98 protein-coding genes and 1 pseudogene (1 of these 99 only partly in view) are annotated in these 115343 nt (G+C 71.0%); 46 read left to right on the top strand and 53 right to left on the bottom strand.

Going from position 1 to position 115343, the window contains the following annotated elements; all coding sequences use genetic code 11:
- Nucleotides 1–1006, bottom strand: partial view of an aminopeptidase P family protein gene (locus ACIHFB_RS16170; protein WP_365286718.1) — the 5' portion only. Its footprint begins 407 nt before the window's first position; 1006 of the gene's 1413 nt are visible here — the first part of the coding sequence; the start codon lies at nucleotides 1004–1006; its stop codon lies off the left edge, out of view.
- Nucleotides 1007–1098: 92 nt separating this feature from the next.
- Here ACIHFB_RS16170 and ACIHFB_RS16165 point away from each other — a divergent pair, with 92 nt between their 5' ends.
- The 12 genes from ACIHFB_RS16165 to ACIHFB_RS16110 all read left to right on the top strand — a co-directional run bounded on the left by ACIHFB_RS16165 (nucleotide 1099) and on the right by ACIHFB_RS16110 (nucleotide 15056).
- Nucleotides 1099–2250, top strand: a complete 1152-nt coding sequence (locus ACIHFB_RS16165; protein WP_365286720.1) for an FAD-binding oxidoreductase — start codon at nucleotides 1099–1101, stop codon at nucleotides 2248–2250.
- Between the two features lie 8 nt (nucleotides 2251–2258).
- Nucleotides 2259–2549, top strand: coding sequence for a (2Fe-2S)-binding protein (locus tag ACIHFB_RS16160; RefSeq protein WP_365286905.1), 291 nt, complete (start codon nucleotides 2259–2261; stop codon nucleotides 2547–2549).
- Nucleotides 2542–3939: an FAD-dependent oxidoreductase gene (locus ACIHFB_RS16155; RefSeq protein ID WP_365286722.1), complete on the top strand. Its 1398-nt coding sequence runs from the start codon at nucleotides 2542–2544 to the stop codon at nucleotides 3937–3939. Before ACIHFB_RS16160 ends, ACIHFB_RS16155 begins: the two co-directional genes overlap by 8 nt.
- A 115-nt stretch (nucleotides 3940–4054) precedes the next feature.
- Nucleotides 4055–4951 (top strand): dihydrodipicolinate synthase family protein, encoded by an 897-nt coding sequence (locus ACIHFB_RS16150; RefSeq protein ID WP_365286724.1) that lies wholly within the window; start codon nucleotides 4055–4057, stop codon nucleotides 4949–4951.
- Between the two features lie 33 nt (nucleotides 4952–4984).
- The gene (locus ACIHFB_RS16145) at nucleotides 4985–5986 is read left to right on the top strand and encodes a proline racemase family protein (RefSeq protein WP_365286726.1); all 1002 of its coding nucleotides are present in this window, start codon (nucleotides 4985–4987) and stop codon (nucleotides 5984–5986) included.
- A 165-nt stretch (nucleotides 5987–6151) separates the two neighbouring features.
- Nucleotides 6152–6847 (top strand): GntR family transcriptional regulator, encoded by a 696-nt coding sequence (locus tag ACIHFB_RS16140; protein WP_365286728.1) that lies wholly within the window; start codon nucleotides 6152–6154, stop codon nucleotides 6845–6847.
- 55 nt (nucleotides 6848–6902) lie between these two features.
- Entirely contained in the window at nucleotides 6903–7901 is a 999-nt protein-coding gene (locus tag ACIHFB_RS16135) for a LacI family DNA-binding transcriptional regulator (protein WP_365286730.1), read from the top strand.
- Between the two features lie 152 nt (nucleotides 7902–8053).
- Complete coding sequence (locus ACIHFB_RS16130; RefSeq protein WP_365286732.1) at nucleotides 8054–9406, top strand: extracellular solute-binding protein; 1353 nt, start codon at nucleotides 8054–8056, stop codon at nucleotides 9404–9406.
- A 3-nt stretch (nucleotides 9407–9409) separates the two neighbouring features.
- Entirely contained in the window at nucleotides 9410–10366 is a 957-nt protein-coding gene (locus ACIHFB_RS16125; protein WP_365286734.1) for a sugar ABC transporter permease, read from the top strand.
- The gene (locus ACIHFB_RS16120) at nucleotides 10363–11223 is read left to right on the top strand and encodes a carbohydrate ABC transporter permease (protein WP_365286736.1); all 861 of its coding nucleotides are present in this window, start codon (nucleotides 10363–10365) and stop codon (nucleotides 11221–11223) included. Before ACIHFB_RS16125 ends, ACIHFB_RS16120 begins: the two co-directional genes overlap by 4 nt.
- A 29-nt stretch (nucleotides 11224–11252) precedes the next feature.
- Entirely contained in the window at nucleotides 11253–12854 is a 1602-nt protein-coding gene (locus tag ACIHFB_RS16115; protein WP_365286738.1) for a glycoside hydrolase family 13 protein, read from the top strand.
- 66 nt (nucleotides 12855–12920) lie between these two features.
- Nucleotides 12921–15056 carry a discoidin domain-containing protein gene (locus tag ACIHFB_RS16110; protein WP_365286740.1) on the top strand — a complete coding sequence of 712 codons (2136 nt, stop codon included), beginning with the start codon at nucleotides 12921–12923 and terminating at the stop codon, nucleotides 15054–15056.
- Here the strand turns inward: ACIHFB_RS16110 and ACIHFB_RS16105 are convergent.
- From ACIHFB_RS16105 to ACIHFB_RS16090, 4 genes are read right to left on the bottom strand one after another with little or no spacing between them, the layout of a single operon-like run.
- Nucleotides 15025–15846 (bottom strand): ABC transporter ATP-binding protein, encoded by an 822-nt coding sequence (locus ACIHFB_RS16105; RefSeq protein WP_365286742.1) that lies wholly within the window; start codon nucleotides 15844–15846, stop codon nucleotides 15025–15027. The two genes, ACIHFB_RS16110 and ACIHFB_RS16105, sit on opposite strands and share 32 nt — an antisense overlap.
- 20 nt (nucleotides 15847–15866) lie before the next feature.
- On the bottom strand, nucleotides 15867–16646 hold the full coding sequence (locus ACIHFB_RS16100) for an ABC transporter permease (RefSeq protein WP_400127082.1): 780 nt from the start codon (nucleotides 16644–16646) through the stop codon (nucleotides 15867–15869).
- On the bottom strand, nucleotides 16643–17416 hold the full coding sequence (locus tag ACIHFB_RS16095) for an ABC transporter permease (RefSeq protein WP_365286746.1): 774 nt from the start codon (nucleotides 17414–17416) through the stop codon (nucleotides 16643–16645). The genes ACIHFB_RS16100 and ACIHFB_RS16095 overlap by 4 nt, the downstream gene beginning before the upstream one ends.
- Nucleotides 17413–18381 (bottom strand): ABC transporter substrate-binding protein, encoded by a 969-nt coding sequence (locus tag ACIHFB_RS16090; protein WP_400127081.1) that lies wholly within the window; start codon nucleotides 18379–18381, stop codon nucleotides 17413–17415. Before ACIHFB_RS16090 ends, ACIHFB_RS16095 begins: the two co-directional genes overlap by 4 nt.
- Before the next feature lie 157 nt (nucleotides 18382–18538).
- Between ACIHFB_RS16090 and ACIHFB_RS16085 the strand changes: the two genes are divergently transcribed.
- The gene (locus ACIHFB_RS16085) at nucleotides 18539–19354 is read left to right on the top strand and encodes an IclR family transcriptional regulator C-terminal domain-containing protein (RefSeq protein WP_365286750.1); all 816 of its coding nucleotides are present in this window, start codon (nucleotides 18539–18541) and stop codon (nucleotides 19352–19354) included.
- Here ACIHFB_RS16085 and ACIHFB_RS16080 read toward each other — a convergent pair.
- From ACIHFB_RS16080 to ACIHFB_RS16070, 3 genes are read right to left on the bottom strand one after another with little or no spacing between them, the layout of a single operon-like run.
- Nucleotides 19305–20243 (bottom strand): PDR/VanB family oxidoreductase, encoded by a 939-nt coding sequence (locus ACIHFB_RS16080; protein ID WP_365286752.1) that lies wholly within the window; start codon nucleotides 20241–20243, stop codon nucleotides 19305–19307. The two genes, ACIHFB_RS16085 and ACIHFB_RS16080, sit on opposite strands and share 50 nt — an antisense overlap.
- Complete coding sequence (locus ACIHFB_RS16075) at nucleotides 20240–20422, bottom strand: hypothetical protein (protein WP_365286754.1); 183 nt, start codon at nucleotides 20420–20422, stop codon at nucleotides 20240–20242. Before ACIHFB_RS16075 ends, ACIHFB_RS16080 begins: the two co-directional genes overlap by 4 nt.
- Nucleotides 20419–21483 (bottom strand): aromatic ring-hydroxylating dioxygenase subunit alpha, encoded by a 1065-nt coding sequence (locus ACIHFB_RS16070; protein WP_365286756.1) that lies wholly within the window; start codon nucleotides 21481–21483, stop codon nucleotides 20419–20421. Before ACIHFB_RS16070 ends, ACIHFB_RS16075 begins: the two co-directional genes overlap by 4 nt.
- A gap of 507 nt (nucleotides 21484–21990) precedes the next feature.
- Here ACIHFB_RS16070 and ACIHFB_RS16065 point away from each other — a divergent pair.
- The gene (locus tag ACIHFB_RS16065) at nucleotides 21991–24261 is read left to right on the top strand and encodes a M4 family metallopeptidase (protein WP_365286758.1); all 2271 of its coding nucleotides are present in this window, start codon (nucleotides 21991–21993) and stop codon (nucleotides 24259–24261) included.
- A 90-nt stretch (nucleotides 24262–24351) separates the two neighbouring features.
- Here ACIHFB_RS16065 and ACIHFB_RS16060 read toward each other — a convergent pair whose 3' ends face one another.
- From ACIHFB_RS16060 to ACIHFB_RS16040, 5 genes are all read right to left on the bottom strand, one after another.
- Nucleotides 24352–25371 (bottom strand): iron-siderophore ABC transporter substrate-binding protein, encoded by a 1020-nt coding sequence (locus ACIHFB_RS16060; RefSeq protein WP_365286760.1) that lies wholly within the window; start codon nucleotides 25369–25371, stop codon nucleotides 24352–24354.
- A gap of 26 nt (nucleotides 25372–25397) precedes the next feature.
- Nucleotides 25398–26243: an ABC transporter ATP-binding protein gene (locus ACIHFB_RS16055; RefSeq protein WP_400127080.1), complete on the bottom strand. Its 846-nt coding sequence runs from the start codon at nucleotides 26241–26243 to the stop codon at nucleotides 25398–25400.
- Nucleotides 26244–26247: 4 nt separating this feature from the next.
- Complete coding sequence (locus ACIHFB_RS16050) at nucleotides 26248–27363, bottom strand: FecCD family ABC transporter permease (protein WP_400127079.1); 1116 nt, start codon at nucleotides 27361–27363, stop codon at nucleotides 26248–26250.
- A complete protein-coding gene (locus ACIHFB_RS16045; protein ID WP_400127078.1) occupies nucleotides 27360–28418 on the bottom strand; it encodes a FecCD family ABC transporter permease in 1059 nt (352 codons plus the stop codon). The genes ACIHFB_RS16050 and ACIHFB_RS16045 overlap by 4 nt, the downstream gene beginning before the upstream one ends.
- A 272-nt stretch (nucleotides 28419–28690) precedes the next feature.
- Nucleotides 28691–32077, bottom strand: coding sequence for a CARDB domain-containing protein (locus ACIHFB_RS16040; protein WP_365286766.1), 3387 nt, complete (start codon nucleotides 32075–32077; stop codon nucleotides 28691–28693).
- A gap of 419 nt (nucleotides 32078–32496) precedes the next feature.
- On the opposite strand from ACIHFB_RS16040, the gene ACIHFB_RS16035 reads away from it, so the two are divergent.
- Nucleotides 32497–34005, top strand: coding sequence for a hypothetical protein (locus ACIHFB_RS16035; protein ID WP_365286768.1), 1509 nt, complete (start codon nucleotides 32497–32499; stop codon nucleotides 34003–34005).
- 44 nt (nucleotides 34006–34049) lie between these two features.
- Here the strand turns inward: ACIHFB_RS16035 and ACIHFB_RS16030 are convergent, their stop codons facing one another.
- The 9 genes from ACIHFB_RS16030 to ACIHFB_RS15990 form a co-directional block, all read right to left on the bottom strand.
- Nucleotides 34050–34880, bottom strand: a complete 831-nt coding sequence (locus ACIHFB_RS16030; protein ID WP_400127077.1) for an endo alpha-1,4 polygalactosaminidase — start codon at nucleotides 34878–34880, stop codon at nucleotides 34050–34052.
- Nucleotides 34877–35536, bottom strand: coding sequence for a spherulation-specific family 4 protein (locus ACIHFB_RS16025; protein WP_365286770.1), 660 nt, complete (start codon nucleotides 35534–35536; stop codon nucleotides 34877–34879). Before ACIHFB_RS16025 ends, ACIHFB_RS16030 begins: the two co-directional genes overlap by 4 nt.
- On the bottom strand, nucleotides 35533–36447 hold the full coding sequence (locus tag ACIHFB_RS16020; RefSeq protein ID WP_365286772.1) for an NAD(P)-dependent oxidoreductase: 915 nt from the start codon (nucleotides 36445–36447) through the stop codon (nucleotides 35533–35535). The genes ACIHFB_RS16025 and ACIHFB_RS16020 overlap by 4 nt, the downstream gene beginning before the upstream one ends.
- A 7-nt stretch (nucleotides 36448–36454) precedes the next feature.
- Entirely contained in the window at nucleotides 36455–37168 is a 714-nt protein-coding gene (locus ACIHFB_RS16015) for a sugar phosphate nucleotidyltransferase (RefSeq protein ID WP_365286774.1), read from the bottom strand.
- A 55-nt stretch (nucleotides 37169–37223) separates the two neighbouring features.
- On the bottom strand, nucleotides 37224–38225 hold the full coding sequence (locus ACIHFB_RS16010) for a GDP-mannose 4,6-dehydratase (protein WP_365286776.1): 1002 nt from the start codon (nucleotides 38223–38225) through the stop codon (nucleotides 37224–37226).
- Between the two features lie 76 nt (nucleotides 38226–38301).
- Nucleotides 38302–39708: a hypothetical protein gene (locus ACIHFB_RS16005; RefSeq protein ID WP_365286778.1), complete on the bottom strand. Its 1407-nt coding sequence runs from the start codon at nucleotides 39706–39708 to the stop codon at nucleotides 38302–38304.
- On the bottom strand, nucleotides 39705–41219 hold the full coding sequence (pelF, locus tag ACIHFB_RS16000) for a GT4 family glycosyltransferase PelF (protein WP_365286780.1): 1515 nt from the start codon (nucleotides 41217–41219) through the stop codon (nucleotides 39705–39707). The genes ACIHFB_RS16005 and pelF overlap by 4 nt, the downstream gene beginning before the upstream one ends.
- A gap of 85 nt (nucleotides 41220–41304) precedes the next feature.
- Complete coding sequence (locus ACIHFB_RS15995) at nucleotides 41305–43434, bottom strand: hypothetical protein (RefSeq protein ID WP_400127076.1); 2130 nt, start codon at nucleotides 43432–43434, stop codon at nucleotides 41305–41307.
- 351 nt (nucleotides 43435–43785) lie between these two features.
- Nucleotides 43786–44307 (bottom strand): hypothetical protein, encoded by a 522-nt coding sequence (locus tag ACIHFB_RS15990; protein WP_400127075.1) that lies wholly within the window; start codon nucleotides 44305–44307, stop codon nucleotides 43786–43788.
- A gap of 399 nt (nucleotides 44308–44706) precedes the next feature.
- Here ACIHFB_RS15990 and ACIHFB_RS15985 point away from each other — a divergent pair, with 399 nt between their 5' ends.
- The gene (locus ACIHFB_RS15985; RefSeq protein ID WP_365286786.1) at nucleotides 44707–46758 is read left to right on the top strand and encodes a phosphocholine-specific phospholipase C; all 2052 of its coding nucleotides are present in this window, start codon (nucleotides 44707–44709) and stop codon (nucleotides 46756–46758) included.
- 80 nt (nucleotides 46759–46838) lie between these two features.
- Here the strand turns inward: ACIHFB_RS15985 and ACIHFB_RS15980 are convergent, their stop codons facing one another.
- Together ACIHFB_RS15980 and ACIHFB_RS15975 are read right to left on the bottom strand one after the other, a co-directional pair.
- The gene (locus ACIHFB_RS15980) at nucleotides 46839–47795 is read right to left on the bottom strand and encodes a hypothetical protein (protein ID WP_400127074.1); all 957 of its coding nucleotides are present in this window, start codon (nucleotides 47793–47795) and stop codon (nucleotides 46839–46841) included.
- Complete coding sequence (locus ACIHFB_RS15975; protein WP_365286790.1) at nucleotides 47792–48628, bottom strand: phosphatase PAP2 family protein; 837 nt, start codon at nucleotides 48626–48628, stop codon at nucleotides 47792–47794. Before ACIHFB_RS15975 ends, ACIHFB_RS15980 begins: the two co-directional genes overlap by 4 nt.
- A gap of 257 nt (nucleotides 48629–48885) precedes the next feature.
- Between ACIHFB_RS15975 and ACIHFB_RS15970 the strand changes: the two genes are divergently transcribed.
- Nucleotides 48886–49500 (top strand): TetR/AcrR family transcriptional regulator C-terminal ligand-binding domain-containing protein, encoded by a 615-nt coding sequence (locus tag ACIHFB_RS15970; RefSeq protein WP_365286792.1) that lies wholly within the window; start codon nucleotides 48886–48888, stop codon nucleotides 49498–49500.
- A 143-nt stretch (nucleotides 49501–49643) separates the two neighbouring features.
- Here ACIHFB_RS15970 and ACIHFB_RS15965 read toward each other — a convergent pair whose 3' ends face one another.
- From ACIHFB_RS15965 to ACIHFB_RS15955, 3 genes are all read right to left on the bottom strand, one after another.
- Nucleotides 49644–50648, bottom strand: coding sequence for a DUF2510 domain-containing protein (locus ACIHFB_RS15965; protein ID WP_400127073.1), 1005 nt, complete (start codon nucleotides 50646–50648; stop codon nucleotides 49644–49646).
- Nucleotides 50649–50717: 69 nt separating this feature from the next.
- Nucleotides 50718–51872, bottom strand: a complete 1155-nt coding sequence (locus ACIHFB_RS15960) for an anhydro-N-acetylmuramic acid kinase (RefSeq protein WP_400127072.1) — start codon at nucleotides 51870–51872, stop codon at nucleotides 50718–50720.
- Between the two features lie 4 nt (nucleotides 51873–51876).
- Nucleotides 51877–53157: an MFS transporter gene (locus ACIHFB_RS15955; protein ID WP_400127071.1), complete on the bottom strand. Its 1281-nt coding sequence runs from the start codon at nucleotides 53155–53157 to the stop codon at nucleotides 51877–51879.
- Between the two features lie 181 nt (nucleotides 53158–53338).
- Between ACIHFB_RS15955 and ACIHFB_RS15950 the strand changes: the two genes are divergently transcribed.
- The gene (locus tag ACIHFB_RS15950) at nucleotides 53339–56023 is read left to right on the top strand and encodes an ATP-binding protein (protein ID WP_400127070.1); all 2685 of its coding nucleotides are present in this window, start codon (nucleotides 53339–53341) and stop codon (nucleotides 56021–56023) included.
- Here ACIHFB_RS15950 and ACIHFB_RS15945 read toward each other — a convergent pair whose 3' ends face one another.
- From ACIHFB_RS15945 to ACIHFB_RS15910, 8 genes are all read right to left on the bottom strand, one after another.
- Complete coding sequence (locus ACIHFB_RS15945; protein ID WP_400127069.1) at nucleotides 56024–56815, bottom strand: SDR family NAD(P)-dependent oxidoreductase; 792 nt, start codon at nucleotides 56813–56815, stop codon at nucleotides 56024–56026. It lies immediately after the preceding gene.
- A 64-nt stretch (nucleotides 56816–56879) separates the two neighbouring features.
- Nucleotides 56880–58001, bottom strand: a complete 1122-nt coding sequence (gene pcaD, locus ACIHFB_RS15940; RefSeq protein ID WP_400127068.1) for a 3-oxoadipate enol-lactonase — start codon at nucleotides 57999–58001, stop codon at nucleotides 56880–56882.
- The gene (gene pcaB / locus ACIHFB_RS15935; protein WP_365286806.1) at nucleotides 57998–59293 is read right to left on the bottom strand and encodes a 3-carboxy-cis,cis-muconate cycloisomerase; all 1296 of its coding nucleotides are present in this window, start codon (nucleotides 59291–59293) and stop codon (nucleotides 57998–58000) included. Before pcaB ends, pcaD begins: the two co-directional genes overlap by 4 nt.
- Nucleotides 59290–59895 carry a protocatechuate 3,4-dioxygenase subunit alpha gene (gene pcaG, locus ACIHFB_RS15930; protein ID WP_365286808.1) on the bottom strand — a complete coding sequence of 202 codons (606 nt, stop codon included), beginning with the start codon at nucleotides 59893–59895 and terminating at the stop codon, nucleotides 59290–59292. Before pcaG ends, pcaB begins: the two co-directional genes overlap by 4 nt.
- Before the next feature lie 6 nt (nucleotides 59896–59901).
- A complete protein-coding gene (gene pcaH, locus ACIHFB_RS15925; protein ID WP_365286810.1) occupies nucleotides 59902–60675 on the bottom strand; it encodes a protocatechuate 3,4-dioxygenase subunit beta in 774 nt (257 codons plus the stop codon).
- Between the two features lie 13 nt (nucleotides 60676–60688).
- Entirely contained in the window at nucleotides 60689–61903 is a 1215-nt protein-coding gene (locus tag ACIHFB_RS15920) for a thiolase family protein (protein ID WP_400127067.1), read from the bottom strand.
- A complete protein-coding gene (locus tag ACIHFB_RS15915) occupies nucleotides 61900–62544 on the bottom strand; it encodes a CoA transferase subunit B (RefSeq protein WP_400127066.1) in 645 nt (214 codons plus the stop codon). Before ACIHFB_RS15915 ends, ACIHFB_RS15920 begins: the two co-directional genes overlap by 4 nt.
- On the bottom strand, nucleotides 62544–63299 hold the full coding sequence (locus tag ACIHFB_RS15910) for a CoA transferase subunit A (RefSeq protein ID WP_365286816.1): 756 nt from the start codon (nucleotides 63297–63299) through the stop codon (nucleotides 62544–62546). The genes ACIHFB_RS15915 and ACIHFB_RS15910 overlap by 1 nt, the downstream gene beginning before the upstream one ends.
- 186 nt (nucleotides 63300–63485) lie before the next feature.
- Here ACIHFB_RS15910 and ACIHFB_RS15905 point away from each other — a divergent pair, with 186 nt between their 5' ends.
- Nucleotides 63486–63995 (top strand): MarR family transcriptional regulator, encoded by a 510-nt coding sequence (locus ACIHFB_RS15905; protein WP_365286818.1) that lies wholly within the window; start codon nucleotides 63486–63488, stop codon nucleotides 63993–63995.
- 47 nt (nucleotides 63996–64042) lie between these two features.
- Here ACIHFB_RS15905 and ACIHFB_RS15900 read toward each other — a convergent pair whose 3' ends face one another.
- From ACIHFB_RS15900 to ACIHFB_RS15890, 3 genes are all read right to left on the bottom strand, one after another.
- Nucleotides 64043–64399 carry a hypothetical protein gene (locus ACIHFB_RS15900; RefSeq protein WP_365286820.1) on the bottom strand — a complete coding sequence of 119 codons (357 nt, stop codon included), beginning with the start codon at nucleotides 64397–64399 and terminating at the stop codon, nucleotides 64043–64045.
- 87 nt (nucleotides 64400–64486) lie between these two features.
- Complete coding sequence (locus ACIHFB_RS15895) at nucleotides 64487–65458, bottom strand: DUF3048 domain-containing protein (RefSeq protein ID WP_400127174.1); 972 nt, start codon at nucleotides 65456–65458, stop codon at nucleotides 64487–64489.
- 130 nt (nucleotides 65459–65588) lie between these two features.
- Nucleotides 65589–66659: an ATP-dependent DNA ligase gene (locus tag ACIHFB_RS15890; RefSeq protein WP_365286822.1), complete on the bottom strand. Its 1071-nt coding sequence runs from the start codon at nucleotides 66657–66659 to the stop codon at nucleotides 65589–65591.
- Between the two features lie 74 nt (nucleotides 66660–66733).
- Between ACIHFB_RS15890 and ligD the strand changes: the two genes are divergently transcribed.
- Entirely contained in the window at nucleotides 66734–67759 is a 1026-nt protein-coding gene (gene ligD / locus ACIHFB_RS15885; RefSeq protein WP_365286824.1) for a non-homologous end-joining DNA ligase, read from the top strand.
- Here the strand turns inward: ligD and ACIHFB_RS15880 are convergent.
- Both ACIHFB_RS15880 and ACIHFB_RS15875 read right to left on the bottom strand, forming a co-directional pair.
- Nucleotides 67746–69893, bottom strand: coding sequence for an OmpL47-type beta-barrel domain-containing protein (locus ACIHFB_RS15880; RefSeq protein WP_400127173.1), 2148 nt, complete (start codon nucleotides 69891–69893; stop codon nucleotides 67746–67748). The genes ligD and ACIHFB_RS15880 overlap by 14 nt on opposite strands.
- 44 nt (nucleotides 69894–69937) lie before the next feature.
- Nucleotides 69938–72418 (bottom strand): ThuA domain-containing protein, encoded by a 2481-nt coding sequence (locus tag ACIHFB_RS15875; RefSeq protein ID WP_365286826.1) that lies wholly within the window; start codon nucleotides 72416–72418, stop codon nucleotides 69938–69940.
- 189 nt (nucleotides 72419–72607) lie between these two features.
- Here ACIHFB_RS15875 and ACIHFB_RS15870 point away from each other — a divergent pair, with 189 nt between their 5' ends.
- The 3 genes from ACIHFB_RS15870 to ACIHFB_RS15860 all read left to right on the top strand — a co-directional run bounded on the left by ACIHFB_RS15870 (nucleotide 72608) and on the right by ACIHFB_RS15860 (nucleotide 75596).
- Nucleotides 72608–73558 carry a multicopper oxidase domain-containing protein gene (locus ACIHFB_RS15870; RefSeq protein WP_365286828.1) on the top strand — a complete coding sequence of 317 codons (951 nt, stop codon included), beginning with the start codon at nucleotides 72608–72610 and terminating at the stop codon, nucleotides 73556–73558.
- 14 nt (nucleotides 73559–73572) lie between these two features.
- The gene (locus tag ACIHFB_RS15865) at nucleotides 73573–74499 is read left to right on the top strand and encodes an NAD(P)-binding domain-containing protein (RefSeq protein ID WP_365286830.1); all 927 of its coding nucleotides are present in this window, start codon (nucleotides 73573–73575) and stop codon (nucleotides 74497–74499) included.
- 95 nt (nucleotides 74500–74594) lie between these two features.
- Nucleotides 74595–75596 (top strand): LacI family DNA-binding transcriptional regulator, encoded by a 1002-nt coding sequence (locus tag ACIHFB_RS15860; RefSeq protein WP_365286832.1) that lies wholly within the window; start codon nucleotides 74595–74597, stop codon nucleotides 75594–75596.
- A gap of 122 nt (nucleotides 75597–75718) precedes the next feature.
- Here ACIHFB_RS15860 and ACIHFB_RS15855 read toward each other — a convergent pair whose 3' ends face one another.
- Entirely contained in the window at nucleotides 75719–76573 is an 855-nt protein-coding gene (locus tag ACIHFB_RS15855; RefSeq protein ID WP_365286834.1) for an LLM class flavin-dependent oxidoreductase, read from the bottom strand.
- 298 nt (nucleotides 76574–76871) lie between these two features.
- Here ACIHFB_RS15855 and ACIHFB_RS15850 point away from each other — a divergent pair, with 298 nt between their 5' ends.
- Nucleotides 76872–77663: a VOC family protein gene (locus tag ACIHFB_RS15850; RefSeq protein WP_400127065.1), complete on the top strand. Its 792-nt coding sequence runs from the start codon at nucleotides 76872–76874 to the stop codon at nucleotides 77661–77663.
- A 177-nt stretch (nucleotides 77664–77840) separates the two neighbouring features.
- Nucleotides 77841–78086: a WhiB family transcriptional regulator gene (locus ACIHFB_RS15845; RefSeq protein WP_365286838.1), complete on the top strand. Its 246-nt coding sequence runs from the start codon at nucleotides 77841–77843 to the stop codon at nucleotides 78084–78086.
- Nucleotides 78087–78148: 62 nt separating this feature from the next.
- On the opposite strand, the gene ACIHFB_RS15840 is transcribed toward ACIHFB_RS15845, so the two are convergent.
- The 3 genes from ACIHFB_RS15840 to ACIHFB_RS15830 all read right to left on the bottom strand — a co-directional run bounded on the left by ACIHFB_RS15840 (nucleotide 78149) and on the right by ACIHFB_RS15830 (nucleotide 81822).
- The gene (locus ACIHFB_RS15840) at nucleotides 78149–79123 is read right to left on the bottom strand and encodes an acyl-ACP desaturase (RefSeq protein WP_365286840.1); all 975 of its coding nucleotides are present in this window, start codon (nucleotides 79121–79123) and stop codon (nucleotides 78149–78151) included.
- Nucleotides 79124–79319: 196 nt separating this feature from the next.
- Complete coding sequence (gene ddaH, locus ACIHFB_RS15835; protein ID WP_365286842.1) at nucleotides 79320–80096, bottom strand: dimethylargininase; 777 nt, start codon at nucleotides 80094–80096, stop codon at nucleotides 79320–79322.
- 97 nt (nucleotides 80097–80193) lie between these two features.
- Nucleotides 80194–81822, bottom strand: coding sequence for an ABC-F family ATP-binding cassette domain-containing protein (locus tag ACIHFB_RS15830; RefSeq protein ID WP_400127064.1), 1629 nt, complete (start codon nucleotides 81820–81822; stop codon nucleotides 80194–80196).
- 304 nt (nucleotides 81823–82126) lie between these two features.
- Here ACIHFB_RS15830 and ACIHFB_RS15825 point away from each other — a divergent pair, with 304 nt between their 5' ends.
- The gene (locus ACIHFB_RS15825; RefSeq protein ID WP_400127063.1) at nucleotides 82127–82798 is read left to right on the top strand and encodes a GPP34 family phosphoprotein; all 672 of its coding nucleotides are present in this window, start codon (nucleotides 82127–82129) and stop codon (nucleotides 82796–82798) included.
- A 43-nt stretch (nucleotides 82799–82841) separates the two neighbouring features.
- Nucleotides 82842–83087 (top strand): isocitrate lyase/phosphoenolpyruvate mutase family protein, encoded by a 246-nt coding sequence (locus ACIHFB_RS15820; RefSeq protein ID WP_400127062.1) that lies wholly within the window; start codon nucleotides 82842–82844, stop codon nucleotides 83085–83087.
- A 10-nt stretch (nucleotides 83088–83097) separates the two neighbouring features.
- Here ACIHFB_RS15820 and ACIHFB_RS15815 read toward each other — a convergent pair whose 3' ends face one another.
- Complete coding sequence (locus tag ACIHFB_RS15815; protein ID WP_365286850.1) at nucleotides 83098–83511, bottom strand: SsgA family sporulation/cell division regulator; 414 nt, start codon at nucleotides 83509–83511, stop codon at nucleotides 83098–83100.
- A gap of 281 nt (nucleotides 83512–83792) precedes the next feature.
- On the opposite strand from ACIHFB_RS15815, the gene ACIHFB_RS15810 reads away from it, so the two are divergent.
- From ACIHFB_RS15810 to mmpA, 4 genes and pseudogenes are all read left to right on the top strand, one after another.
- Nucleotides 83793–84845 (top strand): oxidoreductase, encoded by a 1053-nt coding sequence (locus tag ACIHFB_RS15810; RefSeq protein ID WP_365286852.1) that lies wholly within the window; start codon nucleotides 83793–83795, stop codon nucleotides 84843–84845.
- A gap of 22 nt (nucleotides 84846–84867) precedes the next feature.
- Nucleotides 84868–85065: pseudogene (locus ACIHFB_RS15805) on the top strand (plasmid stabilization protein); the annotation flags it as partial.
- 36 nt (nucleotides 85066–85101) lie between these two features.
- Complete coding sequence (locus ACIHFB_RS15800; RefSeq protein ID WP_365286853.1) at nucleotides 85102–85800, top strand: endonuclease V; 699 nt, start codon at nucleotides 85102–85104, stop codon at nucleotides 85798–85800.
- Nucleotides 85801–85862: 62 nt separating this feature from the next.
- Nucleotides 85863–86018: a morphogenic membrane protein MmpA gene (gene mmpA, locus ACIHFB_RS15795; RefSeq protein WP_365286855.1), complete on the top strand. Its 156-nt coding sequence runs from the start codon at nucleotides 85863–85865 to the stop codon at nucleotides 86016–86018.
- Nucleotides 86019–86025: 7 nt separating this feature from the next.
- Here mmpA and ACIHFB_RS15790 read toward each other — a convergent pair whose 3' ends face one another.
- Nucleotides 86026–87198: a saccharopine dehydrogenase family protein gene (locus ACIHFB_RS15790; RefSeq protein ID WP_400127061.1), complete on the bottom strand. Its 1173-nt coding sequence runs from the start codon at nucleotides 87196–87198 to the stop codon at nucleotides 86026–86028.
- A 92-nt stretch (nucleotides 87199–87290) separates the two neighbouring features.
- Between ACIHFB_RS15790 and ACIHFB_RS15785 the strand changes: the two genes are divergently transcribed.
- The 7 genes from ACIHFB_RS15785 to ACIHFB_RS15755 all read left to right on the top strand — a co-directional run bounded on the left by ACIHFB_RS15785 (nucleotide 87291) and on the right by ACIHFB_RS15755 (nucleotide 96056).
- Nucleotides 87291–87671 (top strand): MmcQ/YjbR family DNA-binding protein, encoded by a 381-nt coding sequence (locus ACIHFB_RS15785; protein ID WP_400127060.1) that lies wholly within the window; start codon nucleotides 87291–87293, stop codon nucleotides 87669–87671.
- A gap of 103 nt (nucleotides 87672–87774) precedes the next feature.
- Nucleotides 87775–88914 carry a CaiB/BaiF CoA transferase family protein gene (locus tag ACIHFB_RS15780; protein ID WP_400127059.1) on the top strand — a complete coding sequence of 380 codons (1140 nt, stop codon included), beginning with the start codon at nucleotides 87775–87777 and terminating at the stop codon, nucleotides 88912–88914.
- A complete protein-coding gene (locus ACIHFB_RS15775; protein WP_400127058.1) occupies nucleotides 88911–90053 on the top strand; it encodes an acyl-CoA dehydrogenase family protein in 1143 nt (380 codons plus the stop codon). The genes ACIHFB_RS15780 and ACIHFB_RS15775 overlap by 4 nt, the downstream gene beginning before the upstream one ends.
- A 24-nt stretch (nucleotides 90054–90077) precedes the next feature.
- A complete protein-coding gene (locus ACIHFB_RS15770; RefSeq protein ID WP_365286865.1) occupies nucleotides 90078–91292 on the top strand; it encodes an acetyl-CoA C-acetyltransferase in 1215 nt (404 codons plus the stop codon).
- Nucleotides 91293–91333: 41 nt separating this feature from the next.
- Nucleotides 91334–93508, top strand: coding sequence for a 3-hydroxyacyl-CoA dehydrogenase NAD-binding domain-containing protein (locus ACIHFB_RS15765; RefSeq protein ID WP_365286867.1), 2175 nt, complete (start codon nucleotides 91334–91336; stop codon nucleotides 93506–93508).
- Between the two features lie 98 nt (nucleotides 93509–93606).
- A complete protein-coding gene (locus ACIHFB_RS15760; protein ID WP_400127057.1) occupies nucleotides 93607–95253 on the top strand; it encodes a thiamine pyrophosphate-binding protein in 1647 nt (548 codons plus the stop codon).
- A gap of 62 nt (nucleotides 95254–95315) precedes the next feature.
- A complete protein-coding gene (locus ACIHFB_RS15755) occupies nucleotides 95316–96056 on the top strand; it encodes an IclR family transcriptional regulator (protein WP_365286871.1) in 741 nt (246 codons plus the stop codon).
- 17 nt (nucleotides 96057–96073) lie between these two features.
- Here ACIHFB_RS15755 and ACIHFB_RS15750 read toward each other — a convergent pair whose 3' ends face one another.
- Genes ACIHFB_RS15750 through ACIHFB_RS15740 form a run of 3 tightly spaced genes read right to left on the bottom strand, consistent with a single transcriptional unit; the run spans nucleotide 96074 to nucleotide 99688 of the window.
- Nucleotides 96074–97558, bottom strand: a complete 1485-nt coding sequence (locus ACIHFB_RS15750) for a sugar ABC transporter ATP-binding protein (RefSeq protein WP_400127056.1) — start codon at nucleotides 97556–97558, stop codon at nucleotides 96074–96076.
- Nucleotide 97559: 1 nt separating this feature from the next.
- Complete coding sequence (locus tag ACIHFB_RS15745; RefSeq protein ID WP_400127055.1) at nucleotides 97560–98627, bottom strand: sugar ABC transporter substrate-binding protein; 1068 nt, start codon at nucleotides 98625–98627, stop codon at nucleotides 97560–97562.
- Between the two features lie 32 nt (nucleotides 98628–98659).
- Nucleotides 98660–99688: an ABC transporter permease gene (locus ACIHFB_RS15740; protein ID WP_400127054.1), complete on the bottom strand. Its 1029-nt coding sequence runs from the start codon at nucleotides 99686–99688 to the stop codon at nucleotides 98660–98662.
- 347 nt (nucleotides 99689–100035) lie between these two features.
- On the opposite strand from ACIHFB_RS15740, the gene ACIHFB_RS15735 reads away from it, so the two are divergent.
- The gene (locus ACIHFB_RS15735) at nucleotides 100036–100761 is read left to right on the top strand and encodes an SDR family oxidoreductase (protein WP_365286879.1); all 726 of its coding nucleotides are present in this window, start codon (nucleotides 100036–100038) and stop codon (nucleotides 100759–100761) included.
- Here the strand turns inward: ACIHFB_RS15735 and ACIHFB_RS15730 are convergent.
- A complete protein-coding gene (locus ACIHFB_RS15730) occupies nucleotides 100738–101463 on the bottom strand; it encodes a MerR family transcriptional regulator (protein ID WP_365286881.1) in 726 nt (241 codons plus the stop codon). The two genes, ACIHFB_RS15735 and ACIHFB_RS15730, sit on opposite strands and share 24 nt — an antisense overlap.
- Before the next feature lie 223 nt (nucleotides 101464–101686).
- On the opposite strand from ACIHFB_RS15730, the gene ACIHFB_RS15725 reads away from it, so the two are divergent.
- Both ACIHFB_RS15725 and ACIHFB_RS15720 read left to right on the top strand, forming a co-directional pair.
- The gene (locus ACIHFB_RS15725; protein ID WP_365286883.1) at nucleotides 101687–103153 is read left to right on the top strand and encodes an amino acid permease; all 1467 of its coding nucleotides are present in this window, start codon (nucleotides 101687–101689) and stop codon (nucleotides 103151–103153) included.
- 83 nt (nucleotides 103154–103236) lie between these two features.
- A complete protein-coding gene (locus ACIHFB_RS15720; protein WP_365286885.1) occupies nucleotides 103237–103725 on the top strand; it encodes a hypothetical protein in 489 nt (162 codons plus the stop codon).
- On the opposite strand, the gene ACIHFB_RS15715 is transcribed toward ACIHFB_RS15720, so the two are convergent.
- Together ACIHFB_RS15715 and ACIHFB_RS15710 are read right to left on the bottom strand one after the other, a co-directional pair.
- Complete coding sequence (locus ACIHFB_RS15715) at nucleotides 103685–104566, bottom strand: arginase family protein (RefSeq protein WP_400127053.1); 882 nt, start codon at nucleotides 104564–104566, stop codon at nucleotides 103685–103687. The two genes, ACIHFB_RS15720 and ACIHFB_RS15715, sit on opposite strands and share 41 nt — an antisense overlap.
- An 86-nt stretch (nucleotides 104567–104652) precedes the next feature.
- Nucleotides 104653–106182 (bottom strand): M1 family metallopeptidase, encoded by a 1530-nt coding sequence (locus tag ACIHFB_RS15710; protein WP_400127052.1) that lies wholly within the window; start codon nucleotides 106180–106182, stop codon nucleotides 104653–104655.
- 188 nt (nucleotides 106183–106370) lie between these two features.
- Here ACIHFB_RS15710 and ACIHFB_RS15705 point away from each other — a divergent pair, with 188 nt between their 5' ends.
- From ACIHFB_RS15705 to ACIHFB_RS15695, 3 genes are all read left to right on the top strand, one after another.
- Nucleotides 106371–108326, top strand: coding sequence for a Xaa-Pro dipeptidyl-peptidase (locus tag ACIHFB_RS15705; RefSeq protein WP_365286891.1), 1956 nt, complete (start codon nucleotides 106371–106373; stop codon nucleotides 108324–108326).
- Complete coding sequence (locus ACIHFB_RS15700; protein WP_400127051.1) at nucleotides 108323–109588, top strand: M14 family metallocarboxypeptidase; 1266 nt, start codon at nucleotides 108323–108325, stop codon at nucleotides 109586–109588. The genes ACIHFB_RS15705 and ACIHFB_RS15700 overlap by 4 nt, the downstream gene beginning before the upstream one ends.
- An 83-nt stretch (nucleotides 109589–109671) precedes the next feature.
- Nucleotides 109672–111390 (top strand): BCCT family transporter, encoded by a 1719-nt coding sequence (locus tag ACIHFB_RS15695; RefSeq protein ID WP_400127050.1) that lies wholly within the window; start codon nucleotides 109672–109674, stop codon nucleotides 111388–111390.
- A gap of 74 nt (nucleotides 111391–111464) precedes the next feature.
- On the opposite strand, the gene ACIHFB_RS15690 is transcribed toward ACIHFB_RS15695, so the two are convergent.
- The gene (locus ACIHFB_RS15690) at nucleotides 111465–112409 is read right to left on the bottom strand and encodes an FAD-dependent oxidoreductase (protein WP_400127049.1); all 945 of its coding nucleotides are present in this window, start codon (nucleotides 112407–112409) and stop codon (nucleotides 111465–111467) included.
- 66 nt (nucleotides 112410–112475) lie between these two features.
- Here ACIHFB_RS15690 and ACIHFB_RS15685 point away from each other — a divergent pair, with 66 nt between their 5' ends.
- Nucleotides 112476–113501: an oxidoreductase gene (locus ACIHFB_RS15685; RefSeq protein ID WP_365286899.1), complete on the top strand. Its 1026-nt coding sequence runs from the start codon at nucleotides 112476–112478 to the stop codon at nucleotides 113499–113501.
- 48 nt (nucleotides 113502–113549) lie between these two features.
- Nucleotides 113550–115190, top strand: a complete 1641-nt coding sequence (locus ACIHFB_RS15680) for an ABC-F family ATP-binding cassette domain-containing protein (protein ID WP_365286901.1) — start codon at nucleotides 113550–113552, stop codon at nucleotides 115188–115190.
- Nucleotides 115191–115343: the final 153 nt, after the last annotated feature.

The following is a 115343-nucleotide window of genomic DNA, read 5'->3' as shown; positions in this document are numbered from 1 at the left end:
CACCGGGCTTGACCGCGGCCATGCCCGCCTCCTGGGCCTCGTACACCGCGTCGTAGATCTCGCGCTGGAGCGGGGTGAAGGTGCCGCTGATCGGGAGCGTGCGTGTGACGTCGGCGGTGTAGAGCGTGCGGGTCTCCACGCCCGCGTCCAGCAGGAGGAGCTCGCCGGGACGGACCGGGCCGTCGTTGTCCTGCCAGTGCATGATCGTGGCGTGCTCGCCGGCCGCGCAGATGGAGCCGTAGCCGACGGTGTTGCCCTCGACCCGGGCCCGGCGGAAGAAGGTGCCCTCGATCCACCGCTCCGAGGTGGCGACCGCCTGTGACAACTCCCGTACGACGTCCGTGAATCCGCGGACCGTCGCGTCGACGGCCCGGCGCAGCTCGGCCGTCTCCCACTCGTCCTTGACCAGACGCAGTCCGGACACGGCCTCCTCGAACTCGTCGTCCCGCTCCGCGTCGGTGGCGAGCACGGCCTCAAGTGCCGGGTCGACACCGCGGACGACACGGGTGGGGGTGTCCGCGGACTTCGCCAGGTCCTCCGCGATCGTACGGATGTCCCGGCACTCCACCCCGAGCACCAGCTCCGACTCGGCGAGCGTACGGCGGCGGCCCATCCACAGCTCGGCGGTGTAGCCGGTCCAGAACTCGTCGCTGTCCCGGCCGTCACGGGGGAGCTGGTAGCAGTGCGCGTCGTGCCCGCCGTCCGGGCGGGGTTCGAGGACCAGGGCGCCGTCTCGGGCCTGATCGCCGGTCAGGTGCACATAGCCGGTGTACGGGCGGAAGGGGTAGTGGGTGTCGTTCGCGCGGGTCTTGAGGCCCCCGGACGGGACGACCAGCCGCTCGCCGGGGAAGCGGGCGGACAGCGCGGCGCGGCGGCGGGCGGCGTAGGGGGCCTGCTCGGTGGGCTTCAGGTCCGTGCGCTCGGTGTCGGCCCAGCCCGTCCGCATCAGGGCGGACAACTCGTCGGAGATTCCTCGGTACAGACCGTTCTTGCGGCCCTTGGCCATGTCGGGCACCTTCTTCCGTGTGTGACGGCGTTTGTGTGACGGCGCATGTGTGACGCGTTTCCAGCGAGAGCGACATGTGACATAGTACTGCTGTGAGCAAGCGACTGACCTGCGATGTCGTGGTCGTCGGGGCCGGCATGGTGGGCGCCGCGTGCGCCCTGTACGCCGCCCGGGCGGGCCTCGACGTCACAGTCGTGGACCGCGGCCCGGTGGCCGGCGGCACGACCGGAGCCGGCGAGGGCAACATCCTCGTCTCCGACAAGGAGCCCGGCCCCGAACTGGACCTCGCGCTGCTGTCCGGCCGACTGTGGGCCGAACTCGCGGCGGAGCTGGGGGAGGCCGTGGAGTACGAGGCCAAGGGCGGCGTCGTGGTCGCCACGTCCCCCGGCGGACTCACCGCCCTGGAAGGCTTCGCCGACGGTCAGCGCGCCGCCGGAGTCACCGCCGAACCCGTCGCACCCGACGCCCTCCACGACCTCGAACCCCATCTCGCCCCCGGCCTGCCCGGTGCCGTCCACTACCCCCAGGACTGCCAGGTGATGCCCGCCCTGGCCGCCGCCCACCTCCTCAAGGCCTCCGGCGCCCGCCTGCTCACCGGCCACACCGTGACGGACGTCCTGCGCACACCGGACGGGGCCGTCCGCGGCGTCCGCACCGACCGGGGCGACCTCCACGCCCCGGCGGTCGTCAACGCGGCCGGCACCTGGGGCGCCGACCTCGCCGCCCTCGCGGGCGTGGAGCTCCCCGTCCTCCCGCGCCGCGGCTTCGTCCTCGTCACCGAACCGCTCCCGCGCATGGTCCATCACAAGGTGTACGCCGCCGACTACGTGGCCGACGTCGCCAGCGACTCGGCGGCGCTTCAGACCTCGCCGGTCGTGGAGGGCACGGCCGCCGGACCGGTCCTGATCGGTGCGAGCCGTGAACGCGTCGGCTTCGACCGGACCTTCTCCCTGCCGGTCGTACGAGCGCTGGCGGCCGGCGCGACCCGGCTGTTCCCGTTCCTGGAAGGGATCCGCGCCATGCGCGCCTACGTCGGCTTCCGGCCCTACCTGCCCGACCACCTCCCCGCCATCGGCCCCGATCCGCGGGTGCCCGGGCTCCAGCACGCCTGCGGTCACGAAGGCGCGGGCATCGGACTCGCCACCGGCACGGGGCAGCTGATCGCGCAGGCGCTGACCGGGCAGACCCCGGACCTGGATCTGGCGCCGTTCCGGCCCGACCGCTTCGGTGGGGAGGCCGCGTGAAGACCCCCATGGACCTGGCCGGGGCCCGACCCGGTCCCGCTTTCACGGTCACCCTGGACGGCCGCGAGATCGAGGCACTCCCCGGCCAGACCGTCGCCGCCGCCCTCTGGTCGGCAGGCATCACCTCCTGGCGCACCACCCGGGGCGAGGGCCGACCGCGCGGGATCTTCTGCGGGATCGGCGTCTGCTTCGACTGCCTGGTGACGCTCAACGACCGGCCGAATCAACGGGCTTGTCTGGTTCCCCTGCGACCGGGCGACGCGATCCGCACGCAGGAGGGGACAGGGCACGATGGCTGAACGACCGCACCTCGTGGTGATCGGGGCGGGCCCGGCGGGCCTCGCCGCCACCGTGGCCGCCGCGGTCCGCGGCCTCCGGGTCACCCTGATCGACTCGGCGTCGGAGGCGGGCGGACAGTTCTACCGGCAGCCCGCCGCCGCACTCCGCGCCCGCCGCCCGCAGGCCCTGCACCACCAGTGGCGAACCTGGGAGCGGCTGCGAAACGCCCTCGCCGAACAGGTCGAGGCGGGCCGTGTGACCCATATGACGGACCATCATGTCTGGCTGGTGGAACGGCAGTCGGGCCACTTCACCGTGCACGCGCTGCTCGGCCCCGAACAGGAGCACCCCGCCGTCGTGCACGCCGACGCCGTGGTCCTCGCCACCGGCGGCTACGAGAAGGTGCTGCCCTTCCCCGGCTGGACCCTCCCCGGTGTCCTCACCGCGGGTGGCGCCCAGGCCATGCTCAAGGGCGCGCTCGTGGTCTCAGGGCGCACCGCCGTGGTCGCCGGCACCGGACCGCTGCTGCTTCCGGTGGCGACAGGACTCGCCGCGGCCGGAGTGCGGGTGGCGGCGCTCGTCGAGTCCGCCGATCCCGCGGATCTCCTACGACGGACCCGTGCGCTCGTGGCTCAGCCGGGGAAGGTCGGTGAAGGCGCCCGGTACGCCGCCCAGTTGCTCCGGCACCGGGTGCGCACCCTCGTTCACCACACCGTCGTCGAGGCGCATGGCACCGAACGCCTCCAGGCGGTGACCGTCGCCGCGCTCGACGGCGCCGGACGCGTCAGGACCGGCACCGAACGGCGCATCCCCTGCGACACCCTCGCCGTCGGGCACGGCATGGTGCCGCACACCGACCTCGCCGACACCCTCGGCTGCCGCCTCGACGGGCCGAACGTCCACGTCGACGACGAACAGCGCACCGACATCCCCGGCGTCTGGGCCGCGGGCGAGAGCACCGGCATCGGCGGCTCGGCCCTCGCCCTCGCCGAGGGGCACATCGCGGGATGCTCGGCGGCCGCGCGGCTGAACGGTGCCGAACCCGACCCGGGGGCATGGGCCGCGGCCGCGAAGTCCCGTACCGGGCTGCGGGAGTTCTTCGCCGCGCTGGACACGGTGTACACGCCGCCCGTGCACTGGGCCGAGCAGGTCACCGACGACACCGTCGTCTGCCGCTGCGAGGAGGTCACCGGCGGCGCGATCCGTGCGGCCGTCGGCGATCTCGGCGCCGGTGACCTGCGGACCGTGAAGCTGCTGACGCGGGCCGGGATGGGCTGGTGCCAGGGGCGGGTCTGCGGGCCCGCGGTCGCGGGGCTCGTCGGGTGTGCGGACACGCCGGGACGCAGGCCGTTCGCCCGGCCGGTGCCGCTCGGGGTACTGGCCCGGGCGAGAGACCCCGAGGCCGAGTGATCCCGATGAGCTGACCGAGCCCTTGGCTCCTGCCGCTGCTCCTGCTCCTGCTCCTGGCCCTGCTCCAGGCTCCCGAACAGTAAAATGTCACACGTCATTGAGAGGGAAGTCCACTATGACCACCATCGAGAACCGGCCGTGGCGCGGCGTCCTCGTGGCCACCGCGCTCCCGCTCCGCGAGAACCTCTCCGTCGACCACGAGAAGTACGCCGAACACTGTGCCTGGCTCGTCGAGAACGGCTGCGACGGTGTCGTACCGAACGGCTCGCTCGGCGAATACCAGGTGCTCACCCCCGAGGAGCGGGCCGCAGTCGTCGAGACCGCGGTGGCGGCAGTAGGGGGCGAGCGTGTCATGCCCGGCGTCGCCGCCTACGGCTCGGCGGAGGCGCGCCGCTGGGCCGAGCAGGCGCGCGACGCCGGCTGCGCCTCCGTGATGCTGCTGCCTCCCAACGCCTACCGCGCCGACGAGCGGTCCGTCCTCGCCCACTATGCGGCGGTCGCCGAGGCGGGCCTCCCGGTCGTCGCCTACAACAACCCGATCGACACCAAGGTCGACCTCGTGCCCGAACTCCTCGCCAAGCTGCACGGCGAGGGACACATCCACGCCGTCAAGGAGTTCTCGGGCGACGTGCGCCGGGCCTATCGGCTCGCGGAACTCGCCCCGGAACTTGACCTGTTGATCGGCGCCGACGACGTCCTGCTGGAGCTCGCCATCGCGGGCGCCAAGGGCTGGGTGGCCGGTTACCCGAACGCGCTGCCCGCCGCGTCCGTCGAGCTGTACCGCGCGGCCGTGGGCGGCGACCTCGACACTGCGAAGAAGCTCTACGAGCAGCTGCACCCGCTGCTGCGGTGGGACTCCAAGGTCGAGTTCGTCCAGGCCATCAAGCTGTCCATGGACATCGTCGGCCGGCACGGCGGCCCCGTGCGCCCGCCGCGCGTCCCGCTGCTGCCCGAGCAGGAGGCCGTCGTACGCGCCGCCACCGAGCGGGCGGTCGCGGCGGGGGCGGCGTAGGACTGTCGTACACACTCAAGGAGGAGGCCGGTCATGCGCAGCAGACTCGTCCTGCACGCCGTCGACTCGCACACCGAGGGCATGCCCACCCGTGTGATCACCGGCGGGATCGGCACGATCCCCGGTGACACGATGAACGAGCGGCGGCTGTACTTCCGTGAACACCGGGACGACATCAAGCAGTTGCTGATGAACGAGCCCCGCGGCCACTCCGCGATGAGCGGCGCGATCCTCCAGCCGCCCACCCGCCCCGACTGCGACTGGGGTGTTGTCTACATCGAGGTCTCCGGATACCTCCCGATGTGCGGGCACGGCACGATCGGTGTGGCGACCGTGCTCGTCGAGACCGGCATGGTCGAGGTCGTCGAACCCGTCACCACGATCCGGCTCGACACCCCGGCGGGCCCGGTCGTCGCCGAGGTGGCCGTGGAGGACGGCGCCGCCAAGGCGGTCACGCTCAGGAACGTGCCGTCCTTCGTCGTCGGCCTGGACCGCAAGGTCGCACTCGCCGACGGGCGCACGGTGACATATGACCTTGCATATGGCGGCAACTTCTACGCCATCCTGCCGCTGGACCAGTTCGGACTGCCCTTCGACCGCTCCCGCAAGGACGACATCCTCAAGGCCGCCCTGTCGCTGATGGAGGCGATCAACGCCGAGGAGGAGCCGGTCCACCCCGAGGATCCGTCCATCCGAGGCTGCCACCACGTCCACCTGTACGCCCCCGGCTCCTCCGCCCGCCACTCCCGGCACGCGATGGCCATCCACCCCGGCTGGTTCGACCGCTCACCCTGCGGTACGGGCACCAGCGCGCGCATGGCTCAGCTGCATGCGCGCGGCGAACTCCCCCTGGACACGGAGTTCGTGAACGAGTCCTTCATCGGAACCCGGTTCACCGGACGGCTGCTCGGCACCACCGAGGTCGCGGGTCGCCCCGCCGTCCTGCCCAGCTTCACCGGCCGCGCCTGGATCACCGGTACCGCGCAGTATCTGCTCGACCCCACCGACCCGTTCCCGGCCGGATTCGTCCTGTGAGCGGTCGTCGAGGAGAATGACGCGTGGCGGATGGTGGGTGGCACGTGACATAGCACAGCGCGCGGGCACGCATGACATTGCACAGCCGCCACATCCGAACACCCGCCACATCCGAACACCCGCACCACCTGAACTCCCGCACCACCGCACAACTAGGAGACACCCATGGCCGCCCAGCGCACCGGCGCCCCGACCGCCGCCGGTCCCGCCCTGCCCACCCTGGGCGGCAAGAAGAGCAGCTACCGCGAGCGGGTCGCCGACGCGTTGCGGGCCGCGCTGATCGCCGGTGAACTGCGCCCCGGCGAGGTGTACTCCGCGCCCATGCTCGCCGCCCGCTTCGGTGTTTCGGCGACGCCTGTGCGGGAGGCGATGCTGGATCTCGCGAAGGAGGGCCTGGTCGACACCGTCCCCAACAAGGGATTCCGGGTGACCGCGGTCTCCGAGAAACAGCTCGACGAATACACCCACATCCGTGCGCTCATCGAGATCCCCACCGTCGTGGATCTGGCGAGGACCGCCGACCCGGTCTCGCTGGAGGCACTTCGCCCGGCCGCCCGGGAGATCGTCAGTGCCGCGGCGGCCGGGGACCTCATCGCCTATGTCGAGGCGGACACCCGCTTCCACCTGGGTCTGCTGGCCCTCGCGGGCAACGCCCATCTCGTCGATGTCGTCGGCGACCTGCGCAAGCGCTCCCGCCTCTACGGGCTCACCGCCCTGTTCGAAGCGGGGCGTCTGCTGTCGTCCGCGCAGGAGCACCTGGAACTCCTCGACGCGCTGCTGGCCCGGGACGAGGCCGCCGTGCGCGAAGTCATGACCCGCCACCTGGGTCATGTCCGCGGCCTCTGGGCGGCCCACGAGTAACCGTCGAAACCTTTCGACGCAAGCCGTTTGCATTTCTTGCGCTATTCTTGCGCGCATGACGCGACGACTTGCCGAGGTGGCGAAGAAGGTCGGGGTCAGCGAGGCCACGGTCAGCCGGGTGCTCAACGGCAAGCCCGGAGTCTCCGAGGGCACCCGGCAGGCGGTGCTCTCCGCCCTGGACGTACTCGGCTACGAGCGGCCCACCCAGCTGCGCGGTGAACGCGCGCGGCTCGTGGGCCTGGTGCTGCCCGAGCTACAGAACCCGATCTTCCCGGCGTTCGCCGAGGTGATCGGGGGAGCGCTCGCCCAGCTCGGTCTGACCCCGGTGCTGTGCACGCAGACCAAGGGCGGTGTCTCCGAGGCCGACTATGTGGCGCTGCTGCTGCAACAGCAGGTCTCCGGGGTCGTCTTCGCCGGCGGGCTGTACGCCCAGGCCGACGCGCCGCACGAGCACTACCGGCTGCTCGCCGAGCGCAACATCCCGGTCGTCCTGCTCAACGCGGCGATCGAGCACCTCGGTTTCCCGGGCGTCTCCTGTGACGACGCCGTCGCCGTGGAACAGGCCTGGCGGCATCTCGCCTCGCTCGGCCACGAACGCATCGGGCTGGTGCTCGGCCCCGCCGACCACATGCCGTCGGCCCGCAAGCTGGCCGCGGCGCGGGCGGTCGCCGGTGAGGTGCCGGACGAGTTCGTCGCCCGCGCCATCTTCTCGATCGAGGGCGGCCACGCGGCCGCCTCTCGACTGATCGACCGGGGCGTCACCGGCATCATCTGCGCCAGCGATCCGCTCGCGCTGGGTGCCGTGAGGGCCGCCCGCCGCAAGGGACTCGGCGTCCCTTCGCAGATCTCCGTCGTCGGTTACGACGACTCCGCGTTCATGAACTGCACCGAGCCGCCGCTGACCACCGTCCGCCAGCCCATCGAGGCGATGGGCAGAGCGGCGGTGGAGCTGCTGAACGCGCAGGTCGGCGGGGCGGCCGTACCGCCGGAAGAGCTGCTGTTCGAGCCCGAGTTGGTGGTACGGGGGTCGACGGCTCAGGCTCCCCGCAGCTGATCTTCAATCTGCTGTCGAATAATTACAGATTCTGCGCGGCATCTTGCGGACCGATGTCGCCGGTGCTTGAGTGTGCGGCGCCAGGCACGGTGGCGTGCGCTCGTGAGCCGCTGCCGTGGGCCTTCCTTGCTCCTGCCCAGAGGGGTCCACCGATGAGAAGCACCGGGTTCCGCCGTACGTTCGTCGCGCTCAGCGTATGTTCCCTCGCCCTCACCGCCTGTGGGTCGAACGACGACTCCGCCGACGATTCAGGGGGCGGCAAGACAAGCATCACGGTCAACTGCATGCCGCCCAAGAGCGCCAAGGTCGACCGGCAGTTCTTCGAGCAGGACATCGCCGCCTTCGAGAAGGCCAACCCGGACATCGACGTCACCGCACACGACGCGTTCCCCTGCCAGGACCCCAAGACGTTCGACGCCAAGCTCGCCGGCGGGCAGATGGAGGACGTCTTCTACACGTACTTCACCGATGCCAAGCACGTCGTCGACATCAACCAGGCGGCCGATCTCACGCCGTACGTCAAGGAGTTGAAGAGCTACGAGACCATCCAGCAGCAGCTGCGTGACATCTACACCGTCGACGGCAAGATCTACGGCATCCCGCGCACCGGCTACTCGATGGGCCTGATCTACAACAAGAAGCTCTTCGAGGAGGCGGGGCTCGACCCGAACCAGCCGCCCGCCACCTGGGACGAACTCCGCGCCGCCGCCAAGAAGATCGCCGGTCTCGGCAACGGCACCGTCGGCTACGCCGACTACAGCGCCCAGAACCAGGGCGGCTGGCACTTCACCGCAGAGCTGTACTCCCAGGGCGGCGACGTCGTCAGCGCCGACGGCAAGAAGGCGACGATCAACACACCCCAGGGCCAGGCCGTCCTCCAGAACCTGCACGACATGCGCTGGACCGACGACTCGATGGGCAGCAAGCAGCTGCTGGTCCTCAACGACGTCCAGCAGATGATGGGTTCGGGCAAGCTCGGCATGTACCTCTCCGCCCCGGACAACATCCCGATCCTGGTCAAGGAGAAGGGCGGCAACTACAAGGACCTCGCCCTCGCGCCGATGCCCGGCGGCCAGGGCACGCTCATCGGCGGCGACGGCTACATGTTCAACAAGAAGGCGAGCCCCGAGCAGATCAGGGCGGGTCTGAAGTGGCTCGACAGCATGTTCCTCACCCCCGGAGACGGCTTCCTCGGCGACTACGTCCGCGCGAAGAAGGCCGACGCTCCGGTCGGCCTGCCCGAGCCGCGGCTGTTCTCCGGCGCCGCCGACGCCAAGGACCAGCAGGTCAAGAAGGCCAACGCCAACGTGCCCGTCGAGAACTACCAGGCCTTCCTCGACGGCAACCAGACCCTCGACATGAAGATCGAGCCGCCGAACGCCCAGCAGATCTACTCCGTCCTCGACGGTGCCGTCTCCGCCGTCCTCACCAAGAAGGACGCCGACATCGACCAGCTCCTCAGCGATGCCTCCAACAAGATCGACAGCATCCTGGCCCGGGGCTGACCGATGACGAAGACCACCGCGCGGCCCGTCGAGGCGATCACGGTGCGCTCGGTGCAGGCGTCGCCTCCGGCAGGGGACCGGAGGCGACGCCGCCTCACCGACCAGGCCCGCGCCTACGCCTTCCTCCTCGGCGGCCTCGTCTGCTTCGCCCTGTTCTCCTGGTATCCGGCGATCCGCGCGGTCGTGATCGCCTTCCAGAAGTACACGCCGGGCTCGGATCCCGAGTGGGTCGGCACCGACAACTTCACCCGCGTCTTCGACGACCCCGAGTTCACGGCGGCCTGGCGCAACACCCTCACCTTCACCGTGCTCGCCCTGCTCATCGGCTTCGCGATCCCCTTCGTGCTGGCGCTCGTCCTCAACGAACTCCGGCACGCGAAGGCGTTCTTCAGAGTCGTGGTCTATCTGCCGGTGATGATCCCGCCGGTGGTCACCGCCCTGCTGTGGAAGTGGTTCTACGATCCCGGCGCCGGCCTCGCCAACGAGGCGCTGCGCTTTCTGCACCTGCCCACCTCGAACTGGTCCAACGGCGCCGACACCGCACTGATCTCCCTGGTGATCGTGGCCACTTGGGCCAACATGGGCGGCACCGTCCTGATCTACCTGGCCGCCCTCCAGTCCATCCCCGGCGAGCTGTACGAGGCGGCCGAACTGGACGGCGCGAACCTGTTCCAGCGCATCCGCCATGTGACGATCCCGCAGACCAGGTTCGTCATCCTCATGCTGATGCTCCTTCAGATCATCGCCACGATGCAGGTGTTCACCGAACCGTTCGTCATCACGGGGGGCGGCCCGGAGAACGCCACGGTCACCGTGCTCTACCTGATCTACAAGTACGCCTTCCTCTACAACGACTTCGGCGGCGCCTGTGCGCTCAGCGTGCTGCTGCTGGTGTTCCTCGGCATCTTCTCCGCCGTCTATCTGCGGCTCACCCGCAGCGAAGGGGAGGACACCGCATGAGCACCCGGACCCTCGTCTCCCCGGCCGCCCTGGCCCGACCGCGCGGCAGGGCGACGTACTGGAGCGTCTTCACCGCGATCGTGCTGCTCTTCGCGCTGGCCTTCCTCTTCCCGGTCTACTGGATGGTGACCGGCGCGATGAAGTCGCCGGACGAGGTGACCCGGACCCCGCCCACCGTCGTCCCGAAGGAGTGGCACCTCAGCGGCTACACCGACGCCTGGGATCTGATGCAGCTGCCGACGCACCTGTGGAACACGGTGGTCCAGGCGGCCGGCGCCTGGCTGTTCCAGTTGGTCCTGTGCACGGCCGCCGCCTACGCGCTGTCCAGGCTGAGGCCGGTCTTCGGCAAGGTCATCCTCGGCGGCATCCTCGCCACGCTCATGGTCCCTGCACAGGCGCTGGTCGTGCCGAAGTACCTGACCGTGGCCGACCTGGGCCTGCTCAACGACCCCCTGGCCATCTGGCTCCCGGCGGCCGCCAACGCCTTCAACCTCTATCTCCTCAAGCGGTTCTTCGACCAGATCCCGCGCGACGTGCTGGAGGCCGCCGAGATCGACGGCGCCGGAAAGCTGCGCACCCTCTGGTCGATCGTGCTGCCCATGTCCCGGCCGGTGCTCGGAGTCGTGTCGATCTTCGCGCTGGTCGCGGTCTGGCAGGACTTCCTGTGGCCCCTGATGGTCTTCTCCGACACGGACAAGCAGCCGATCAGCGTGGCACTCGTCCAGCTGTCGCAGAACATCCAGCTGACCGTGCTCATCGCCGCGATGGTGATCGCCAGCATCCCCATGGTCGCGATGTTCCTGATCTTCCAGCGGCACATCATCGCCGGGATCAGCGCGGGCAGCACGAAGGGCTGACGCCGCCCTCCTATCGAAAGGCATGCACAGTGGGACAGCCCACCCCTGCCCGCAGCGACCACGACTGGTGGCGCTCCGCCGTCATCTACCAGGTGTACGTCCGCAGCTTCGCGGACGGCGACGGCGACGGCACCGGCGATCTCGCCGGCGTCCGTACCCGGCTGCCGTACCTCGCCGAACTCGGCGTGGACGCCCTCTGGTTCAACCCCTGGTATCTGTCACCGATGAAGGACGGCGGCTACGACGTCGCCGACTACCGCGCGATCGACCCGGCGTTCGGCACGCTCGCCGAGGCGGAGAAGCTGGTCGCCGAGGCGCGGGAGCTGGGCATCCGCACCATCGTCGACATCGTGCCGAACCATGTCTCGGACCAGCACCCGTGGTTCCGGGCGGCACTGGCGGCCGGCCCCGGCAGTCCGGAGCGCGAGCTGTTCCACTTCCGTCCGGGGCGCGGCCCGCACGGTGAACTCCCGCCCAACGACTGGCCGTCGCAGTTCGTCGGCTCCGCCGAGCCCGTCTGGACCCGGCTGCCCGACGGTGACTGGTACCTCCATCTGTTCACCCCCGAGCAGCCCGACCTCAACTGGGCCCACCCCGCTGTCCGCCGGGAGCACGAGGACGTCCTGCGCTTCTGGTTCGAGCGCGGTGTCGCGGGCGTCCGCATCGACTCGGCCGCCCTGCTCGCCAAGGACCCTCAGCTGCCCGACTTCGTCGCGGGCCGGGACCCGAACCCCTTCGTCGACCGCGACGAACTCCACGACATCTACCGCTCCTGGCGGGCCGTGGCCGACGAATACGGCGGCATCTTCGTCGGCGAGGTCTGGCTCCCCGACAGCGAACGCTTCGCCCGCTACCTGCGCCCGGACGAGCTGCACACCGCCTTCAACTTCTCTTTCCTGTCCTGCCCTTGGGACGCACGCAGGCTGCGTACGTCGATCGACGACACGCTCGCCGAGCACGCTCCGATCGGAGCCCCCGCCACCTGGGTGCTCTGCAACCACGACGTCACCCGCACCGTCACGCGCTACGGCCGCGACGACACCGGTTTCGACTTCGCCGCCAAGGCCTTCGGCACCCCGACCGACCCGGCCCTGGGCACCCGCCGGGCCCGGGCCGCCGCCCTGCTCTCGCTCGCCCTGCCCGGCGCCGTCTACGTCTACCAGGGCGAGGAACTCGGCCTGCCCGAGGTCGACGTCCCCCTGGATCGCATCGAGGACCCGATGCACTTCCGCTCCGGCGGCACCGACCCCGGTCGTGACGGCTGCCGGGTGCCGTTGCCGTGGGCCGTGGATGCGCCGTACGCCGGATTCGGCGGCGAGCCGTGGCTGCCGCAGCCCGCCGGCTGGCCGTCGTACGCGGCGGACCGCCAAGCCGCGGACCCCGACTCGATGCTCCACCTCTATCGCCGGGCGATCCGCATCAGGCCCGTCTTCGGCGACGGCCCCCTCACCTGGCTGCCCGCCTCCGAGGGGGTTCTCGCCTTCACCCGGGCCGAGGGCGTGCTGTGTGTGGTGAACCTGGCCGACTCGCCGTTCTACCTGCCCGGGCACACCGAACTCCTGCTCAGCAGTGGTCCGTTGGACACCGAAGGGAGGCTGCCGCAGGACACCGCGGTCTGGCTGCGCGCCTGAGACCGCGCCCCCCCACCCCGAAGGGATCAGCACATGCGCACCAACAGATCCATGACTGTCAGGTCCATGCCAGCCATTATGGTCGCTGCCCTCGCCTCGGGCCTGCTCACCGCCACGGCCCCCACGGCCCACGCGGCGGCCGGCGCGACCCTCCCCTTCACCTCCGTCGAGGCGGAGTCCGCCACTACCACCGGTACGAAGATCGGCCCGGACTACACCCAGGGCACGCTCGCCTCCGAGGCTTCCGGACGCCAGGCGGTACGCCTCGCCGCCGGGCAGCGCGTCGAGTTCACCGTGCCGCGTGCGGCCAACGCCGTGAACGTCGCCTACAGCGTCCCCGACGGCTCGACCGGCTCGCTGAGCGTGTACGTCAACGGCACCAAACTGGCGAAGACCATTGCCGTCACCTCCAAGTACTCGTACGTGGACACCAGTTGGATCCCGGGCGCCAAGACCCACCACTTCTACGACAACGCCCGGCTGTTGCTCGGGCAGAACGTCCAGCCCGGAGACAAGGTCGCGTTGGAGGCGACGGGCGTCCAGGCGACCGTCGACGTCGCCGACTTCGAGCAGGTCGCCGCGGCCTCGACCCAGCCCGCCGGGTCGGTGTCGGTGACGTCGAAGGGCGCCGACCCCAGCGGTCAGGGCGACTCCACCCAGGCCTTCCGGGACGCGATCGCCTCGGCGCAGGGCGGCGTCGTGTGGATCCCGCCGGGCGAGTACAAGCTGACGTCCTCCCTCAGCGGTGTTCAGAACGTCACCCTTCAGGGTGCGGGCAGCTGGCACTCCGTCGTGCGCTCCTCCCGCTTCGTCGACCAGACCAATTCCTCCGGCAACGTCCGCATCAAGGACTTCGCGGTCATCGGCGAGGTCACCGAGCGCGTCGACTCCAACCCGGACAACTTCGTCAACGGGTCCCTCGGCCCCTCGAGTTCCGTCTCCGGCATGTGGCTCCAGCACCTCAAGGTCGGCCTCTGGCTGACGGGCAACAACGACAACCTGGTCGTCGAGAACAGCCGCTTCCTCGACATGACCGCCGACGGCCTCAACCTCAACGGCAACGCGCGCGGGGTCCAGGTCCGGGGCAACTTCCTGCGCAACCAGGGCGACGACTCGCTCGCCATGTGGTCGCTGTACGCGCCCGACACCAACAGCAGCTTCGAGAACAACACCATCACCCAGCCGAACCTCGCCAACGGCATCGCGATCTACGGCGGCACCGACATCAGCGTGAAGAACAACCTGATCTCGGACACCAACGCCCTCGGCAGCGGCATCGCGATCTCCAACCAGAAGTTCCTCGACCCGTTCCACCCGCTGGCCGGCACGATCACCGTCGACGGCAACACGCTCGTGCGCACCGGCGCGATGAACCCCAACTGGAACCACCCGATGGGTGCGCTGCGCGTCGACTCCTACGACAGCGCCATCGAGGCACAGGTCCGGATCACCAACACGACGATCACGGACAGCCCGTACAGCGCCTTCGAGTTCGTCTCCGGCGGCGGGCGGGGCTACGACGCCAAGAACATCACCGTGGACGGCGCGACCGTGAACAAGGTCGGCACGGTCGTCGTCCAGGCCGAAGCCCCCGGCGCCGCGACCCTGCGCAATGTGACCGCCACCGGAGTGGGCGCTGCGGGCATCTACAACTGCCCCTATCCGTCAGGCACGTTCACGCTCACCGACGGCGGCGGCAACTCCGGCTGGAGCAGTACCTGGTCGGACTGCTCGACCTGGCCCCAGCCCGGCCAGGGCAACCCGGACCCCGATCCGAACCGCAACCTCGCCAAGGGCCGCACGGCGACGGCGACCGGCTCACAGGGCGTCTACACGCCCGGCAAAGCAGTCGACGGCGACGCCAACAGCTACTGGGAGTCCGCCAACAACGCCTTCCCGCAGAGCCTCAACGTCGACCTCGGCTCCACCGAGTCCGTGCGCCGTCTGGTGCTGAAGCTGCCGCCGTCCTCGGCGTGGGGTGCGCGCACCGAGACCGTCACCGTCCTCGGCAGCACCGACGGCTCGACCTACTCGACACTCGTCGGCTCCACCGGCTACCGCTTCGACCCGGCCACCGGCAACACGGTCACCGTGGCGCTGCCCGGCGGCACCGGCCTGCGCCATCTGCGGCTGACGGTCAGCGCCAACACCGGCTGGCCCGCCGCCCAGTTCAGTGAGGTGGAGGCGTATCTGACTTCGTGACCGCGTCCCTCGGGACCCCGCGTTTCGCCGCCTGGATCTGCTCGTACACATGGGTCCGCAGCTCGGCGAAGCGCGGGGCCACCCGGGTGTGCAACTGGTCCCGCTCGTCGGGCAGATCGACCTTCAGCTGCTCCTGGACGACGGTGGGGGAGGCCGACAGGACGATGACCCGCTCGCCCAGGTAGACGGCCTCGTCGATGTCATGGGTGACGAACAGGATCGTGATCCCGCGCTCCCGCCACAACCCTCGTACGAGATCCTCCAGATCGGCGCGGGTCTGGGCGTCCACCGCCGCGAACGGCTCGTCCATCAGCAGCACCCGCGGCTCGTAGGCGAGCGCGCGGGCGATGGCGACCCGCTGCTGCATACCGCCCGACAGCTGCCAGGGATAGGCGCCCGCCGCGTCCGCGAGCCCGACCGACCGCAACGCGTCCGCGACCAGTTCACGGCGTCGTGCCTTGCTCAAGTCCTTCTGTTTCAGGGGGAGTTCGACGTTCTCCCCGACCCGCATCCACGGAAACAGACTTCGCCCGTACTCCTGGAACACGAACGCCATCCCGGGCGGCGGCCCGGTCACCTTCCGCTGTTCCAGCAGCACTTCACCGGACGTCGGCGCGAGCAGTCCGCCCATGCACTTCAGCAGGGTCGTCTTGCCGCAGCCCGACGGGCCGACGAGACAGACGAGTTCGCCCGCGTCGACGGTGAAGGTGAGGTCGCGGACCGCCTCCACCCGCCGCCCCGACCCCTCGTAGACCTTTCTGAGGCCTGATACGGCAAGAAGCGCGTGCATGGACCGCCCTTTCGCGAGGTTCACGGCGACCGCCTGGTCGAGGCGCGCAGACCGTGGTACCAGCCGAGCACCCGGCGCTCGACCAGCTGGAAGACGACGGAGAGCAGGAAGCCGAGCAGACCGAGCAGCAGGATGCCGGTCCACATGTCGGGGATCGCGAAGCCGCGCTGGAACTGGACGATGGTGAAGCCGAGGCCGTTGCTGGCCGCGAACATCTCGCTGATGACCATGAGGATGATGCCGATGGACAGCGCCTGACGCAGCCCGGCGAAGATCTGCGGACTCGCCGAGCGCAGCACCACGTTCCGCAGCCACGCGGTGCCAGTGATGCCGTAGCTGCGGGCCGTCTCCGCCATCACCGGATCGACGGCGCGCACGCCCTCGACGGTGTTGAGCAGGATCGGCCACACACAGCCGCTCGCGATCACGGTGACCTTCATGGTGTCGCCGATGCCCGCGAACAGCATGATGACCGGCACGAGAACCGGCGGTGGCACCGCCCGCAGGAATTCCAGGACCGGCTCGCACACCGCGCGCACCCGCCGGTAGGAGCCGATGACCGTGCCGAGCGCCACGCCCACGACCGCCGCCAGCGCATAGCCGCCGGTCAGCCGCAGCACGCTGGGCAGGACGTCGTCCTTCAGCCGGTCGGCGGTCCATACGTCCGGGAAGGTCTCCAGGATGGTCCGCAACGGCGGCCAGTACACGTCCGTGCTGCTGTCGGAGGCCACCCACCACCCCGCCACCAGCACCGCGGGCAGCGCGAACACGAAGAACACCCGCAGCAGCAGCCGGCTCACACCGCCACCTCCCCGCGCACCGACTGATGCCAGGCCAGCGCCCGCCGCTCCACCGACCGCGCACCCACGTTGATCAGCAGCCCCAGCAGCCCGGTGACCACGACCAGCGCATACATGTCGGGCACCGCCTGCGAGGTCTGCGCCACGGCGATCCGCGCGCCCAACCCCGGTGCGCCGATGATGAGTTCGGCGGTCACCGCGAGGATCAGTGCGACGGCGGCGGCAAGCCGTACCCCCGTCATGACGTACGGCAGGGCGGTCGGCCACAGCACATGCCGGATCCGCGCCCAGGTGCCGAGGCCGTACGACCGTGCCGTCTCGTCGGCGACCGGGTCCACGTCCTGGACGCCGTACAGGGTCTGGATCAGCACCTGCCAGAAGGAGGCGTACACGACCAGGAGCAGCACCGAGCGCAGTTCGGTGCCGTAGAGGAGGACCGCCAGGGGGATCAGGGCGACCGACGGGATGGGGCGCAGGAACTCGATCGTGGAGGCCGTCGCCTCCCGCAGATAGGGGACCACGGAGAGGATCACGCCGACCGCGATCCCCGCGCAGGCCGCGATCATCAGGCCCAGCGCCCACCCGGTGAGGGTGTCGCCGAGCGCCGACCAGAAGGCGCCGTCGGTGAGTTCGCCGCCGAGGGCGTCGGCGATACGGCTGGTGGGCGGGAAGTAGTCGTCCTCGACCAGGCCGAGCCGCGGCACCGCCTCACCCAGGGCGAGGAAGGCCGCGAGCCCGGCCGCACCGAGTGCGGCGTCGGCACCCCTCACGGCAGCAGCGCGTCCAGGTCGGGCGTCTTCTTGAAGAGGCCGTCCTCCTCGCCGAGCTTCATGAGCGCCTCGATGGAGGAGCGGTTCGCCTCGGCGGGCCACTTCGGCAGGGTCACCTGCTCCAGCACCGAGGCCGGGATCTTGGTGTACGTCGTGACGATCTGGCGGGCCTCGTCCGGGTGGGCCTCGGCGTAGGCGAGGGACTCGGCGGTGGCCTCCTGGAACTTCTTGACCTCGTCCGGGTGTTGCTGCGCGTACTGCGTCGAGGTGAAGTACATCGCGACGGTGAGCTTCGGCGCGATGTCGATCAGGGGCGAGGCGATCTCCCGGCCGCCCTGGCTCCTGATGGTGGCGGTCGCCGGTTCGACCACACAGGCGGCGTCGATCTGCCCCTTGTCGAGGGCCGCGGGCATCTGGTCGAAGGCGAGCTCGACGAGCCGCACCTTGTCGGGGTCGCCGCCCGCCTGGCGCACCGCCTGGCGCACGGCGGTCTCGTTGATGTTCTTCAGGGTGTTGATGGCGACCTTCCTGCCCTCCAGCTGCTTCGGCGAGGTGATGGGGCTGTCCTTCTTGACCATGAGGCCGTTGAAGTCCTTGCCCCGCACGCCCGTCGAGGCGATGCCGTTGGCGACGGCCTTGATGGGAACGCCCTCTGACTGGGCGACCATCAGGGACGTCACATTGCTGAACCCGAACTGGAACTGGCCGCTGACCACACCGGGCACGATCGCCGCACCGCCCTGCGCGGTCGTGAACTCCAGCTTCAGACCGTGCTTTTCGAACAGGCCCTTCTTCTGGCCCAGATACAGGGGCGCGACATCGACGATCGGGATGAGCCCGAGCTTGACGGTGGTGATCCCGCCGGACGACGCGCCCGCGTCCGACGAACCGTCGTCGGACGAGCCGCAGGCCGTCGCGACGAGCAGTAAGGCGCCGGCGGTGAGACCGGCGAACAGACGACGCATGGCTCCTCCTGTACAGACAACGGTGCAACGGTGTTCCGACAGGTTGTGCGCAAGGCGCACAGTAGTGCGCGGGCTTGCCCTGCGGGAAGGTAGAAGCCGCAACGGAGCCAGGTCAATGGGTTCGCCGACAACATTGTTGACACTATTGGAGGTTGCGATGCTCCCGGGAGACCGCGCACCACACTTCGTGAGGTCGTTCGAGCGCGGCCTGGCGGTCATCCGCTCCTTCGACGCCGAGCACCCGGCCCGTACGCTCAGCGAGGTCGCCCACACCTGCGACCTGACCCGCGCCGCCGCCCGCCGACTGCTGCTGACCCTCGTCGACCTCGGATACGTCCACCGGGAAGGACGCCTCTTCCGCCTCACCCCGCGTGTCCTGGAGCTCGGCTACTCCTACCTCTCCAGCTTCACGCTGCCGCAGATCGCCGAACCCCATCTGGAGCAACTCGTCGCGCAGGTACGGGAGTCGTCCTCGCTGTGCGTCCTCGACGGCGACGACATCGTCTACGTCGCCCGCGTGCCGACCAGCCGCATCATGACCGCGTCCATCACGGTGGGCACCCGCTTCCCCGCGCATGTCACGTCGGTGGGCCGGGTCATCCTCGCCCATCTGCCGGACGAGGAGATCGAGGTGCGCATCGCCCGCGCCGACCTGCGCCCCCTCACCGCCCGCACCCTCGTCACGGCGGACGCCCTGCGCGCGGAACTGCGCCGGGTGCGGCGACAGGGACACGCCCTGGTCGACCAGGAGTTGGAGGAGGGGCTGAGATCCGTCGCCGCCCCGGTGCGGGACCGGGACGGCGAGGTGGTGGCCGGCGTGAACATCGCCGTGCACGCCGGTCGCAACTCCGTCGAGTCCGTACGCCGCGATCTGCTGCCCCATCTGCTCGCGGCGGTCGCCCGGATCGAGGCGGACGTGCGGATCACAGGTCCAGCACGAGCCGCTTCCCCCGGCACCGGGACACACAGATGAGCATGGTCTCCCCGGCCTCGCGCTCCTCGTCCGTGAGCACCGAGTCCCGGTGGTCCGGGGTGCCCTCGATCACGTCGGTCTCGCAGGTGCCGCAGGTGCCCTCGCCGCAGGAGTAGAGCACCTCGACGCCGGCAGCGCGCACGGTGTCGAGCACGGAGGCGTCCGGCGGGACGGTGAGGGTGCGCCCGCTCTGCCGCAGGACGACCTCGAACTCCCCGTCCTCTCCGGTCCGTTGCCGCTCTTTCGGGCTGAACCGCTCGACGTGCAGCACTCCGGCCGGGCAGCGTTCCTCCACCGCGTCCAGCAGCGGCCCGGGACCGCAGCAGTAGACGAGGGTGCCCTCGGGCAGGTCGTCGCAGACCGGGGCGAGATCCAGCAGACCGGCCTCGTCCTGGGGTGCGACGATGACGCGGTCGCCGTACCGCCGCAACTCCTCGACGAACGCCATGGACCGCCGGCTCCGCCCGCCGTACAGCAGCGTCCACTCGGCGCCCGCCGCCTGGGCAGCCGCCAGCATCGGCAGGACGGGTGTGATCCCGATACCGCCCGCGATGAAACGGTAGCGAGGTGCGGGGGCGAGGGCGAAGTGATTGCGCGGCCCGCGCACCCGCACCTTGTCACCCGGCCCCAACTGCCCGTGCACATACGCCGATCCGCCCCGCCCGTCCGGCTCCCGCAGCACAGCGATCCGCCATGCCGAGCGATCCGCCGGATCTCCGCACAGCGAGTACTGCCGCTCCAGCTCCGGACCGAGCGCGACGTCGATGTGCGCGCCCGGCGCCCAGGCCGGGAGCTCCTCGCCAAAGGGGTGGCGCAGCGTGAGGGCGAGCACGCCGTCGGCCGCGGACTCCGTGCGGTCGACGACGAGTTCGGCTTCGTACACGGTCATGAGTCGCTTCCTCGCGGCCGGTGTCCTTCGGGGTGGCCCAGCATCCACTCCCACATCTCGATCGGGTCCTGGGCGGTGTGCTCGGCGCCGCAGTGGCACGTGCCGTGCAGGATGTCGGTGCCGGGCAGCCAGTCGATGCGGTAGATCTCGCGCGGCGTTTCGGGGGAGAGCCTGCTCACAGGACCTTCTCCATCGGCTTGTCGCCCTCTTCCACCAGCCGGGCGAGGATACGGCGGGCGGCGAGGCCTCCGGTGTCGATGTTGATGCTGAGCTCCTGGTACCCGGTCCGCTCGGTCCCGAGCGTCCGCTGGAGCAGGTTGAGCGCGTCGACGTCCTGCATGACGACGGTGTGGTTGTTGGCCCGCAGGAACTCGGTGACCTCGTCGTCGTCCGTCGCCCAGTCCCGGGAGACCATCCAGAAGTCGTACACCTTGCCGTCCGAGGACGGTGTGATGGCGTACGTGATCTCGGTGTGGAAACCGTTAGGGTCGCTGCCGTCGGCCTCCGGCGCCACGCCGACCGGGGCGATCCGGCTGTGCAGCAGATAGAGACAGGGGGCGTGGTACTCGATGTCCTGCCAGCGGGTGATCCGGCCCTCGATGCCGGTCGAGCGGGCGTAGAAGGGCGGACACTCGGCGTCGTCCATGTGCCGGCTCACCCGCACGATCCCCGCGCCCTCGTCGACCTCCGTCGTGATCGGCGTCTCGGCGACCTCGGGGGTGCCGATGTAGCCGCCGTGCAGATACGTCTCGTGGGAGAGGTCGAGGAGGTTGTCGACGAGCAGTCCGTAGTCGGCGTCGATCGGCTCCATGCCCCGGACAGTGGTCCAGCCGGGGGAGTCGAGGTGGCGGGCGCGCGGCACGGTCCCCGGGTCCGCGAGCGCCGGGTCGCCGATCCACACCCAGATCAGGGAGTCCTGCTCGACCACCGGGTACGAGGCGACGCGGGCCGTGCGGGGGACGCGTTTCTGCCCCGGCACGTACACGCACGTGCCGGTCGTGTCGTACGTGAAGCCGTGGTACCCGCACACGATCCGGTTGCCGTCGAGGCCGCTCTCCGACAGCGGGTAACGGCGGTGCACACACCGGTCGTGCAGCACCACCGGCGTCTCCTCGCCCTCGGTGCGATAGAGGACGAGCGGCTCGTCGAGGACGGTCCGGCCGAGCAGGTCACGCCCGACCTCGTGGCTGTAGGCGGCTACGTACCACTGGTTCCTGGCGAAGGCGGTGGTGTGCGGCATCTTTGCGGCTCCCGTCTCTCTGCGGTGGTGGCATCGTCCGGAAAGGCGCCACCGCACCGCAACACCTCTTCCGTCTCACGGAAGGAGATCAGTGAAATACCTGGTCAGAGCAGGCAGTTGTGCGCAGAGGACGGGTTCACCGCGGCCGCCCGGGCGGCCGCACGGCACCAGGTCCTCCGGTGGCGGCTCGCTGACTGCGGGCGACGGCCGAAAAGCGCTGCTCAGATACGCGAAACCCCTGCTCGCAACCGTCAGTTCAAGCCGTTGTCCTGAGGCGCTCATGACACCTTCGGCCGTCGGGTGTCAATCTGCTCTCCGAAAGTTCACTGCCTGCTCACAGGCGTCTCACGCAACCCCCGTATCCGATCCCCTCATGACCCGGCACGGCAGCGACGGTCTCACCCCTTCGAACCGTGCCGTGCACCCGCGCGCCGCCGGACGGCTTCACCGAGCCGACCCGCTCTCCCGGGCTCCACCGAGCCCGACCACCCCACATAAGGAGAACGCATGTTCCGGCAGGACCGTCACCACCGCCGCATCAGATACGGCGTCGCCCTGGCCTTGACGGCCGTGAGCTCCCTGCTCGCGGTCGGAGTCCACAACGACACCGCCGTGGCCGCACCCGCCGACCAGGTCCCCGCGAAGATCCTGGCCACCCCGAGAGCCGACGCGGCGCCCGTCGCCCTCTCACCGGCGAAGCGCACGGCACTGCTCAAGAGCGCCACGACCGCCGCCCCCGGCACCGCGAACACCCTCGGTCTGGGCGCCGGCGAGAAGCTCCACGTGAAGGACGTCACCCAGGACGCCGACGGCACGACGCACACTCGCTACGAACGCACCTACGCCGGCCTGCCCGTCCTCGGCGGCGACCTCGTCGTCCACGCCAAGGACGGCCGCCTCACGGTGTCGAAGGCCACGAAGGCGGACCTCGCGCCCTCCACGACCAAGGCGAAGGTGTCCTCGGCGACGGCGAAATCCCAGGCGCTCGCGACCGCCGTGAAGGCGGGTGCCGAGCGCCCCGCGCTCGACGACGCCCCCCGTCTCGTCGTCTGGGCCGCCTCGGGCCGACCCGCTCTGGCCTGGGAGTCGGTCGTCGGCGGATTCCAGGAGGACGGCACACCGAACGAGCTCCACGTCATCACCGACGCGGCCTCGGGCAAGCGGGTGTTCCAGTACCAGGGTGTCGAAACCGGCACCGGGACCGGCCAGTTCAACGGGACCGTGCCGCTGGGCACCACGCTCTCCGGCTCCACCTACCAACTCCTCGACGGCGACCGTGCCGGACACCGCACCTACGACCTGAACCAGGGCACCTCCGGCACCGGCACCCTCTTCACCGACGACAACGATGTCTGGGGCGACGGCACCCCGGCCGACCGGCAGACCGCGGGCGTGGACGTGGCCTTCGGAGCCGCGGCCACCTGGGACTTCTACAAGAACGTCTTCGGCCGCAACGGCATCCGCAACGACGGCGTCGCCGCCTACAGCCGTGCCCACTACGGCAACAACTACGTCAACGCGTTCTGGCAGGACAGCTGCTTCTGCATGACGTACGGCGACGGTTCGGGCAACACCCACCCGCTCACCTCGCTGGACGTGGCCGCCCACGAGATGAGCCACGGCGTCACGGCGGCGACCGCGGGCCTCACCTACTCCGGCGAGTCGGGCGGCCTGAACGAGGCGACCTCCGACATCTTCGCCGCCGCGGTGGAGTTCCACGAGAACCTGCCCGCCGACGTCCCGGACTACATGGTCGGCGAGAAGATCGACATCAACGGCGACGGCACCCCGCTGCGCTACATGGACCAGCCCTCCCGCGACGGCGCGTCCCGCGACTACTGGAGCGCGTCACTGGGCGGCCTCGACGTCCACTACTCCTCGGGCCCGGCCAACCACTTCTTCTACCTGCTCTCCGAGGGCAGCGGCGCGAAGACCGTCAACGGCGTCGCCTACGACAGCCCCACCTCCGACGGCCGACCGGTCACCGGCATCGGCATCGACAACGCCCAGCGCGTCTGGTACCGGGCACTGACGACGTACATGACGTCGAGCACGAACTACGCGGGCGCCCGCACGGCGACACTTCAGGCCGCGACCGACCTCTTCGGCGCCTACAGTCCCTCCTACCTCGCCGTGGCCGACGCGTGGGCGGCGATCAACGTGGGCCAGCGGATCGCGCTGGGCGTCAACGTGGCACCGATCGCGGATCAGATCAGCGGCATCGGGCAGGCGGTGTCCCTCCAGACGGACGCGTTCACCACCAATTCCGGTGCGAGCCTGACGTACACGGCGACCGGTCTGCCGGACGGGCTCACGATCAGCGACACGGGCCTGATATCGGGCACCCCGACCGCGCTCGGAACCAGCGACGTCGGCATCACGGTCACCGACGACACGGGCGCGAGCACGAGCGTGTCCTTCTCCTGGGAGGTGGCCTACGTCTACGCCAATGGCACCCGCGTCGACATCCCCGACAACGGCGCCGCGGTGGAGTCCCCGGTCACCGTCGCCGACCGCACCGGAAACGCCTCCGCCACCACGCAGGTCTACGTGAAGATCGTCCACACCTACCGGGGTGACCTGACCGTCGACCTCGTCGGCCCCACCGGAACGGTCTACTCGCTCCTGAACCGCAACGGCGGCTCCGCCGACAACGTCGACCAGACGTTCACCGTCGACGCCTCCGCGCAGCCCCTGAACGGCACCTGGACACTGCGCGTCCAGGACCGTGCCGGGATCGACGTCGGCTACATCGAGCAGTGGCGGCTCACTCCCTGACCGCCCAGGGTCCCGCATCGCTCCTCGGCGATGGGTGGTGCGCTCCTTCGCGGAGCGCACCACCAGCCGTCGAAACGGGAACGCCGCAGGCTACTTGAGAGCCTCCGCGAACAGCGGCACGACGTGTTCCACCGCATACCCCACGGACAGCACCGAGTTGGTGGCGAAGGCCTGGCTCAGGTCCGGGTCGTCGAAGACGACCGAGTGACCGGCCTTCACCGCCGGCAGGGACTCGAACAGCGGATCCGACGTGATCTTCGAGGCCTTGACGCCGATCGGAGCCATCACGATCAGGTCGGCGTCCAGCATCTCCAGGTTCTCCTCGGAGACCGGCACGGAGAACGAGGCGCCGGCCTCGGCGTCAACCTCCGGGTTGTTGACGAAGCCCAGCGCCTGCACGAAGTCGACCCGGGACGTGCCCCTGACGTAGGCGCCCCAGCCGCTGGACGTGCGGGAGCCGAGTGTGACGGTCCTGCCCTTGAACTCGGGGTGCGCCTTCGCGGCGGCCGCCGACTTCGCCTCGGTCGTCCGGATGAGCTTGCCGCCCTCGTCGGCGCGGCCCAGCGCCTGAGCGATCATCGTGGTCTGCTGCTGCCAGGAGATCTTGTACTGGTCACCGCCCTTCGGCACTCCGATGGTCGGCGCGATCTTGCTCAGGGTGTCGTAACGGGTCTGATCGCCGCTGGACTTGACGTCCAGGATCAGATCGGGCCGGAGGGCCGCGATCTTCTCGTACTCGGGCTCCAGCGTGCCGATCTTCTCGGGGCTCCTCTCGTACAGCCCCTTCGCCCAGGGGCCCACACCGTCGCCGCCGAAGGCCAGCCAGTCGCTCGCCCCGACCGGCTGCACACCGAGCGCGAGGGCCGTCTCGGCGTCACCCCAGCCGAGCGCGACCACCCGCTGGGGCGGCGAACCCACCGCCACCGTGCCGAACTTGGTGGCGACCTTCACCGGGAAGGCGCCCGAGGAGGAGCTCGACGACGACGCGGATGCGGAGTCACCGGAGGACGAGCCGCAGGCGCCCAGCGCACCGAGCAGCGCGAGCAGCAGGACGACGGCCGGCGCACGCCGGATGCGGCGCACGAGGAGGGTGGGGGAGTGCGGGAACATGCGTGCTCTTTCCGTGAGGTGCGCGGTCAGGCGGACGGTGTGACGTGGTGACGGCCGAGCGGTACGACCATCGGCGTCCCGGACGCAGGATCCGCGATGACCGAGGAGCGCAGTCCGAAGACCTCGTGCACGAGGGACTCGGTGACGATGTCGCCGGGAGGGCCCTCGGCGACGACACGCCCCGCCTTCATGGCGACCAGGTGATCGGCGTACCGGCAGGCGAGGTTCAGGTCGTGCAGGACCAGGGCGAGCGTGACGCCCCGGGCCCGGTTCAGGTCGGTGAGGAGGTCCAGGACCTCCAGTTGGTGGGTGATGTCGAGGTAGGTCGTCGGCTCGTCCAGCAGCAGTACGTCGGTCTCCTGGGCGAGTGCCATCGCGATCCACACCCGCTGGCGCTGCCCGCCGGAGAGTTCGTCGACCGACCGGTCGGCCAGGTCGAGGACGCCGGTGGCGAGCATCGCGGCGGCGACGGCCTCGTCGTCGGCCCGGGTCCAGCGGCGGAACCAGCCCTGGTGCGGATAGCGGCCCCGCCCGACCAGGTCGGCGACCACGATGGCGTCGGGCGCCACCGGCGACTGCGGGAGCACGCCCAGCGTGGCGGCCACCTCGCGGCTCGGGGTCCGGTGGATGTCCCGTCCGTCCAGCAGCACCGCGCCGGACAACGGTGGCAGCAGCCGGGCGAGCGCTCGCAACAGGGTGGACTTCCCGCATGCGTTCGGGCCGACGACCACCGTGATCCGGCCCGGCGGCAGGGCGAGATCGAGCCGGGAGACGATCTCGCTCTCGCCGTAGCCGAGGCTCAGCTCGCTCGCCTCGAGGGTGTGGGTGGCCGTCACGGTCGACTCCTCGGCAGAACCGGTTTCCTGGGACATGGGGTCAGCCGCCCTGTCCGACCCGGTTGGCGCGGGCGAGCAGCCACAGCAGATACGGCGCCCCGACGACGCTGGTGACGATGCCGACCGGCAACTGCGTGTGCGGCAGCATGTGTTGGGCGGCGATGTCGGCCCACTGCACCAGGGCGGCGCCGGCGAGCGCGGAGGGCAGCAGCGCCGCCCCGTGGCCGGGCAGCAGCCGGCGGGCGATCGGCGGGCAGACGAACGCTACGAACCCGACCGGGCCGGCGGCGGCCGTGGCCACGCCCGCGAGCGCGGTGGCGCAGCCGAGCAGGCCCAGCCGGTCGCGTTCGACACGCGCGCCGAGACCGGCGGCCGTGCCGTCGCCCAGTTGCAGAGCGGGCAGGGAACGCGCGGCGGCGACGGCGAGCGGCACCAGCACGGCCGCGGCACCGAGCAGCGGCCAGAACTGGGGCCAGGAACGGCCGTTGAGACTGCCCGCCAGCCACACGAACGCGTTCTGCGCCTCCGTGACCTCCGACCGGGTCATCAGATACGACACGACACTCGACAGCCCCGCGCCCACCCCGATCCCGATCAGCACGAGCCGTTGCCCGCCCACGCCCCGCCGCCAGGCCAGCAGATAGATCCCGGCGGCGGTGGCGAGCGCGCCCGCCAGCGCCGTACCGGAAAGGGCGAGGCCGCTCACGCCGTAGACCACCGAGGCGAGCACGGCGGCCGCGGCGGCGCCCGAACCGACGCCGATGACATCCGGGCTGGCCAGCGGATTGCGCAGCAGCGCCTGGAACACCGCCCCCGACAGTCCGAAGCAGAGGCCGACCAGCAGACCCAACAGGGCGTGTGGCAAGCGCAGTTCGATGACGACGAAGTGGGTGCCGGCATCGCCGCCGCCCAGCAGTGTGGCGGCCACGTCCCCCGGCGGCAGCGCGATGTCACCGGTGCACAAGGCGGTCACCAAGGCGGCCAGGACCACGAGAAGCAGGGCGAGGCAGACAGCACCGAACCGTGCGCGTCGCAGTCGGCGCAGCCGCCTGAGGTGGTAGGCCGCCGGCGAGGGCGGGCTGCCGGCGGAAGGGGTCGAATCGGGCGACGCACCCGTGGAGTCGACGGGCGCGGCCACGGCGGAGGGCTCGCTCACCGGGCGGCTCGCGCGGAGCGGCGGACGAGGAGGACGAACGGCACACAGCCGACGGCCGCGGTCACCACCCCGACCTGGACCTCGCCGGGCCGGGCCACGACGCGGCCGACGACGTCCGCGAGCAGCAGCAACGCCGGTGCGAGCAGGGCGCTGTAGGGCAGGATCCACCGGTGGTCCGGGCCGGTGAGCAGCCGGGCGGCATGCGGCACGGCGAGGCCGACGAAGCCGAGCGGTCCGGCGACTGCGGTCGCCGCCCCGCAGAGCAGCACGACACAGCCGGTGCCCAGGGCCCGGGTGACGCCGAGCCGCTGCCCCAGCCCGCGGGCCACGTCGTCGCCGAGGGCGAGGCCGTTCAGACGTGGCCCCAGGGCGTGCGCGAGGACGGCGCCGGCCAGGACGAACGGAAGGGCCTGCCGCAGGACATCGATGTCACGCCCGTCGAGCGAGCCCACCTGCCAGAACCGGAACTGGTCGAAGGTCCGGCCGTCGGTGAGCAGCAGGGCGCTGGTGACGGAGCCCAGCGCGGCGGTGACGGCGGCGCCGGCGAGGGCCAGCTTCACCGGCGTGGCACCCTCACGGCCGGTGCCGGCGACGCCGTACACGAGGACGGCGGCGAGCGCGGCGCCGAGAAAGCCGAACCAGATGTACTGGGAGGCCTCGGTCAGCGACAGCACGCTGATGGCGAGGACGACGAAGACGGCGGCGCCCGCGTTGACGCCGAGCAGGCCCGGATCGGCCAGCGGGTTGCGGGTCAGGCCCTGGACGACGGCGCCGGCCAGGCCCAGGGCCGCACCCGCCAGCAGACCCGCAAGGGTCCGCGGCAGGCGCACCTCCCGGACGACGAGTTGTCCGCGCACGGACCGGTCCGGGCTGAACACGCCGTCGACGACGTCGTGCAGCGCCACATGCCCCGATCCGACCGCAAGGCTGAGGGCTGTGGCGGCGGCCAACAGCAGGGCCAGGACGACGAGTCCGGTACTCAGGGCGACCGGCCCGCGGGCCCGCCGTGGGCCCGCGCCGAGTCTTCCGGGCGCGGGTCCGGCCGCCACGCTCACCGGAACTCCGGCCCATGGCCAGGCGCGGCAGAGGCGGGCGACAGACGCATGGGCGGGTCCTCGGGGGAAGAGCGCAGGGCAGAGCACGGACGGACGAGGACCGCGCACTTAGGTAAGCCTAAGCTAACATCGGTGAGGGTGTACGGGGCAACCGTCCCGGACGTGAGACCGATCCGATGCGGTGCCGATCGCCGGATGACCGGGTTCTCGACGCCGGGGCACCTCGGGGGCCCCGGCGTCGAGACGATCGACGGTGGTGTCGATCGGCGGTGCTACCGAGCCCTCGTCGCCGCGCCGTTGATCACGAACTGTGAGCCGGGTTGGATCACGATGTTCCCGTCGGCCGAGTCACTGATCGTCACATTGGTCAGCGTCGCGCTGCCCCGTGCGCCTCCCATCGCGAGGATGCCCGCGCCGTTGTTGGACTTGGTGATGTTCACGTTGTCGATCTTGGCGTTCGGTACGGCGCCGCCGCCCGTCTTGAACTGGATGCCGTCGTAGGTCGAGTCGTGGATGTCCGTGTCGCGGATCGTGACACCCGGGATGTCGGGACCCGCCGCGAAGAGCGTGATGGCACCGAACTCCTGGGCCTCGCCCCAGAACGCGCCGCCCGTGCGGTACAGCCCGTTGTTGGCGACCAGCGTCTGCCCCGAGAACGGGATCGGATCGTGGTCCGTGGCGAGCATGATGCCCGGGTAGTTCATGGTGTCGTGGACGAGGTTGTTCTCGATGGTGTTGCCGTAACCGCCGTACACGGCGATGCCGTTGGCGCGCCACGGCAGCTGGACGGTGTTGTTGCGGAAGTGGTTGTCGTGGCCGACGTCCACCGACTGGTCCTTGACGTACTTGCTGGCCCACACCGCGAGCGCGTCGTCACCGGTGTTGCGGAACGAGGAGTTGAACACGGTCGAGTTCCGGGTGCCGTTGGTGAAGTTCACACCGTCGGCGTACGTGTTCCGGATGCGCATGCCGCTGAACTCCAGGCGGTCGCCGGGGCCCCACAGATCGGGGATGTTGGAGTAGTCGCGGCCCACCCAGGCACCGACGTTGGCGTGCTCGATCCACACGTTCGTGATCTTGGTGTCCTCGCCGAACCGGCCGTTGAGACCGACCCCGCCCTCCGCGCCGCCGTCGCCGCCGCGAATGGTGCCGGAGCCGAAGATGGCGATGTCGGAGATCTTGGTGTTGTCGTCGATGTCGAAGCCGAAGTTGCCCTCGTGCGGATGGTTGATGCCACCGGCCTGGTGCGGCGGGGTCAGTGTGTAGAGCTGTGAGTGCCACATGCCGGCGCCGCGGATCGTGACGTCCCGGATGCCCACCTGGTTGTAGTCGCCCCGGTTCAGCGGGTCGTCGGTGAGGATCTTCTGCTCCTGGCGCCACTGCCCGGCCGGAATCCACACACAGGCGATGGTGCCGTTCTGGTCGGCCGTCACCGCCCGCTGGATGGCGTCCGTGTCGTCGATGCCATCGTTCGGGACGGCGCCGTACTCGGTGATCGAGGTGCACTCGGCGGGCTTGCTCGCGGCCGGCGCCACCTGCTCCAGGTCGATCAGATCGACGATGTAGTACGCGGCGTTGTCACCGGCGTCGCGCTGGAGCTTGAACTTGGTGCCCGCCGGATACGTCTGGGTCAGCAGCGCGTGCGACTCGTCGAACAGCCGTCGCGCATCGGTCTGCGGGTTGTTGGTCAGGCCCTCGGGGTCGTCGGTGCTGCCGTACAGCCAGCTGAACTTGGAGGTGAGGGTCAGCTTCTGCACGAACGTGCCGTTCGCGTAGAGGCTGAGCGTGGCCTCCTGGCCGCCGCCGCCCGGCGCGTCCGGGATGGAGTTGCGCACGACGATGGAGTTCGACGCGCTGGTCGACGTGAACTCCACGTACTGGCCACTGGAGTTGAGGCGTACGGACTCGCGGCCCGACGACTCCGTGGCGAAGTTGGTGTGCCCGAAGGTGCGTTCGCTGTCGGTCTGGAGGAGGGTGCCCGTGTACTGGGCGTCCTCGGCCTCGTACTCCACGTACGGCACCGCCGCGCCACGGCCGACCACGATCGAGCGCGCGAACACGTTGTTGTTCTCGTTGGTCTCGGTGACCACGCCGGTGGCGTCCGCGGTGGCGGTGAGGGTGGCGCCGCCGTTGGTCGCGGTCCAGCTGCCGCTGACGGCCACGGTGGCGGTGTCACCGGCGGGGATCGCGGGAGCGGTGCCGCTCAGCGTGGTCGTGCCGACGGTCAGCCGGGTGACCGAGCCGGCCGCGACGGCGCTGGTGCCGCGGTTGTGCACCTTCACGGTGAAGGTGACGTTCGAGCCCACGGCCGGGTTGGCCGGGGTCGAGGCGATGTCCGTGACCTCCAGGTCGGGACCGGGGGCCTGGCCGACGACCAGATTCGTGGCGGCCGTCCGGCTGTTGTTGCTGTTGTCCTGCTCGGCCACGGTGTCGTTGGGGTCGACCACCGCGGAGACGGTGTAACTGCCCATCGCCCGCTTGCCGATCGACACCGGGACGGTCGCCGTCTCTCCCACACCGAGGGCGCGCACCGAGCCGCTGCCGGCGACCGTGCCGCCCAGGCTGACGTTCACCGTCGTCGCCGCCCCGGCCGCCGAACCGGCGTTGCGCACGGTGGCGTTCACGGTGACCTCGTCGCTCTCGCTCGGAGCGGAGGGAGTCCAGGTGAGGTCGGTGACGGTGAGGTCCGGATTGGGGGCCGCGACTCCGATGACCTGGAACTCGGCGACCTGGCCGCCGAAGCCGGAGTTGTTGCTGTAGATCTTCAGTTGGACGTCGGCGTAGCGACCGGTGACCGGGATCGTCACCGCGTTCTGGTTCGACGACGGACTGAAGGTGTAATCGGCGCGCGCCTTCAGCGTGGTGTATCCGGAGGCGTTCTGCGCCCGACCGAGCACCTCGATGTTCTGGGTACGGGTCGACCATGCGGGATCGGGGTTGAGCTTGACCACGACGCCTTCGAGGTCCGCGTCGGCGCCCAGCTTCACCGTGAGCGTCGACGGACTGCTCGCGGACTCCCAGTAGGTGGCCAGGTTGTTGTCGTTGGCATTGGTGGCAACGTAGTTCTGCGTCGTGGAGGACGCCTCGATCGGCTTGTTGACCGCCAGGTTCGCCCCGATCACCGGAGGCTGCGGCTCGCCCTCCTCGCCGTAGATCTCCAGCTCGGACAACTGCGCCGCGGGCCAGCCGGTGTTCGCGGTCACCTGCACCCGCACATACCGGACGTCCGTGGAGTCGAGGTCGACCGTGACGCTGCTCGACTGCGCCGGGTCGAACCGCCGACCGGCGGCGCCGGAAAGGGTGCTGAAGCTGCTGCCGTCGGTGCTGCCCTGAACGCTCAGGGTCTGCGTCCGCGCCTCCCATGTGGTGGGGAGCTTCAGCACGACATGGTCGACCGCGACGCTGCCGCCGAGGTCGACCTGAATCCACTGCGGGAAGTTGTCGGACGGGCTTTCCCAGTACGTCTGCTGGCTTCCGTCAGTGACGTTCCCTGCGGGATAGCCGCTGTGGGATCCGCTCGCCGTGGCGGTCTTGCCCAGGGCGAGGTTGGGGGCTGCGGCCTCGGCCGCGGAGGCGCTGACGGGCAGAAGCCCGACGGTGATGAGACTCGCTGTCAGCGAGCCGACGACCAACCGCCGGACGGCGTGCGTCCATCTCATGGTGTCCTCTGTTCCACGGGGATGCGGGGGGTCCGTGCAGAGCGGGACACATCCGGCAGATTTGTCCACACTCGGTGAACTTGCGCGTGTGCCTACGAGATTTAAGTGATTCAGTCGTAGTTTTGCGTGCCGTACGTCACAGATTTCATGCAGGCCTGGGGATTGTCAACGGCTCTCACAGGACTGTCCGGTTGCATCCCTGGGCCGCGGGGCACCAGGCGAGACACGGGCTCCGGGCGTGGAACCGGTTGCCGCGAGGACTGTTGCGACACCGTGGCAGACGCTTCGGCGGACCCTCTGTCGCTGCGGGGCGGCTGACCGTACCCTGACAAGTCATAGAACTTCAGGCGTGATTGACTGGGGGAGCCGTCATGTCCTGGGAGCACCAAGGTGCGCGTGACGATTTCGTCGTTCCACCGATGCCGACCGCACCGCCGCCCGCTCCGGCCGACCCGTGGCGAGCCGTCGCGGTGGCCCTGCTCAACCTCTGCGGACTCGGGCTGGGTTACGCCCTGCTGCGCCGCTGGGGGCTGACGGCCGCATGCTGCGTCGCGACGGCGATCCTGCTCGTGGTGGCCCTGCCCGCCGACCCGAACGGGGTCCCCGGCGCGGTGGTCGTCCTCTACCTGATCTTCCTGGTGCTCGCGGCCGCGCACGGAGCGTACGTCGGCCTGCGGACCCGGCTGGCGTGGCCACCGAGCGCCACGGTCGCCGCAGCACTCGGCGTCGTGCTCCTGGCCGTCCCCGCCGGAGGCGTCGTCCTCTACGACGGGGCACGCGACGAGGCCACCGAGCAGATGCTGCTGGACCGGCTGGAGCGGGCCGACAAGCTGGTCAAGGCGGCCGGGCCACTGCCGTTCGAGTCGGCGGAGGCCGACTACCGCCGCGCGCTGGCCGCCTACCGCGGGCTCAGCGACGACCACCCGGGTTCGCGGGCGGCCGACCGTGTTCCCGACCGGCTCAGGACGTACTACACCACCGTCGCCTCGCCGTACGCGCAGGAGGACTACTGCGCCGCCGTGGCGCCCTTGAAGTACCTCCGTACGGTCCCGCGCACGATGGGCGAGAAGACACTGGGGTCCCTGTCCACCTGGCCCGACGACCGGCTGGCCACCTCGCTCTACGAGTGCGCGGCCACGTCACTCGGCGCCGGAACCGAGGGCTGGACCTCGCACTTCGACGAGTTGCTGGCGACATTCCCGAAGTCCGCGCAGGCGGCGAAGGTGGGACCCGCCGTCCAGGCCGCGGTCGACAAGCAGGTGAAGTCCCTCGGCGGCGACGAGCCCTGTGCGGCCGTCGGGCGACTCGAGACCCTCGGCACCCAGGTGCGCGGGCTGTCGGGGGAGCAGGCCGGTCTGACCGACGCCCTCGACAGGGACGCCGACCGGGCGGAGGACAGGGCGAGTTCGGGCATGTACGCCTGCGGCGTGGACCAGTACCGGGACGGGAGCTTCAGCGCGGCCGTCACCACGATGAACGACTTCGCCGAGAACAACCCGAACGACAGGAACCGGGCACGCGCCCAGAAGATAGCCATCGCCGCGGAGGTCGCCCAGACGGTGCCCGCGGCCGGCAAACGCCTGCCCACCACGGCATCGGGCGGCAGCATCTCCGTCACCGTCAAGAACGACAGCCCCGACGACATCACGGTCCTGTACACCGGACCGGTGACCGGCAGCTTCACCCTCGGGGCCTGCGGCAGCTGTACCTCGTACCCCCTCCTCAGCAGCACCCTGATCGGCTTCGAACCGTGCAGCGACAGCGGCAAGAACTACCCGCAGCGGACCATCCAACTACCCGCCGGCACCACCTACTTCGTGCACAAGTCCCAGGACTCGGACGGAAAGTCACCGGCCTCGGACACCGCCAAGCTGTCGCCGGGCTACATCTACACCGAGTGCGCCTACACGACGAGCTTCGGCTACTGACGGAGCATCCGGAGAGCTCCGCCGCGCGGACGGCTGCGCGGTGATCAGCAGGGCCGGCGCCACACCCCCAGCTCCAGCTTCTTGCGCATGGAGGACAGCTTCAGCCTGCGCGAGTCGGCGCAGAACTCGCCGTTCGGTACCGCGTACTCGACATGGAAGACCGCCTTGCCCGCCGCGATGAACGGACGCAGCGCCTTGCACTCGTCGAACTGCGCGCACTCCTCGTTGACCGCGAAGTCGAAGCGACGGACGAGCCGGGGGATCTGCGGGAGGTCGTTCTTGAGGCCCACGGCCAATCCACGGGCGTGCGCGAGGTCCGCGATCATGCGGTTGTACGCCAGTTGGTCGCTCGCGGTCAGCGGGAATCCCGTCTTACCGGCGTACCCCTCCATCAGGTCGGGCTCCACGGCGTCGAATCCCTTGGCGCGGCACATGTCCATCCGGCGTTCCATGATCGGCCGCAGGACGCTTCTGCGGCGGATGTCCAGCCAGCGCTCGCCGTCCCAGCCGTTGGGGGCGCCGAGGACGGACTTCGGGAAGGCGTTCTTGTCGGGGCGGAAGTTCTCCCAGGCGCCGACGTTGAGGTAGCAGATGACTCTGCGGCCGGCGCGGTGGAGGCGGGTCACGTCCGCCTCGGAGGTCTCGAAGCCGTCGACGTCGTAGACCGGGACGTCGACGGAGAGGTCGAGCTTTCCGTCGAGCTGCCACTGCCAGTCGAGGCCGGGGCGCGGCTGCCAACGCTTCTGCGGTGCAGGGGGCTTGGTGGTCGCGGCCGAAGGGGCGTTCCCGTTCGAGTCGGAGCCCGAGCCCGAACACGCGCTCAGTGTCAGCGCCATCAGTGCCGCACACGTCAGCGCGGTACGTCGTCCCCTCACTCCGCCTCCATCAGCGCGGGCGTCAACTGCGCCCAGGGGTTGGGGAGTTCACCCGTCACCGGCCCCGCGACCGCCGCACCCCGCTCACGGGCCGTACGGACGGCCAGCGGGACCAGCGCCGCGGGCACGCCGTAGACCAGGTGGCAGAAGCGTTCGGCCGGGTGCTTCGACGTCCAGGCCGGTCTGCTGAACGCCGAGACGTACGTCGACCAGTGGCCCTCGAAGGTGACGACCAGGTCGGCGACGCGGGCGTACCCCGGCGCCGGGTGGACGCCCGGATTCAGGACGACCGGCGCCGCGCCGAGCCGGCGTACCGCCCGCACCAGGCGTCTGCAGGCGGGCAGTTCGTCGGGTGAGGCGGTCACCTGGTCGAGGAAGCAGCCGTCCGTCGCGTACCAGTCGCGGTACCGGGCGACGTCCTCGGTCACCTCGGCCGGGCTGCGGGCGCCGTAGTCGGTGTCCACGTACCCGAGGAGGCGGGCACCGGCCGAGCGCAGCGCCCCCGCCGCCGCGGCGAACGCCGGATCGGGGCCCGGACCGGGGCCGTTCGCCGGGTTGAGCACCACCGCGTACGTGCCGGCCGCCGCCCCGATCAGACGGTGCCAGGCGCCAGGGTCCTCGGCCGGATGGACGTACAGCGGGATCAGCAGGCTCACGGCGCCCTGACGCCCTCCCGTCGCGCCGTCGCCTCCCACAGCGCCGTCAGCGAGTCGTCGAGGGTGTACGACGGCCGCCAGCCGAGGGCGTCTTCGGCGGCCGTGATGTCGGAACACTGCCACGAGACCTCCCCGGAGCGGACGGACCGGCCGTCGCCGTTCTCGTCGATCCGCCCCCGGTAGCGGGCGATGCGGGCCAGCGCCTGCACCAACTCCCGTACGGGGACGGCCTGTCCGGCGCCGATGTTGAGGACGCCCGGCAGCGGCCGCGGGGCCGACACCGCCAGCGCCGCCGCCCGTGCCACGTCGCGCGCGTCGACGAAGTCGCGGTACGCCGACAGATCGCCCAGCCGGATCACCGCGGCCGGGTCCGGACCCGCCTCGCGCAGCAGGCCGGCGATGCGGCCGGGCAGCCCGGTCGCCGGGGCACCGGCCCCCACCGGGTTCCCGACCCGCAGCACCACCGCGTCGAGCCCCGAGGTGGTGACCGTGACCGTGCCGGCGAGCTTGGTCGCGCCGTACACGGAGAGCGGGTGAGTGGCCGCCGACTCCGTGACCTTGGTGTGCGGGGTTCCGAGGCCGTATTCGGCGACCGAGCCGAGGTGGACCAGCCGGGCCGACGGTGCCGCCTTCCGCAGCGCCGCACAGAGTGCCGCCGGGCCGCGGGAGTTGACCTCGGCGAGCGTCACGGAGTCGCCGCCGGTGGCGCCCGCGCAGTTGATCACGGCGTCGGGCTCCGCCTCCGCGAGGGCCCGGGCCAGTTCGTCCGTGCGGGCGGTGGCGAGGTCGATACCGAACTCCGCGGCGGGCGAGCGGCCGCCGCCGAGAACCCGTACGCCCGGCAGGGCACGCAGATGCTCGGCGACATGGCCGCCCAGATAGCCGGTGAAGCCCAGGACGAGAATGCGCATGGGGTGGTCAGGCTCCCTTGAGCAGCATCGGCTTGCGGCTGGTGAACTCGGCGTTGGCCCGGTCGTAGTCGTCCGGGCGGCCGATGTCCAGCCAGTACCCGTCGAAGTCGTAGGCATGCGGCGGATTCTGCGTCTTCAGCAGATCGAGGACCAGCTCGTCGAAGCCCAGCGGCAGCCCGGGGGTGTAGCCGTCGAGCGTGGAGCGGGACAGCCCGTACACGCCCATGGAGACGCGGTAGTCCATGCTCGGCTTCTCGGTGAAGGCGACGACCCGGCTGTCGGCGGTGGTCAGTACTCCGAAGTCGATGTGCACCTTGCGGGCGTACGTCGCGATGGTCAGCGGCGCGTCGGAGCCGCTGTGCCGGTGCAGCACGTCCGCGTAGTCGAGGTCGGTGAGGACGTCGCCGTTCATGACCAGGAACGTCTCGGGCAGCCTCTCGCGCATGGTGAGCAGCGGGCCCATGGTGCCCAGGGGGCTCTCCTCGGTGGCGTAGTCGACGTCCAGGCCCCACTGGCTGCCGTCGCCGACATAAGCACGGATGATCTCGCCGAGGTGGCCTATGGCGATGGTGCAGTGCGTGAAGCCCGCCGTGGCGAGCTGGCGCAGCACGATCTCCAGGATGGCGTGCTGGTCGCCGATGGGCACGAGCGGCTTGGGCAGCGCGGTGGTGTAGGGCCGCAGCCGGACGCCCTTGCCTCCCGCCAGGATCACTGCGTGCATGGGGACTCCTCCTTCGTGAACGCTTCGTGGACGCTTGTCGACGTGCCTGACGGGCTCAGATGTTGTAGATGCCGGTCTTGTAGCGGGCGAGGTTGGCCGGGTCGCGGAAGAACTCCACGGTGTGCGCGAGGCCCTCCTCCAGGGAGTGCGCGGGCTGCCAGCCGGTGGCGGCGGTGAGCCGGCTCGCGTCGGCGACGAGCCGCATCACCTCCGAGTTCGCCGGCCGGATGCGGTCGGTGTCCTCGCGGACGTCGAGGGCCGTGTCCATCACCTTGCCGATCAGCGCGACGAGGTCGCCGACCGAGATCTCTCCACCGGTCCCGGCGTTGAAGGTGCGGCCCACGACCTGCTCGGCGGGCGCGGTGCCCACCGTGAGGAACGCCTGCGCGGTGTCCTTGACGTAGGTGAAGTCACGGGTGGGGCGCAGAGCGCCGAGGGTGATGGTCCGTTCCCCGGCGGCCACCTGTCCGATGACGGTGGGGATGACCGCCCGCATCGACTGGCGCGGCCCGAAGGTGTTGAACGGCCGCAGCGTCACCACCGGTGTGTCGAAGCTCGCGTGGTAGCTGTCGGCCAGCCGGTCGCCGCCCGCCTTCGAAGCGGCGTACGGGGACTGGGTGTTGATGGGGTGGTCCTCGGTGATCGGGACGGTCTGCGCGGTGCCGTACGTCTCGCTGGTGGAGGTGTGCACCAGCCGGGGCGTGCCCAGGGCGCGGACCGCCTCCAGCACGTTGAGGGTGCCGGTGACGTTGGTGTCCACATAGCTGTGCGGTGCCTGGTAGGAGTACGGGATCGCGATGAGGGCGGCCAAGTGGTAGGCGCAGTCGGCGCCTTCGAGCAGCCCGCGGACCGAACCCGGGTCGCGTACGTCGCCGAGGACGATCTCGACCTGGTCGAGGACGTCCGGCGACAGGGTCTCCAGCCAGCCGTAGGAGGAGAAGGAGTTGTACTGCGCCATGGCCCTCACCCGGTGCCCGGAGGCGACCAGCGCCTCGGTGAGGTGCGAGCCGATGAATCCCTCGGCTCCGGTGACTGCGGCAAGTGGTGCGGTGGTCAACTCGGGGGTCCTTCCGGTCGGTTGCGCATCTGGTGGCGGGGGTCGATTGCTTGCTCGTGGTCCGTCGCCGGGACGGTCACGCGTGCGGCGCGGGCCGTCCCAGCAGCCGCAGCACGCACGCGCTGAGACACAGCGCGGCGAGGCCGCAGGCCGGCGACAGCACGTCGACGCCCGGCAGAGAGGGGAGAACGGTGAGGGCGCCGGCCCCGGCGGCGGCCGCCAGACAGATCCCGGCCGGCAGCCAGGCCACCCCGAAGGCCTGAAGCAGCAGCGCCGTCCACAGGGCCGCGGCGAGCAGCAGGAGCGGGGCGGGTTCGGTGTCGGTGAGCAGGGCCGCGGGCAGCAGGGGCAGCAGATAGACGCCCAGACAGAGGGCGAGAACGGCCGCCGACCGCAGCTGGAAGGCCGTCGGTGTGGCCGTCGCCCGCAGTGCCTTCACCGACAGCCCGCGGTACCGGTACAGCAGCCATTCCGCAGGCCCCATGCTCACGGTCAGCACGATCACGGCATACGGCTGCTCCCGCCCCGCGAGCAGCACCAGCGCCCCCGCCGCCAGACCGAACAGGCCGTACGGCAGCGACCGCAGCAGCGGGGGCCGGCCGGCGTCCGGCGTGGCGGGACCGGACAGGGCGGAGCGCAGGGTCCAGCCCGCCGCGGCGACCGCGCCGAGCAGGGACAGCAGCGGCAGCCCCGCCCGCAGTACCGTGCCGGGCTCCCACCACGGCAGCACCGCGGCACCGACGATCATCGGCGCGAGCGCGGCCAGCAACAGCCGCTCCCCGCCCAGCACCAACAGCACACCGGCCGCCGCGAGATACACGGACTGCGCCCCCGCGGCCAGGACGGCCGGGCCGGACCCGGAGACCACCGCTCCGGCAACCGTCGCCGTCGCGGCACCGAGCGGGGCGCCCTTCAGGAGCGTACGACCGGCCTCGCGCCGTCCCGACGTCATGCGCAGGAAGGCCCGGTGGCCGAGCGCCTGTCCCCACGCCCAGGAGACGAGCCCGGCCACGACCAGGACGGAGACGGCGCGGTCGGCGTGCCACAGCGGTGCGGTGAGCAGATAGGCGAGTCCCGGCAGCGCGAACAGGGCGCCGCGCAGGGCGCACCGGAGGTGGTCCGGGCGCCAGGGATCGGCCGGCGGCGCGGGCTCCGGGAAGGTGCGGGGCACCCGCCGGTACAGGGCACCGGCGAGGGAGAAGAGGTTCGGGTGGCCGTACCGCTCCTGGATGACCTCGGCGGTCAGTCCCTCCGACTCCAGCAGCGCGGCGACCTCGTAGGGGTGCACGGCGGGCCCGATACGGTCGGCCAGTTCGGCGGCGAGCGAGTCGACCGCGGCATGGTCCGCGCCCCAGCGGGGCTGACGCGGCGCCGGGGTGCGGCTCTCGGCGACTCGCGCGCGGGCCAAGGGCTCCGCGGCCAGCCGGAGGGACAGCGCGTCCCGTTCCGCGCCGCCCGGTTCGAGCGCCATCGGCCCGCTCATCCGGCCATGCTCCCTGCGCTCGCGACGGCCAGATCGGGTGGCCCGGCGGTCTCCGGTGTCCACATCCGGCCCAGGGCCGACAGCTCCAGATAGATGGCGCGGAAGGTGTCGACGGTCTGCCGCAGGGTGAACTGCTCGATCACCCGCAGCCGGGCCGCCTCGCCCATCGACCGGCGGCGTCCGGGATCGTCGAGCAGTTCCAGCGCGGCGTCGGCCATCCTCGCCGGGTCGCGCGGCGGAACCACCAGACCGGTGTCGCCGACGGCCTCCCGCACGCCGCCGACGTCCGTGGACACGGTCGCCCGTCCGCACGACATGGCCTCGATCAGAGTGAACGGGAAGCCCTCGCTGATGCTGGACAGCATCACGACGTTCCCGGCGGCGTAGGCGTCCTTGATGTCCTCGACCCGCCCCTCGAAGGTCACCGCGTCCGCGTGACCGAGCTCGGCGGCCAGGGCCTCGCACCGTTCCCGGTAGGCCTCGCCTCCCCGTGGGGTGCCGCCGAACAACCGCAGCCGTGCGTCGGGGAGTCGACCCCGGACCAGGGCGAAGGCCCGGATGAGGGTCTCCAGGTCCTTGATCGGGTCCACGCGCCCCGCCCAGCTGAGGGTCGGCCGGTCCGGTTCGGGACCGGCGGGCGGGAAGGCGCCGGGGTCCACCCCGTTGTAGACGGTGCGGATCGACCCGGGGTCGGCACCGCCCTGTTCCTCCCACAGCCGGTTGTAGCGGTTGCCGGGCGTGATCAGGGCCGCCCTGCGGTACGTCTCCTCCGCCAGCAGCCGGAAGAAACCGAGGACGACGGCTTTCACGGGCCAGCGGTAGGGGGCGGTGCGATAGCCGAGGTAGCGCTCGCGCAGATATACGCCGTGCTCGGTCAACAGCAGCGGGACGCCGTGCCGTTCGAGTGCGGCAAGACCCGGCAGTACGGCGACCCCGCCGCTGACCGCGTGCGCCACCCCGTCCTCCGGCGGCGGCGTGGCCAGCGGCCGCAGGGCGTGCTCCAGCAGCGCGGTCGCGGTGATCGCGTCGTGCAGGGTCGGCCGGGCCTCCCGCACGGCCAGGCCCGGCCGGTTCCACACGGCGGTGAGAACACCGATCGCCTTGTCGCCGCGCAGGAAGGGGCTCAGCTTGCCGTCCGCCGCGGCCCGCGCCATCGCGTAGAGGGCCTCGGCGAAGCCGTCCTCGGCGGCGGGGTCGAGCAGCGCCGTCAGGAACTGCTCGTAGACGGAGGCGAGTCGGTTCCGGTTTCTCCTGCGGGGCGCACGGCCGTCGGGCGCGGGACCCCACATGGGGACGGAGACGACGCGTGCGACGTGCTCGGGGATGTCCCAGACGAGGGGTTCACGTCCGGTGCCTGTCACCGCGATGACCTCGAAGTCGAGGTCCGGCATGCCGGTGACGAGCTGGTCGCACCAGACGCTCACCCCGCCGTGACTGTGCGGGTAGGTGCCTTCGGTGAGGAGGGTGACGCGCGTTGAGCCGGAGCGGCGCGCGCCGTGGTGAACGTGCATGGTGGGGCTCCACGGCCGAGGTCGGTGGCGGGCGTACCGGCCCCGGCCGCACAGGATGCGACCGGGACCGTCGTGCGGTCCGCGCTCAGTTCTCCGGGACGTACGGCACCTGCCCGGTCACGCCGGCGGGCACCCTCGTCGGGGGAGTGGTGGAGGTCGTCGTGTCCGAGCTGCCGGTGGTCGCGGCCTGGGGCGCCGCGGATGCCGGCAGGGTGAGCGTGAGCGGCTGCCCGGCCGAGGCGGTCCAGCCGGACACCGCTCCCGCGTAGGCGTCACCGAAGGCGGCGCCGCCCTGTGTGGTGCCGGTGGGCAGCGTCGCGGTCACGGCCACCCCGTCCGGCGCCTCGACGGTCACGGCGCTGCCGACGCGGTAGGCGGTGACCTGACCGGCGTCGAGGGCCGCGTCCCAGGCCGCGCGCCGCTGCATCTCGATGCCGAGGTCCTTCATCCGCAGGTTCACCACGGGGGCGTTGTCCGCGAACAGCGTGTCGTAGGTGGAGAGGACGCCGTCGAGCACCGGGTAGGCGATGCGGTCCTCGGTCAGGTTCGACTGGTGGATGAAGTGCGGCTTGGGGTCGTTGGACAGCACGTGCCCGAGCGCGGTTCGGGTTTCCAGCGGCACGATGTGGTCGGCGTAGCCGGTGGCGGTGTCCAGCGGCGCCGTCAGACAGGTGGAGGTGGCGGGGTTGTCCTCGCAGATGCCGCTGCCGCCCTGGGCCCGGCCGGTGTAGATCCAGTTGTACTCGTCGACCTGCTCGGCGGCCCGTCCCGCGTTGTAGAAGATGTTCATCGGGTAGCGCGAGACCGTCGTCGCGGAACCGACCTGACGCTGCACCGGATCACGGGAGTTGTCCGAGGCGGTCCACTTCACGCCGTTGTCGGTCAGCGCGGGCCCCAGGTTGGGGTTGTCCAACGGCTGCTGCGGCAGGATCCGCAGGCCCGAGTGCTCGCCGGTCACCAACTCCTCGGTGTCCAGCGGGAGTCCGTTGGCCTGACCCCAGACCCGGTTGGTGGCGATCTCGTCGGAGATCTCGGTCCGGCTGACCCACTGGGTGCTGCCGTCGGCGTCGGTGGAGCACGTCCACGGCACCACGCTGACGTCCTGCACACAGCCGAGGAACGGGTGCGAGTAGGTGTGGTTGACCCAGCGGAAGCCGTCCCGGTCGGCGATCAGCTGATCGGCGAGCTCGTCGACGCCGTCGTTGTCCTCGCGCTCGTTCACGCTGCCGGCGCCGTTGTACACCATGTCGAGGGTGATGCCCTGCCGGCCCTGCCACTCGATGGCGTGGTCGACGTCGGCCGGGGTCATCCGGATCGGGTTCTCCACGCCCTGCCCCGGCGGGCAGTCGATGTCGCCCGGCGTGCAGTTGAGTTCGGTGTCCCAGCGGTCGTCGGCCGCGAAGACGTCGTCCACGTGCACCGCGAAGTAGTTGCGGGAGGCGCCGAGATGCACCCCGCCGGTCATCCACTCCACGATGCCGCGCGCCAGCAGCCGGAACTGCTGCTGGTACTGGTTGTAGACGAACGTGACGACGAGCTCACGCCGCCCGTCGTGCCGGTACTCGCCGACCAGTGAACCCCGGGTGGTCTGCCCCGGGATCGCCGCGTCGACGTACGGAGTGAAGTCGGCGCCCGCGGCGGGCGTCGACAGATAGGCGTAACTCTCGCCCACGTCGGGGGAGTTGTCCTCGAACGGCACGGTCCCGTCCAGATAGGCGAACGGCCCCGCCGCGCCGGCCTCGGTGACCTCGGCCGTCACACCGTCGACGCTGCCCGACCAGCCGCCGTTGACGGGGTACTCGAGCCCGGCCTCGGGACGCGCGTAGGTGTAGGCGTCGACCTGCGGGATCGCGTACGTCTGCTCATAGGCCGCCAGCGCCGCCATCTCGGTGGAACCGGTCGGGAACGGGTTGTCGTTGGGCAGCACGACGGCCTGGAACCTGGCGCGCTCCACGCCGTCCACGGTGTCCGCCAGGAAGCCCGCGTCGATCACGGGTCTCGCCGTGTCCTGGAGGTCGATCTCGGTGTACGGCGTGCCTGCCGTGTCCAGTTCCGCCGCGATGGCGTCGGTGGACGGGCCTCCGTCGCTCACGACCAGGACCCGCAGGTCGACGCGGGGCGTGACCGTCTCGGCATGGGCCGCCGTGGCCGGCAGGACGAGCGAGGCGATGAGTGCGCCCACAGCGAGCGCGGTCGTACGAGTGGTCCGCTTCATGCGGTGATGTCCCTCCCCGGGCAGGGGTGAGCACTGCTCCCGTCGGAGCGGGCGCGCACCCCCATGCGTGACGCCATGCCCCCCTCAGAGCCCAGTCGTCGACGCATTCGCCGCGTCACATGGTGGTTCGTGTGTGTAGCTTTTGTGGTCATGCTGCGAAACGTGACGGAAAAGCGCAGGCGTCCAATTGGGCGTTGCGGTGGCCGTAACGCCCGCTGGCAGTGGCGGAGTTGGCAGATCCGGGGTTCGGAGGGCCGCACCGTGATCGTCCGGAATTGAACCGTCCGGATCTCGCGATGTGGACGGCGGCCGACCCGCACGGGCCGGCCGCCGTCGCCGGATCACCGGTACTCAGGCGCAGAGCACGCGGGTCTCGGGCGTGTACACCGGGCCGCCGCTGGTGCTCGTGCCGTCGCTGAACTCGGCGTAGTAGTACGAGTAGAAGCCGATGTTCCCGTTGCAGCCGGAGTCGGCGGCGACCTGGAGGGTCAGTGTGACGGTCCGGCTCTGACCGGGCGGGACGGTGGTGCCGTAGTTGGTGCCGAGGTCGGCGGGGCCGGTGCCGGAGCACGGGGTGGCGCCCTCGGCCGTGGCCAGAGTGCAGCCGGTGAAGCCGTACTTGAGGTCGGGCCGCTGGGTGGTCAGCCAGGTCGGCTCGATCGTCTGGTGGATGAACCAGATGTCGTAGGTCTGGTTGTTGGTGATCGTCATCGACAGGTTCACCGTGCCACCGGGGGTGGTGGTCGCGCTGTCGGTCGTGAAGGTGAGGTCGGCCGGCCCGGCCGCCTGGGCGCCGGGGGCCAGGCCGAACAAGGCGAGGGTGAGGGCGAGCACGGCGGTGAGGCCGAGGCGTCTCATCGGTGTGGATCTCATGGCCCGGGAGGCTAGGCAGCGGGCGAGTGAACCGTCTGCCCCACCAGGAACACGGGAAACAGGGGTCGGCCGAAAGTGCGCACCGCGTGAAGGAGTTGTGACGACGTCGTCACGCGCTGCGGCTGAGTGGATCCGCGCACGACACCGCGCACGTGGGGGTGTGGCGGGGTTGCGTGTGCGGCGTCGGTCGACTCCCCGGAGTGGCCGACGGGAATTGGCGAAGACCGTGCCCCGGTCCGTCGGCCTGGCACCTCACGTACCGACGACTTTCACATGGGCGCCACCAGGCCCTTCCCTGACGTTTGGTGCTCCTGGAACACTCCTTTCGCGCGCATTCCGTCACGAACCGGCCGACGGAACACGCGGTTCGACTCCGTCAGGACGAGAGGTCCCTCACCCATGCCCGAAGTAAATCGGCGCCGATTCCTCCAAGTGGCGGGCGCCACCACGGCTTTCGCCGCACTGTCGAGCAGCATCGAGCGTGCCGCCGCGCTCCCCGCCAACCACCGCACGGGGTCGATCGAGGACGTCGAGCACATCGTCGTCCTGATGCAGGAGAACCGTTCCTTCGACCACTACTTCGGCGCGCTCAGAGGAGTCCGGGGCTTCGGCGACCCGCGGCCCGTGACCCAGCAGAGCGGCAAGTCGATCTGGTACCAGTCGGACGGCACGAAGGACCTGCTGCCCTTCCACCCGGACGCCGACGACCTCGGCATGCAGTTCCTGGAGGGCCTGCCGCACTCCTGGCCCGACGGTCACGCCGCGTACAACGCGGGCGAGTACGACAAGTGGGTCCCGGCGAAGGGCTCCACCACCATGGCGTACCTGACCCGCGAGGACATCCCGTTCCACTACGCGCTCGCCGACAAGTTCACCATCTGCGACGCCTACCACTGCTCGTTCATCGGCTCGACCGACCCGAACCGCTACTACATGTGGACGGGTTACACCGGCAACGACGGCACGGGCGGCGGTCCGGTCCTCGGCAACGACGAACTGGGCTACGGCTGGACCACGTACCCCGAGCGCCTCGAAGAGGCCGGGATCTCCTGGAAGATCTACCAGGACATCGGCGACGGCCTGGACGCGGCCGGCTCCTGGGGCTGGATCGAGGACGCCTACCGCGGCAACTACGGCGACAACTCGCTGCTCTACTTCAACAAGTACCGGGGCGCCAAGGCCGGCGACCCCTGGTACGACAAGGCCCGCACCGGCACCGACGTGAAGAACGGCGACGGCTACTTCGACCGGCTGAAGGCCGACGTCAAGGCGGGCAAGCTCCCGCAGATCTCCTGGATCGCCGCCCCCGAGGCGTTCTCCGAGCACTCCAACTGGCCCACGAACTACGGCGCCTGGTACATATCCCAGGTCCTGGACGCGCTCACCTCCAACCCCGCGGTCTGGGCGAAGACGGCGCTGTTCATCACGTACGACGAGAACGACGGCTTCTTCGACCACGTCGTGCCGCCGCTGCCGCCCGGCTCGGCCGCGCAGGGCAAGTCCACCGTGGACGTCGAACTCGACCTCTACAAGGGCGACGCCAACCGGGTGGCCGGTCCCTACGGACTCGGCCCGCGCGTCCCGATGCTCGTCGTCTCGCCCTGGAGCAAGGGCGGCTACGTCTGCTCGGAGACCCTCGACCACACCTCGATCCTCCAGTTCATGGAGCGCCGCTTCGGGGTGCGCGAGACGAACATCTCGCCCTGGCGCCGGGCCGTCTGCGGTGACCTCACCTCCGCCTTCGACTTCTCCCGCAAGGACCCGCGCCCCGTCGAGCTGCCGGACACCGACGGCTACGAGCCGCCGGACCGCGTGCGGCACCCCGACTACAAGCCCACCCCGCCCGCCGACCCGCGCCTGCCCAAGCAGGAGCGCGGTCTGCGCCGGTCCCGGCCGCTCAAGTACTCCCCGTACGTCGACGGTTCGGCCGACACCGCGGCCGGTAGGTTCACGCTCACCTTCGCCACGGGCGCCAAGGCGGGCGGCGCCTTCCACGTCACCTCCGGCAACCGCACCGACGGCCCGTGGATGTACACCACCGAGGCGGGCAAGAGCATCGCCGACACCTGGAACTCGGCGTACTCCAGCGGCTCGTACGACCTGACGGTGCACGGCCCGAACGGCTTCGTGCGCGCGTTCAAGGGCGCCGGCAGGACCGCCGGACCCGAGGTCACCGCCCGGCACCGGGGCGACGACGTCGAGCTGACCTTCACCAACAAGGGCTCCGCAACCGTGGAGCTGAAGGTCGCCGACGGCTACGGCGGCCGGACCCGGCGCTTCGTGGTGCGACGCGGCGCCACCGTGCGGCACACCTTCGACCTCGGGGTGAGCAAGCAGTGGTACGACCTGACGGTCACGTCCGAGGCCGACTCCGCGTTCCTGCGCCGCTTCGCCGGACGGGTCGAGAACGGGCGTCCCGGGGTGAGCGACCCGGCCGTCATCACCGAGTGACCGGGACTGCGACGAGGTAGCAGGGCCTGGTGCAGTGAGCCGGAGCCGCCGAGGACGGCTCCGGCTCACTCCACCCTGTTTCAGAGCGGTGTGAGGTGCCCCGGGTCCGGTTGCCGGATCACCAGGGCCGGGTCCGGCGACGCGGGCACGGGCGCCAACGCCGGTTCCGGTGACGCCGATTCGGGTTCCAGGGCGAGTACGGCGGCCACCGGGTGGTTCTCGGGGGTCACCCGGGTCAGCAGCACCACACCCCATGACGCCAGCGCCGCTCCCGCGAGCGCGAGGAGCACGCCGAGCGCCCCGCCGTGCAGCCCCTCGCCCAGCAGCGACAGCCCGATCACCGCGGCGGCCAACGGGTTGGCCAGCGTCACCACCGCGAGCGGGGCACCGAGGCCGCCCCGGTAGGCGAACTGCGACAGCAGCAGCCCGCCGACGGCGAAGACCGCGACGAGCAGCGCCACTGCGATCACCTGCCAGCTCAGCAGCGGGCCCGAACCGTCCGTCGCGGACACCGTCACGGTCTGCGTGAGCGCGGACCCGACCCCCGAGGCGAAGCCGGACGCGGTGGCGTGCCGCAGCCCCGACCGGTCGCCCGGCCGCCCCAGCACGCCGATCAGCGCGGCGCTCACCCCCGCGACCGCCAGCGCCTCCGACACGCTCAGCACCTGGCCCGGCTCGGACCCGGACGCCACGACGAGGATCGCGGCCAGCCCGACGAGGGTGAACGCCGTGCCCCGCCACTCCACCGCGCTGACCCGCCGGCCGGCCATCCGGGCGCCCATCGGTACCGCGGCGACCAGTGTGAGCGCACCCAGCGGCTGTACGACGGTCAGCGGACCGTACCGGAGGGCCACGATGTGCATGACCGCGCCGGAGGCGTTCAGCGCGACCGAGGACCACCAGGCGCCGGTGCCGAGCAGCCGCAGCAGACTCGTCCCCTGCGTACGGGAGGCCAGCCGTTCCTGGGCGACGGCCGCGGCGGCGTAGGCGACGGCGGAGAACAGGGACAGGACGACGGCGACCAGCGTGCCGCTCATCGTCCGGCCCCCACCGGCACGGGCTCGTCGGCCGGCGCGAGCGCCCGCTGTCCGCGTCCGGCGGTCGTCGCCGTCCGGTGCGGCGAGCGAAGCGAGATGGGGGTCCCCCCGGACGAAGTCTGGGGGAGGATCAGCGCGAGGGCGAGGCCGAGCATGGCCGCGGCCACGATCGAGTCGAGCCAGTAGTGGTTCGCCGTCCCCACGATCACGAGCAGGGTCAGCAGCGGATGCAGCAGCCACAGCCAGCGCCAGCGCGACCGCGTCGCCACGATCAGGCCGATCGCCACCATCAGCGCCCAGCCGAAGTGCAGCGACGGCATCGCCGCGAACTGGTTCGACAGGGTGTCCGTCTGCGGGGAGCCGTACACGGACGGGCCGTAGACGTGCGCGGTGTCCACCAGGCCGGTCGCCGCCAGCATGCGGGGCGGCGCCAGCGGGAACACCAGGTGCACCACCAGGGCGGCCCCGGTGACCGCGGCGAGGATGCGGCGGGTCCAGACGTAGTGCGCCGGGCGGCGCAGATAGAGCCAGATCAGGAAGGCCGCGGTGGCCGGGAAGTGGACGGTGGCGTAGTAGGTGTTCGCGAGGTGCACCAGCGCGTCGTCGTGCAGGAGCAGTGACTGCACCGCACCTTCGCCGGGGAGATGTACCGCTCGTTCCAGGTCCCACACGTGGTGCGCGTTGCGGAAGGCTTCGCCGGTGTGGCCCGTCGCCAGCATGCGGCCGAACTTGTAGACGAGGAAGAGCCCTGCGACGAGCAGGAGCTCACGGACGAGCGGTGGCCGCGCTATCGCGTCGGTCTCCGCTTCGACAGGCTCGGTGCGGGCATTCATCCCCCGGCCCTTTCTCGCTGACGGTGGTGCGTGTGGTGGTGCGGGTCGAGCTTGTGGCTCGTCGATACGGCCCGGTATCGGTACGGGTTGGTACCGATACAGGTCAGTGCCGATACGGTGCTGTGCCGATACTAGACCGTTTCGATACGCCACTGTACCGATACGGGGGAGTACCGGTACAGTGGCGTATCGATAGACGTACGACACACTGGAGTGCAGGCCCTTCGGGCGCCGCCCACGAGCGAGGAGAAGAGACCATGACGTCGCAGGCCGCGGACGGACCGGAATCGGTCGTCGCCTCGCGCCGCTCCAAGCTCACGCCCGAGCGTGAGCAGGAGTTCTTCGACGCCGTGCTCGCACAGATCCGCTCTTGCGGATACGACGCCGTGACCATGGACGGCGTCGCCGCCAGCACCCGGTGCAGCAAGTCCACGCTCTACCGGCAGTGGAAGACCAAGCCCCAGTTCGTGGCGGCGGCGCTGCGCTCGAACCGCGAGGTCCGCTTCGCGGGCATCGACAGCGGATCACTCGCCGAGGACCTCCGTGAGGTCGCGCGGGCCGCGGCTGTGTGGGGGACGAAGGACACCACGCTCCTCCAGGCGCTCGGCCACGCCGTCATGCAGGACAAGGAGCTCCAGCAGGCGCTGCGCGAAGCGCTCGTCGAGCCGGAGATCGCCGCGCTCGAGGAGATCCTCCGGCGCGGGGTCGAGCGGGGCGAGATCGCGGCCGACCATCCGGCGCTGCCGTACGTCCCGGCGCAGATGTTCGGTGTCCAGCGGGTGCGGCCCGTCCTGGAGGGGGAATACGCCGACCCGGACTACCTCTTGAGGTTTGTGGAGGCCGCCGTGCTGCCGGCACTCGGCCTGACCTGAGACCCAGGCCGCCGTCCACGGGATGACTGGACGGTGACCTGATCGCGCCGCACCGTGGGGACGGGGGCGGCGCGCACCCCCCGGCCGGGTGGGGTTCCTCTTGAGCGGAGGGGCGCCCCACCCGGCCGACCGGTGTCCGGGGGTCAGACGTCCTGGCCGCTGCCGCCGCCGGAGGACACCTTGATGCCCTTGGTGATCTCGTCGATCACCGTCTGCTTCTCACCGACGTCGACGCCGAACCGTACGACGACGATCTGCTCGGGGTTGGCGGGCGAGGGGAAGGCGAGCGACTCGACGTACCCGTCGGAGCCCTTGCTGGTGACGGCCTTCCAGCGGACCTGGTAGCCCTTCTGGCCGGCCACGGTGACCGCCTTGGAGTCCAGCACCTCGTGCGAGGTGATCGCGCCGTAGGTCTTGCCGCCGTACGACTGCTCGGCGTTGGCCGTGATGTCCGCCTTGGCGACCTCCTCGGCCGTGCTGCCGTCGGTGCCGAGCGCGAGGGCGGGGGCCGAGTACGCGCCGCCCTTGGTGCAGGACGCGGAGGTGTCGCCGGGGCACTTGTAGGAGTCGTTCGAGGTGACCGACGCGCCGACCGTCAGCTCCTGGCCGTACCAGTCGTCGGGGATGGGGATGCTGATCCCGCTGATGGCGTCGGTGACCGACCCGCTCTCGATCTTCGGTGCCTCGGACTCCTCGGGCGAGGGCGAGGCACCGCCGGAACCGCCGGAACCTCCCGATCCGCCGTCGCCGAACGGACCGCCCTGTCCGCCGGAACCGCCCTGGCCGCCCGGCCCGCCCGGCGCCTGCTGCGAGTCCGCGGCGTTGCCGCTCCCGCCGTCGTCCTTGGACAGCGCGAACACGCCCACGCCGATGCTCGCGAGGACCGCGGCCGCCACCGCGACGGCTATACCCGTGCGCAGCCCGCGCCGCGTACCGGCGGGCGGCTGAGCGGGATAGGCGGGAAAGGCGGGATAGGTGGGAAACGCACCGCCCGCCTGCGGCTGGGCCGGGGCGCTCCATGCGTCGGCCGACCCCGCGGGGCGAGTCTGGTCCGTCCATGCCTGGCCGTCCCACCAACGCTCGGTGGGGGGACCGTCACTTGTCTGCCCGGGGTCGGGGTGCCACCCCGGAGGAGTCGCCTGCGTCATGGGCCCACCGTATGAGGTGTCGGTGAAAGGCGGATGAGAGGGCCGGGATCACAATCGGTGCGGTTGTGCTCATTCCAGGACGAGTCGTACGGGGGATTCGGGCGCCGGCGCTGGAAGGCGCAGTCCGTCCCGGCCGGGGGTCACCGAACCGAGCACGCGCGCGTGCCGTGCGCCCGTGCCCGCGGGATCCGTACCGGGCAGCCCGTGCACGGTGAGGAACCCCAGGACCGCGAACGCGTACGCCTCCTTCGCGTCCGACGGCAGCCCCAGCTCGTCGGAGGTGCCCAGGGCCACCCCCGGCAGCAGCGCGGCGAGGTTCGCCATCAGCACCGGATTACGGGTACCGCCGCCCGAGGCGATCACCTCCGTCGCGCCCACTGCGCGTACGGCGTCGGCGACCGTCCGGGCCGTCAGCATGGTCAGCGTGGCGAGCACGTCCTCGGCGGGCAGCGTCCCCAACCCGGCGAGCGCCGCCTGCAGATGGCCGAGGTGAAAGAGTTCCTTGCCGGTCGTCTTCGGCGCGGGCAGCGCGTAGTAGGGCTCGGCCAGCAGCCGCTGAAGCAGCAGGGCGTGCACCCGGCCGCGCGCCGCCAGTGCCCCGTCCGCGTCGCACTCCAGGCGACCGCCGCTGAAACCCCGGGCCGCCGCGTCGACCAGCGCGCACCCCGGACCGGTGTCGAAGGCGGTCCCGTCGGGCGCGGTGAGGTTGGCGATGCCGCCGATGTTCAGCGCGACCGGCGTCCCCGGCCGGCCGCGCAGCCAGAGCCGGTCGACCAGTCCGACCAGCGGTGCGCCCTGGCCCCCGGCGGCGATGTCGCGCGGCCGGAAGTCGGCGACCACCGGCAGCCCGGTCGCCTCGGCGATCCAGGCGGGCTGCCCGAGCTGAAGGCTGCCGTGCACCCGCCCGTCCGTCACCCAGTGGAAGACGGTCTGCCCGTGCGAGGCGATCAACTCGGCCCGCCCCTCGCACAGTTCGCGGTCGGCCCGCCCGGCCGCCGCCGCGAACGCCTGTCCGATCCGGGTGTCCAGCCGGCACACCTCGGCCATCTGGACGGCCTCGGGCGGCAGCGCCGCGGCGAGCGCGTCCCGCAGTTCGTCGTCGTACGGCTCGCTCACCATCCCGAGCCGTTTCAGCACGAGCGTGTCCCCGACCAGGTCCAGGTCGGCCGCCGCCGCGTCGATGGCGTCGTACGACGTGCCCGACATCAGGCCGATCACCCGCATCGTCTCAACTCGCCTTCCTGGCGGGCAGCGTGAGCAGGGCGAGGACGCTGACCGCGCACGTCGTCGCCGCGTAGTACGCCGGGACGTCCACGTTCCCGGTCCGTTCGACGGTCTCGGTGATGATGAGCCCCGCACAGCCCGAGAACACGGCATTCGACAGGGCGTAGGCGAGTCCCAGCCCCGTGTAGCGCACGGTGGTGGGGAACATCTCCGCCAGCATCGCAGGCCCCGGCCCCGCCATCAGTCCGACCACGGCGCCGGCACCGAACACCGCCGCCGCCTTGACCGCGTTCGAAGTCCCCGCGTCCTGGAGCAGGTTGAGCAGCGGCACCGCCAGGACCACCACCAGCACCGCCCCCGTCAGCATCACCGCACGCCGTCCGAGCCGGTCGCTGACCAGCCCCGCCGGGACGATCGTGACCGCGAAGCCCAGATTGGCCAGCACCGTGGCGATCAGCGCCTGCTGGAAGCTCGCGTCCAGCGTGCTCTGGAGATACGAGGGCAGCACGACCAGGAAGGTGTAACCGGCCGCCGCCCAGCCCATGATCCGTGCGGCGCCCAGCGCGATCGACCTCGCCACCTCGCGCGGAGGCGGACTCGTGCGCTCCACCGCCTCCCGGAACACCGGCGTCTCGTCCAGCCGCAGCCTCAGCCACAGGGCACCGAGACCCATCGGCAGCGCCAGCAGGAACGGCAGCCGCCACCCCCAGTCGCCCAGCTGGTCCTCCGTCAGCACGGTCGCCGGCAGCGCTGCCGCCCCCGCCCCGCCCAGCAGCCCCAGCGCCACCGTGAACGACTGCCACGACCCGTACAGCCCGCGCTTCCCCGGCGGCGCGAACTCCGTCATCACCGACACAGCGCCCCCGAACTCCCCGCCCGCCGACAGTCCCTGAAGCACCCTCAGAAAGGTCAGCAGCCACGGCGCCAGAGCCCCGGCCGTGGCATACGTCGGCAGCACGCCGATCAGCGTGGTGGCGCACGTCATCAGGACGATCACCACGATCAGCACCGGACGCCGCCCGATCCGGTCGCCGAGCCGGCCGAACAGGACCGCGCCGACCGGCCGGAAGAAGAACGCCAGCGCGAAGGAGGCGTACGTCCTCACCAGCGCCTCGGCCTCGCTGCCGCCCTCCGGGGTGAAGAAGCGCGCCGCGATGATCGTCGCGAAGTAGCCGTAGACGCCGAACTCGTACCACTCGATGAAGTTGCCCACCGAGCCCGCGACCAGGGCCCGGCGGGACCGGACGGCACTTCCCCGCCCACGGTCCTCGAAAGTCACCTTCATTCGCACGAGTATTGACTGTCCGTCACTTTCACAACAGCAGGTCGCACGCCGTTCGCGTCGCCCGCGGGCCCTCACCGTCACCCGTCACGGCAACAGCTCCCCGGACCGGCCCGCACCGCGACGACCGGACGGCTACCCTCGGGTTCGGTACGTCGTTCGGGCGACTCGGGGAGGTAGCGGGATGACGGAGGTACGGCCCACGGCGGCCGCCTCGCCCTCCCTGTGGGAGCGCGACCAGGAGGTCGCCGCCGTCGAGCAGGCGATCAGCGCCCTGTACGCGGACCGCTCGTCCTCGGGCAGCCTGTTGGTCTTCCGGGGCGAGGCCGGGCTCGGCAAGACCGCGCTGCTGGCGGAGACCCGCCGCATCGCCGAACGGCGCGGCTGCACGGTGTGGTCCGCCCGAGGCGGCGAGACGCTGAAATCCGTCCCCTTCAATGTCGTACGACAACTGCTCCAGCCCGCACTGGTGTCGTTGATGCCGGAGGAGGCGCGCGAGTACCTCGGCGACTGGTACGACATCGCCGGCCCCGCCCTGGGCATCACGGACCCCGGCGACCGGCAGGCCGACCCGCAGGGCGTGTGCGACGGACTGGTCGCCGCGGTACGCCGGCTGGCCCGGCGCGACTGGCCGCTCGTGCTGCTGATCGACGACGCCCACTGGGCCGATCAGGAGACCCTGAGCTGGCTCGCCGCCTTCGCCGAACGCCTCGACGACCTCTCCGTGCTGGTCGTGGTGGCCCGCCGCCCCGGCGAGGCCGGCGGCGACAGCGCCCGGTATCTCGACGCGGTCGCCGCCGCGGCGGGCGGACCGGTCGCCAACCTCAGCGCCCTGACACCGGACGCGACCGCGGGCCTCACCCGCGCCACTCTCGGCCCGCACGCCGACGCCCCGTTCTGCCGCGAGGTCTGGGCCGTCACCGGCGGCAACCCGTACGAGAGCGTGGAACTCCTCGCCAAGGTCCAGGACAGCGAGCTGGAACCCGTCGAGGCGCAGGCCGCGGAGCTGCGGGCCCTGAACCGCTCGGCCCGCGGCGGCGGTCTGGTCGCCCGTCTGGAGGGACTCGGCGTCGACGCCACCCGGTTCGCCTGGGCCGCCGCGATCCTCGGCGCGGAGATCTCCGTGGACCTGGTCGCCCAGCTCGCCACCCTGGGGCACGAGCAGGCCGTGCGCTGCGCCGAACTGCTGTGCAACGCCCGCATCCTCACCGAACCCGACCCCGCGGACACCCGCGTCGGCGACGGCGGTCTGGAGTTCGTCCATCCGCTGATCGCGACCGCCGTCTACAACTCCATCCCGCCCGCCCTGTGCACCGCGATGCACGGCATCGCCGCCCAGGTCGTCACGGACACCGGGCTCGGCGCCGCGGCCGCCTCCCGGCATCTCCTCCTGGTCCACCCGGACGACGACGAGGAAGTCGTCGAGCAGCTGCGCGAGGCCGCCCGTGAACACCTCGCCGTCGGCGCCCCCGACGCGACCCGCCGCTGTCTGGAACGCGCGCTGCTGGAACCGCCGCTGCCCGAGGTCCACGCGCGCGTGCTCTACGAACTGGGCTGCGCCACCCTGCTGACCGCGCCCGCCACCACCATCGACCACCTCCAGTCCGCGCTCGGCATGCCCGGCCTCGACGGCGGCGAACGCGTCGACGCCGTCTTCCGCCTGTCCCAGGCGCTCCTCCACAACGACCAGCTGGAGGAGGCCGTCCGCACGGTCGAGGCGGAGGCCGCCCGGCACCAAGAGGGCCCGGCCAAGCTGCGGCTCCAAGCCGTGCAGTACATGTGGGAGGGCATCCACGCGGGCGAGTCGACCTCGCCGGGCCGCTCCGAACGGCTCGCCGCACTCGCCGCGACCTGCACCGGCAAGGACAACTCGGAACGCGCGCTGCTGATGCTGCGCGGCTTCGACGCCATGACCCACGGCGAGAACGCCGAGGAGGTCGTCGAACTGTGCGACCGCTCCCTCGTCAACGGCCGCCTCGCCCCCGGACTCGGCTGGACCGACACCGAGTGGGGCATCGAACTTCTGCTGATGCTCTCCAACGCGTATGCCTTCACGGACCGGCTCGACCGCGCCGACGCCCTCTACACCGAGGCGCTGCGCTCGTACGAGTCGGCCGGCTGGAGCGGCGGCCACCTCGCCCTCGCCCATGCGTACGTCGGCCTCGGCCACCGCAGAAGGGGCCGCCTCAGGGAGGCCGAGACATCCCTGCGTGAGTCACTGCGCATCGCCGAGCGCGTCGGCCGCGGTCTGCCCCTGTACTGGACCACGACCTGCAACCTCGTCGACACGCTGCTCGCGCGCGGCCATGTCGAGGAGGCCTGGGAGATCGCTGAGCAGTACGGTTTCGCACCGCCGTACCCGTCCACCATCGTGATCCCCGACCCGCGCTCCGTACGCGGCCGACTGCTGCTGGCGACCGGACGCACGAAGGACGGCATCAACGAGCTGGAGGCCGCCGAGAAGGCCGCGGCAGCGCGCGGCCACCACAACCCGATCATGGTGCCCTGGGCCGTCGACCTGGCCCGGGCCCTCGCCGGCGAGGACCCGGCCCGCGCCGCCCGGCTCGCCACCGACGCCCGCCGCCAGGCCGAGCGGTTCGGCACGGACACCGCCATCGGCGAGGCCCTGCGCTGCGCCGCCGCCCTGGAGACCGGGCAGCGCGCGGTCCGGCTCGCCGCCCAGGCGGTCGCCTATCTGGAGGCCTCGCCCTGCCAGTACGAACACGCGGCCGCCCGCGTCGAGTACGGCATCGCCGCCCGCTCCGTGGGTGAGCTCAACCGGGGGCTCGCGCTGGCGCGTTCCTGCGGCGCCGACGGACTGGTGACCCAGGCGCGGGAGGTCCTGGACACGGGACGCGGACTGCGGTGATCAGGTGCGCAGCAGCTGGTCGGTGACCGCCGACAGCCGCCCCCGCACCTCGTCCTCGTACGCCGCCGCGTTGGCCCGCGCCGGACGCGTCCCGTCGAAGTAGCCGCCTGTGCCCAGGTCCTTCGTGGCCAGCGCCAGCACCCCCGGAGCCCCGTCGGCGACCGAGTTCAGCGGTGCGACGCCGCCCTCGCGGACCATCGCCGTGTCCATGAAGGTCGCGGGGTGCAGCACGTTCACGGAGACACCCGTGCCGGCCAACTCCTCGGCCAGCGAGAACGTATGGGCCGCGAGCGCGAACTTGGCGCGGCAGTACGCCGCGAAACCGTCGTAGCCGCGCAGGAACTCGGGGTCGTCGAAGTCGACGGGCTCCTGACCGGCCGAGCCGACGTTGACGATCCGCGCGGGAGGATTCGCGCGCAGGACCGGCAGCAGGGCGCGCGTGAGCTCGACCGGCGCCAAGTAGTCCACCGCCAGCCGCAGTTCGTGTCCGTCGGCGCTCAGCTCACGTCCCGAGCCGCGCCGACCGGCGCCGACCCCTGCGTTGTTGACCAGTACGTCCAGCTCGGGGTGGGCGGCGGCCACCCGGGCGCCCAGGTCGCGCACCTGCGCCAGCGAGGCCAGATCGGCGACGAACCCCTCGGCCGCGCCCTCCGTGCGCAACTCGGCGACCAGCTGTTCCGTACGGCCCGGATCCCGGCCGTGGGCGAGGACCAGGTGTCCGGAGCGGACCAGTTCGAAGGCGACGTAGCGGCCGAGACCCGAGGTGGCGCCGGTGATCAGGATGGTGGACATACCTCCACCGTAGGCACACGGCGGAGCTGTCTGCTTGATGCTGCTGAGGGTACGACCGGCAGGATCACCCTGCGGCGGAGTCCTCCTCGGCCAGCACCCGCTGGGCCGCCGCGAACGCCGAGTTCGCCGCCGGCACCCCGCAGTACACGGCCGTCTGAAGCAGCACCGCGCCGATCTCCTCCGGGGTCAGTCCGTTGCGCCGCGCCGCCCGCACATGCATGGCCAGCTCGTCGTAGTGGCCGTGGGCGACCAGCGCCGTCAGCGTGATCATGCTGCGCTCGCGGCGCGAGAGCGTCGGGTCGGTCCAGATCTCACCCCAGGCATAGCGCGAGATGAAGTCCTGGAACCGGGCGGTGAAAAGGGTCTGGCGGGCCTGCGCCAGGTCGACGTGCGCATCGCCGAGCACCTCGCGCCGCACCTCCATGCCGCGCCCGGCCCCGCCGGTGAGATGGGCCCGCAGTGCTGTGAGCACCGCCGACGGGCACTGCGCGGGCGCAAGGTGCGAGGCGCCCGGGAGCTCGACCAGGGTGGCGCCCGGCACCGCGTCGGCGATCTCCCGCAGATGCGCGGGCGGCGTCGCCGGGTCCTCGCGGCCGGCGATCAGCAGGGTGCGCGCGGAGATCTCCGGGAGCCGGTCCCGGATGTCGAAGGCGGCGAGCGCGTCACAGCAGGCGGCGTACGCGGCCGGATCGGCGTCCCGGTGGTCCTGGACCAGCTCCGGCACGGTGAACCCGGGCGTGAACCACCGCGCGTTCGCACTCTCCGCCAGTTCGGCGAGCCCTTCGCCGCGCACCAGAGCGGCCCGCTCCTCCCACGGTTTCGAGCCGTTGAAGTGCGCCGACGAACAGATCACGGCGAGCGAGGAGACCCGCTCGGGGTGGTGGACGGCGAGTTGCAGCCCCACCGCACCGCCCAGCGACACCCCCGCGTACGCGAACCGCTCGATGCCGAGCGAGTCGGCGAGCGCGAGCACCAGGCCGGCGAGGTCACCGACCGTCGCCCCCGCCCCGATCAGACCGGCCTCCGAACCGCCGTGTCCCGGCAGGTCCCAGCGGATGACCCGATGCGTGATCGACAGCTCCGGCGCCACCTTGTCCCACAGGGCGTACGAGGTGCCGAGAGAGGGGCCGAGGAGCAGCGGGGGCGCGGTGGTGGGCCCTTCGGCACGGTGGTTGAGGTGTTTCAAGGTCGCTCCAGCGCGCGATCGGTGAGGGCTCCGGCGGAGCCGGTGTAGTGGGTGGGGTCGAGGTCCACGTCCGTCAGCTCCGGTGCCTGGGCGAGCGGGCGTCCCTCGGACGCCAGCCGGGTGAGCAGTTCCTTGGCCTGGGCCCGGCCCAGCACCGGGGCCAGCTCGGCGGAGAGCCGCTCGGAGACGATCAACCCGTGGGTGAGATCGAGGTGTTCACGCATCACATCGGGTCTGACCCGCAGTCCCTCGGCCAGCTCTACGGCATCCCGGGCGGCCCCGCCCACCAGCCGCAGCAGCTCCCGGAGGGGCTCCCACTCCGCGTGCCAGGCCCCGGCCGGCCGCTCGTCCTCCGCCGCCAGCGACCCGTACAGCGTGGCGGCGAGCTGAGGTGCCCGCCGCGCGGCCGAGGCGATGAGGGTGGACCGTACCGGATTGGACTTGTGCGGCATGGCGGACGAACCCCCGCCGCTGCCCTCCGCGACCTCGCCGATCTCGGTGCGGGAGAGGGTGAGGACGTCCACGGCGATCTTGCCGAGCGCGCCCGCCGTGAAGGCGAGACACCCGGCGAGATCGGCGATGGGGGTGCGCAGCGTGTGCCAGGGCAACTCGGGTGCCTTCAGGCCCAGTTCACGGGCGTACGCCGCCGGCAGTGCGGTCGGGTCGCTCGCGCCGTACGCCCCGAAGGCCGCCAAAGTCCCGGCGGCGCCCCCGAGTTGCGCGGGCAGCCCGTCCCGTACGGCCGTCACCCGGTCCCGTGCGTCGAGCACCAGCGACCGCCATCCCGCCGCCTTCAGCCCGAACGTCGTCGGTACGGCGTGCTGGGTGAGCGTGCGTCCCGGCATCGCGGTGTCGCGGTGCTCGACGGCCAGCCGGGCCAGCGCCCGCTCCGTGCGGCCGAGGTCGGCGAGGACGAGGTCCAGGGCGCGGGCGGCCACCAGCATCGTCGCCGTGTCCATGATGTCCTGGCTGGTCGCACCCCGGTGGACATGGGGGCCGTGCTCCTCGCCGACCGCCTTCGTCAGATCCGCGACCAGGGGGATGACCGGGTTCCCGCCGCCCCGCGCGCGCTCGGCGATCGACGCCACGTCGAAGTGACGGGCGTCGGCCGCCTCGGTGACCGCGGCCGCGGCCTCGGCCGGTGCGAGGCCCAGTGCGGCCTGGGCGCGGGTCAGCGCGGCCTCCGCGTCGAGCAGCGCCGACAGATAGGCGCCGTCGGCGGTGGCCGCGGCTGCGGGGGAGGCCGCCCACCCGGGGGCGAGCAGGCCGGTGTCGGGATCGGCAGGTGTCACTGGAACTCCAGGAAGACCGTCTCGCCTTCGCCCTGAAGGCGGATGTCGAAACGGTATGTGCCGTGGCCCCCGTCCGTGGCGATCAGCGTGGCGCGTCGCTCCTGGTCCAGTCGCGCCAGCAGCGGGTCGGCGGCCAGTGCGGCGTCGTCACCCGGCAGGTAGATCCGGGTGAACAGGTGCACCAGCAGTCCGCGCGCGAAGACGCACACGCTGATGTAGGGGGCGCTCTTCCCACGTGCCCCGGGCCGCAGCGTCCGCGCGGACCAGTGACCGCCCGCGTCCGTCTGGATCCGCCCCCAGCCGGTGAACTCCACTCCCGTGCGGCCCAGGAACCCGCCGCTCGCCGAGTCGCGCCGCATCGAACCGTCGACCTGCGACACCCGGCCGTCCGGGTCGGCGCCCCACAGCTCCACGAGCGCGTCCGGCAGCGGATTGCCCTCGCCGTCGTACACCTGGCCGTGCAGGGCGATCGTGTCCGGGTGGCCGACGGGGGCGATGTCGCCGCCGCCGGGGAAGGGCAGGGCGTGGCCGTAGAAGGGACCGACGGTGTGGGAGGGCGTCGGGAGCACCGCCTCGGGATTGCTCGTGTCGATCTTCGTCATCGTGGGTCAGCGTCCTTCTTCGATCCAGGTGGCGTTCGGCCCGTCGAGCACGATGTCCCAGTGGTAGCCCATCGAGAACTCCGGCACCGACAGGCTGTGGTCGTACGTCGCGACGAGCCGCTGCCGGGCCGCGTCGTCGGTCACCGACTGGATGATCGGGTCGTACGGGAACAGCGGGTCGCTCGGGAAGTACATCTGCGTCACCAGCCGCTGTGTGAACGCCGTGCCGAAGAGCGAGAAGTGGATGTGGGCCGGCCGCCAGGCGTTGACGTGCTGGCGCCACGGGTATGGGCCGGGCTGGACGGTGGTGAAGCTGTAGAAACCGCTGTCGTCGGTCAGTGTGCGGCCGACGCCCGTGAAGTTGGGGTCCAGCGGCGCGTCGTGCTGCTCATTCTGGTGCGCGTACCGGCCCGCCGAGTTGGCCTGCCAGATCTCGACCAGCTGACCACGGATCGGCCGGCCGCCGCTGTCGAGGAGCCGTCCCGACACGGTGATCCGCTCGCCGATCGGCTCGCCGTCGTGCTGCCGGGTGAGGTCGTTGTCGATCTCGGTGATGTCCCGCTCCCCGAACGCGGGGGCGGCCAGCTCCACCAGCTCCGGGTCCTTGGACACATCGATGGCGACCGGCGGCTGTTTCGGGTGCCGGAGGATCGAGGAACGGTACGGGGCGTAGTCGCGGCGCGGCTGATGCTCGACGGGGGCGCCGTCGGCGACGCGCTTCTCGTACGCGGAGTGCTGGGCGGCGATCTCCTGGTCGATGTCGTGCTGAGTGAGAGCCATGACGGTTCGATTCCTACCGTTCGAGTACGAGGGCGAGGCCCTGGCCCACGCCGATGCAGAGGGTGGCGACGCCGATTCCGCTGCCCTTGCGGGCGAGTTGATGGGCGACGGTGCCGGCGAGGCGGGCACCGGAGGCGCCCAGGGGGTGGCCGAGGGCGATGGCGCCGCCCTGCGGGTTGAGGATCGCCGGGTCGAACTCGGGCCACTCGGCGACACAGCCGAGCACCTGCGCGGCGAACGCCTCGTTCAGCTCCAGCACTGACAGATCGTCAAATCCCTTGCCCGCTTTGGCGAGTGCACGGTTGACGGCCTCGACGGGGGCGAGCCCGAAGTAGTGCGGGTCGAGGGCGTTGACGCCGGTCGCGGAGACCCGGGCGAGCGGCTCACGGCCGGTCGCCTTCAGACCCTCCTCGTCGACGAGGAGCAGCGCGGCGGCGCCGTCGTTGAGAGGCGAGGCGTTGCCTGCGGTGACGGTGCCGTTGTCCTTCCTGAACGACGGCTTGAGCTTGGCCATCGCTGCCTGTGACGCGTCCGCACGCACGCATTCGTCGGCGCCGAAGACCACCGGCTCGCCCCTGCGCTGCGGGATCGACACCGGCGCCAGCTCGGAGTCGAACAGCCCCTCGCCCTGTGCCTTGGCCGCCTTCTGGTGGCTGTGCAGGGCGAATTCGTCCTGCTGCTCACGGCTGATCTTGTGCTTCTCGGCGATCAGCTCCGCGCTCTCGCCCAGCGGGATCGTCCACTGCGGCTCCATCTTCGGGTTGACCATGCGCCAGCCCAGGGTGGTGGAGTACAGCTCGGCGTGTCCGGCGGGGAAGGGCTTGTCGGACTTGGGCAGCACATACGGCGCCCGGGTCATCGACTCGACTCCGCCGGCCACGGCGATGGAGGCGTCCCCGACCGCGATGGCGCGGGCCGCCTGGATCACGGCCTCCAGACCGGACGCGCACAGCCGGTTCACGGTGACACCCGGCACGGACGTCGGCAGTCCGGCGAGGAGTGCGGCCATGCGGCCGACGTTGCGGTTCTCCTCGCCGGCGCCGTTGGCGTTGCCGAAGTAGACGTCCTCGATCCGGGACGGGTCCAACTGCGGTGTGCGGGCGAGGAGTTCACGGATGGCGTGGGCACCCAGGTCGTCCGGGCGCACGCTCGCCAGACCGCCGTTGTAACGGCCGATCGGTGTGCGCACCGCGTCGACGATGTAGACGTTCTTCCCTGCGGACTTCACTTCAGGCCCTCCGCTACGGTCAGCTTGGCGTCGGTCTTGGCCGTGATCTCCTCGACGCGCACACCGGGCGCCGTCTCGACGAGCAACAGCCCGTCGTCCGTCACGTCCAGCACACCGAGGTCGGTGATGATCCGGTTCACACAGGCCGCCCCGGTGAGCGGCAGTGCGCACTCGTCGAGGATCTTCGGGGAGCCGTCCTTCGCGGTGTGCGTCATCACCACGATCACCGTGCGGGCGCCGTGGACGAGGTCCATCGCGCCGCCGATCCCGGTGATCATCTTGCCGGGGATGGCCCAGTTCGCCAGGTCCCCGCCCGCGGAGACCTGCATGGCGCCCAGCACGGCGACGTCGATGTGCCCGCCGCGGATCATCGAGAACGACAGCGCCGAATCGAAGTAGGAGGCGCCGGGCAGGACCGTGACGGTCTCCTTGCCCGCGTTGATGAGGTCGGGGTCGACCTGGTCCTCGGTCGGGTAGGGGCCGGTGCCCAGGATGCCGTTCTCCGACTCCAGGACCACCTCCACGCCCGGCGGGAGGTAGTTGGGGATCAGCGTCGGCAGCCCGATGCCGAGATTGACGTACTGGCCGTCCCGCAGCTCGCGTGCGGCGCGGGCGGCCATCTGTTCCCGGGTCCAGGCCATCAGCTGCTCACCGTCCGCTGCTCGATCTGCTTGTCCGCCGCCTGCTCGGGGGTGAGCGCGAGGACGCGCTGCACGAAGATGCCCGGCAGATGCACCGCGTCCGGGTCGATCTCGCCGGGCTCGACGAGCTCCTCGACCTCGGCGATCGTCACCCGGCCGGCCATCGCCGCGAGCGGGTTGAAGTTCCGCGTGGACTTGTTGAAGACCAGGTTCCCGTGCCGGTCGCCCCTCGCCGCCCGCACCAGCGCGAAGTCGGTGCGGATCCCGTGCTCCAGCACGTACTCGGTGCCGTCGAACTCCCGGACCTCCTTCGCCGGGGAGGCCAGCGCGACGCCGCCGGAGCCGTCGTAGCGCCAGGGCAGCCCGCCCTCGGCGACCTGCGTGCCCACACCCGCGGGGGTGTAGAAGGCGGGGATACCGGCACCGCCGGCCCGCAGCCGCTCGGCGAGCGTGCCCTGCGGGATCATCTCCACCTCCAGCTCACCGGCCAGATACTGCCGCGCGAACTCCTTGTTCGCCCCGATGTAGGAACCGGTCACCCGGGCGATCCGGCCCGCGGCAAGGAGAACGGCCAGGCCGGACTCCATCGCCCCGCAGTTGTTGGACACCACACCCAGGCCCGAGACCCCGCGCTCGTACAACGCCTGGATCAGCACGTTCGGCACACCGCTCAGACCGAACCCGCCGACCGCGAGAGTCGTGCCGTCCGGCACATCGGCCACCGCCTCCAGGGCTGTGGCGACCACCTTGTCCATCCGTGAAGCCCCATCTCATCAGGCCCGAAATAGTCAGAGCACTGACTATTCAAACGAGGTCGGAATCACGCTGCCACCCTTGGATTGTGCCGTCAAGGCCCCAGGTGAAGGACGAGGTAAGGATCAGGGGCATGCGATATCGTTCAGTGCACCGACGAAATCCTGCACTCACGCTGAGGAGCGCACATGGCCGCGGTGGACCTCACCACCCACCCCGGGCACCTGGCCCGGCGGCTCCAGCAGGCCCATTACCTGCTGTGGAACACCATGGTCTCCGAGGAGATCACCTCACCGCAGTTCGCGGTCCTCAACGCGCTCGTCGCCGAGCCGGGACTGGACCAGCGCACGGTGGGGGAGCGCGTGGGGCTCGACCGGTCCACCATCGCCGAGGTGATCAGCCGGCTCGGCCGCCGGTGTCTGCTCGACAAGGTGCGCGACCCGCAGGACGGCCGCCGTTTCCTGCTGCGGCTCACGGACGAGGGCACCCGGACCCACCGCAAGCTCACGCTGCGTACGGCCCGGATGAACCAGGTCTTCCTGGCCCCGCTCTCCGCCGAGGAGCAGACCGTGTTCTTCGATCTCATCCGCCGGGTCTCGGACGCGGCGGAGGGGCTCCGCAACCCGACGGAACCCCTCGCGGCGTCGATGGACGGGCCGGCGCCGAAGACGGCCTGGCACGCCCACGAAACGCCGTGAGGGGCCGGGACCTGGTCGAGGTCCCGGCCCCATGTCGGCTCGGCCGACTACTGGATCGTCCAGCCCACGCTGCCGACGCCCGAGCTGTAGATCGCGCAGACACCCGAGGACTCGCCGTACTGGCCCGGCTGGAGCGTCACCCACTGGCCCGAGACGTCCGGGGCCCAGCCGCAGACGATCTCGGCGCGGAAGGTGATGGCGCGGTCGGTGTTGTTCGAACAGCCGGCGATGCCGTGGTCGGGATTGTTGTTGTGCACCCAGCCGTCGCAGTCGACGCCGGCCATGGCGGCGACCTCGCCGGACGCCGCGGCGTGCGCCGGGGCGGCCACACCGCCGACGGTCAGGGCCAGGGCCGAGGCCGTGGTGGCCAGGCCGGCGGCGAAGAGGTTCTTCCTGCGGTTCATATGTGCCCCCGTGAAGGTCGTGGTTCGCTGTTGCCGCCCTCAGTCAAGAACAGGGCCGCACCTGCGTGAACCTGAGACATCCGAGGGTCAGCCCTTGGCGAAGACCACCCACACCTGGCCCCTGGCGAAGTTCAGCGGAGCTCCGTTCCCCTGGGTGAACTCCGTGTTGTCGGTGGCTTGCAGACGCTTCCAGCGGGCCTCGAAGACCTTCCCGTCGCGCAGCACCTCTGCCCGCCCCTCGCCCACCGTCTCCGTGTACGGCGTGTTGTTGCCGAGGAAGTCGGAGAAGCTGGACGGGCGCACGTTCACGTACTGGACGACGACCGTCGGCGGGGCCATCCGCTCCCCGTCGGTCATGGCCGGCGCACCGTCCATCGACACCAGCCAGCCGGACTGGTCCTCGGACCAGGTGAACGTGAACCGGGCGCCCGGGTAGCGCACGGTCCGCGAGGTCTCGGACCGTCCGCCCGAGGGTGTGCTGCCGTAGTGGAAGCCGGTCGTCAGCGCGTCCGCGCCGGGCACGGAGGACATCAGCCGGAAGGGCCGCAGGTAGAGGTTGTGCGGGGAGGGCTTGGACGTGCCGCGGTAGAAGGCGCCGGGCGCCTCCTCGGGCGACCGGGCGGTCAGCGGCGCCTTGTCGATCAGTGGGAGCAGTTTGTGCTGGGCTCCCGAGAACGCGAGCGTGGGCCGGTCGAACTGCCTGAGCAGCTCCAGATCCGACTCGCGTGCGCTGCGTACCGGGCCGACCACCTTCGGCAGCTTGGTCGCGTACACCGCCATCAGCCGGCTCAGACCGCCCTCGACCTGCTCGACGTAGACGATGTTCGCGGAGTCGAGCCCCGTGTGGGGGCGGGCCGCACGGGCGTTGTCGATCTTCACCGCGAGTATCGGGTCCCCGCCCGCTCCGCGGCTCTGCGAAGGCTGCCCCCGGTCCGATCCGCGTCCGTCGTCGTCCGAGCCGCCCGGCGAGGTGCAGCCGGCCGCCAGGGAGAGGGTCATCGCGGCGGCCAGGAGCGCCGCCGGTATCGCGGCGCGCCGTGTGCGCGCCTTTCGTCCTATGCCCACCGTTGCCACCAGTCTTATGTCTCGATTGTGCGCCTATCGGCCAATTAATGGCCATATGCGAACGATTCTGATTTGCCGCGGGGCATACGTCGATCGGCATACGTCCGTTCGGTTCGCGGGGGTTTCAGTGCGTGGGGCCGAAGATCTCCGCCAGGTCGTAGCCGACCGGCTCCTCCAGCTGGGCATAGGTGCAGCTGTGCGGATCCCGGTCCGGGCGCCAGCGGCGGAACCGGGCCGTGTGCCGGAAGCGCGCCCCGTTCTCCATGTGGTCGTACGCCACCTCGACGACCCGCTCCGGCCTGAGCGGCACCCAGGAGAGGTCCTTCTTGCCCGACCAGCGGCTGGGCGCGCCGGGCAGCCGCGCCGACTCGTGCGCGGACTCCTCGGCCCAGGCCGCCCAGGGGTGCCCGGCGGCATCGTCCATCCGCAACGGCTCCAGTTCCTCGACGAGTTCGGCCCGGCGTTTCATCGGGAAGGCGGCGGACACGCCCACGTGCTGGAGGGTGCCCCGGTCGTCGTAGAGACCGAGCAGCAGGGAGCCCACGATGGGGCCGCTCTTGTGGAAGCGGTAGCCCGCGACCACGACGTCCGCCGTGCGCTCGTGCTTGATCTTGAACATCGCGCGCTCGTCCTGGAGGTAGCGCACGCCGAGCGGCTTGGCGATGACCCCGTCGAGGCCCGCCCCCTCGTACTGCTCGAACCACTGCCGTGCGACGTCGATGTCGGTCGTCGCCGGCGCCAGATGCACGGGCGCCGTCACGCCCTCCAGCGCCCGGGCCAGGAGCGTCCGTCGGTCGCTCAGCGGCACGTCCGTGACGGACTTCTCCGCAAGGGCCAGCAGGTCGAAGGCGACGAACGACGCCGGGGTCTTCTCGGCGAGCATCCGCACCCGGGAGTCCGCCGGGTGGATCCGCTCGGTCAGCGCGTCGAAGTCCAGCCGTCCCTCGCGTGCGATCACGATCTCGCCGTCCAGCACCGAGCGCTCCGGCAACCGCTCCTTCAGCGCCGCCACCACCTCGGGGAAGTACCTGGTGAGCGGCTTGCCCGTACGGCTGCCCAGCTCGACCTCGTCACCGTCGCGGAACACGATCGCCCGGAAACCGTCCCATTTCGCCTCGTACTGCATATCCGGCGGGATTTTCGCCACCGACTTGGCGAGCATCGGCTTCACGGGAGGCATCACCGGCAGATCCATGGTTCGATTCTGCTCCCATGTTCAGCCGATCGCCCAGTGTGCGAGCAGTGTGCGGTGCGCCTACCGTGGCTCGCATGGGTGAAGCGGTGCAACTGGAGGCGGCCGGCCGGACCGTACGGCTGTCCAGCCCGGACAAGATGTTCTTCCCGGAGCGCGGTTTCACCAAGCTGGACCTCGCCCGGTACTACATCGCCGTCGGCCCCGGCATCCTGCGCGCCCTGCGCAACCGGCCCACCACCCTGGAGCGCTACCCGGACGGCGTGACCGGCGAGAACTTCTTCCAGAAACGGGCCCCGAAGAACATGCCCGACTGGATCCCGACCGCCCACATCACCTTCCCCAGCGGCCGCAGCGCCGACGAGATGTGCCCCACGGAGGAGGCCGCGGTCCTGTGGGCGGCGCAGTACGGCACGCTCACCTTCCACCCGTGGCCGGTGCGCCGCGACGATGTCGACAGCCCCGACGAACTCCGTATCGACCTCGACCCGCAGCCCGGCACCGACTTCGACGACGCCGTCCGCGCCGCCCATGAACTGCGCGCCGTCCTCGACGAGTTCGGCGGCCTGCAAGGCTTCCCCAAGACCTCCGGCGGACGCGGGCTGCATGTCTTCGTGCCCATCGAACCGCGCTGGACCTTCACCCAGGTCCGGCGGGCGGCCATCGCCGTGGGCCGGGAGCTGGAGCGCAGGATGCCGGAGCAGGTGACGATCAAGTGGTGGAAGGAGGAGCGCGGCGAGCGCATCTTCGTCGACTACAACCAGACGGCACGGGACCGCACGATCGCCTCGGCGTATTCCGTACGACCGCGCCCGCACGCCCCCGTCTCGGCGCCCCTGCGCTGGGACGAGGTCGGTGTCGCGCACCCCCGGGACTTCGACCTCGCGACCATGCCCGCGCGCTTCGCCGAACTCGGCGATGTGCACGCGGACATGGACGACCGTCGCTACTCGCTGGACGCGCTGCTGGAGCTGGCGAACAAGGACGAGCACGACCACGGGCTCGGTGATCTGCCGTACCCGCCCGAGTATCCGAAGATGCCGGGAGAACCCAAGCGGGTACAGCCGAGCAAGGCCCGCAAAGAGGGACCTACAACTCCTTGATCCGGATGTCCCGGTACGAGACCACATCCGTCGTGCCGTGCACCTGGAGCCCGAGGTAACCGGAGGCGAACCGCCGCCCGTCCGTGCCCGGGTCGTCCGAGCGGGGCGGGACGAAGTCCTGACCCCCGGTGTTGTCGAACTCGTTGATCAGCACGCCGTTGCGGTAGACCGAGTAGTGCTGGTCGACCACCCGGATCTCGTAGTCGTTCCACGTGCCCTTCTGGGTGACGCCCGCACCGGCGAGCCCCACCCGGTCGAAGCCGTAGATCGACCCGGTCTTGTACATGTCGCCGTCGGGCCGGTCGAACACCTGCACCTCGTGCCCGTACTTGATGGCGACCCACTCCGGCCGTGACTCCTCCGGATGGTCATGGACGTACGGGAACCGCACGAACACACCGGAGTTGGCGTTGCCGGTGCCCGGAGCGTCGTCCCGCCACTGGAGCCGCAGCGAGAAGTCGCCGTACTTGCGTTCCGGGAACCACAGCATGCCCAGGCCGGCCGCCGTCGTCCCGCTGGTCATCGACCCGTCGGGGTTCAGCCCGAACGAACCACCGCCCACGTGCTGCCAGTCGGCGAAGGAGCCCGCGGTGCCGTCGAAGATCGTGCGGTAGCCCTCGGTCTGACCGGGCTTGCCGATCCCCGACTCACGGGCGGCCGTCAGGATCGTGTTGTGCTCCCGCTGGTCGACGACGCCTTCGCTCAGGAGTTTCGCAAGGACCGTCCGTACGTGCTTCAGGAACAGCGCGTTGGACGTCCACTCCTTCTCGTCCTCGATCAACTCGTTGATCCGGCACCGGTTGTTGGTGACCCGGTTCGGCACCCCGGAGTCGACCGTCCCGACCACGACCGTCAACCGCTCGTCGAACTCCGGGCAGTTGGGTGCGGGCACACCGCCGCCGGACACCACCGTGAAGCTCACGGTCCGCGGCTCGGAGGTGTTGCCCGCCTTGTCGCTCGCCCGGTAGGCCACGTTGTGCGGGCCCACCCGGTCGACGACCACGGGCGCGGTGTACGCCAGATAGGGCCCGCCGTCGAGCGAGTACTCGATGGTCGCGACCTCGCCGCCGTGATCGGTGGCGCTGACGGTGACCTTGGCGTTGCCCACGTAGGCCCCGGCGGAGTTCCGGGTCCCGTCCACGGTCGCCCCGGTGACGGGCGGAGTGGTGTCCTGCGGGGGCGCCGAGACGACCGTGAACGGCACACTCTTCTCGGCGGCCACGTTGCCCGCCTTGTCGGTCGCGCGATAGCGCACGGTGTGGCTGCCGGCCTCATGCACCATCACCGGAGCGGTGTACGGCTGCCAGGCGCCGTCGCCGACCGCGTACTCGATGGTGTTGACCCCGGAACCGGTGTCGGAGGCGGAGACGGTGACCGTGGCCATGTCGATGTAGGCCCCGTCCGCGTTCTGCTCGCCGCTCACCGTCGCCGAGGTCTCCGGCGGTGTCTGGTCGTCGGTCGGCGGTGCGACGACCGCGAACTCGACGCTCTTCTCGGCCGCCACGTTCCCCGCCTTGTCCAGGGCGCGGTAGCGGACCTTGTGGCTGCCGACCTGGTCGACGACGACCGGGGTGGTGTACGGCTGCCAGGCGCCGGCGTCACCGATGGCGTACTCGATCCGGTCGACGCCGGAGCCGCCCTCGTCGGTGGCGCTGACCGACACGCTCGCCGAACCGACGTACTGGCCCTGCGAGTTCTGTGTCCCGCTCACCTGGGCCGAGGTCGCGGGCGCGGTGGTGTCCTCGCCGCTGCCCTCGGTCACCACGAGGATGCCCTGCATCTGGCCGTGTCCCGGGATGGTGCAGTAGTAGCGGTAGCGGCCCGGGGTGAGCGTGACCTCGGCGGTGTGGCGGCCGCCCTGGTCGTCGTTCGGGTTGGCGAGGATGTTGAGCGGGACGTCGTTGTTGTACTCCGGGTCCGAGACGTCGAACGTCAGCGTGTGCGGCATGCCGGTCGTGTTGCCGGTCGCCACACTGTTCTCGAAGACGATCGTCGTCGTGCCCGCCACCGCCGTCGCCGGTACGGACGCGTACTTGGTGATGTCGTCGCCGGCGGTCCAGGTGAGTGTCTGGGCCGCGGCGGCCCGGGGCTCCGGTTGACCCGAGGCGGGCACGGACTGGAGCCCCAGCATCATGAGGAGTGCGGCCAACAAGGCCGTCAGGACTGTTCGTCGGCGTCTCACTGCGCTCCCCTCGCCAGTTGGCCGGCGGCCGGTGTCGGCCCGCCGCCCGTGTAAGTGACCCGCCACAGCGCCGACTTGGCGTCGGAGGTGAAGAAGCCGCGGCCGTAGTCGAGGACGTACAGCGACCCGTCAGGACCGAACTTCCAGTCCATGAGGTTCTTGATGCCGTCGTTGCCGACCGGCACGATCTTCTTCAGCGACTCCGAGTGGATCGGCAGACCGCCGTCACCGTGTGTCTTGGGGTCGGTGAGGACGGCGTTGCGCGGCTGGTCGCCGTCGTAGAAGTCGCCGACGAACCACTTGCCGTCCCAGTAGGAGGGCCACTTCGTGGCGCTCGTGCTCTGCGCGTCGTACCGGTAGACCGGACCGTTCATCGTGGCCTGGCCACCGCCCTTGAGCCACGGCAGCAGGTACTTGGCCTCCGCCTGCTTGTAGGAGGGGATGCCGTTCGCGTCGCGCGGGTAGTCCGGGGCACCGCCCTGGGGCGAGTACCAGATGTTGTTGCCGGTGACCGGCGGCAGGTTGACGAGGCCGTCGTTGTTCGGCGACTCGTTCTTGGGGTTGTCGCAGTCGTACCAGCCCAGCGGCTTCGTCGGGTCCGGCAGATTGCGGTCGCGGTAGGGCTGCTTGTTGCCCATGCAGTACGGCCAGCCCCGGTTGCCCGCCTTGGTGATGACGGCGAACGTGTCGTACTTGGCCGGACCCCAGGTCGTCGAGGGCGCGCCTGCGTCCGGGCCGACCCAGCCCGCGTACAGGATGTCGGTCTTCTGGTCCACGAAGATGCGCGCCGGGTTGCGGACGCCCATCACATAGATCTCGCCGCGCGTCTTGCCGCCGCCCTCGTCGGTCTCCTTGCCGGTGAAGAGGTTGCCCTCGGGGAGGGTGTACGTCCCGTCCGGCTCCGGGTGGATGCGCAGGATCTTGCCGTTGAGGTTGTTGGTGTTGCCGGCGGTGCGGCGCGCGTCGGCGAAGGAGACGCCCTTGTAGTTGGGCTGCGGGTTGTTGCCCGAGTAACCGTCGCTGAAGCCACTGGAGTTGTTGTCGCCGGTCGCGATGTACAGGTTGCCCTTCGAGTCCCAGGACATCCCGCCGCCCGCGTGGCAGCAACTGTGCACCTGCACCGGCCACTTGAGCAGCACCTTCTCGCTGCTCAGGTCCAGCTTGTTCGTGGCCAGGTCCAGCGTGAAGCGGGAGACCCGGCGCTCGGCCATCTGCGTGTCGCGGTTGAGCTGCGAGTGCGGCGTGTAGTGCAGATACACCCACCCGTTCTGCTCGAACCCCGGGTCCAGCTCGATGCCGAGCAGCCCCTCCTCGACCTTGATGAGCTCGTCGCCGCCGCCCTTGTTGCCGAACACCGTCAACGCGCCCGCCGGCGTGACCTTCTTGGTCGCGGGGTCGTAGACGTGGATCTCGCCCTTGCCCTTGCCGATGTCCGGGTTGTTCCAGTCGGTGATCACCGGCTGGGAGGAGTCGGCGCCGCCGCGGCCGATGTACAGCACCCGTCCGTCGGGCGCGGTGACCAGGCCGTGCGGCTCGCCGATCTGGTCGTTCTGGCCGGGCTGGTTGGCCTGGGTCAGGCGCTCCGCCTTGTAGTTGGCGTTGATCGTCGCCTTGCAGTCGGCCTGCGCGAGCCGGGTCGTCCACAGCAGCGCGCCGCGCAGATGCGCGCGGAAGTCCGTCTCGTCGTACGACGACACCGTGCCGCCCATGCCGGTGTAGAAGGAGCGTCCGCCGTCGTAGTCACGGCACCAACTCACCGGATGGTCCCAGCCGTTGGCGGTCGTGCCCGGCTGGTACGTCGACTCGCGGACGCGGGCGACGGTGTGCACCTGGCCCGAGGGGTTCTGCACCCAGTTGAACCACTGGTCCGGGTGGGTCCACTGGACCGGCAGATCCTTGGTGGCCGGGTGCTGCCGGTCGCCGACCTCAACTGTCGCCCGTTGTACGGCCGTCGGGCTGGAGGCGGCAGGGCGGGCGCCGACCAGACCGGTGAACCAGTCCGAGTACGGCTCCGCGCGTGCCGCGTCATGGACGCCGAGGAAACCGCCGCCGGCCTCCATGTAGGCCTCCAGGCCCGCCTCCTGCTCCGGGTCGAGGACGTCTCCGCCACCGGTCAGGAACACGACCGCGTTGAAGCGGCCCATCCGGGTCTCGTCGGTGAAGACCGAGGCGTCGTCCGAGGCCACGACCTGGAAACGCTGGTTCTCCGGTCCCGACAGGCCGATCTTCTCGATGGCCTCGATCCCGGCGTTCACGACCGGCGACTCCTCCCCGGCCGCCGCGGAACCGTAGAAGATCAGCACCCGGACATTCGCGCCGCCCGGGGGCGACTTGATGGACATCGTTGTCATGGGCGGTCCGGGGTCCGGACGCGCGTTTGCGGCGGGTCCGGACATGAGTCCGGCGGCGACGATGCCGGCGGTCACAGTGGCCGCCCAGACCCGTCTTCTTCTTGTGCTCAACCCTCGTAAGCGCATGGGCACCTCCTCGGTCACAGCCACAACGCCAAGGAAGCTAGACCTCTTTGCATGACACGCCAATACCTATGGCCGCAATGGCACGAACTTTGTCCCGGGTGTGGATAAACGGGTGTGGGGCCGGTACGGTCGCACAGGTTCATCACAGGTGCGTCTCCGCAAGTTCCGTATCAGGGTGGGGAGTTCCGCATGGACAGACGCGGGTTCAACAGACGGGTGCTGCTGGGTGGTGCGGCCGTGGCGACATCGTTGTCGATGGCCCCCGAAGCGGTCAGTGTCGACGCCACGGCGAAGACCGCTCCGGCCGGCGGCGCGGTCAGGCACATCAAGCTGTACGCCGAGAAGTTCGCCGACGGACAGTTGGGCTACGGCTTCGAGAAGGGGAAGGCGACGATCCCCGGGCCGCTGATCGAGCTCAACGAGGGCGACACCCTGCACATCGAGTTCGAGAACACGACGGACGTACGGGCGAGCCTGCACGTCCACGGCCTGGACTACGAAGTCTCCAGCGACGGCACCAAGTTGAACAAGAGCGACGTCGAACCGGGCGGCACCCGCACCTACACCTGGCGCACCCACGCGCCCGGCCGCCGCAAGGACGGCACCTGGCGGGCGGGCAGCGCCGGCTACTGGCACTACCACGACCACGTCGTCGGCACCGAGCACGGCACTGGCGGCATCCGCAAGGGCCTGTACGGTCCGGTGATCGTCCGCCGCCAGGGCGACATCCTGCCCGACATGACGTACACGATCGTCTTCAACGACATGCTGATCAACAACAAGCCGGCGCACTCGGGGCCCGACTTCGAGGCCACGGTGGGCGATCGCGTCGAGATCGTCATGATCACGCACGGCGAGTACTACCACACCTTCCATATGCACGGTCACCGCTGGGCGGACAACCGCACCGGCATGCTCACCGGACCCGACGACCCGAGCCAGGTCATCGACAACAAGATCGTGGGCCCGGCGGACTCCTTCGGCTTCCAGGTGATCGCGGGGGAGGGGGTGGGAGCGGGCGCGTGGATGTACCACTGCCATGTCCAGAGCCACTCCGACATGGGGATGGTGGGGCTGTTCCTGGTGAAGAAGACGGACGGGACGATCCCGGGGTACGAACCGCACGAACACGAGCACTGACCGACCATGGAGCGGTGACACTTCTGCTGACGCGCGGTGACCTGGAAGCCGTACTGGAGCCCGAGGCCTGTCTGGCGGTTCTGCGGGAGGGGTTCCGTGCGGCGGCGGATGCGCCGGTCCCGGGACAGCGGGTACGGACCGACCTGCCGTTTCCCGGCACGGCCACGGCCCTGCTTCCCGGAGTCCTGCCCGGCATCGAGGCGTACACGGTCAAGGTCAACGCCAAGTTCCCCGGCGCCCGGCCCGCCCTGCGCGGGGTGGTCTGCCTGCACAGCGGCCGGGACGGTGAGCTGCTCGCCCTGCTGGACTCTGCGACGGTCACCGCGTGGCGCACGGGTCTTGCGGCGGCGCTGGGCACCCATGTGCTGGCCGGCGCCGCGGACGTCCTCGGGGTGGTCGGTGCCGGTGCACAGGCGGAGCTGATGGTGCGCGGGCTGGCTGCCCTGCGGGGACCGCGCGAACTCGTGGTGCACGACACGGATCCCGACCGTGCGGCCGCCTTCGCCGCACGGCACGGCGGGCGGGTGTTGGCCTCGGCGCCGGGAGTCGCCGCTGCCGCCGGCATCGTCCTGCTGGCCACCTGGTCCCGGGAGCCCCTGCTGCGCCTCGCGGACATCGGGGAGGGCCGGCACCTCACGAGTCTGGGCGCGGACGAGCCGGGCAAGCGGGAACTGGCCGCCGATCTGCTCGCCGCAGCGCTCCTGGTCGTCGACGACCGGGAACTCGCGGCGGCGATGGGCGCGTTGGCCGTACCCGGGCTCCACGCCGACGCCACGCTGGGGGAGGTGCTGCGAGGTGAGCATCCGGGGCGCGCCGGTGCGGCGGCCCGTACCGTCTACGCGCCCGTCGGGCTTCCGTGGCAGGACCTGGCGCTTGCCTGGCTCGCCTACGAGCAGGCCGGGCGCAAGGGCGCAGGACAGCGGGTCGACCTGTTGTCCTGAGGCACGGCGCATGCCGATGCCGGGCGGGAGAGCGCTCTCACCCGGGCTCGGGGCGCGGCTATCCTGATCCGCAGCCGCAGATGAGGAGCCCCCAAGTGACCGAGACCGCCCCCCGTCCCACGTTGGAGGCCGTGGCTGCCCGGGCCGGGGTCTCCAGGGCCACCGCGTCCCGTGTGGTCAACGGCGGGGACGGGGTGCGCGAACCCCTCGTCGAGCGGGTCCGGCGGGCGGTGGAGGAGCTCGGGTACGTCCCCAACCAGGCGGCCCGCAGTCTGGTGACCAGGCGGCACGACGCCGTCGCCGTCGTCGTCGCCGAACCGGAGACCAGGGTCTTCGCCGACCCCTTCTTCGCCCTGCAACTCCGCGGCATCAGCAAGGAGCTGACCGCCCACGACAACCAGCTCGTACTGCTGCTCACGGAAGGCCGGGACGATCACGCGCGCGTGGGCCGCTATCTCGCCGGCGGGCACGTCGACGGCGCCCTGGTCTTCTCACTGCACCTCGACGACCCGCTGCCCGGACTGATCCAGCGTGCGGGTGTCCCGACCGTGTTCGGCGGGCGGCCCGGCTGGAGCGACGGCACTAGCGGCCTGGTGTACGTCGACTGCGACAACCGCGGCGGCGCCCGTGAGGCCGTTCACCACCTCGTCGGCCTCGGCCGTACCCGCATCGCGCACATCACCGGGGCGCTCGACCAGACCTCGGCGGTGGACCGACTCGACGGGTTCCGCGACGTCATGGCCGACGGCGATCCGCGGCTCGTCGTGGAGGGCGACTTCACACCGGCCGGCGGTGAGCGGGCCATGCGCGAACTCCTCGACCGGTGCCCCGACCTGGACGCCGTGTTCGCCGCGAACGACCTGGCAGCCGCGGGCGCCCTGCGCGTGCTGCGCGAGCGCGGGCGGCGGGTGCCGGACGACGTCGCGGTGATCGGCTTCGACGACATGCTGCCCGTCGCCGAGCAGACCGACCCGCCGCTGACGACGGTCGGACAGGACATCGAGGAGATGGGCCGGCTGATGGCACGGCTGCTGCTGCGCGGCGCACGGACCGGAGTGGTCATGCCGACCACGCTGGTGCGGCGGGCCTCCGCGTAGGGCCTGTCCTGGTCGGGACGAGCGGTCCTGGTCAGGACGCGGCAAGGGACTCCCGGGGCACGGTGTGCGGCCGCCGACCGGTCGGCGGCCGCACACCGTGCAGTTCGTCGGGCGGGGAACCGCTAGAGCACGGCGTCGGCCAGGCGTGCCACCTCGTCGAGGTCGGCGATGGTCGGGTTGAGGACGAGTTCGTCCGCGCCGAGGTCCTCGAAGGCCTTGGCTGTCGCCTTGATCGCCTCGGCTCCTCCGCTGACGGTGGAGGCGAGGAAGTCGGCGGCGTCGGGACCTGCCGTCGTGTAGTAGTCGTGGACGCTCGCGCGTCCCGCCTCCAGGTCCGCGAAGGCGAAGTAGGCGATGGCGACCAGGTAGGGGGAGCCCTCGCGGCCGGCGTCCTTCCAGGCGGCGCGCACGCCGTCGAAGGCGGGACCGATCATGGCAGGCGGCACCGAACCGCCGATGAATCCCTGGCCGGACCGGGCGACGCGCTCGAAGGACGCCGGAACCCCGCCGCCGAAGAGCAGGGGCACCTCACGGGTGCCCTCGGGCACGAGCGGGTTGTCGCAGCCGGCCGGGGTCTCGCCGCGCCAGATGCTGCGGTAGGTCTCGACGTCCTGGTCGAGCCGCTTGCCGGTGCCGCGTGCACCGAGGCCCTCGACGACGAAGTCGTCCGGGCGTCCGCCGAGGCCGAGCCCGAGGGTGAGCCGGCCGCCGGAGACGCCGTCGATGCTCGCCGCCTCCTTCGCCAGCATGGCCGCGGGCCAGACGGGACCGAGCAGGACGGTGCTGAGGAGACCGATACGGCTCGTGGCACCGGCGGCGGCGGCCAGCGCCACCGTGTCCATCACACCGGGGTAGGCGATCCGGCCGACGGTACCCAGGGTGGAGAAGCCGGCGTCTTCGCCACGTCGGGCCCACTCGGGGATGACGGTGGGCCGCACATTGCGGATCTGGTTGGGGAGTCCAATGCCGATTTTCACGAACTGTGCTCCTTGCGGTGGATCGAGCGCACGGACGGCGCTCATTGCGGGGCAGCTTCCAGTGAGCCCCGTGAAGGAGTATGTACGGCGCCGAGAAATTTCACCGACCGGGTCCCACCTCGTGGTAAGCGCTATACGAGAGCTTTACGCGCGGCCCACCTACTCCTCCTCGTCGGCGTCGAGCCTTGCTGCCTCCGGGGCGCGCAACGGCCGCGGGACCCCGTCGGCCGGTGCGATTGTCAGTGGGCGGTGGAAGACTCGGCAGAGCAGGCAACGGGATCCATCAAAGGAGAGCAGCGTGCTCACGACCCGTTTTGTGAACGGCGCTCCCAACTGGGTCGATGTCGGCACGGCCGACATCGGGGGCGCGACATCCTTCTACGGCGCCCTGTTCGGCTGGGAATTCCAGTCGGCGGGGCCCGAGGCCGGTGGTTACGGCTTCTTCCAGGCCGGCGGCAGGATCGTCGCGGGGGGCATGCAGACCACACCGGAGCAGGGTCCGCCCGCATGGACGGTGTATTTCCAGAGCGGGGACGCGGACGCCACGGCCAAGGCGGTGGAGTCGGCCGGCGGCAGCGTGCCGGTGGCGCCCATGGACGTCATGGGACAGGGGCGGATGGCGATCCTCGCCGATGACACGGGCGTGCCCTTCGGGATCTGGCAGCCCGCCGCCCGCAAGGGGCTCGACATGGTCGGCGATCCCGGGTCGCTGTGCTGGGTCGAGCTCTACACCCCGGACATCGCGCGGGCGGCCGCGTTCTACGACTCCGTGTTCGGCTGGGAGACCTCGGCCGAGCCCTTCCCCGGCGGCGACTACACCAGCATCAACCCCGCAGGGGCCGAAGAGAGCGCCGTGTTCGGCGGTCTGGTGCCCCTGGCGGACAGCCCGACCGAGTCCGCGTCCGGTCCGTGCTGGCTGGCGTGGTTCGAGGTGGAGGACCCGGACGCCGTGGTCGCCAAGGCGCAGGAGCTGGGCGGCAGGATCCGAGTGCCCGCCACGGACGAGGCGGGCGTCGGCCGACTGGCCAAGATCGAGGACCCCTACGGCGCGCGCTTCGGGGTGATCAAGACCGCCCCGCAGGAGAGCTGAGCGCGGCCGGTCTCTTCCGCGTCCGGCACGGCCGCCGGGAAATCACGTCGGTCGTGCCGCGCGCCGCCGTGCGGTGGCCTGCTCCGCGCGGTCATCATCGAGGTGGCCGGAGGCACCGGGCGCGGCGTTGATCCGGCGTTGATCGAACGTTTTTCACGGCCCGGCAGGCTTCCGGCCATGCACATCGAAACGATCGCCCCGCCCGACCTCTCCTGGCAGGAGGAGGCGTTGTGCGCGCAGACCGGGGCGGAATTCTTCTTTCCCGAACCAGGCAGCTCCGTACGGGAGGCGAAGCGAATCTGCGGCCTGTGCCCGATCCGCTCCGTCTGCCTCGAGTACGCGCTGGACAACGACGAGCGCTTCGGTGTCTGGGGCGGCCTGTCGGAGAAGGAACGGCTGGAACTCAGGCGCCCGTCACCCTGAACCGCCGTACCTGAATGCCAACGGGGGGGCGGCGGCAGAGCCGCCGCACCGGGTGTTTCGGTTCAGCTCGCGGCTCGCGCCGCCATCCGCGCCTTGCGTGCCGCCAGCTTCTCGTCGAACTTGGACGCCTCCGCGTCCAGCCCGCCCATGTACAGACCGAGCTCGTCCTGCGCCGCCTGTCCGTCGGGGCCGAGGCCGTCGATCTCCATGACCTTCAGGAAGCGCAGGACGGGCTGGATGACGTCGTCGTGGTGGATGCGCATGTTGTAGATCTCGCCGATCGCCATCTGCGCGGCGGCCCGCTCGAAGCCGGGCATGCCGTGACCGGGCATGCGGAAGTTCACGATCACATCGCGCACGGCCATCATCGTCAGGTCGGGCGCGAGCTCGAAGGCGGCCTTCAGCAGGTTGCGGTAGAAGACCATGTGCAGGTTCTCGTCGGTCGCGATGCGCGCCAGCATGCGGTCGCAGACCGGGTCGCCGGACTGGTGGCCGGTGTTGCGGTGCGAGACGCGGGTCGCCAGCTCCTGGAAGGCGACGTAGGCGACCGAGTGCAGCATCGAGTGACGGTTGTCCGACTCGAAGCCCTCGCTCATGTGCGCCATGCGGAACTGCTCGAGCTGGTCGGGGTCGACCGCGCGTGAGGTGAGCAGGTAGTCGCGCATCACGATGCCGTGCCGGCCCTCCTCGGCGGTCCAGCGGTGCACCCAGGTGCCCCAGGCGCCGTCCCGGCCGAAGAGCGAGGCGATCTCGTGGTGGTAGCTGGGGAGGTTGTCCTCGGTCAGCAGATTGACGACCAGCGCGATGCGGCCGATCTCGGTGACCTTGGACTGCTGCTTCTCCCAGGCCTCGCCGTCCTCGAAAATCCCGGGGAAGTTACGGCCGTCGCTGAACGGCACGTACTCGTGCGGCATCCAGTCCTTGGCGACATTCAGATGCCGGTTCAGCTCCTGCTCGACCACTTCCTCCAGCGCGTACAGCAGCCGGGCGTCGGTCCAGGCGGACGGGCTGCCGAGGTGAGGGGAAGTGATCGTCACGGGAACTCCAGGGGACGTGGGAGAATCCGGCGAGCGGTGCCGGCTAACTTACGGGATCGTAGGCTACGTATCCGTAGGTTACGAAGCCGTAGGTTAAGGGCGCCGTAAAGACTGCTGATCAGCAAGGCTTCGCAAGAAGTACGGGTCATGCCCGGACGTACAGGTCCCGGGGCTTTTGGGGTGATTCGGCACCCGGTCAGGCATACAGCTCGCGCAGCCTGACCGAGAGGCATGTCACACAGCCCTCGAGCTTCTCGAACTCACTGATGTCCACGAGGACCGGATCGTGGCCGAGGTCGGTGAGCAGCTCCGCCGTCTTGGGCGCGCTTGCCGCCATCAGCAGCTTGCTGCCACCGAGCAGGACCACGTGCGAGCCGGCCTCCTCGGGCACCGACAGAAAACGCGGGAACAGCGACGGCCTGTCCACTTTGGGGATGTGCCCGATGACCGTCCCGTCGGGCAGGGCCGTCACCGCCGACTTCAGGTGCAGCACCTTGCTCACCGGTACGGCGACGATCCGCGCCCCCAGCGGTTCGAACGCGGCCCGCAGCTGCTGGACGCCGGCCGCGTTGGTACGGCCGCCGCGGCCGACGTAGATGGTGTCGCCGATCTTGAGGACATCGCCGCCGTCCAGCGTGCCGGGCTCCCAGATCCAGTTCACCGAGCAGCCGAGCCGGGCCACGGCCTCCTCGACGCCGAGGGTCTCCTCGCGCCGGGACTCCGCGCCGGAGCGGGCGATCAGCGCGACGTTCCGGTACATGACGACCGTGTCCTCGACGAACACCGAGTCGGCGCAGTCGTCGACCGGGTCCACCTCGATGGTCTCCCAGCCGTGCGTGCGCAGGGCCTCCGCATACGCCTCCCATTGCTCGACCGCGAGATCGACGTCGACCTTCTCCCGCTCGATGTGGGTCACCAGCCCTTCGGCGAGGCGTGGGCCGGGGCGGCGGATGAGGGCCTTCTTGCTGGGCACGTCCAGATCTCCGAATCGGGTGAGGGGATCGGCGCCCGTAACGCAGCGCCGATCCGCCATCATGCAGGGCAGGTCCGGGCGCACGAAACCCCCGTCGTCAGGCTGTGGCCTCCCCGAGATGATCCTCTGGCGTGGTCTCCCGCAGTTCGCCGTCCAGGAGCAGCCACCGGGTGATGCCGATCGACTCCAGGAACGGCACGTCGTGACTGGCCACGATCAGCGCACCCTCGTACGACTCCAGAGCCGTGGTGAGCTGTCGCACGCTCGCCATGTCGAGGTTGTTCGTCGGCTCGTCCAGCATCAGCAGCTGCGGTGCCGGTTCCGCCAGCATCAGCGCGGCCAGGGCCGCCCGGAAGCGTTCGCCGCCGGAGAGTGTCGCCGCCTTCTGGTCGGCCCGGGCGCCGCGGAACAGGAAGCGGGCCAGCCGCGCCCGGATCCGGTTGTTGGTGGCGCCCGGCGCGAACCGGGCCACGTTCTCGGCGACGGTGCGCTCGCCGTCGAGGACGTCGAGCCGCTGCGGCAGGAAGCGCAGCGGCACATGTGCCTCCGCCACGCCCGACACCGGCGCCAGCTCTCCGGTGATCGTCCGCAGCAGCGTCGTCTTGCCCGCGCCGTTGCGCCCGATCAGCGCCACCCGCTCCGGACCCCGCAGCTCGAAGCCGCCGGCCACCCGCGCGCCGTACGCCAACTCCAGGTCCTGGAGGGTGAGGACCGTACGGCCCGGTGGCACGGCCGTGTGCGGCAGGTCGACGCGGATCTCGTCGTCGTCCCGGACGGCCTCCACCGCCTCGTCGAGCCGGTCCTTGGCCTCGGCGAGCCTCTCCTCGTGCATGATGCGGTGCTTGCCCGCGGACTCCTGTGCCGCGCGCTTGCGTGCCCCCATGACGATCTTCGGCTCGCGCTTCTGGTCCCACATCTTCTGGCCGTACCGCTTGCGGCGGGCCAGTTTGACCTGGGCGTCCGTCAGTTCGCGCTTCTGCTTCTTCAGATCGGCCTCGGCGACCCGCACCATGCGCTCGGCCGCCTCCTGTTCGGTGGCGAGGGCCTCCTCGTACGCCGAGTAGTTGCCGCCGTACCAGGTGATCTCCCCGGAGCGCAGATCGGCGATCTGGTCGACCAGGTCCAGGAGTTCACGGTCGTGACTGACCACGATCATCACGCCCGGCCAGGAGGAGACGGCCGCGTACAGCCGTTTGCGGGCGTAGATGTCGAGGTTGTTGGTGGGCTCGTCGAGCAGCAGGACGTCCGGTCGGCGCAGCAGCAGTGCGGCCAGCCGCAGCAGCACCGACTCACCCCCCGACACCTCGCCGATCGTGCGGTCCAACTCGACGTGTCCCAGCCCGAGTTCGCCGAGGGTGGCGAGTGCGCGCTCCTCGACGTCCCAGTCGTCGCCGACGATCTCGAAGTGCTTCTCGGCCACATCGCCCGCCTCGATGGCGTGCAACGCGGCCCGTTGCGCCGCGATGCCGAGCGTTTCGTCGACCCGGAGTGCGGTGTCGAGCGTGACGTTCTGCGGGAGGCAGCCGACCTCGCCGGCGACGCGGACGGCGCCGTCGGCCGGTGTGAGATCCCCGGCGATGAGCTTCAACAGGGTTGATTTCCCCGATCCGTTGACGCCGACGAGTCCCGTCCTGCCCGCGCCGAATGCGGCGTCGAGGCCCTCGAAGACAGGGGTGCCGTCGGGCCAGGCGTAGGACAGGGACGTACAGGTGACGGACATAGACATGCGGGTCTCCGCGGTTGCTTGAAACGATCAGGGGGCAAACGCGTATCGAGACACGGGAGTGCGACAGCTTCAGCGAGAGGGGAGCCCTGAGGGCATGAGAAAAGCCCTGCTCGTCGAGGACGGCTCGAACGCCGAGGTCGCACGCAGCGCACACCGAAGGGTGTGACGCGGTGTCTCAGGACCTCAGACGAGCAACGTCCTACTCCGATCGACGACAACAGAACCGATGTAAACGGTACGAGAGCTTTCATCGGCCGTCAACGGATTAACGTGAGCCCCGACCTCACCGCGCGAAGGAGGCCCCGTGCCCAACGGCTCGCTCTCGCTGCCGGCCCGGCTCTACCTGCTGGCCTGGGACACCACGAGGAACGAGGTCACCGGCGCCGCCCACCTCCCCTATGTGGTGCGGGCAGGCGCCCTCACCGAACTGGCCCAGCGCGGCCTGCTCACGGACGTCGACGGCATCGCGACGCCGGTCGACATGGACTCCCGCACCGGGGACGCCGTGCTCGACGGCCTCCTGGAACTCGTCCGGGAGTCGCGCCCGCACCGCTGGCGCAGCTGGGTGAAGCTGCACGCGCGCGTGACGCTCGACGCGGTGCGCGAGAAGCTCGCCGCCGACGGCTATCTGAGGGTGATGAAGAAGCGGGTCCTCGGGGTGTTCCCGAGTGTGGAGTACGGCGTGGAACGCGCCGCCGTCGTGGAGGCGCTGCGCGAGGAGGCGCGGCAGGTCCTCGAAGGACCGGTGCCGGTCGCGGAGGTCTCCGACCGGGACGCGGCCGTCGTCGCCCTCGCGGTCGCGGGCGACCTGCGCATGCTGGTGCCCCGGAAGGAGCGCAGCCGCCACGAGGAACGGGTGGAGGCGCTGACGGAGCGGAGCGGTGCGGCAGCGCCGGGCCTGCGGACCGCGGTCCGCGAGGTGCGCGCGGGGGTGGTCGCGGCGGTGTCGGCAGCGGCGGTGGCGACAGGGGGCTGAGGCGGCAGGGATCTTCGTCCCCGGGGCCGTCGACCCGGGAACCGTGAAGCTGCCCGCCGACGGGATCGACGCGCCGCCGAACGTGATGGCGGGTCCCGGCGCACCGCCGGTCGCGGAGCCGGCCGCACTCGGGGTCGCCCGCGTGAGCGTCGGCTCGGGCATGGCCCAGGCCGCGCACGCCCTGGTCCGCCGGGCCACGCGGGAGCTGCTGGCGGCGGGGACGTACGAGTCGCTGGCGGACGGGCTCGACTACGGCGAGCTCAACGCGCTGCTGGGGCGGACGCGCTGACTCGGCGCCGTCAGGCGTCCCGCATCAGCTCGGCGAGGTCGTGGTCCAGGTCGAACTGAAGGTGCTCCAGGCCGACGGGGACGAGCGCGCTCGTGGCCGCCAGGAAGGAGCGCAGCTCCTCCGAGCGGACATGCACGACGGCGGTGCCCTCGGGGGCGTGGAACTCCAGGACGGTGCGGTCGTACCCGTACGGCCGTACCCGCACGTCGCCGTGGCCCTCGGCCTCCTGCATGCCGGCGGCGAGCAGTTCGCGCGAGAAGGTCCAGCAGACGTCCACGCCCTCCAGCGTGGCCGGGGCCGGGAAGGTCATACGGACCGCGAACGGATCGCTGCGGTCGTACTGGAGGGTGGCGGGAATGCTCGGCATCCGCGGTGCTGCGGCGACGAGACGGGCCTCGACAGGCTGCTCGATGACGATGGACAACGCCTTGCTCCCTTGTGACGACTGGACGGACTTCCGGGGATGAGGCCGGTCACTGGAAGAGACGACGGAATCGGCCAATCCGTGCACACGAATCGAGAGTGACGTCGGTCACCGCCCTGCTGTAACGGGAGGGACCCGGCGCGCCTCATGCGCTCCAAGGGGCACGTGTGGCGGAGCCGACGCCATCTGGACGGCACCGGGGCGGTGGACTAGCTTCGCCCGCCATGAGGCGTATGGGGAGCACGCGACGGTCCGGGGCACGGGGACGTACGAGACGAGCGATGTCCGTGGGGGTGGTGTGCGGGGCGGCGCTGGCCGTGCTGACGTGCTCCGGGCCCGCACAGGCGGGTGCGGGCCGGTCGCCGCACTGGGAGCTCAAGGACAGCGGCACGACGGACGTACGGTTCCGGGGGCTGGCGGCCGTCAGCCGGGGCACCGCCTGGCTGGCCGGGAGCGCGGGCACCGTTCTGCGTACCACGGACGGCGGCGGGACCTGGCGGAACGTCTCGCCGCCGGGCGCCGCCGACCTGGAGTTCCGGGATGTCGAGGCGTTCGACGCGCGGCGCGCCGTGGTGCTGGCCATCGGCGAGGGCGAGGCGTCCCGCGTCTACCGCACCGAGGACGGCGGGGCGACCTGGACCGAGTCCTTCCGCAACACCGAGGCGCGGGCCTTCTACGACTGCATGACCTTCTTCGACCGCCGTCACGGCCTCGCCATGAGTGACCCGGTGGACGGAAAGTTCCGCATCCTGTCGACGAGCGACGGCGGCCGCTCCTGGAAGGTGCTGCCCGACACCGGCATGCCCGCGGCACTGGACGGCGAGGCCGGGTTCGCGGCGAGCGGCCAGTGCCTGGTCGCCTCCGGCCCCAAGGACGTCTGGCTGGCCACCGGCGGCGCCGCCCACGCGCGCGTGCTGCACTCGGCCGACCGCGGACGGACCTGGACGGCGACCGACACACCGATCCCGGCCGGCGACCCGGCCCGCGGCGTCTTCGCGCTCGCCTTCCGCGACCGCACGCACGGCCTCGCCGTCGGCGGCGACTACCGCCCGGACCAGGCCTCCCCGCAGGCCGCCGCACGCACCGCCGACGGCGGCCGCAGCTGGCAGAGCGCCGCCCAGCCGCCGCCCGCCTACCGCTCCGGCGCCGCCTGGCTCCCGTACAGCCGCACCGCCGCCCTCGCCGTCGGCCCCACCGGCACGGACCTGACGACGGACGGCGGCCGCACCTGGCGGACGGTCGACACCGGTTCCTACGACACCGTGGACTGCACGGCGGACCTGGGCTGCTGGGCCGCCGGGGAGAAGGGACGCGTGGCCCGTCTGGAGAGTTGAGCCGCAATCCGGGTACCCGGTCGCCCAGGAGCGCGGCGAGAGCCCCGGGCGCGCCAGGGAGATCGCCGCCCGCACGGTCAACAAGGAACGCAGGCGTTCCGGCAAGGGCTCCCGGGGCCCCACCTACGACCAGCTCTACGAAGAGGCCAAGCGCCGCAACATCCACGGCCGTTCGGACATGAACAAGAGCGAGCTGGAGCGGGCACTGGGCGGCAGGTGAACCGGGACGGCGGACGGTCGTAGCCTCGTCCTCACCATGACGACCGTACGCATCCCCGCGGGCTGGCCCGCGAACGAGGAACAGGCCCTTGCCGTCCAGGACGAGTTGCGCGATCAGGTCGTGCTCGACGAGCCCGGGCCGCCGCCCGGATCGGGGCACGTGACCGGTGTCGACGTGGCGTACGACGACGAGCGGGACGTCGTCGCGGCTGCCGCCGTCGTCCTGGACGCGGCCGGTCTTGAGGTCGTCGCCGAGGCCACGGCCGTGGGGCGGATCTCCTTCCCGTACGTGCCCGGCCTGCTCGCCTTCCGTGAGATCCCCACGGTCCTCGCCGCCCTGGACGCGCTGCCGTGTCCGCCCGGCCTGGTCGTCTGCGACGGCTACGGCCTGGCTCACCCGCGCCGCTTCGGCCTCGCCGCCCACCTCGGCGTCCTCACCGGCCTGCCGACGATCGGCGTCGCCAAGAACCCGTTCACCTTCGCCCACGACGACCCCGACACCCCGCGCGGCAGTACGTCCCCGCTGCTCGACGGCCCGGCGGAGGTCGGCCGCGCCCTGCGCACCCAGGACTCCGTCAAGCCCGTCTTCGTCTCCGTCGGCCACCGGGTGAGCCTCGACAACGCCTGCGCACACACCCTCGCGCTCAGCCCCACGTACCGCCTCCCGGAGACGACACGCAGAGCCGACGCACTGTGCCGGAGAGCACTGCGGGACGCGACACCGGGTGCGATCTGAGTACGCCGACTGAGTACCCGTACGGATGTGGCCACGCCGCAGGGGTCGGCAGGCTGGGGCGCATGACGACACACCGTGCCGCCCGTGCCCCGAAGCCCCTCGCCGACCCGAACCGACCGGTCGAGCGTGCCGTGAACGCCGCGCTGGTCCTCGCCGTGCTGGCCGGGCTCGGCTGGATCGGCGGCATGATCTACACCCTGTTGGGATGGTCGATGTAGGACCCGTTCACCGGCTCGCGGCCACGCGGAAGGTGATCCCCGCCGTGCGCAGCCGTTCGGTCAGCGCGTCGCCCATCGCCACCGCCGTCGTGACCTGTCCGCTCGTCGGCGGAAGGTCGTCGAAGGCCAGGCACAGCGCTGACTCGGCGAACATCTTCGCCGTCTCGCCGTACCCGGGGTCCCCGCCCGCGACCTCGGTGAACACCCGCCGGCCGCCGCCCTCGCCCACGAAGCGCACGGAGAACCAGCTCTTCGCCCGCTTCTCGGGACCCGGCCCGTCCCCGGGCTCCAGCCGGGAGGACAACCAGCGCCGTGCGACCGGGAGTTGGGCCGCCGCCGCGAGCGCGCCCACGAAGGCGACCCCGCCCAGCGCGACCGGCAGATGCCGGACGGCGGCGTACTCGCGGTAGCGGAAGTCGGGCCCGTACCGCTCCAGGGCGCGCGCGGACCGCCGTACGATCTGCGCGTCGATGGTGGGCAGCGGCACCGCCCAGGCGCCGACCTCCCCGGCGAACCGCGGCGCACCCGTCGGTGCGCTGGCCCGGCGGCCCACCAGCCTCGGCTCGTGCCGGTTCCGGTCCCGCGCGGCGGCCGCCAGTTGGCGCCCACGGGCCATCTGGTTGAGCGCCGAGGCGAACGTGCCGCCGGAGAACATGGCGTTCGCGGTCACGAACCCGTCGACGGTCAGCGGCACCCCCTCCGGCAGTTGGCGCACCGTGAAGTACGCCCCGAGGTCGTGCGGGATCGAGTCGAAACCGCAGGCGTGCACCAGCCGCGCGCCCGTCTCACGCGCGCGTGCGTCATGCCGGACGTACGTCAGGTCCACGAACTCCGGCTCGCCGCTCAGGTCTATGTAGTCGGTGCCGGCCTCCGCGCAGGCGGCGACCAGTTCCTCGCCGTACGTCACGTAGGGGCCGACCGTCGTGGCCACCACGCGCGCGTGCTCGGCGAGTTCGCGCAGCGCGGCCGGATCGGACCCGTCCGCCTGCAGAACGCCGACGTCGCCGCCGAGTCGCTCGCGGAGTTGCTGAAGTCTGTCGCGGTTGCGCCCGGCGATCGCCCAGCGCAGCCCCTCGGGTGCGTGCGCGTCGAGGTACTCGGCTGTGAGCACCCCGACGAAGCCCGTGGCTCCGTAGAGCACGATGTCGTAGGGACGGTCCGTCCTGTTCGGCCTGGTCATGACACTCCTGGATCCCGCCGCAGCGCCGTTGTCGGTGGCCGAGGCTAGCGTGAGGAGTGCGGAGCCCGACGACGAGCCCGGAGGTGTGTGCGGTGGCCGTGCCCAGGAATACCCTGAAGAAGTGGGAGAAAGTACGCGCGTTCGCCCTCGGCCTGCCCGGCGCCGCCGAGGAATTCCCCTGGGGTGAGACCGTCGCGAAGGTCAACAAGAAGGTGTTCGTCTTCATGGGCGTCGTCGACGGCAGCTATCCGATGGGCGTCACGGTGAAGCTCAAGGACGAGGAGGCCCACGCCCATGCCCTGACCTGCCCCGGCGCCGAGCCCGCGGGGTACGGCCTGGGCAAGGCGGGCTGGGTGAGCATCCCCCTGGAGCAGCAGGGCGCCCCGGCCGCGGAGCTGCTGTGCGACTGGGTGGAGGAGAGCTATCGGACGATCGCGCCCAAGAAGCTCATAGCGGAGCTGGACACGCGCTGACGGCACCTTGGCTAAGCGCTTGCTCGCCAGGTCTTGTGTCCGTCGCCCCACGTTCTTAGCATCACTGGTGTTACATCGGTTGTGTCATACCCCAGGGGGTTGGATGACGACGGCGTCACACACACCAGCGCAGGGCCCGCTCAGCGGCGTCCGCGTGGTCGAGCTGGCCGGTATCGGACCGGGCCCTTTCGCCGCCATGCTGCTGGCGGACCTGGGCGCCGACGTCGTGCGCGTGGACCGGCCCGGCGGCTCGGCGCTCGGCGTCGACCCGGCCTACGACGTCACCAACCGCAACAAGCGCTCGGTCGTCGTCGACCTGAAGTCCCCGGACGGCCCCGCCCGCGTCCTCGACCTCGCCGCCCGCGCGGACGTCCTCATCGAGGGCTACCGACCCGGAGTCGCCGAGCGTCTCGGCGTCGGCCCCGAGGCCTGCCGGGCCCGCAACCCCAGGCTCGTCTACGGCCGGATGACCGGCTGGGGCCAGGAGGGCCCCCTCGCGGACCGCGCCGGTCATGACATCGCGTACATCGCACTGACCGGCACCCTGGGGATGATCGGCGACGCGGACCGGCCCCCTGCCGTCCCGGCCAACCTGCTCGGCGATTACGCGGGAGGCTCGCTCTACCTCGTCGTCGGTGTCCTGGCGGCCCTGCACCACGCGCGCCTGACCGGAACCGGCCAGGTCGTGGACGCCGCCATCGTCGACGGCACCGCCCATCTCTCCGCGATGATCCACGGCATGCTCGCCGCGGGAGGCTGGCAGGACCGGCGCGGCGCCAACCTCCTGGACGGCGGTTGCCCGTACTACGGGACGTACGAGACGGCCGACGGCAAGTACATGGCGGTCGGCGCCCTGGAACCGCAGTTCTACGCGGAGTTCCTGGACCTCCTCGGCGTCGAGGGACACGCCGGGTCCCGCAAGGATCCCGCGCGCTGGGACGAGCTGCGCGAGGCCGTCGTGGCCCGCTTCAAGTCCCGTACGCGGGACGAGTGGACGACCGTCTTCGAGGGCTCCGACGCGTGCGTGGCCCCGGTGCTGTCGCTGCGCGAGGCCCCGCACCACCCCCACCTCGCCGCCCGCGCCACCTTCACCGACCACGGCGGCATCACCCAGCCCGCCCCAGCGCCCCGCTTCTCTGCGACCCCGACCGCCGTCCGCACAGGCCCCGCCCGACCGGGCGCCGACACGGCCGACGTGGCCCGCGACTGGGACGTACCCGACCTCATGAAGGGCCAGGAATGAAGCGGCAGATCTTCGCCCCCGAGCACGAGGCGTTCCGTGCGACCGTCCGCAGCTTCCTGGCCAGGGAGGTGCTGCCGTACTACGAGCAGTGGGAGAAGGACGGCGCCGTCTCCCGCGACGCCTGGCGCGCGGCCGGCAAGCAGGGCCTGCTCGGGTTCGCCGTGCCCGAGGAGTACGGAGGCGGCGGCACCCCCGACTTCCGCTACAGCGCCGTGCTGGCCGAGGAGTTCACGCGCGCGGGCGCTCCCGGGCTCGCCCTCGGGCTGCACAACGACATCATCGGCCCGTATCTGACCGGCCTGGCCACCGAGGAGCAGAAGCGCCGCTGGCTGCCCGGCTTCTGTGACGGCTCGCTGATCACCGCCATCGCCATGACCGAGCCCGGCGCCGGATCCGACCTCCAGGGCATCCGGACGCACGCCGAGGACCGGGGCGACCACTGGCTTCTGGGCGGCTCCAAGACGTTCATCTCCAGCGGCATCCTCGCCGACCTGGTGATCGTCGTGGCGAAGACGACACCCGAGGGCGGCGCGCACGGACTGTCGCTGCTCGTCGTCGAGCGCGGCATGGACGGCTTCGAGCGCGGCCGCAACCTCGACAAGATCGGCCAGAAGGCGCAGGACACGGCCGAGTTGTTCTTCCGCGACGTCCGAGTGCCCAAGGAGAACCTGCTCGGCGACCTGAACGGCGCCTTCGTCCACCTGATGACGAACCTCGCGCAGGAGCGCCTGAGCATCGCCGTCTCCGGGATCGCCGCCGCCGAGCACGTACTGGAGATCACCACGGAGTACGTCAAGGAGCGCGAGGCCTTCGGCCGGCCGCTGTCGAAGCTCCAGCACATCCGCTTCGAGATCGCCGAGATGGCCACCGAGTGCGCCGTCACCCGCACCTTCCTCGACCGCTGCATAGAGGACCACGCGCGCGGCGAACTCGACGCCGTGCACGCCTCGATGGCCAAGTGGTGGGCGACCGAGCTCCAGAAGCGCGTCGCCGACCGCTGTCTCCAACTGCACGGCGGGTACGGCTACATGGCCGAGTACCCCGTCGCCCGGGCCTTCACCGACGGCCGCATCCAGACCATCTACGGCGGGACGACCGAGATCATGAAGGAGATCATCGGCCGTTCCCTGCTGGGCTGACCCTCACCCTCGAAAGGCTTACCTGTGAGCACCGAAGCGTACGTGTACGACGCGATCCGCACCCCGCGCGGCCGCGGCAAGGCGAACGGCGCCCTGCACGGCACCAAGCCCATCGACCTGGTCGTCGGACTGATCCATGAGATCCGGAGCCGCTTCCCGGGCCTGGACCCGGCCGCCATCGACGACATCGTGCTCGGCGTCGTCGGCCCCGTCGGCGACCAGGGCTCGGACATCGCCCGCATCGCCGCCGTCGCCGCCGGACTGCCGGACACCGTGGCGGGCGTACAGGAGAACCGCTTCTGTGCGTCGGGCCTGGAGGCCGTCAACATGGCCGCCATGAAGGTACGTTCCGGCTGGGAGGACCTGGTCCTCGCCGGTGGTGTCGAGTCGATGTCCCGGGTGCCCATGGCCTCGGACGGCGGCGCCTGGTTCAACGACCCGATGACGAACCTGGCCGTCAACTTCGTGCCGCAGGGCATCGGCGCCGACCTGATCGCCACGATCGAGGGCTTCTCGCGGCGGGACGTCGACGAGTACGCGGCCCTCTCCCAGGAGCGGGCGGCCACGGCCTGGAAGGAGGGCCGCTTCGAGCGGTCCGTCGTCCCGGTGAAGGACCGCAGCGGTCTCGTCGTCCTCGACCACGACGAGCACATCCGCCCCGGCACCACCGCCGACTCCCTCGCCAAGCTGAAGCCGTCCTTCGCGGACATCGGCGACCTCGGCGGCTTCGACGCCGTGGCGCTCCAGAAGTACCACTGGGTCGAGAAGATCGACCACGTCCACCACGCCGGCAACTCCTCCGGCATCGTCGACGGCGCCTCGCTGGTCGCGATCGGCTCCAAGGAGGTCGGCGACCGGTACGGCCTGCGCCCGCGCGCCCGCATCGTCGCCGCCTCCGTCTCCGGCTCGGAGCCGACCATCATGCTCACCGGCCCCGCGCCCGCCACCCGCAAGGCCCTGGCGAAGGCCGGCCTGACCATCGACGACATCGACCTCGTCGAGATCAACGAGGCCTTCGCGGCGGTCGTCCTGCGCTTCGTGCGGGACATGGGCCTGTCCCTCGACAAGGTCAACGTCAACGGCGGCGCCATCGCACTGGGCCACCCGCTCGGCGCGACCGGCGCGATGATCCTCGGCTCGCTCGTCGACGAACTGGAGCGCCAGGACAAGCGGTACGGCCTCGCCACGCTGTGCGTGGGCGGCGGCATGGGAATCGCCACGATCGTCGAGCGCATCTGACATCCCTGCGGAATCACGACACTTCTACGGAGACCCTCGTCATGACACAGAGCACCACCATCCGCTGGGAACAGGACCGCGCCGGCGTCGTCACCCTCGTCCTCGACGACCCCGACCAGTCCGCGAACACCATGAACCAGGCGTTCCGTGACTCCCTCGCCGTGGTCACCGACCGCCTGGAGGCCGAGAAGGACTCCATCCGCGGCATCATCTTCACCTCCGCCAAGAAGACCTTCTTCGCCGGCGGCGACCTGCGCGACCTGATCCGGGTCACACCGGAGACCGCACAGGAGCTGTTCGACGGCGGCATGGCGATCAAGCGCCAGCTGCGCCGTATCGAGACGCTCGGCAAGCCGGTCGTCGCGGCGCTGAACGGCGCGGCCCTCGGCGGCGGCTACGAGATCGCGCTCGCCTGCCACCACCGCATCGCCCTCGACGCCCCCGGCTCGAAGATCGGCTGCCCCGAGGTCACCCTCGGCCTGCTCCCCGGAGGCGGCGGCGTCGTGCGCACCGTACGCCTCCTCGGCATCGCCGACGCCCTGCTGAAGGTGCTGCTCCAGGGCACCCAGTACAGCCCGCAGCGCGCCCTGGAGAACGGCCTGGTCCACGAAGTGGCCGCCACCCAGGACGAGTTGATGGCCAAGGCGCGCGCCTTCATCGAGGCCAACCCCGAGTCGCAGCAGCCCTGGGACAAGCCGGGCTACCGCATCCCGGGCGGCACCCCCGCGAACCCCAAGTTCGCGGCGAACCTGCCCGCCTTCCCGGCCAACCTGCGCAAGCAGACGAACGGCGCCCCCTACCCGGCCCCGCGCAACATCCTCGCGGCCGCCGTCGAGGGCTCCCAGGTCGACTTCGAGACCGCGCAGGTCATCGAGGGCCGCTACTTCGTGGAACTGGCCGCCGGGCAGACGTCGAAGAACATGATCCAGGCGTTCTTCTTCGACCTCCAGGCCGTCAACTCCGGCGCCAACCGCCCCAAGGGCATCGAGCCGCGCCAGGTCCGCAAGGTCGCCGTCCTCGGCGCCGGGATGATGGGCGCGGGCATCGCGTACTCGTGCGCCCGCGCGGGCATCGACGTCGTCCTCAAGGACGTGTCTGCTCAGGCGGCCGCCAAGGGCAAGGCCTACTCCGAGACGCTGTGCGCGAAGGCCGTCTCCAGGGGCCGTACCACCCAGGAGAAGGCGGACGCGCTGCTCGCCCGCATCACACCGACCGCGGACCCGCAGGACGTGGCCGGCTGTGACGCCGTCATCGAGGCCGTCTTCGAGGACCCGGCCCTCAAGCACAAGGTGTTCCAGGAGATCGAGCACATCGTCGAACCCGACGCGCTGCTCTGCTCCAACACCTCCACGCTCCCGATCACCGCCCTCGCCGAAGGCGTCGAGCGCCAGGGCGACTTCATCGGGCTGCACTTCTTCTCGCCCGTCGACAAGATGCCGCTCGTCGAGATCATCAAGGGCGAGCGGACCGGGGAGGAGGCCCTCGCCCGCGCCTTCGACCTGGTGCGGCAGATCAAGAAGACGCCGATCGTCGTCAACGACTCGCGCGGCTTCTTCACCTCCCGGGTCATCGGCCACTTCATCAACGAGGGCGTGGCGATGGTCGGCGAGGGCATCGAGCCCGCGTCGGTCGAGCAGGCGGCCGCGCAGGCGGGCTACCCGGCCAAGGTGCTGTCGCTGATGGACGAGTTGACGCTCACGCTGCCGCGCAAGATCCGGGGCGAGTCGAAGCGGGCCGTCGAGGAGGCGGGCGGCACCTGGCAGACCCACCCCGCGGAGGCCGTCATCGACCGCATGGTCGACGAGTTCGGGCGGACGGGCCGCAGCGGCGGCGCGGGCTTCTACGACTACGTGGACGGCAAGCGCGCCGGCCTGTGGCCGGGCCTGCGGGAGCACTTCACGCGAGAGGGCGCTCAGATCCCCTTCAAGGACATGCAGGAACGCATGCTGTTCTCGGAGGCGCTCGACACCGTGAAGCTGGTCGAGGAGGGTGTGCTGACATCGGTCGCCGACGCCAACATCGGCTCCATCTTCGGCATCGGCTTCCCGGGCTGGACCGGCGGCATCCTCCAGTACATCAACGGCTACGAGGGGGGCCTGCCCGGCTTCGTGGCACGCGCGCGTGAACTCGCCGAGCGCTACGGCGAGCGCTTCACGCCGCCCGCGCTGCTCGTGGAGAAGGCGGAGAAGGGCGAGACGTTCACCGACGCGCCCTGACGTGTCGCTGAGCGACACGCTCACCTTGCCCTCGGGGGACGGGAGACCGAGGCTGACCGGCGAACCGGTCACGGTCCCCGTCCCCACGAGGAGCCCCCATGGGATACCGTCCCGCCCTCGCCCTGCTGGACATCCTCCGCGGTGAGGGTGTGGACCGCATCTTCGGCAACCCCGGAACCACCGAACTCCCGTTCCTGGCCGCGCTGTCGGAGACCGACGGCGCACCCGAGTACGTCCTCGGCGTGCACGAGGGCGCCGTCGTCTCCATGGCCGACGGCTACGCCCGCGCCACCGGCCGTCCGGCCTTCGTCAGTCTGCACATCGCCGCCGGGCTCGCCAACGGGCTCATCGGCCTGCTCAACGCCCGCCGCTCCCGCACCCCGCTGGTCGTCATGGCCGGCCAGCAGGACCGCCGCCACCTCCAGCAGGACCCCATGCTCTCCGGCGACCTCATCGGCCTCGCGACCCCCGCGGTGAAGGCGACGTACGACGTCCAGCACGCCCACGACCTGCCCCTCGCCCTGCGTCGCGCCTTCGCCCAGGCGGTACGGCCCCCCGCCGGACCGGTGTTCCTGTCCGTCCCGGTGGACCTGCTGGCCGAGGACACCGAGGTCGAGGTCCCCGCCCGCACCCCCGTCCCCCCGCAGGGACCGGCCGTCGGCCTGGAACGGGCCGCCCTCCTGCTCGGCGGCGCCACCCGTCCCGCGATCGTCGCCGGCGACGGAGTCGGCCGGGAGAACGCCCTCGACGCCCTGGTCCGGGTGGCGGAAACCGTCGGCGCGACCGTCCACCACCAGCCGATGGCCGACTTCCTCGACTTCCCCACCACCCACCCCCTGTACGCGGGTGCACTGCCGCCCCGCCACGATGTCATCCGCGCCACGCTGGACGCGTACGACGTCGTCCTGATCGCCGGCGCGCACGCCTTCACGCCCCACCCCTACAGTCCGGGCCCCGCGCTGCCGTCCGCCCTCACCGTCGTCCACCTCGACCCGGACCCGGACGAGATCGGCCGCAACTTCCCCGCGGACGCCGGCCTGGTGGGCGCGCTCGGCCCGTCCCTGCACCGGCTCGCCGAACTCCTGCGGGAACGCGTCCCCGCGCACACCGCCAAGGGCCGCATCCTCCGGGCCGGCGAGCGCCACACCGCCGAACGCGACCGCACGGAATCAGCCGCCCGCGCCGCCTACTCCGAGGCCCCGCTCGCCCCCTGGGCCGCCGCCCACGCCGTCGCCCGCGGTCTGCCGCCCGATGCCGCGGTCGTCGAAGAGGCCATCACCGTGGGCCTGCTCGTGCGCCGTCTCGTCCGACTGGACCGCCCCGGCAGCTACACCCACACCGTCGGCGGCGGCCTCGGCTGGGGCATCGGCGCCGCCGTCGGCCGCGCCCTCGCCGAACCCGACCGGCCCGTTGTCGCCGTCCTCGGCGACGGCAGCGCCCTGTTCGGCCTCCAGAGCCTGTGGAGCGCGGCCCGGCAGCAGACACCGGTGCTGTTCGTGGTCATGAACAACGGGGCCTATCGGACCGTGCAGGACACCTACGAGGCGATGGGCGGAAAGGGAGTCTGCCCCGGCACGGAGCTGGGGCAGCTGGACTTCGTGCGGGCGGCGGACTTCTTCGGGGTGGAGGCGGTGCGGGCCCGGAGCGCGGACCATGTGTGCGAACTGGTGGCGGGGGTGGGGGAGTTGAGCGGCCCGCGACTGGTGGACGTACGACTGCGGGAACAAAGCCCGTCCGGCCATTGAGGAATCCTTCTCACGGCCCCCGACACCTTGTCACCCGCCCCCCTGACCACGACCATCAGCCCATGACGGACGGCCCGCTCCCCAAGTCGGTCCTCGCGCGCGGTGCCGCACTGCTGCGCGCCTGCGGCGACTCCGACACCGCCCTGACCCTCGCCGAGTTGGCCGTCCGCACCGGCCTGCCCAAACCCACCGCATACCGGCTGATCGGCGAACTCGTCCGGCTCGGCCTGGTGGAGCGCACCCGCGACGGCAGCTACCGCATCGGCCTGGGCCTGTTCGAGCTGGGCCAGTCCGCGCCGTCCGTGCGCGAACTGCGGGACACCGCACTGCCGTACCTCGGCGATCTGCACGAGGCGACCTTCGAGAACGTCCATCTCGCCGTCCCCGACGGCACCGACACCCTCTTCCTGGAGAAGGTCACCAGCCGTCGCGCGACCCCGATCGTCTCCCGCACCGGAGGCCGGCTGCCCGCCCACTGCACGGCCACCGGCAAGGTGTTCCTCGCCCTGGACCCGCGCCCACCGCGCGTCGGCCTGCCCCGTCTGACCCCGCGCACCCTGGTCCTGCCCGGTCAGCTCGCCCGCGACCTGGCCCTGACCCGGGCGCGGGGGTACGGAGTCAACCTGGAGGAGGCCGAGATCGGCGTCTCGGCCGTCGCCGCCCCGGTCTATGCCCGCGGCCGCGACTCCTGCCCGATCGCCGCGATCTCCGTCACCGGCGTCACCCGCCGCCTCGACGTGGACCGCCTCGGCGCGAGGGTGTGCGAGGCGGCGCGGGCACTCACGCGCAAGCTGTCGGCCTGACGAGGACCCACTGCGGCTCAGGAGCCGGCCTCGGCCCGCCCCGCCCCGTTCGTCTGCTGCATCTCTACCGCCAGCGCGCGCTCGGTCAGCCGCGCTCCGCTCACCTCACCGGTGATCCGACCGCGCACGAACACCAGCACCCGATCACACACCTCCGTCAGCTCGGCGAGGTCGGTGGAGGCGATCAGAACGGCCGCGCCGCCTGCCGCCAACTCACCGACGATCCGATGCATTTCGGCCCGTACGCCGACGTCGACACCGCGGGTCGGATCGTCGAGGACCACGATCGAAGGGTCGGTGGCGAGCCATTTCGCGAAGACGACCTTCTGCTGATTGCCCCCGGAGAGCCGGCCCACCACGTCGTACGGCCCACCCCGCAGCCGCAACCGCTCGGTCAACTCGACGGTGCGCCGCACCAGTCCGGCCCGCGCTGGGGCGATCCCTCCGCGCCCCAGCGCGAGCCAGCTGACCGCAGTGGTGTTCTCCCACACGGTCCGGTCCACCATCAGCCCGTACCGCTTGCGGTCGCTCGGCACGAAGGCCACGCCCGCCCGCACGGCGGCCCGCAGCGAGTGCGGCAGCCCGCGCCCGCCGATGTCCACGCGCCCCGCGGAGAGCGCCGTACGCCCGCACACCACCTCCAACGCGCTGAGATGACCGGCCCCTTGCAGCCCGGCGACCCCGACCACTTCGCCGGCCCGCACGGTGAACGTGACGTCCGTCAGCTGTCCCGGGACGCTCACCCCGGACAGCACCACCGGCGGCGGCAGATCGACCACGGCCCGCGTCCGGCGTACGGGCTTCTCGGGGCGCCCGCCCAGCATCGCCGTGACCAACTCCGGTACGTCCACCTCGTCCCGGTCCTCCCCGGCCAGTGCGACCCGCCCGTCCCGCAGCACCGTCACGCGCTGCGCGAAGCGCATCACCTCCTCCAGGAAATGGGTGACGTACAGGACGGCGATGCCTCGTCCGGTGAGCGTGCGCAGGACCTGTTCGAGGCGGTCGACGGCGGCGGCCGGGAGCGCGGACGTGGGCTCGTCGAGGATCAGCAGCCCCGGCCGGCGCAGCAACGCCCGTGCGATCTCCGTCAACTGCTGGTCCGCCAGGGGGAGTTCACCGAGCAGGGTGGCGGGGTCGAGGTCCAGTCCCAGCTCGGTGAGGACGGGCAGCGCGGCCCGGTCCATGGCGCCCCGGTCGAGCAGGCCGAAGCGGCGCGGCGCGTGGCGCGGGAAGAGGTTCTCCCGCACGGTGAGGTCCGGGAACAGGCTCAACTCCTGGGAGACGACGGCGATCCGTGTGCCGGACGCCAGCCGTACCGCCCCTTCGTCGGGGGCCAGCACCCGCGACAGGATCCGCACGAGCGTCGACTTGCCGGCCCCGTTCTCCCCGACCAGCGCGTGCACCTCGCCGCCCCGCAGCCTGATGCCGGCCCCGTCCAACGCCCGTACCCCGCCGTACGACTTGACCAGTTTCTGGGCCACCAAGACATCGCCGTACGTCATCTCAGCGCGCGTCCTTCAGCGGCTTGAGGTTGGCCTCCTGGTCGCCGAGGAGCTTGTCGATCGTCGGCTTGTACCAGTCGTAGGCCGCGTCGGCCGACTTCTGCCGGGTGATGATCTCGTCGATGTTGGACGAGTCGACCACCCCGCCGGGGGACAGGAACCAACCCTCGGGCAGCTTCCCGTCGTTGTCGCGCACCGACTCGATCAGCATCGCCGTGGAGAGGTAGCCCTTGAGGAAGTGCTGCGGGTCGATGGTCACGAAGTTGGAGCCGTCCTTGACCGCGTCGAGGGTCTTGGGGTCGACGTCGAAGCCGGCCGACAGCCAGCTGCCCTTCTTCGCCTGCTTGATCTTGGCGAGGTTGTAGCTGTCGGCGTCGCCGACCCCCAGGAAGGCGATCGCGTCGGGGTGTGCGTTGACCTGCGCCGACCAGGAGCTGTAGTTCTGCCCCGGATCGCTGTACGTCTGGAAGGGGCCGACGATCTCGACGTTCGGTGCCTCCTTCTCGAACGTGTCGGCGATGCCCTGGGCCCGGTTGTCCAGCACCGGCGTCCCGGGGTTGGGCACCCCGATGGCGACCTCGCCCTTCGGGTCGTCGCCCAGCCGTTCCAGCGCCTCCTTCGCCATCAGCTCGCCGAGGGCGTAGTTGTCGTTGCCCACGTAGAAGCCGACCTTGCTGCCGTCGGTGGGCGCGGTGTCCAGGGCGACGATCGGGATGCCCTGGTCGACGGCGCGGGCGGCGGGCCGGGTGAAGATCGGCGGGTCGAGGTTCTCCAGGACGATGCCGTCCTTGGCGCGGGTGGTGAGGTTCTGGAAGAGCTGGACCTCGGCGGGCCCGTCGGTGTTCGGTGGGCCGACCGCCTTGAAGTCGACGTTGCCCGCGTGGCTCGCGGCGCTCTCGGCGCCGAGCACCATCTCATGGGCGAAGTTGAGCGAGATGTTGGCCACCGCGATGCCCATGTTCAGCTCGCCGCCCTTGCCGCTGCCGGAGCCGCTCTCGCCGCAGCCGAAGGAGGCCAGCAGGGCCAGGGCGCCGAGTGCGGCGGACACCGTACGGAATCGGGGGTGCATCAACGGCCTCCAGGGATTCTGCGTGCTCGTGCTCATGTCCGCCGCCGTCCCGTGCGGCGCAGCGCGCTGTCGGCCGCGACCGCGACGAGGATGACCCCGCCGGTCGCGAACGACGTCCAGTTGATGGGCACTTCGAAGAACACGAGCCCGGCCGCGACGACGGACAGGATCATCGCCCCGGCCACGGCACCCACGACCGAGCCGCGCCCGCCGGCCAGCGGGGTGCCGCCGATGATGCAGGCGGCGATGGCCTGCAACTCGTAGCCCTGTCCCAGCGTCGGGTCGCCGGCGCCGTAGAAGGCGAGCGCGAGGGCGGCCGCGCAGGCCGTCGTGAGCCCCGACAGCGCCAGGGCCTGGATACGGGTGCGGACGACCGGGATGCCGCTGAACGCGGCGGCGTCGGGATTGGAGCCGATCGCCCGCACCCGGGCCCCGAAGCGGGTGCGGGTGAGCACCACGGCCAGGATCACGACGACCGCCACCAGGACCCACAGCGCGAACGGCACGCCGCCCGGATCGCCGCCGGCGAAGGTGAAGAAGGAGTCGTCCAACGGCAGGTCGGTGATCTGCTTGCCGTCGGCGAGCGCCAGCCCGACGCCCCGGAAGAGCATCAGCGTGCCCAGCGTCACGATGAACGACGGCAGCGCGAGCAGCGTCGTGACCAGCGCGTTGAAGATGCCCAGCGCGATCCCGGTGAGCAGCACCACGGGCACCGCCAGCCAGGGATCCACGCCCTCGCGCACCAGCAGCGCCCCGATGACCAGGCACATGGCGTAGGTGCCGCCGACCGACAGATCCACCTCACGCATGGCCAGCGCGAAGACCATCCCGCACGCCATCAGCGAGATGTAGACCGAGTTGTGGGCCGTAGAGAGCAGATTGCCGGTGTCGAGGAAGTCCGGGTACGGAATCCCGATCCCGGCGACGAGCAGCCCCAGCACGAGCAGCACACCGAGCTCGTCCCGGACCAGCCGGCGCGGCACCGGCCGCCGCCTGCGCGCACCGCCGCCCTGTTCGCGGGCGCGCTCGGCGTCGTCCACGGCACGCTCGGTCTCAGTCATCGGGCACGGCTCCCGTACGGCTGGTGCTGGGGGCTAGGGCCTGCCCGGCGGATCATGCCGCAGACGCGGGGTCTGGTGCGCACATCTGCCGCGTTGTCGTCGGTCGCCGACGCTCCGCGTCGACTCCCTCCTCCGCCTTGCAGCTGTACGCACCAGACCCCGCTCACGGACGCCGATCAGGCACCGCCGCTCTGCTGCGACCTGATCCGCCGGGCAGGCCCTGACCCTCAGCCATGTCCGAGGGTCGCCCCGCAGCGTCGGCCCCACGGAGGCGGGCGGCAACACAGACGTTTCAGCGAGTGAAATGCGCTCTTGCCGAGGCACTGACGGGTCATCACACTCGCCCCATGGAGACGCGTACCGCCCTGGTGACCGGAGCGGCACAGGGCCTCGGTCAGGAGTTCGCCGTCGCGCTCGCGGGTCGCGGTTACCGCGTCGCGGGCCTCGATCTCGTCCCACAGCCGGTGACCGCCGCAAAGGTCCTGGACTATGTGGAGCTGATCGGTGACGTCGCCGACGAGAGCACCGTCGAGGAGGGGCTGGAGCACGTCATCGACCGGTTCGGCACGCTGCACGTGGTGGTCAACAACGCCGGGGTCTATCCGCAAGCGCCCTTCGAGGACACCACGATCGAGGAGTGGCGCCGGATCATGCGCGTCAATCTGGAGGCGCCGTTCCTGGTGACGCGGGCCGCGTTGCCGTACCTGAAGGCCGCGGGCTGGGGACGGATCGTCAACATCGCCTCGGAGGCGGTGCTCTCCGCGCCGCCGACCATGGTCCCGTACGTCGCCTCGAAGATGGGCCTGATCGGCTTCACGCGCGCGTTGGCGGCGGCGCTGGGGCCGTACGCCATCACGGTGAACGCGATCGCGCCCGGCATGGTCCGCACCGCCACGGCCGAGCGGACGGTCGGCGCGGACGGCGGCTTCGAGCACGTCCGCGCCCGGCAGGCCGTACCGCACACCCAGCAGCCCGCCGACCTGGTGTCGACGCTGCTGTACGTGGTGGACGAGTCCAGCGGTTTCCTCACCGGGCAGACGCTGAACGTGTCAGGCGGATCCACCTACCTCTGAGATCCCGTCGAGCCACTCGCGCAACTCCTGTCTGAGGGAGCGCTGAAAGGTCGTCAGCAGGGCCTGCACCACCAGCGGATGCATATGGGCCGACAGCGACTTCACATCCTCGGCGTCGCGTTCGGCCACGGCGTCGCGCAGCAGCCGCGACAGCTCGTGCGCCGCCGCCCGCGAGTGCTCGATCAGCGTGGTGCGGGCCGCCATGATCGTCTCCTGGGACAGCGGTACGTCGAGCAGCTCGACGCCGAGCCGCAGCAGCCCGGAGTCCACGCGGAACGAGCCGTTCTCCCGCGCGACGATGCCCATCGCCACGAGCCGGTCCACGTCCTCCTCGCTCAGCGTCCGCCCCGCCTGCCCCTGAAGCCCCTCGCGGTCCACCCACTCCAGGGCTTCCGGGGCCCAGGACGCCACCACGGCACGGTGGATGGCGAGGTCGTGGGCGCTGAGGTCCGCCGGCAGCTGCCGCAGATAGCGTTCGATCGCGGCGAGGGTCATGCCCTGTCTCTGGAGTTCCTCGATCAGCGCGAGGCGCGCGAGATGCTCCTCGTTGTAGTGACCGACCCGGCGCGGACCGATCACCGGCGGCGGCAGCAGACCCTTGGTGCCGTAGAACCGGACCGTGCGGACCGTGACGCCCGCTTGCGCGGCCAGCTCGTCGATCGTGAGGGTCGGCTGCCCCGTGTCGATGGGTTCGGTCGTCATGTGCAGCAGTATCGCTGTCTCACCAACACTGTGAAACCTCGGGGACGACCCCTGATGACCATGTGAGAAGCGACGCTCTGTGACATGGGCCACCGCATGGGGCGTGATCGCCGTGGGAAGGTGCTGCCTTGGTCCGTACCGCGTCAAGGCGGTTACGGGCCACACCTTTGTACGGACACCCGGGCCCACCCCCGCCCGGGAGCACCAGAGAGTGGTACCACCTGTGAGCAAGGACGCCGTGGACACGGCACAGGTCGCCGACCGTCCCGAGGCGACCGGGACGCCCGCGGACGCGGGCGACGCCGGCTACAGCAAGGACCTCAAGGCCCGCCACGTCAACATGATCGCCATCGGCGGCGCGATCGGCACCGGACTCTTCCTGGGCGCCGGCGGCCGTCTGCACAACGCGGGCCCCGCCCTCGCAATCGCCTACCTCGTCTGCGGCGTCTTCGCCTTCTTCGTGGTCCGCGCCCTCGGCGAGCTGGTCCTGTACCGCCCGTCCTCCGGTTCCTTCGTGTCGTACGCGCGCGAGTTCCTCGGCGAGAAGGGCGCGTACGTCGCCGGCTGGATGTACTTCCTGAACTGGTCGACGACCGGTATCGCCGACATCACGGCGATCGCGCTCTACACGCACTACTGGAGCCTGTTCACCGACATCCCCCAGTGGGTGCTCGCCCTGATCGCCCTGGCGGTGGTCCTGGCGGTGAACCTGATCTCGGTGAAGATCTTCGGCGAGCTGGAGTTCTGGTTCGCGATCATCAAGGTCGCCACCCTCGTCGGCTTCATGTTCATCGGCATCTTCCTGCTGGCCACGCAGCACGAGGTGGGCGGCCGGACACCCGGCCTCGGCGTGATCACCGACAGCGGTGGCGTCTTCCCGCACGGCATGATGCCCGTGGTCCTCGTCATGCAGGGCGTGATCTTCGCGTACGCGGCCCTGGAGCTGGTCGGCGTCGCCGCCGGCGAGACCGCCGAGCCGGAGAAGGTCGTCCCGCGCGCGGTGAACTCGATCATGTGGCGGGTGGGCCTGTTCTACGTGGGCTCGGTCGTCCTCCTCGCCCTTCTGCTGCCCGGCTCGGTGTACTCCGCCGACGAGAGCCCCTTCGTCACGGTCCTGTCGAGGATCGGCATCCCGGCGGCCGGCGATGTGATGAACCTGGTGGTCCTGACGGCGGCGATGTCCTCGCTGAACTCCGGCCTGTACTCGACGGGCCGCATCCTGCGCTCCATGGCGATGGCGGGCTCGGCCCCGAAGTTCACCGCCCGAATGAACCGCAGCCAGGTCCCCTACGGCGGCATCCTGCTGACCTGCGCGGTCTGCGTCCTCGGCGTCGGCCTGAACTACCTGATGCCGAGCCAGGCCTTCGAGATCGTGCTGAACGTCGCCTCCCTGGGCATCATCAGCACCTGGGTGATCATCATGATCTGCCATCTGGCCTTCGTCCGCCGTGCCAAGGAGGGCCTGCTCGCCCGGCCCTCCTTCCGGCTGCCCGGCAGCCCGGTCACCGAGATCACCACGATCGTCTTCCTGCTGGCCTGTCTCGGCATGATGTGGAACGACCCCGAGGTCGGCCGCAAGACCCTCCTGCTCATCCCCGTGATCGCGGCCATGCTGATCGGCGGCTGGTACGCGATCCGCCGCCGGACGGCCAGGGCGGAGGACCGGGAGCTGACCGAGCTCACGAAGTAGCGCCTCGAACCCGCGCCCCGCGGACACCCACCGTCCGGAGGGCCATGGCGGGAGAGTGGCGCGCGAGCGGGTAAGGGAGTGGCATGGACCTCATCCCCGTGGAGATCGGCCCGCTGAATCCGCAGATCCAGGAGTTGGTGGTCGCGGGTTTCCTGTTCGTCCTCTGCTATCTCTGCCTGGTCCCGCTCCTCCGCCGTGCCCGCCGCGTCATCGAGGCGCGTGAACAGGCGACGGACGGAGTGGCCGAGCACGCCGAACAGGTCCGCGCCCTCGCGGAGGAGAAGCGCAGCGAGGCGCGGGCCGCGCTCGCCGAGGCCCGGCACGAAGCGGCGCGCATCCGCCAGCAGGCGGAGGCCGAGGGCGCGGCGCTCATCGCCGAGGCCCGCGCCGACGGCGTGCGCGAACGCGACGCACTTCTCGCCCGCGCCACCACCCGCATCGAGGCCGACCGGGCCGCCGCGGAGGACGAACTCCGCACGCACGTCCCGGGGTTGGCGGCGGACCTGGCGAGCCGAGTGCTGGGCGAGCCGGTCAGCCCTGGGACGCGAACGCCCGCAGCAGACACTCGGTGAGCCGCGCCGCGAGGGTCCCGTCGGGATCGAGGCGCGGATTGAAGATCGCGACGTCGAGGCCGACCGCCGGGCCGGCGAGGGCAAGGCCGAGCACCGTCTCCAGCTCCTCCCAGGACAGCCCGCCCGCGAGCCGGTAGTCCACGGCGGGCATGACCGCGTCCGCCAGCACATCGACGTCGAGATGCACCCAGTACCCGGCGGCCCCGCCGGCCGCGAGGAGCTCCACCGCCCGCCGGGCCGCGGCGGCCGCGCCCAGCTCCCGTACCGCGTCGAGGTCCATGGCGTGCAGCTCGTCCGGCAGGGGCTGCATCCCGAACACCGAGGCCTCCGCCTGGTCCCGGAACCCGAGGGCGACGGTGTCCGCGTCCCGCACCAGCGGCGCGCGCCCCTCCAGATCGGCCAGGACGGCGGGCCCGCGCCCGGTGGCCAGGGCCAGCTCCATGGAGGCCACCTCACCGACCGGTTCCGCCTCCGGCTGGTAGAAGTCGGTGTGACCGTCCAGGAACAGCAGCCCGTGGTGCCCCCGGCGGCGCAGTGCCAGCAGATTGCCGAGCAGCACGCTGCAGTCGCCGCCCAGCACCACCGGGAAGCGTCCGCCGTCGAGGACCCCGCCCACCGCGTCGGCCAGCCGTACGGAGTAGTCGGCGATGCCTGCCGGATTGAGGACCCCGCTCCCCGGATCCCGCTCGGGGTCGTAGGGTCCCGGTTCGACCCTGCCCGCCCGCACCGCACCGAGGCCGTCGGCCAGACCGGCGTCGAGCAGTGCCCCGGGCAGCTCCTCGACGCCGGTCGGCCGCAGCCCCAGCACGGACGGTGCCTCGATGATCGCGACGTCCCGCACTGATGACTCCCTCGTCAGGCGGCGCCGGCCGGCCCACGCGTCCGGCGCGTGGGCCCACCGTAAACCGAGGGAGGGCGCGGAGCGCGTCAGTGCTCGTGTCGCGGGGCGTCCTGCGCCGCGTCGGTGTGCTGATGCACGTCGTTCGTCGCGGCGATCTTCTTCCACGACTTCGGCTGCACCACTGCCGTCGAGGCCTCCGCAAGGGACGCCGACCGTGCCGCGGACGTACTCGGCTTGGACGGTTGGTACAGCCAGGTGTCGAAGAGCGTGGCCAGCGGCTTGCCCGACACCTGTTCGGCGTAAGCCCGGAAGTCGGCGACCGACGCGTTGCCGTACGCGTACTTCTGCGGCCAGCCCTTGAGGACGGCGAAGAACGCCTCGTCCCCGATCTCGCCCCGCAGCGCCTGAAGGGCCAGCGCGCCCCGGTCGTACACCGCGAGGTGGAACTGGTTCTCCGGCCCCGGGTCGCCCGGCTTCACGGTCCAGAACGGATCGTCGGCCGGATGCGAGGCGTACACATAGTCCGCGATGTCCTGCGCCGTGCCCTCGTCCTCGTGCTCGGACCACAGCCACTGCGCGTACCGGGCGAAGCCCTCGTTGATCCAGATGTCCTTCCAGCCGGCCACGGACACCAGGTCGCCGTACCACTGGTGGGCCAGCTCATGGACGACCACGGAGGTGTTCGACCCGCTCGCGAACTGCCGTGGGCTGTAGAAGGGCCGGGTCTGTGTCTCCAGCGCGTACCCGGTGTCGGTGTTCGGCACGTACCCGCCGAGCGCGTTGTACGGATACGGTCCGAAGTACTCGACCAGCCAGTCGGCGATCTCCCCGGTCCGCTCGATGCTGGCTCGCGCCGCGCCGGCGTTGGCGCCCAGGTCCTTGCTGTAGGCGTTGATGACCGGGATACCGCTCTCGGTGGTCCCGGTCGTGACGTCGAACTTCCCTACGGCGAGCGTGGCGAGATAGGTCGCCTGCGGCTTGTCGGAGCGCCAGTTGTAGCGGGTCCAGCCGGACCGGGAAGTCGTCGACTGGAGCGTGCCGTTGGAGATGGCCTGGCTGCCGTCGGGCACGGCCACCGACACGTCGTAGGTGGCCTTGTCGAGCGGGTGGTCGTTGCTCGGGAACCACCACCAGGCCGCCTCGGGCTCGTTCGCGCCGACTCCGCCGTCCGGCGTGCGGTGCCAGCTGGTGAACCCGTACGCCTGCTTCGACGACGGCACTCCGCTGTACCGCACGACGATCGTGACCGGGGTGCCCTTGGGGAGGGGCTTCTTCGGCGTGATCTCCAGCTCGTGCTCACCGGACGTCGTGAACGACGCCTTGACGCCGCCCACCCGCACCTCGCTGACGTCCAGCAGGAAGTCCAGGTTGAACCGGGACAGGTCCTGCGTGGTACGGGCCAGCAGGGTCGCCGTGCCCGACAGCTCGTCCGTGGCCGGCTGGTAGGTCAGCCGCAGGTCGTAGTGGGAGACGTCGTATCCGCCGTTGCCGTAGGCCGGGTAATAGGGGTCGCCGATGCCCGGGGCGCCGGGGGAGACGCTCGCGGCCGATGCCGGGATCGCCAGCAGCAGCGAGGCCGCGGCGAGCGAGCCCGGCGCGATGAGTCTGCGGTGCACGAAAGCTCCAAGTCGTAGGGGACCGAAGTCTGTTCGGAGCCTATTCATTACCTGTGTCCCTCGGCATGTCCATGGTCGCTGCTGTCACACGATCGCCATTCGGCCGTCATGGGCCGAATGGCTCAAGCGCCTCGTCCGCATCGGATCGCCCTCTTCTGCACAGGAGTTGACCGATGTACCGTCCGCGCATGCCGATACGCATGCGCTTCACGACCTGGAGACCGCTCGCGGCGGCCGCCGTCGCCGCCCTGACGGCTGCCCTGCTCACCCCGGCCGCGGCCCACAGCGCCCCGCGCGAGAGCACGCCGGTGTATTCGTACGAGAACGCCGTCCGCGAGGCCGTCTGGGTGGACACCGGACTCGACGGCGACAGCGACGGAAAGACGGACCGCGTCGCCGTCGACATCGTCCGCCCGCGCGAACCCGCCCAGCAGGGCCGGAAGATCCCGGTCATCATGGACGCCAGCCCCTACTACTCCTGCTGCGGACGCGGCAACGAAAGCCAGCTCAAGACGTACGACGCCCAGGGCAACGTCGTCCAGATGCCGCTCTTCTACGACAACTACTTCGTGCCGCGCGGATACGCCTTCGTCGGCGTCGACCTCGCCGGCAGCAACCGCTCCGACGGCTGTGTCGACGTCGGCGGCCGCTCCGACATCCAGTCCGCCAAAGCGGTCGTCGACTGGCTGAACGGCCGCGCCAAGGCCTACACCTCCCGCACCGGCACCGCCCGGGCCAAGGCCACATGGACCAACGGCGAGACGGGCATGATCGGCAAGAGCTGGGACGGCACGATCGCCAACGGCGTCGCCGCCACCGGGGTCGAGGGCCTGAAGACCATCGTCCCGATCAGCGCCATCTCCACCTGGTACGACTACTACTTCTCCAAGGGCGCCCCGCTCTACGACTCCGGCCCCGACTGGCTGTCCGACGCCGTGGAGAGCCCCGACGCCCGCGCCAAGTGCGCCGCCGTCCAGCAGAAGCTCGTCGACCAGGCCCCGCGCACCGGCGACTGGACGCCGCTGTGGACCGAGCGCGACTACGTGAAGGACGCGCGCAAGGTCGAGGCCAGCGTCTTCCTGATCCACGGCATGCAGGACCTCAACGTCCGTATGCAGCACGTCGGTCCGTGGTGGGACGCCCTCGCGAAGAACGGCGTCGAACGCAAGATCTGGCTCTCCCAGACCGGCCATGTCGACCCCTTCGACTTCCGCCGCGCCGACTGGGTCGACACCCTGCACCGCTGGTTCGACCATGAACTCCTCGGCTACGACAACGGCATCGACGACGAGCCCATGGCCGACATCGAACGCCACCCCGACCAGTGGGTCACCTCCGACACCTGGCCGCCCAGCGGCACCCGCACCACCACCCTGCGCCCCGACTCGGGCGACCGGCCCGGCGTCGGCACCCTCGGCCTGAGCAAGTCCGCCGGCACCGAGACCTTCACCGACAACCCCCAGCTCGGCGAGACCGACTGGGCCGCGCAGATCGACACCTCGACACCCGACAAGGCGGGCTTCGTCACCGGGCCGCTCACCCGCGACCTGCGTCTGTCCGGCTCGTCCGAGGTGACCGTCACCGCGACCCCGACCACCTCGACGGCCCATCTGTCCGCCGTCCTCGTGGACCTCGGCCCCGACACCATCCGCGACTACGCGGCGAGCGGCGAGGGCATCACCACCCTCACCGACCGCACCTGCTGGGGCGCGAGCACCACCGGCGACAGCCCCTGCTTCAAGAAGACGCAGGCGAAAACGGCGGCAGTCGACTACACGGTCGTCAGCCGCGGCTGGGCCGACCTCGGCAATCACGCCTCCGACGAGACGGGCGTCCCGCTCACCCCGGGCAAGCCGTACACCATCACCCTGGACCTGGGCGCGACCGACCATGTGGTCCCGGCCGGGCACCGGCTGGCGCTGATCGTCGCGGGCACCGACAAGGACCTGATCGACCCGCCGTCGACGAAGCCGACCCTGACCCTCGACCTGTCCCGCACCTCGGCCCGCGTCCCGCTGGTCGGCGGCCGGGCGGCCTTCGCCCGCGCCACCGCGAGCTCCGGACACGCCGCCCCACAGGCCACCACCCTGAACGGCGTGGAGGCGCCGCGCACCGTCCAGCGCATCCCGGGAGGCAGCCGGTGATCCGCGCACTGACCGTCACCGCGGTGGCTCTCGCCGCCTCCCTGACCGCCGTTCCGACCCAGGCGGCGGACACCCTGCCGCGCACCGGCTTCGAGCAGTCGAACGGGGCCCGCTGGACCACTCAGCCGGAGGAACAGGACTTCCTGGCCGCCGTGGACCGGGGGAGCAGCCGGGTCTCCCTGGCCCGCATCGGTACGACCAAGCAGGGCCGTCCCGTCCAACTCCTGCGCGTCGGCGCGCAGAACGCGCCCAGCACGGTGCTGCTCATCTGCAGCCAGCACGGTGACGAACCGTCCGGCCGCGAGGCCTGTCTGACCACCGTCCGCGACCTCGCCTTCACGACCGACCGCGAGACCCGGCGCTTCCTGGACCGCACCACCGTGCTCGTCGTGCCCACCGCCAACCCCGACGGCCGGGCCGCCGACACCCGCGGCAACAGCGACGGCGTCGACGTCAACCGCGACCACATCGCCCTGAAGACCGCCGAAGGGCGCGCCATGGCCGCGGTCATCCGCGACCAGCGTCCCGACACCGTCTACGACTTGCACGAGTACGGCGCGACACCGCCGTACTACGACAAGGACCTCTTCGACCTCTGGCCGCGCAACCTCAACACCGCCTCCGCCGTCCACGACGAGGGCGAGACCCTGTCCCAGGCGTACGTACGTCCTGCCGCACAGCGCGCCGGGTACACGACGGGCACGTACGGCATCTGGACCGACCCCGTCACCGGCGACCCGATCCAGCAGGTCGCCGGTGACGGACAGGAACGCATCCTGCGGAACATGTCCGGCGTGAAGCACGCGGTCGGACTGCTCATCGAAAGCCGGGTCGACGCCCTCACCGAAGCCGAGAAGGCGGACGAGTCACTCAACAACCGGCGCCGGGTCAACTCCCAACTCGCCGCCCTGAAGGGCCTGTTCGGGTTCACGTCCGAGCGCCGGGCGCAGGTCGAGGCCGCGACGACGAAGGCACGCCTCGCGGGCTACGCCGACACCGGCCCCGTCTACGTCGGGGGTGCCGACAACGACCCGCCCGAACCGGCCGAGGTCATCCAGGACCCGCCCTGCGGCTACCGGCTCACGGACGATCAGTACGCGGACGTCAAGGACGAACTGGCCCTGCACGGCGTCCTCGCACGCCACGACGCGGACGGCACCCTCGTACCGCTGCGCCAGTCGCTGCGCGCCCTCGTGCCCCTGCTGCTGGACGGGCGGGCGCCGTACCACCTGACCGTCGGGGAGGCCGACACCGACTGCTGATCGGATCAGATCCGTGTCACGTGTGGTAGTGCCTTACGGATCGGGTAAGTGCGCGTAAACAACTTGGCTGAAAGGTCCCGCCCGTGACGCATGACAAGCATTCCCCGCCCGACCACGGTGGAGGCTCGCTTCCCGGCTCGGAAGCGGGTCTCGCCGGCGACGGGCAGCCGCAGACCGACCGGATCGTCTTCGGCGTGACGGCCGCGCTCACCCTGGCCTTCGTGGTCTGGGGCGCCACCGCCACCGACTCGCTCAAGGACGCCTCCGGCACGATGCTCGACGGGCTGATCCACAACGGCGGATGGGCCTTCATGCTGGCCGCGTCCTGCTTCGTGGTCTTCGCCCTCTGGCTCGCCGTCAGCCGCTACGGCCGGATCCACCTCGGCACCGAGGGGGAGAAGCCCGAGTTCCGCACGGTGTCCTGGGTCGCGATGATGTTCAGCGCGGGCATGGGCATCGGCCTGATGTTCTACGGCGTCAGCGAGCCGCTCTCGCACTACACCACGCCCCCGCCGGGCACGGACCCCCAGAACTCGGGGGAACGCATGGAGACGGCGATGGCGACGACGCTGTTCCACTGGACCCTGCACCCATGGGCGATCTACGCGGTCGTCGGCCTCGCCATCGCGTACAGCACGTTCCGCAAGGGCCGTCGCCAGACGGTCAGCGCGGTCTTCACCCCGCTCATCGGGGAGAAGCACGCGAACGGCGCCGGCGGCCGGGTCATCGACATCCTCGCGATCGTCGCGACCATCTTCGGCTCCGCGGCCTCGCTCGGCCTCGGGGCGCTCCAGATCGGCTCCGGCTTCCAGGAACTGGACTGGATGGACGAGGTCAGCGACGGACTCCTCGTCGCCATCATCGCCGTCCTGACCCTCGCCTTCGTGGCCTCGGCCGTGTCCGGCATCGAGAAGGGCATCCAGTGGCTGTCCAACACCAACATGGTGCTGGCGCTGCTGCTCGCGGTGTTCGTGTTCGTCGCGGGCCCGACCATCCTGATCCTGGACCTGCTGCCCACCTCGGTCTTCGCCTTCCTCGGTGACCTTCCCCAGCTCGCGGGCCGCACCGAGGCGTCCGGCGGCCAGGGCGTCGCCGACTGGCTGGGCAGCTGGACCGTCTTCTACTGGGCCTGGTGGATCTCCTGGACGCCCTTCGTCGGCATGTTCATCGCCCGTATCAGCCGTGGCCGCACCATCCGCCAGTTCGTCGGCGGCGTGATCCTCGTGCCCAGCACGGTCAGCCTGGTCTGGTTCGCGGTCTTCGGCGGTACGGCGATGAAGCTCCAGGAAGGCGACCGGCTCGGCGACGAGGCCACCCCCGAGGGCCAGCTCTTCGCCGTGCTGCGGGACTACCCCATCGCCACCGCCACCAGCCTGCTCGTGATGATCCTGGTCGGCATCTTCTTCGTCTCGGGCGCCGACGCCGCGTCCATCGTGATGGGGACGCTCTCGCAGAAGGGCGCGCTCGAACCCGGCCGGTTCGTGGTCGTGTTCTGGGGCATCGTCACCGGGGCCGTCGCCGCGATCATGCTGCTCGTCGGCAGCGAGGGCGACGCTCTCACCGGTCTCCAGAACCTCACCATCCTCGCCGCGGCGCCGTTCCTGCTGGTGATGATCGGGATGTGCGTCGCCCTCATGCGCGATCTGCGCCACGACCCGATCATCGTGCGCGAGGAGATGGCCTCCGAGGTGGTCGAGCTCGCCGTCGTCGAGGGGCACAAGCAGTACGACGGGGAGTTCGAGATCCGGATCGGGCCCGGACCGGGGACGGAGCGGGAGGGGGACCCGATCGGCAAGGACTGACGCTCCACCAGGCGCGCCGTGGGAGGGCGCGGGCCGGTTGCGGACTGCGGACCGTGTACGCCGGTGAAGAGCACTCAGCCGGCCACCAGCCGCGCCGCCTCGCTCGCGCACCCCCACGACACCGTCACTCCCGCGCCGCCGTGGCCGTAGTTGTGCACCAACAGCCGCCCGTCGGGGAGCAGTTCACGCTCCAGCCGGACCGCGTTGCGCGTCGGCCGCAGCCCCACCCGGTGGTCCAGCACCCGCGCCCCGGCGATCTCCGGCCGCAGCGCCGCACACCGCCGTACGATCGCCGCGGCCACCGCCGGATCCGGCTCGGTCGAGAAGTCGTCCTCGTCCGCCGTGCCGCCCAGCAGCAACCGGCCGGGCTGCGGAAAGAAGTACGCCATCGCCCCGGCCGCGTCGGTGGAAACGAGCCAGGTCCGGATCCCGGGGTTCTCCACGACGACCAACTGCCCGCGCACCGGCCGTACGGACGCGTCCGGCACCAGCTCCCGCGCGCCCATCCCGGTGCAGTTGACCACCACGGGCGCCTCGACCTCCGCGAACCCGGACACCGTACGGACCTCGATCGCCCCACCCGCGTCGAGGAACCGCTCGCGCAGCCACCGCAGATGGACCGCCATGTCGATGAGCGGCAGCCGCGCCCACAACCCCGTGCCCCGGTACTCCCGGTCGGTCGCCGGACGCAGTCCCGGCAGCCGGTCGGCCACCCAGGCGTCGTCCGGATCCGTCTCGCCCAGTACCCCTTCGACCATGCGTACGCCGGTCGCCCCGGGCCGTGCCGCCAGCTCCTCGTACACGTCGAGCGACCGCAGCGCCCATCTGCGCGCCAGCGCGACCGGCTCGATCCGGTACGGCCACCACAGCGCGCCCGCAACGGCCGAGGTGGTCCGCTCCACGGGATCCCGCGTCCACACCCGCACCCGGCGGCCGCGCTCGGCGAGGACGACGGCCGTGGTCAGCCCTATGACCCCGCCGCCGACCACGATGACCTCGTCGTCCGGTTCACTGTCCACGCAGGGACCGTAGCGGAATGTGTCATGCCGTGCTCAGAGAGCGGTCTCTCTGGGGATACTCACAGCATGTCTGCCGAGTACGCGACCTTCGGCCTGGCACCGGCGATGCGTGCCGGTGGAGTCCTCGCCAACGGTGACTACCAAGTGCACCGGGATTTCGTGGACTTCATCGTCGACGACCGTCCGCTGCTGTTCCAGCTCTCCGACCTCGACGCCGTCTCCCCACTGGCCTCCGACGTCCCACCCGCGATCTTCACCGCCCAGGTCCGCAGCCTGCTGCTGGAGACCGACGCACCGCTGCCCGGCGGCCGGTACGTCATCTACGGCTGTCCCGAGTGCGAGGACCTGGGGTGCGGTGCGGTCACCGCGGTCATCCAGAAGGAAGGCGACGACTTCATCTGGCGGGACTTCGCCTGGCAGACCCAGGAGGAGGCCGACCTGGAGCTCAACGGCTACCACGGCATAGGGCCGTTCCGCTTCGCCGGCGCCGAGTACCGGGCAGCCCTGGCCTCCCTGCTCGACGGCGAGGAGACTGCCCCCGGCCGCCGCCGGGTCCTGCTCATCGGCGCCCGCGTCGCCCTGCTGGCCAAGCTCGCCGCCGCGCTGCGCACCATCGGCATCGGCGCCGACATCACCCGCGACGCCGCCGGCGTCCTCGCCGACGAACTGCGCGGCTACGGCGCCGTCGCCTTCGGCCGTGCCGTCACCGAGGAGGAACGTGCCGCCGTCCGTGGCGCCTTCGAACGCGCCGGTGTCGACGTCGCCTACGTCGACGGACTCGCCCCGATCGTCCCGCTCCTCGTCGCCCAGATCGAGCACGCCCTGGACCGCAGCCCCGCCGACCGGCGCCGGCTGACCCGGCTGGTCGCCGCCGACGGCGAGGCGGGCGTCGAGGTCACCTCGCCGTGCCGGGTCCGGCTCACGGCGTACCGCCTGGACCGCCTGTACCGCCCCCACGCCCACGAGGTCTTCGACGGGATCCTGGAGCCCGGCCGGCATCGCATCGCGCTGGACGCGAAGGCGGTGAAGGGGGAGTCCTTCGTGGTGGCGCGGACATCGGGAAGCGTGCTGGTGGAGGCGATGGCCCACTGAGAACTCAGGCGCGAGCGGTGTCGCGGGGCCGTTAGGATCGGCGGTCTGATGACTGCCACCCTCGTCGCCAAGAACCTCGCCGCCGGCCACGGCGACCGCTCGCTGTTCGCCGGGCTCGACCTCGTCGTCGCGCCCGGCGATGTGATCGGGCTCGTCGGGGCCAACGGCGCGGGCAAGTCCACGCTGCTGCGGATGCTCGCCGGGCTCATCGCGCCGGAGGAGGGCGAGCTGCGCCTCTCCCCGCCCTCGGCGTCCGTCGGCCACCTCCCGCAGGAGCCGGAGCGCCGGCCGGGCGAGACCGTGCGGGAGTTCCTGGCCCGCCGCACCGGTGTGGCCGAGGCCCAGCGGACGATGGACGAGGCCACCGAGGCGCTGGTCGAAGGCGCGCCGGGCGCCGATGACGCGTATGCGACGAGCCTGGAGCGATGGCTCGGCCTCGGCGGCGCGGACCTCGACGAACGGGCCGAGGAGGTCGCCGACTCTCTCGGCCTGGCGGTGGACCTCGACCAGGCGATGACGTCCCTGTCCGGCGGCCAGGCGGCCCGCGCGGGCCTGGCCTCCCTCCTGCTGTCCCGCTACGACGTCTTCCTGCTCGACGAGCCGACCAACGACCTCGACCTGGACGGCCTGGAACGCCTCGAACGTTTTGTGAGCGGTCTGCGCGCCGGCACGGTCGTCGTCAGCCACGACCGCGAGTTCCTCGCCCGCACCGTCACCAAGGTCCTCGAACTCGACCTCGCACAGGGGCAGATCAACCTGTACGGCGGCGGCTACGAGGCCTACCTGGAGGAGCGCGAGACGGCCCGCCGGCACGCCCGCGACGACTACGAGGAGTACGCCGACAAGAAGGCGGCCCTCCAGGACCGGGCGCAGATGCAGCGGGGCTGGATGGACAAGGGCGTGAAGAACGCGCGCCGCAAGGCGGGCAACGACAACGACAAGATCGGCCGCAAGTTCCGCAGCGAGGCCAGCGAGAAGCAGGCCTCGAAGGCCCGCCAGACCCAGCGCATGATCGAACGCCTCGACGTCGTCGACGAACCGCGCAAGGAGTGGGAACTGCGGATGGAGATCGCGACGGCCCCGCGCTCCGGCGCCGTGGTCGCCACCCTGCGGGACGCCGAGGTCCGGCGCGGTGACTTCGTCCTCGGCCCGGTGTCCTTGCAGATCGACTGGGCGGACCGGGTGGCCGTGACGGGCGCGAACGGCGCGGGCAAGTCGACCCTGCTCGGTGCGCTGCTCGGCCGGGTGCCCGTGGACGCGGGCCGGGCCTCCCTCGGCTCCGGCGTCCTGATCGGCGAGGTCGACCAGGCCCGCAAGCTGTTCCACGGCCCGGAGTCGCTGCTGGACGCCTTCGCCGCGGCCGTCCCCGACACGGAGCCCATGGAAGTCCGCACCCTGCTCGCCAAGTTCGGCCTGAAGTCGGACCACGTGCTGCGCCCGGCGGCGACGCTCTCCCCGGGCGAGCGCACCCGCGCCGCGCTGGCCCTGCTCCAGGGCCGAGGCGTCAACCTGCTGGTCCTCGACGAGCCGACCAACCACCTCGACCTGCCCGCCATCGAGCAACTGGAGTCGGCCCTCGACTCGTACGAGGGCACGCTCCTCCTCGTCACCCACGACCGCCGCATGCTGGACGCCGTCCATGTGAACCGCCGTCTGGAGGTGGCGGACGGCAAGGTGACGGAGCGCTAGCGCTCCGCTGGGTGTGGCGATGGGGTGTGGGTCGGCTGCGGCGCCGTGGGGGCTGGTCGCGGGGGGGGCCCCCCCCCCCCGGGGGGGGGGGGGGGGGCGCCCCCCCGGGGGGGGGGGGCCCCCGGGGGGCCCCCCCCCCCCCCCCCCCCCCCG

It is taken from the genome of Streptomyces sp. NPDC051963, from assembly GCF_044593495.1.
Classification (GTDB): domain Bacteria; phylum Actinomycetota; class Actinomycetes; order Streptomycetales; family Streptomycetaceae; genus Streptomyces.
Note: the sequence above shows the minus strand (reverse complement) of the source record. Positions and strands in the feature narration are given on the sequence as shown.

Coding starts and splice junctions, on each gene's coding strand:
- ACIHFB_RS16160 (WP_365286905.1), top strand. CDS start 2,259: ATGGACCTGGCCGGGGCCCGACCCGGTCCCGCTTTCACGGTCACCCTG.
- ACIHFB_RS16155 (WP_365286722.1), top strand. CDS start 2,542: ATGGCTGAACGACCGCACCTCGTGGTGATCGGGGCGGGCCCGGCGGGC.
- ACIHFB_RS16150 (WP_365286724.1), top strand. CDS start 4,055: ATGACCACCATCGAGAACCGGCCGTGGCGCGGCGTCCTCGTGGCCACC.
- ACIHFB_RS16145 (WP_365286726.1), top strand. CDS start 4,985: ATGCGCAGCAGACTCGTCCTGCACGCCGTCGACTCGCACACCGAGGGC.
- ACIHFB_RS16140 (WP_365286728.1), top strand. CDS start 6,152: ATGGCCGCCCAGCGCACCGGCGCCCCGACCGCCGCCGGTCCCGCCCTG.
- ACIHFB_RS16135 (WP_365286730.1), top strand. CDS start 6,903: ATGACGCGACGACTTGCCGAGGTGGCGAAGAAGGTCGGGGTCAGCGAG.
- ACIHFB_RS16130 (WP_365286732.1), top strand. CDS start 8,054: ATGAGAAGCACCGGGTTCCGCCGTACGTTCGTCGCGCTCAGCGTATGT.
- ACIHFB_RS16125 (WP_365286734.1), top strand. CDS start 9,410: ATGACGAAGACCACCGCGCGGCCCGTCGAGGCGATCACGGTGCGCTCG.
- ACIHFB_RS16120 (WP_365286736.1), top strand. CDS start 10,363: ATGAGCACCCGGACCCTCGTCTCCCCGGCCGCCCTGGCCCGACCGCGC.
- ACIHFB_RS16110 (WP_365286740.1), top strand. CDS start 12,921: ATGCCAGCCATTATGGTCGCTGCCCTCGCCTCGGGCCTGCTCACCGCC.
- ACIHFB_RS16105 (WP_365286742.1), bottom strand. CDS start 15,846: ATGCACGCGCTTCTTGCCGTATCAGGCCTCAGAAAGGTCTACGAGGGG.
- ACIHFB_RS16090 (WP_400127081.1), bottom strand. CDS start 18,381: ATGCGTCGTCTGTTCGCCGGTCTCACCGCCGGCGCCTTACTGCTCGTC.
- ACIHFB_RS16085 (WP_365286750.1), top strand. CDS start 18,539: ATGCTCCCGGGAGACCGCGCACCACACTTCGTGAGGTCGTTCGAGCGC.
- ACIHFB_RS16080 (WP_365286752.1), bottom strand. CDS start 20,243: ATGACCGTGTACGAAGCCGAACTCGTCGTCGACCGCACGGAGTCCGCG.
- ACIHFB_RS16070 (WP_365286756.1), bottom strand. CDS start 21,483: ATGCCGCACACCACCGCCTTCGCCAGGAACCAGTGGTACGTAGCCGCC.
- ACIHFB_RS16065 (WP_365286758.1), top strand. CDS start 21,991: ATGTTCCGGCAGGACCGTCACCACCGCCGCATCAGATACGGCGTCGCC.
- ACIHFB_RS16060 (WP_365286760.1), bottom strand. CDS start 25,371: ATGTTCCCGCACTCCCCCACCCTCCTCGTGCGCCGCATCCGGCGTGCG.
- ACIHFB_RS16055 (WP_400127080.1), bottom strand. CDS start 26,243: ATGTCCCAGGAAACCGGTTCTGCCGAGGAGTCGACCGTGACGGCCACC.
- ACIHFB_RS16040 (WP_365286766.1), bottom strand. CDS start 32,077: ATGAGATGGACGCACGCCGTCCGGCGGTTGGTCGTCGGCTCGCTGACA.
- ACIHFB_RS16035 (WP_365286768.1), top strand. CDS start 32,497: ATGCCGACCGCACCGCCGCCCGCTCCGGCCGACCCGTGGCGAGCCGTC.
- ACIHFB_RS16020 (WP_365286772.1), bottom strand. CDS start 36,447: ATGCGCATTCTCGTCCTGGGCTTCACCGGCTATCTGGGCGGCCATGTC.
- ACIHFB_RS16015 (WP_365286774.1), bottom strand. CDS start 37,168: ATGCACGCAGTGATCCTGGCGGGAGGCAAGGGCGTCCGGCTGCGGCCC.
- ACIHFB_RS16005 (WP_365286778.1), bottom strand. CDS start 39,708: ATGAGCGGGCCGATGGCGCTCGAACCGGGCGGCGCGGAACGGGACGCG.
- pelF (WP_365286780.1), bottom strand. CDS start 41,219: ATGCACGTTCACCACGGCGCGCGCCGCTCCGGCTCAACGCGCGTCACC.
- ACIHFB_RS15995 (WP_400127076.1), bottom strand. CDS start 43,434: ATGAAGCGGACCACTCGTACGACCGCGCTCGCTGTGGGCGCACTCATC.
- ACIHFB_RS15990 (WP_400127075.1), bottom strand. CDS start 44,307: ATGAGATCCACACCGATGAGACGCCTCGGCCTCACCGCCGTGCTCGCC.
- ACIHFB_RS15985 (WP_365286786.1), top strand. CDS start 44,707: ATGCCCGAAGTAAATCGGCGCCGATTCCTCCAAGTGGCGGGCGCCACC.
- ACIHFB_RS15980 (WP_400127074.1), bottom strand. CDS start 47,795: ATGAGCGGCACGCTGGTCGCCGTCGTCCTGTCCCTGTTCTCCGCCGTC.
- ACIHFB_RS15975 (WP_365286790.1), bottom strand. CDS start 48,628: ATGAATGCCCGCACCGAGCCTGTCGAAGCGGAGACCGACGCGATAGCG.
- ACIHFB_RS15970 (WP_365286792.1), top strand. CDS start 48,886: ATGACGTCGCAGGCCGCGGACGGACCGGAATCGGTCGTCGCCTCGCGC.
- ACIHFB_RS15965 (WP_400127073.1), bottom strand. CDS start 50,648: ATGACGCAGGCGACTCCTCCGGGGTGGCACCCCGACCCCGGGCAGACA.
- ACIHFB_RS15960 (WP_400127072.1), bottom strand. CDS start 51,872: ATGCGGGTGATCGGCCTGATGTCGGGCACGTCGTACGACGCCATCGAC.
- ACIHFB_RS15955 (WP_400127071.1), bottom strand. CDS start 53,157: ATGAAGGTGACTTTCGAGGACCGTGGGCGGGGAAGTGCCGTCCGGTCC.
- ACIHFB_RS15950 (WP_400127070.1), top strand. CDS start 53,339: ATGACGGAGGTACGGCCCACGGCGGCCGCCTCGCCCTCCCTGTGGGAG.
- ACIHFB_RS15945 (WP_400127069.1), bottom strand. CDS start 56,815: ATGTCCACCATCCTGATCACCGGCGCCACCTCGGGTCTCGGCCGCTAC.
- pcaG (WP_365286808.1), bottom strand. CDS start 59,895: ATGACGAAGATCGACACGAGCAATCCCGAGGCGGTGCTCCCGACGCCC.
- pcaH (WP_365286810.1), bottom strand. CDS start 60,675: ATGGCTCTCACTCAGCACGACATCGACCAGGAGATCGCCGCCCAGCAC.
- ACIHFB_RS15915 (WP_400127066.1), bottom strand. CDS start 62,544: ATGGCCTGGACCCGGGAACAGATGGCCGCCCGCGCCGCACGCGAGCTG.
- ACIHFB_RS15910 (WP_365286816.1), bottom strand. CDS start 63,299: ATGGACAAGGTGGTCGCCACAGCCCTGGAGGCGGTGGCCGATGTGCCG.
- ACIHFB_RS15905 (WP_365286818.1), top strand. CDS start 63,486: ATGGCCGCGGTGGACCTCACCACCCACCCCGGGCACCTGGCCCGGCGG.
- ACIHFB_RS15900 (WP_365286820.1), bottom strand. CDS start 64,399: ATGAACCGCAGGAAGAACCTCTTCGCCGCCGGCCTGGCCACCACGGCC.
- ACIHFB_RS15890 (WP_365286822.1), bottom strand. CDS start 66,659: ATGGATCTGCCGGTGATGCCTCCCGTGAAGCCGATGCTCGCCAAGTCG.
- ligD (WP_365286824.1), top strand. CDS start 66,734: ATGGGTGAAGCGGTGCAACTGGAGGCGGCCGGCCGGACCGTACGGCTG.
- ACIHFB_RS15880 (WP_400127173.1), bottom strand. CDS start 69,893: ATGATGCTGGGGCTCCAGTCCGTGCCCGCCTCGGGTCAACCGGAGCCC.
- ACIHFB_RS15875 (WP_365286826.1), bottom strand. CDS start 72,418: ATGCGCTTACGAGGGTTGAGCACAAGAAGAAGACGGGTCTGGGCGGCC.
- ACIHFB_RS15870 (WP_365286828.1), top strand. CDS start 72,608: ATGGACAGACGCGGGTTCAACAGACGGGTGCTGCTGGGTGGTGCGGCC.
- ACIHFB_RS15845 (WP_365286838.1), top strand. CDS start 77,841: ATGCACATCGAAACGATCGCCCCGCCCGACCTCTCCTGGCAGGAGGAG.
- ACIHFB_RS15830 (WP_400127064.1), bottom strand. CDS start 81,822: ATGTCTATGTCCGTCACCTGTACGTCCCTGTCCTACGCCTGGCCCGAC.
- ACIHFB_RS15810 (WP_365286852.1), top strand. CDS start 83,793: ATGTCCGTGGGGGTGGTGTGCGGGGCGGCGCTGGCCGTGCTGACGTGC.
- ACIHFB_RS15800 (WP_365286853.1), top strand. CDS start 85,102: ATGACGACCGTACGCATCCCCGCGGGCTGGCCCGCGAACGAGGAACAG.
- mmpA (WP_365286855.1), top strand. CDS start 85,863: ATGACGACACACCGTGCCGCCCGTGCCCCGAAGCCCCTCGCCGACCCG.
- ACIHFB_RS15790 (WP_400127061.1), bottom strand. CDS start 87,198: ATGACCAGGCCGAACAGGACGGACCGTCCCTACGACATCGTGCTCTAC.
- ACIHFB_RS15780 (WP_400127059.1), top strand. CDS start 87,775: ATGACGACGGCGTCACACACACCAGCGCAGGGCCCGCTCAGCGGCGTC.
- ACIHFB_RS15775 (WP_400127058.1), top strand. CDS start 88,911: ATGAAGCGGCAGATCTTCGCCCCCGAGCACGAGGCGTTCCGTGCGACC.
- ACIHFB_RS15765 (WP_365286867.1), top strand. CDS start 91,334: ATGACACAGAGCACCACCATCCGCTGGGAACAGGACCGCGCCGGCGTC.
- ACIHFB_RS15760 (WP_400127057.1), top strand. CDS start 93,607: ATGGGATACCGTCCCGCCCTCGCCCTGCTGGACATCCTCCGCGGTGAG.
- ACIHFB_RS15755 (WP_365286871.1), top strand. CDS start 95,316: ATGACGGACGGCCCGCTCCCCAAGTCGGTCCTCGCGCGCGGTGCCGCA.
- ACIHFB_RS15750 (WP_400127056.1), bottom strand. CDS start 97,558: ATGACGTACGGCGATGTCTTGGTGGCCCAGAAACTGGTCAAGTCGTAC.
- ACIHFB_RS15745 (WP_400127055.1), bottom strand. CDS start 98,627: ATGCACCCCCGATTCCGTACGGTGTCCGCCGCACTCGGCGCCCTGGCC.
- ACIHFB_RS15740 (WP_400127054.1), bottom strand. CDS start 99,688: ATGACTGAGACCGAGCGTGCCGTGGACGACGCCGAGCGCGCCCGCGAA.
- ACIHFB_RS15735 (WP_365286879.1), top strand. CDS start 100,036: ATGGAGACGCGTACCGCCCTGGTGACCGGAGCGGCACAGGGCCTCGGT.
- ACIHFB_RS15730 (WP_365286881.1), bottom strand. CDS start 101,463: ATGACGACCGAACCCATCGACACGGGGCAGCCGACCCTCACGATCGAC.
- ACIHFB_RS15720 (WP_365286885.1), top strand. CDS start 103,237: ATGGACCTCATCCCCGTGGAGATCGGCCCGCTGAATCCGCAGATCCAG.
- ACIHFB_RS15705 (WP_365286891.1), top strand. CDS start 106,371: ATGCCGATACGCATGCGCTTCACGACCTGGAGACCGCTCGCGGCGGCC.
- ACIHFB_RS15685 (WP_365286899.1), top strand. CDS start 112,476: ATGTCTGCCGAGTACGCGACCTTCGGCCTGGCACCGGCGATGCGTGCC.
- ACIHFB_RS15680 (WP_365286901.1), top strand. CDS start 113,550: ATGACTGCCACCCTCGTCGCCAAGAACCTCGCCGCCGGCCACGGCGAC.